104 protein-coding genes, 2 tRNA genes and 1 riboswitch (1 of these 107 running past the window's edge) are annotated in these 115,343 nt (G+C 35.8%); of the genes, 55 read left to right on the forward strand and 51 right to left on the reverse strand.

Features of this window, described 5'->3' with window-relative positions:
- Nucleotides 1-93 precede the first annotated feature (93 nt).
- Complete coding sequence (locus ACRD62_RS07055; protein WP_430819431.1) at nucleotides 94-2,232, reverse strand: HD family phosphohydrolase; 2,139 nt, start codon at nucleotides 2,230-2,232, stop codon at nucleotides 94-96.
- 108 nt (nucleotides 2,233-2,340) lie between these two features.
- On the opposite strand from ACRD62_RS07055, the gene ACRD62_RS07060 reads away from it, so the two are divergent.
- On the forward strand, nucleotides 2,341-3,120 hold the full coding sequence (locus tag ACRD62_RS07060) for a C40 family peptidase (protein WP_430819432.1): 780 nt from the start codon (nucleotides 2,341-2,343) through the stop codon (nucleotides 3,118-3,120).
- Nucleotides 3,120-3,548: an NUDIX domain-containing protein gene (locus ACRD62_RS07065; protein WP_430819434.1), complete on the forward strand. Its 429-nt coding sequence runs from the start codon at nucleotides 3,120-3,122 to the stop codon at nucleotides 3,546-3,548. Before ACRD62_RS07060 ends, ACRD62_RS07065 begins: the two co-directional genes overlap by 1 nt.
- Here ACRD62_RS07065 and ACRD62_RS07070 read toward each other — a convergent pair.
- The 14 genes from ACRD62_RS07070 to ACRD62_RS07135 all read right to left on the reverse strand — a co-directional run bounded on the left by ACRD62_RS07070 (nucleotide 3,537) and on the right by ACRD62_RS07135 (nucleotide 17,644).
- Nucleotides 3,537-4,175 carry a WbqC family protein gene (locus ACRD62_RS07070; RefSeq protein ID WP_430819435.1) on the reverse strand — a complete coding sequence of 213 codons (639 nt, stop codon included), beginning with the start codon at nucleotides 4,173-4,175 and terminating at the stop codon, nucleotides 3,537-3,539. The two genes, ACRD62_RS07065 and ACRD62_RS07070, sit on opposite strands and share 12 nt — an antisense overlap.
- Nucleotides 4,159-4,416, reverse strand: a complete 258-nt coding sequence (locus ACRD62_RS07075; protein WP_430819436.1) for a LapA family protein — start codon at nucleotides 4,414-4,416, stop codon at nucleotides 4,159-4,161. Before ACRD62_RS07075 ends, ACRD62_RS07070 begins: the two co-directional genes overlap by 17 nt.
- A 51-nt stretch (nucleotides 4,417-4,467) precedes the next feature.
- On the reverse strand, nucleotides 4,468-5,643 hold the full coding sequence (gene lepB, locus ACRD62_RS07080; RefSeq protein WP_430819437.1) for a signal peptidase I: 1,176 nt from the start codon (nucleotides 5,641-5,643) through the stop codon (nucleotides 4,468-4,470).
- Between the two features lie 60 nt (nucleotides 5,644-5,703).
- Nucleotides 5,704-7,137, reverse strand: a complete 1,434-nt coding sequence (gene lepB / locus ACRD62_RS07085) for a signal peptidase I (RefSeq protein WP_430819438.1) — start codon at nucleotides 7,135-7,137, stop codon at nucleotides 5,704-5,706.
- Nucleotides 7,138-7,151: 14 nt separating this feature from the next.
- The gene (dapB, locus tag ACRD62_RS07090) at nucleotides 7,152-7,865 is read right to left on the reverse strand and encodes a 4-hydroxy-tetrahydrodipicolinate reductase (protein WP_430819439.1); all 714 of its coding nucleotides are present in this window, start codon (nucleotides 7,863-7,865) and stop codon (nucleotides 7,152-7,154) included.
- Nucleotides 7,866-8,022: 157 nt separating this feature from the next.
- Nucleotides 8,023-8,376 (reverse strand): 50S ribosomal protein L20, encoded by a 354-nt coding sequence (gene rplT, locus ACRD62_RS07095; protein WP_321408957.1) that lies wholly within the window; start codon nucleotides 8,374-8,376, stop codon nucleotides 8,023-8,025.
- Between the two features lie 103 nt (nucleotides 8,377-8,479).
- The gene (rpmI, locus tag ACRD62_RS07100; RefSeq protein WP_430819440.1) at nucleotides 8,480-8,677 is read right to left on the reverse strand and encodes a 50S ribosomal protein L35; all 198 of its coding nucleotides are present in this window, start codon (nucleotides 8,675-8,677) and stop codon (nucleotides 8,480-8,482) included.
- 28 nt (nucleotides 8,678-8,705) lie between these two features.
- A complete protein-coding gene (gene infC / locus ACRD62_RS07105) occupies nucleotides 8,706-9,266 on the reverse strand; it encodes a translation initiation factor IF-3 (protein WP_430819542.1) in 561 nt (186 codons plus the stop codon).
- 17 nt (nucleotides 9,267-9,283) lie between these two features.
- The gene (gene thrS / locus ACRD62_RS07110) at nucleotides 9,284-11,242 is read right to left on the reverse strand and encodes a threonine--tRNA ligase (protein ID WP_430819441.1); all 1,959 of its coding nucleotides are present in this window, start codon (nucleotides 11,240-11,242) and stop codon (nucleotides 9,284-9,286) included.
- 192 nt (nucleotides 11,243-11,434) lie between these two features.
- Nucleotides 11,435-12,457, reverse strand: a complete 1,023-nt coding sequence (trhO, locus tag ACRD62_RS07115) for an oxygen-dependent tRNA uridine(34) hydroxylase TrhO (protein ID WP_430819442.1) — start codon at nucleotides 12,455-12,457, stop codon at nucleotides 11,435-11,437.
- A gap of 120 nt (nucleotides 12,458-12,577) precedes the next feature.
- Nucleotides 12,578-13,897 carry a TldD/PmbA family protein gene (locus tag ACRD62_RS07120; protein WP_430819443.1) on the reverse strand — a complete coding sequence of 440 codons (1,320 nt, stop codon included), beginning with the start codon at nucleotides 13,895-13,897 and terminating at the stop codon, nucleotides 12,578-12,580.
- Between the two features lie 26 nt (nucleotides 13,898-13,923).
- Nucleotides 13,924-15,468: a TldD/PmbA family protein gene (locus ACRD62_RS07125; RefSeq protein ID WP_430819444.1), complete on the reverse strand. Its 1,545-nt coding sequence runs from the start codon at nucleotides 15,466-15,468 to the stop codon at nucleotides 13,924-13,926.
- 263 nt (nucleotides 15,469-15,731) lie between these two features.
- Nucleotides 15,732-16,628 carry a nucleotidyltransferase family protein gene (locus tag ACRD62_RS07130; RefSeq protein ID WP_430819445.1) on the reverse strand — a complete coding sequence of 299 codons (897 nt, stop codon included), beginning with the start codon at nucleotides 16,626-16,628 and terminating at the stop codon, nucleotides 15,732-15,734.
- A gap of 29 nt (nucleotides 16,629-16,657) precedes the next feature.
- Nucleotides 16,658-17,644 (reverse strand): N-acetylmuramoyl-L-alanine amidase family protein, encoded by a 987-nt coding sequence (locus tag ACRD62_RS07135; protein WP_430819446.1) that lies wholly within the window; start codon nucleotides 17,642-17,644, stop codon nucleotides 16,658-16,660.
- A 269-nt stretch (nucleotides 17,645-17,913) separates the two neighbouring features.
- Here ACRD62_RS07135 and ACRD62_RS07140 point away from each other — a divergent pair, with 269 nt between their 5' ends.
- From ACRD62_RS07140 to ACRD62_RS07160, 5 genes are all read left to right on the forward strand, one after another.
- Entirely contained in the window at nucleotides 17,914-18,846 is a 933-nt protein-coding gene (locus ACRD62_RS07140; RefSeq protein WP_430819447.1) for an NAD-dependent epimerase/dehydratase family protein, read from the forward strand.
- Between the two features lie 149 nt (nucleotides 18,847-18,995).
- Nucleotides 18,996-19,364, forward strand: a complete 369-nt coding sequence (locus ACRD62_RS07145) for a BlaI/MecI/CopY family transcriptional regulator (protein WP_321408970.1) — start codon at nucleotides 18,996-18,998, stop codon at nucleotides 19,362-19,364.
- Nucleotides 19,364-21,082, forward strand: coding sequence for a M56 family metallopeptidase (locus ACRD62_RS07150; RefSeq protein WP_430819448.1), 1,719 nt, complete (start codon nucleotides 19,364-19,366; stop codon nucleotides 21,080-21,082). Before ACRD62_RS07145 ends, ACRD62_RS07150 begins: the two co-directional genes overlap by 1 nt.
- 52 nt (nucleotides 21,083-21,134) lie before the next feature.
- Entirely contained in the window at nucleotides 21,135-22,649 is a 1,515-nt protein-coding gene (locus tag ACRD62_RS07155) for a M56 family metallopeptidase (protein WP_430819449.1), read from the forward strand.
- A 116-nt stretch (nucleotides 22,650-22,765) separates the two neighbouring features.
- Nucleotides 22,766-23,404 (forward strand): GNAT family N-acetyltransferase, encoded by a 639-nt coding sequence (locus tag ACRD62_RS07160; RefSeq protein ID WP_430819450.1) that lies wholly within the window; start codon nucleotides 22,766-22,768, stop codon nucleotides 23,402-23,404.
- A gap of 148 nt (nucleotides 23,405-23,552) precedes the next feature.
- Here ACRD62_RS07160 and ACRD62_RS07165 read toward each other — a convergent pair whose 3' ends face one another.
- The 3 genes from ACRD62_RS07165 to hutI form a co-directional block, all read right to left on the reverse strand.
- A complete protein-coding gene (locus tag ACRD62_RS07165; RefSeq protein WP_430819451.1) occupies nucleotides 23,553-23,966 on the reverse strand; it encodes a threonyl-tRNA synthetase editing domain-containing protein in 414 nt (137 codons plus the stop codon).
- Nucleotides 23,967-24,355: 389 nt separating this feature from the next.
- Complete coding sequence (ftcD, locus tag ACRD62_RS07170; RefSeq protein ID WP_430819452.1) at nucleotides 24,356-26,047, reverse strand: glutamate formimidoyltransferase; 1,692 nt, start codon at nucleotides 26,045-26,047, stop codon at nucleotides 24,356-24,358.
- A gap of 125 nt (nucleotides 26,048-26,172) precedes the next feature.
- Nucleotides 26,173-27,423: an imidazolonepropionase gene (gene hutI, locus ACRD62_RS07175; RefSeq protein WP_430819453.1), complete on the reverse strand. Its 1,251-nt coding sequence runs from the start codon at nucleotides 27,421-27,423 to the stop codon at nucleotides 26,173-26,175.
- Between the two features lie 404 nt (nucleotides 27,424-27,827).
- Here hutI and ACRD62_RS07180 point away from each other — a divergent pair, with 404 nt between their 5' ends.
- From ACRD62_RS07180 to ACRD62_RS07300, 25 genes are all read left to right on the forward strand, one after another.
- A complete protein-coding gene (locus ACRD62_RS07180; RefSeq protein ID WP_430819454.1) occupies nucleotides 27,828-28,181 on the forward strand; it encodes a c-type cytochrome in 354 nt (117 codons plus the stop codon).
- A 37-nt stretch (nucleotides 28,182-28,218) separates the two neighbouring features.
- On the forward strand, nucleotides 28,219-29,100 hold the full coding sequence (locus tag ACRD62_RS07185) for a DUF5777 family beta-barrel protein (RefSeq protein ID WP_430819455.1): 882 nt from the start codon (nucleotides 28,219-28,221) through the stop codon (nucleotides 29,098-29,100).
- Between the two features lie 49 nt (nucleotides 29,101-29,149).
- Complete coding sequence (locus ACRD62_RS07190; RefSeq protein WP_430819456.1) at nucleotides 29,150-29,698, forward strand: YceI family protein; 549 nt, start codon at nucleotides 29,150-29,152, stop codon at nucleotides 29,696-29,698.
- 733 nt (nucleotides 29,699-30,431) lie between these two features.
- On the forward strand, nucleotides 30,432-30,860 hold the full coding sequence (locus ACRD62_RS07195) for a hypothetical protein (protein WP_430819457.1): 429 nt from the start codon (nucleotides 30,432-30,434) through the stop codon (nucleotides 30,858-30,860).
- 179 nt (nucleotides 30,861-31,039) lie between these two features.
- On the forward strand, nucleotides 31,040-31,750 hold the full coding sequence (locus ACRD62_RS07200; protein ID WP_430819458.1) for a TlpA family protein disulfide reductase: 711 nt from the start codon (nucleotides 31,040-31,042) through the stop codon (nucleotides 31,748-31,750).
- 234 nt (nucleotides 31,751-31,984) lie between these two features.
- Nucleotides 31,985-32,575, forward strand: coding sequence for a Yip1 family protein (locus ACRD62_RS07205; protein WP_430819459.1), 591 nt, complete (start codon nucleotides 31,985-31,987; stop codon nucleotides 32,573-32,575).
- 166 nt (nucleotides 32,576-32,741) lie between these two features.
- Nucleotides 32,742-33,257: a GNAT family N-acetyltransferase gene (locus ACRD62_RS07210; protein WP_430819461.1), complete on the forward strand. Its 516-nt coding sequence runs from the start codon at nucleotides 32,742-32,744 to the stop codon at nucleotides 33,255-33,257.
- A gap of 30 nt (nucleotides 33,258-33,287) precedes the next feature.
- Nucleotides 33,288-33,866, forward strand: a complete 579-nt coding sequence (locus tag ACRD62_RS07215; RefSeq protein ID WP_430819462.1) for a MotA/TolQ/ExbB proton channel family protein — start codon at nucleotides 33,288-33,290, stop codon at nucleotides 33,864-33,866.
- An 85-nt stretch (nucleotides 33,867-33,951) separates the two neighbouring features.
- A complete protein-coding gene (locus ACRD62_RS07220; protein WP_430819463.1) occupies nucleotides 33,952-34,365 on the forward strand; it encodes a hypothetical protein in 414 nt (137 codons plus the stop codon).
- Nucleotides 34,366-34,514: 149 nt separating this feature from the next.
- Nucleotides 34,515-35,219, forward strand: a complete 705-nt coding sequence (locus ACRD62_RS07225) for a hypothetical protein (RefSeq protein WP_430819464.1) — start codon at nucleotides 34,515-34,517, stop codon at nucleotides 35,217-35,219.
- A 173-nt stretch (nucleotides 35,220-35,392) separates the two neighbouring features.
- Complete coding sequence (locus tag ACRD62_RS07230; protein ID WP_430819465.1) at nucleotides 35,393-35,830, forward strand: hypothetical protein; 438 nt, start codon at nucleotides 35,393-35,395, stop codon at nucleotides 35,828-35,830.
- A 164-nt stretch (nucleotides 35,831-35,994) separates the two neighbouring features.
- Complete coding sequence (locus tag ACRD62_RS07235) at nucleotides 35,995-36,657, forward strand: hypothetical protein (protein ID WP_430819466.1); 663 nt, start codon at nucleotides 35,995-35,997, stop codon at nucleotides 36,655-36,657.
- Between the two features lie 132 nt (nucleotides 36,658-36,789).
- Entirely contained in the window at nucleotides 36,790-37,833 is a 1,044-nt protein-coding gene (locus ACRD62_RS07240; RefSeq protein WP_430819467.1) for a hypothetical protein, read from the forward strand.
- A gap of 19 nt (nucleotides 37,834-37,852) precedes the next feature.
- A complete protein-coding gene (locus ACRD62_RS07245) occupies nucleotides 37,853-38,077 on the forward strand; it encodes a hypothetical protein (RefSeq protein ID WP_430819468.1) in 225 nt (74 codons plus the stop codon).
- Entirely contained in the window at nucleotides 38,049-38,390 is a 342-nt protein-coding gene (locus ACRD62_RS07250) for a hypothetical protein (protein ID WP_430819469.1), read from the forward strand. Before ACRD62_RS07245 ends, ACRD62_RS07250 begins: the two co-directional genes overlap by 29 nt.
- Nucleotides 38,391-38,607: 217 nt before the next feature.
- Nucleotides 38,608-39,009, forward strand: coding sequence for a hypothetical protein (locus ACRD62_RS07255; protein ID WP_430819470.1), 402 nt, complete (start codon nucleotides 38,608-38,610; stop codon nucleotides 39,007-39,009).
- A gap of 210 nt (nucleotides 39,010-39,219) precedes the next feature.
- Nucleotides 39,220-40,173 (forward strand): calcium/sodium antiporter, encoded by a 954-nt coding sequence (locus tag ACRD62_RS07260; protein ID WP_430819471.1) that lies wholly within the window; start codon nucleotides 39,220-39,222, stop codon nucleotides 40,171-40,173.
- A 110-nt stretch (nucleotides 40,174-40,283) separates the two neighbouring features.
- Complete coding sequence (locus ACRD62_RS07265; protein ID WP_430819472.1) at nucleotides 40,284-40,730, forward strand: hypothetical protein; 447 nt, start codon at nucleotides 40,284-40,286, stop codon at nucleotides 40,728-40,730.
- The gene (locus ACRD62_RS07270) at nucleotides 40,718-41,185 is read left to right on the forward strand and encodes a DUF1801 domain-containing protein (protein WP_430819473.1); all 468 of its coding nucleotides are present in this window, start codon (nucleotides 40,718-40,720) and stop codon (nucleotides 41,183-41,185) included. Before ACRD62_RS07265 ends, ACRD62_RS07270 begins: the two co-directional genes overlap by 13 nt.
- Before the next feature lie 9 nt (nucleotides 41,186-41,194).
- Nucleotides 41,195-41,770: a DJ-1/PfpI family protein gene (locus ACRD62_RS07275; protein WP_430819474.1), complete on the forward strand. Its 576-nt coding sequence runs from the start codon at nucleotides 41,195-41,197 to the stop codon at nucleotides 41,768-41,770.
- A gap of 33 nt (nucleotides 41,771-41,803) precedes the next feature.
- A complete protein-coding gene (locus ACRD62_RS07280; RefSeq protein ID WP_430819475.1) occupies nucleotides 41,804-42,262 on the forward strand; it encodes a hypothetical protein in 459 nt (152 codons plus the stop codon).
- 167 nt (nucleotides 42,263-42,429) lie between these two features.
- Entirely contained in the window at nucleotides 42,430-42,969 is a 540-nt protein-coding gene (locus ACRD62_RS07285; protein WP_430819476.1) for an NUDIX hydrolase, read from the forward strand.
- A gap of 95 nt (nucleotides 42,970-43,064) precedes the next feature.
- Nucleotides 43,065-43,715, forward strand: coding sequence for an urease accessory protein UreH domain-containing protein (locus tag ACRD62_RS07290; protein WP_430819477.1), 651 nt, complete (start codon nucleotides 43,065-43,067; stop codon nucleotides 43,713-43,715).
- Between the two features lie 134 nt (nucleotides 43,716-43,849).
- Nucleotides 43,850-47,242, forward strand: a complete 3,393-nt coding sequence (locus ACRD62_RS07295; protein WP_430819478.1) for a sensor histidine kinase — start codon at nucleotides 43,850-43,852, stop codon at nucleotides 47,240-47,242.
- 169 nt (nucleotides 47,243-47,411) lie between these two features.
- Nucleotides 47,412-48,116, forward strand: coding sequence for an RluA family pseudouridine synthase (locus tag ACRD62_RS07300; protein ID WP_430819479.1), 705 nt, complete (start codon nucleotides 47,412-47,414; stop codon nucleotides 48,114-48,116).
- On the opposite strand, the gene ACRD62_RS07305 is transcribed toward ACRD62_RS07300, so the two are convergent.
- The 6 genes from ACRD62_RS07305 to ACRD62_RS07330 all read right to left on the reverse strand — a co-directional run bounded on the left by ACRD62_RS07305 (nucleotide 48,104) and on the right by ACRD62_RS07330 (nucleotide 55,837).
- Nucleotides 48,104-49,015 (reverse strand): YitT family protein, encoded by a 912-nt coding sequence (locus ACRD62_RS07305; RefSeq protein WP_430819480.1) that lies wholly within the window; start codon nucleotides 49,013-49,015, stop codon nucleotides 48,104-48,106. The genes ACRD62_RS07300 and ACRD62_RS07305 overlap by 13 nt on opposite strands.
- 82 nt (nucleotides 49,016-49,097) lie before the next feature.
- Entirely contained in the window at nucleotides 49,098-50,222 is a 1,125-nt protein-coding gene (locus ACRD62_RS07310) for a GNAT family N-acetyltransferase (RefSeq protein ID WP_430819481.1), read from the reverse strand.
- A gap of 108 nt (nucleotides 50,223-50,330) precedes the next feature.
- On the reverse strand, nucleotides 50,331-52,907 hold the full coding sequence (locus ACRD62_RS07315) for a M1 family metallopeptidase (RefSeq protein WP_430819482.1): 2,577 nt from the start codon (nucleotides 52,905-52,907) through the stop codon (nucleotides 50,331-50,333).
- 71 nt (nucleotides 52,908-52,978) lie between these two features.
- Nucleotides 52,979-53,761: a tRNA threonylcarbamoyladenosine dehydratase gene (locus ACRD62_RS07320; protein ID WP_430819483.1), complete on the reverse strand. Its 783-nt coding sequence runs from the start codon at nucleotides 53,759-53,761 to the stop codon at nucleotides 52,979-52,981.
- A gap of 91 nt (nucleotides 53,762-53,852) precedes the next feature.
- On the reverse strand, nucleotides 53,853-55,076 hold the full coding sequence (gene serB / locus ACRD62_RS07325) for a phosphoserine phosphatase SerB (RefSeq protein ID WP_430819484.1): 1,224 nt from the start codon (nucleotides 55,074-55,076) through the stop codon (nucleotides 53,853-53,855).
- 101 nt (nucleotides 55,077-55,177) lie between these two features.
- The gene (locus ACRD62_RS07330) at nucleotides 55,178-55,837 is read right to left on the reverse strand and encodes a hypothetical protein (protein ID WP_430819485.1); all 660 of its coding nucleotides are present in this window, start codon (nucleotides 55,835-55,837) and stop codon (nucleotides 55,178-55,180) included.
- A 195-nt stretch (nucleotides 55,838-56,032) separates the two neighbouring features.
- On the opposite strand from ACRD62_RS07330, the gene ACRD62_RS07335 reads away from it, so the two are divergent.
- The 3 genes from ACRD62_RS07335 to ACRD62_RS07345 all read left to right on the forward strand — a co-directional run bounded on the left by ACRD62_RS07335 (nucleotide 56,033) and on the right by ACRD62_RS07345 (nucleotide 57,630).
- Nucleotides 56,033-56,105 (forward strand) — tRNA-Gly (locus ACRD62_RS07335).
- Nucleotides 56,106-56,113: 8 nt separating this feature from the next.
- Nucleotides 56,114-56,185 (forward strand) — tRNA-Thr (locus ACRD62_RS07340).
- A gap of 155 nt (nucleotides 56,186-56,340) precedes the next feature.
- Nucleotides 56,341-57,630, forward strand: a complete 1,290-nt coding sequence (locus ACRD62_RS07345; protein ID WP_430819486.1) for a Na+/H+ antiporter NhaC family protein — start codon at nucleotides 56,341-56,343, stop codon at nucleotides 57,628-57,630.
- 58 nt (nucleotides 57,631-57,688) lie between these two features.
- Here the strand turns inward: ACRD62_RS07345 and hflC are convergent, their stop codons facing one another.
- Complete coding sequence (gene hflC, locus ACRD62_RS07350) at nucleotides 57,689-58,633, reverse strand: protease modulator HflC (protein ID WP_430819487.1); 945 nt, start codon at nucleotides 58,631-58,633, stop codon at nucleotides 57,689-57,691.
- A complete protein-coding gene (gene hflK, locus ACRD62_RS07355; RefSeq protein WP_321409029.1) occupies nucleotides 58,623-59,621 on the reverse strand; it encodes an FtsH protease activity modulator HflK in 999 nt (332 codons plus the stop codon). Before hflK ends, hflC begins: the two co-directional genes overlap by 11 nt.
- Before the next feature lie 492 nt (nucleotides 59,622-60,113).
- On the opposite strand from hflK, the gene ACRD62_RS07360 reads away from it, so the two are divergent.
- Nucleotides 60,114-64,778 carry a rhamnogalacturonan lyase family protein gene (locus ACRD62_RS07360; RefSeq protein WP_430819488.1) on the forward strand — a complete coding sequence of 1,555 codons (4,665 nt, stop codon included), beginning with the start codon at nucleotides 60,114-60,116 and terminating at the stop codon, nucleotides 64,776-64,778.
- A gap of 53 nt (nucleotides 64,779-64,831) precedes the next feature.
- Here ACRD62_RS07360 and ACRD62_RS07365 read toward each other — a convergent pair whose 3' ends face one another.
- Nucleotides 64,832-65,845, reverse strand: coding sequence for an NAD(P)-dependent alcohol dehydrogenase (locus ACRD62_RS07365; RefSeq protein WP_430819489.1), 1,014 nt, complete (start codon nucleotides 65,843-65,845; stop codon nucleotides 64,832-64,834).
- 185 nt (nucleotides 65,846-66,030) lie between these two features.
- Nucleotides 66,031-67,194, reverse strand: coding sequence for an IS4 family transposase (locus ACRD62_RS07370; protein WP_430819490.1), 1,164 nt, complete (start codon nucleotides 67,192-67,194; stop codon nucleotides 66,031-66,033).
- Nucleotides 67,195-67,388: 194 nt separating this feature from the next.
- On the opposite strand from ACRD62_RS07370, the gene ACRD62_RS07375 reads away from it, so the two are divergent.
- From ACRD62_RS07375 to ACRD62_RS07400, 6 genes are all read left to right on the forward strand, one after another.
- Nucleotides 67,389-68,099, forward strand: a complete 711-nt coding sequence (locus ACRD62_RS07375; RefSeq protein ID WP_430819491.1) for an NUDIX hydrolase — start codon at nucleotides 67,389-67,391, stop codon at nucleotides 68,097-68,099.
- Between the two features lie 23 nt (nucleotides 68,100-68,122).
- On the forward strand, nucleotides 68,123-69,169 hold the full coding sequence (locus ACRD62_RS07380) for a UDP-glucose--hexose-1-phosphate uridylyltransferase (protein WP_430819492.1): 1,047 nt from the start codon (nucleotides 68,123-68,125) through the stop codon (nucleotides 69,167-69,169).
- A 24-nt stretch (nucleotides 69,170-69,193) separates the two neighbouring features.
- Nucleotides 69,194-70,483, forward strand: coding sequence for a galactokinase (locus ACRD62_RS07385; protein ID WP_430819493.1), 1,290 nt, complete (start codon nucleotides 69,194-69,196; stop codon nucleotides 70,481-70,483).
- A gap of 20 nt (nucleotides 70,484-70,503) precedes the next feature.
- Nucleotides 70,504-71,532 carry an aldose epimerase family protein gene (locus tag ACRD62_RS07390; protein WP_430819494.1) on the forward strand — a complete coding sequence of 343 codons (1,029 nt, stop codon included), beginning with the start codon at nucleotides 70,504-70,506 and terminating at the stop codon, nucleotides 71,530-71,532.
- A gap of 22 nt (nucleotides 71,533-71,554) precedes the next feature.
- Nucleotides 71,555-72,763, forward strand: a complete 1,209-nt coding sequence (gene gluP, locus ACRD62_RS07395; protein WP_321409040.1) for a glucose/galactose MFS transporter — start codon at nucleotides 71,555-71,557, stop codon at nucleotides 72,761-72,763.
- 208 nt (nucleotides 72,764-72,971) lie between these two features.
- Nucleotides 72,972-74,174, forward strand: coding sequence for a DUF418 domain-containing protein (locus ACRD62_RS07400; RefSeq protein WP_430819495.1), 1,203 nt, complete (start codon nucleotides 72,972-72,974; stop codon nucleotides 74,172-74,174).
- Between the two features lie 141 nt (nucleotides 74,175-74,315).
- On the opposite strand, the gene ACRD62_RS07405 is transcribed toward ACRD62_RS07400, so the two are convergent.
- From ACRD62_RS07405 to ACRD62_RS07425, 5 genes are all read right to left on the reverse strand, one after another.
- On the reverse strand, nucleotides 74,316-74,687 hold the full coding sequence (locus ACRD62_RS07405; protein WP_430819496.1) for a DMT family protein: 372 nt from the start codon (nucleotides 74,685-74,687) through the stop codon (nucleotides 74,316-74,318).
- Nucleotides 74,688-75,001: 314 nt separating this feature from the next.
- The gene (locus ACRD62_RS07410) at nucleotides 75,002-76,294 is read right to left on the reverse strand and encodes a LamG-like jellyroll fold domain-containing protein (protein WP_430819497.1); all 1,293 of its coding nucleotides are present in this window, start codon (nucleotides 76,292-76,294) and stop codon (nucleotides 75,002-75,004) included.
- A gap of 430 nt (nucleotides 76,295-76,724) precedes the next feature.
- Nucleotides 76,725-77,543 (reverse strand): hypothetical protein, encoded by an 819-nt coding sequence (locus ACRD62_RS07415; protein WP_430819498.1) that lies wholly within the window; start codon nucleotides 77,541-77,543, stop codon nucleotides 76,725-76,727.
- Nucleotides 77,544-77,546: 3 nt separating this feature from the next.
- Entirely contained in the window at nucleotides 77,547-79,310 is a 1,764-nt protein-coding gene (locus tag ACRD62_RS07420) for a M20/M25/M40 family metallo-hydrolase (RefSeq protein WP_430819499.1), read from the reverse strand.
- A gap of 179 nt (nucleotides 79,311-79,489) precedes the next feature.
- Complete coding sequence (locus ACRD62_RS07425) at nucleotides 79,490-79,927, reverse strand: pyridoxamine 5'-phosphate oxidase family protein (protein ID WP_430819500.1); 438 nt, start codon at nucleotides 79,925-79,927, stop codon at nucleotides 79,490-79,492.
- A gap of 374 nt (nucleotides 79,928-80,301) precedes the next feature.
- On the opposite strand from ACRD62_RS07425, the gene ACRD62_RS07430 reads away from it, so the two are divergent.
- From ACRD62_RS07430 to ACRD62_RS07440, 3 genes are all read left to right on the forward strand, one after another.
- On the forward strand, nucleotides 80,302-82,863 hold the full coding sequence (locus tag ACRD62_RS07430; RefSeq protein ID WP_430819501.1) for a phosphoenolpyruvate carboxylase: 2,562 nt from the start codon (nucleotides 80,302-80,304) through the stop codon (nucleotides 82,861-82,863).
- A 381-nt stretch (nucleotides 82,864-83,244) separates the two neighbouring features.
- Nucleotides 83,245-84,213 (forward strand): NAD(P)-dependent alcohol dehydrogenase, encoded by a 969-nt coding sequence (locus tag ACRD62_RS07435; protein ID WP_430819502.1) that lies wholly within the window; start codon nucleotides 83,245-83,247, stop codon nucleotides 84,211-84,213.
- Between the two features lie 69 nt (nucleotides 84,214-84,282).
- Nucleotides 84,283-85,332: an AI-2E family transporter gene (locus ACRD62_RS07440; RefSeq protein WP_430819503.1), complete on the forward strand. Its 1,050-nt coding sequence runs from the start codon at nucleotides 84,283-84,285 to the stop codon at nucleotides 85,330-85,332.
- Between the two features lie 8 nt (nucleotides 85,333-85,340).
- Here the strand turns inward: ACRD62_RS07440 and ACRD62_RS07445 are convergent, their stop codons facing one another.
- Nucleotides 85,341-85,865 carry a lipocalin family protein gene (locus ACRD62_RS07445; protein WP_430819504.1) on the reverse strand — a complete coding sequence of 175 codons (525 nt, stop codon included), beginning with the start codon at nucleotides 85,863-85,865 and terminating at the stop codon, nucleotides 85,341-85,343.
- A gap of 224 nt (nucleotides 85,866-86,089) precedes the next feature.
- Between ACRD62_RS07445 and ACRD62_RS07450 the strand changes: the two genes are divergently transcribed.
- On the forward strand, nucleotides 86,090-88,039 hold the full coding sequence (locus ACRD62_RS07450) for an LTA synthase family protein (RefSeq protein ID WP_430819505.1): 1,950 nt from the start codon (nucleotides 86,090-86,092) through the stop codon (nucleotides 88,037-88,039).
- Here ACRD62_RS07450 and ACRD62_RS07455 read toward each other — a convergent pair.
- A complete protein-coding gene (locus ACRD62_RS07455; RefSeq protein WP_430819506.1) occupies nucleotides 88,023-89,927 on the reverse strand; it encodes a sensor histidine kinase in 1,905 nt (634 codons plus the stop codon). The two genes, ACRD62_RS07450 and ACRD62_RS07455, sit on opposite strands and share 17 nt — an antisense overlap.
- A 447-nt stretch (nucleotides 89,928-90,374) precedes the next feature.
- Between ACRD62_RS07455 and ACRD62_RS07460 the strand changes: the two genes are divergently transcribed.
- From ACRD62_RS07460 to ACRD62_RS07475, 4 genes are all read left to right on the forward strand, one after another.
- On the forward strand, nucleotides 90,375-93,245 hold the full coding sequence (locus tag ACRD62_RS07460; protein WP_430819507.1) for a carboxypeptidase-like regulatory domain-containing protein: 2,871 nt from the start codon (nucleotides 90,375-90,377) through the stop codon (nucleotides 93,243-93,245).
- A 23-nt stretch (nucleotides 93,246-93,268) separates the two neighbouring features.
- Nucleotides 93,269-97,930: a TonB-dependent receptor plug domain-containing protein gene (locus ACRD62_RS07465; protein ID WP_430819508.1), complete on the forward strand. Its 4,662-nt coding sequence runs from the start codon at nucleotides 93,269-93,271 to the stop codon at nucleotides 97,928-97,930.
- 110 nt (nucleotides 97,931-98,040) lie between these two features.
- Nucleotides 98,041-98,251, forward strand: a riboswitch (cobalamin riboswitch).
- 109 nt (nucleotides 98,252-98,360) lie between these two features.
- A complete protein-coding gene (locus tag ACRD62_RS07470) occupies nucleotides 98,361-99,722 on the forward strand; it encodes a cobyrinic acid a,c-diamide synthase CobB (protein WP_430819509.1) in 1,362 nt (453 codons plus the stop codon).
- A 274-nt stretch (nucleotides 99,723-99,996) separates the two neighbouring features.
- Nucleotides 99,997-102,291, forward strand: a complete 2,295-nt coding sequence (locus ACRD62_RS07475; protein ID WP_430819510.1) for a TonB family protein — start codon at nucleotides 99,997-99,999, stop codon at nucleotides 102,289-102,291.
- A gap of 88 nt (nucleotides 102,292-102,379) precedes the next feature.
- On the opposite strand, the gene ACRD62_RS07480 is transcribed toward ACRD62_RS07475, so the two are convergent.
- Entirely contained in the window at nucleotides 102,380-102,574 is a 195-nt protein-coding gene (locus tag ACRD62_RS07480) for a hypothetical protein (protein WP_430819511.1), read from the reverse strand.
- A gap of 266 nt (nucleotides 102,575-102,840) precedes the next feature.
- On the opposite strand from ACRD62_RS07480, the gene ACRD62_RS07485 reads away from it, so the two are divergent.
- A complete protein-coding gene (locus ACRD62_RS07485; RefSeq protein WP_430819543.1) occupies nucleotides 102,841-103,032 on the forward strand; it encodes a putative peptidoglycan-binding domain-containing protein in 192 nt (63 codons plus the stop codon).
- Nucleotides 103,033-103,042: 10 nt separating this feature from the next.
- Here ACRD62_RS07485 and ACRD62_RS07490 read toward each other — a convergent pair whose 3' ends face one another.
- Both ACRD62_RS07490 and ACRD62_RS07495 read right to left on the reverse strand, forming a co-directional pair.
- Entirely contained in the window at nucleotides 103,043-103,636 is a 594-nt protein-coding gene (locus ACRD62_RS07490) for an MCP four helix bundle domain-containing protein (protein WP_430819512.1), read from the reverse strand.
- 44 nt (nucleotides 103,637-103,680) lie between these two features.
- On the reverse strand, nucleotides 103,681-104,379 hold the full coding sequence (locus tag ACRD62_RS07495; protein WP_430819513.1) for a MarR family winged helix-turn-helix transcriptional regulator: 699 nt from the start codon (nucleotides 104,377-104,379) through the stop codon (nucleotides 103,681-103,683).
- A 190-nt stretch (nucleotides 104,380-104,569) separates the two neighbouring features.
- Between ACRD62_RS07495 and ACRD62_RS07500 the strand changes: the two genes are divergently transcribed.
- From ACRD62_RS07500 to ACRD62_RS07510, 3 genes are read left to right on the forward strand one after another with little or no spacing between them, the layout of a single operon-like run.
- Complete coding sequence (locus tag ACRD62_RS07500; RefSeq protein WP_430819514.1) at nucleotides 104,570-105,013, forward strand: hypothetical protein; 444 nt, start codon at nucleotides 104,570-104,572, stop codon at nucleotides 105,011-105,013.
- Nucleotides 105,014-105,035: 22 nt separating this feature from the next.
- Nucleotides 105,036-105,449 carry a GreA/GreB family elongation factor gene (locus ACRD62_RS07505; protein ID WP_430819515.1) on the forward strand — a complete coding sequence of 138 codons (414 nt, stop codon included), beginning with the start codon at nucleotides 105,036-105,038 and terminating at the stop codon, nucleotides 105,447-105,449.
- A 45-nt stretch (nucleotides 105,450-105,494) separates the two neighbouring features.
- A complete protein-coding gene (locus ACRD62_RS07510; RefSeq protein ID WP_430819516.1) occupies nucleotides 105,495-105,671 on the forward strand; it encodes a hypothetical protein in 177 nt (58 codons plus the stop codon).
- Nucleotides 105,672-106,104: 433 nt separating this feature from the next.
- Here the strand turns inward: ACRD62_RS07510 and ACRD62_RS07515 are convergent, their stop codons facing one another.
- The 13 genes from ACRD62_RS07515 to ric are packed head-to-tail and all read right to left on the reverse strand — an operon-like array spanning nucleotide 106,105 to nucleotide 114,889.
- Nucleotides 106,105-107,295 carry a DUF438 domain-containing protein gene (locus tag ACRD62_RS07515; protein WP_430819517.1) on the reverse strand — a complete coding sequence of 397 codons (1,191 nt, stop codon included), beginning with the start codon at nucleotides 107,293-107,295 and terminating at the stop codon, nucleotides 106,105-106,107.
- Between the two features lie 8 nt (nucleotides 107,296-107,303).
- The gene (locus ACRD62_RS07520; protein ID WP_430819518.1) at nucleotides 107,304-107,822 is read right to left on the reverse strand and encodes a DUF1858 domain-containing protein; all 519 of its coding nucleotides are present in this window, start codon (nucleotides 107,820-107,822) and stop codon (nucleotides 107,304-107,306) included.
- A gap of 1 nt (nucleotide 107,823) precedes the next feature.
- Nucleotides 107,824-109,068: a DUF438 domain-containing protein gene (locus ACRD62_RS07525; RefSeq protein WP_430819519.1), complete on the reverse strand. Its 1,245-nt coding sequence runs from the start codon at nucleotides 109,066-109,068 to the stop codon at nucleotides 107,824-107,826.
- Between the two features lie 11 nt (nucleotides 109,069-109,079).
- Complete coding sequence (locus ACRD62_RS07530) at nucleotides 109,080-109,418, reverse strand: cupin domain-containing protein (RefSeq protein ID WP_430819520.1); 339 nt, start codon at nucleotides 109,416-109,418, stop codon at nucleotides 109,080-109,082.
- 38 nt (nucleotides 109,419-109,456) lie between these two features.
- On the reverse strand, nucleotides 109,457-111,001 hold the full coding sequence (locus ACRD62_RS07535) for a PepSY-associated TM helix domain-containing protein (protein WP_430819521.1): 1,545 nt from the start codon (nucleotides 110,999-111,001) through the stop codon (nucleotides 109,457-109,459).
- Between the two features lie 2 nt (nucleotides 111,002-111,003).
- Nucleotides 111,004-111,267 (reverse strand): DUF2024 family protein, encoded by a 264-nt coding sequence (locus tag ACRD62_RS07540; protein ID WP_430819522.1) that lies wholly within the window; start codon nucleotides 111,265-111,267, stop codon nucleotides 111,004-111,006.
- Entirely contained in the window at nucleotides 111,264-111,467 is a 204-nt protein-coding gene (locus ACRD62_RS07545; RefSeq protein ID WP_430819523.1) for a ferredoxin, read from the reverse strand. Before ACRD62_RS07545 ends, ACRD62_RS07540 begins: the two co-directional genes overlap by 4 nt.
- Nucleotides 111,457-112,164, reverse strand: a complete 708-nt coding sequence (locus tag ACRD62_RS07550) for an aspartate/glutamate racemase family protein (protein ID WP_430819524.1) — start codon at nucleotides 112,162-112,164, stop codon at nucleotides 111,457-111,459. Before ACRD62_RS07550 ends, ACRD62_RS07545 begins: the two co-directional genes overlap by 11 nt.
- Nucleotides 112,082-112,750, reverse strand: a complete 669-nt coding sequence (locus ACRD62_RS07555; protein WP_321411640.1) for an HPP family protein — start codon at nucleotides 112,748-112,750, stop codon at nucleotides 112,082-112,084. The genes ACRD62_RS07550 and ACRD62_RS07555 overlap by 83 nt, the downstream gene beginning before the upstream one ends.
- Nucleotides 112,725-113,186, reverse strand: a complete 462-nt coding sequence (locus ACRD62_RS07560; protein ID WP_430819525.1) for a hypothetical protein — start codon at nucleotides 113,184-113,186, stop codon at nucleotides 112,725-112,727. Before ACRD62_RS07560 ends, ACRD62_RS07555 begins: the two co-directional genes overlap by 26 nt.
- Before the next feature lie 20 nt (nucleotides 113,187-113,206).
- Nucleotides 113,207-113,716, reverse strand: a complete 510-nt coding sequence (locus ACRD62_RS07565) for a hemerythrin domain-containing protein (protein ID WP_430819526.1) — start codon at nucleotides 113,714-113,716, stop codon at nucleotides 113,207-113,209.
- A gap of 3 nt (nucleotides 113,717-113,719) precedes the next feature.
- The gene (locus ACRD62_RS07570; protein ID WP_430819528.1) at nucleotides 113,720-114,160 is read right to left on the reverse strand and encodes an RrF2 family transcriptional regulator; all 441 of its coding nucleotides are present in this window, start codon (nucleotides 114,158-114,160) and stop codon (nucleotides 113,720-113,722) included.
- Between the two features lie 6 nt (nucleotides 114,161-114,166).
- Nucleotides 114,167-114,889: an iron-sulfur cluster repair di-iron protein gene (gene ric / locus ACRD62_RS07575; protein WP_430819529.1), complete on the reverse strand. Its 723-nt coding sequence runs from the start codon at nucleotides 114,887-114,889 to the stop codon at nucleotides 114,167-114,169.
- A 112-nt stretch (nucleotides 114,890-115,001) separates the two neighbouring features.
- Here ric and ACRD62_RS07580 point away from each other — a divergent pair, with 112 nt between their 5' ends.
- On the forward strand, nucleotides 115,002-115,343 hold the beginning of the coding sequence (locus tag ACRD62_RS07580; RefSeq protein ID WP_430819530.1) for a nitric-oxide reductase large subunit. 1,902 nt of this gene lie beyond the right edge of the window; 342 of the gene's 2,244 nt are visible here — the first part of the coding sequence; it begins with the start codon at nucleotides 115,002-115,004; its stop codon lies beyond the right edge, outside the window.

Here is a 115,343-nt window from a genome sequence, read left to right on the forward strand (position 1 = left end):
CCCCTTCAGGGGATTTAGGGGTGACATAAAATGATATTTTATTACAAATTGAAACTAACGTTGTTCTGATGTTTAATTTTTGGACACCCTCTTTTATTTCTTCTTTTTCAATTTAGGATATTCGATGCGGGCGTGATAAATATTTTTCAGCTTGTTTTTAAATACCTCTTTAGCTTCTGTTATTTCAGCAAACGTAATTGGGGCATTTAAAAACTGGTCCTCCTCAATCTGTTTGTCAATAATTCTTTCAACTAATTTGTCTATCTCATCATCGTTATATTTTTTCAGACTTCTTGAAGCAGCTTCAATAGAGTCGGCCATCATTAATATGGCTGTTTCTTTCGTGAAAGGTGTTGGACCCGGATAAGTAAAGATGCTTACGTCGGCTTCTTTATCCGGATTTTCATTGACAAACGAATTGTAGAAATACCAGGTTTTAGTTGTTCCTTGATGAGTAGTAATAAAGTCAATTATTTGCTTAGGTAGTTTTTCTTTCATGGCCATTTTTACACCACTCTCAATGTGATTGACTACCACTCGTGCACTTTCTTCATAGGTCAGTTCAGAGTGAGGATTTAAACCTTCAGCCTGATTTTCGGTAAAATACATTGGAGAAGCCATTTTACCAATATCGTGATACATTGCACCTGCTCTTACCAAAGCTGGGTTTGCGTTTAACTTGTAAGCAACCTCCTGAGCAAGATTTCCAACCTGAATGCTGTGCTGAAAGGTTCCCGGACAAGCCTCTGCCATTTTTCGTAAAATTGGGTGATTGGTATCGGAAAGTTCAACCAATGTAACATCTGATAAAAATCCAAAGAGTCGTTCAAATATCCATATCAAAGGATAAACCATTAAAAGCATAATGCCGTTGATACCAAAATAGATAAACATTTTAACGTTGATGGATGCGAAATTGCCCTCTCTCCATAATGAAAGAGCTACGTAAAAAAGTGAGTACGTTATGGTAATTAAAATAGCAGCACGCACAATATGACTTCTTCTCACCATTCTGAATAAACTGAACAGAGCTACCAGACCCGCCGGAATCTGAATGAAAACAAATTCAAAACTATTTTCAGTAAAGAAGGCACTTATCAGAATTGTAACAACATACATAAAGAAGGCCAGACGGCTATCAAAGAAAGTACGGATGATGATTGGAAGAATAGCAAATGGAATGATGTAGAATGGAAAGTCTTCAAATAACTTCTCCAAACTGGCTAATCCTGTCATTATAAGTGTTATCAAAAGGATAAAACCGATTGAACTGATCGATTTATAAACGTCGTTTCTGAAGAAATATAAAAACAATGAGATGGTTACAAATAATAGAGTCACCAATAAAAACTGTCCTGCTAATATAAAATAGTAATTAGATGTTGTGGATAGTTTTGATTCGTAATTTCTTCGTAAAGAGTCTAATACTTTTACAGTTGAATTCTGTACTATTTCTCCCTGGTCTATTATTCTTTGCCCTGCCAATACTCTTCCGGAAGTAAGTGAGATGTTATTCTGAAGGTTGGCTATCTCTGTGGGATTTCGTTCCTCATCGTATATAATATTGGGTTGGATGTAATTGTTTAGTTCCAAGTCAGTTATGAATTGTGTCAACTCATGATCGATCACACCGGCATCACCTATGATGGCACGAATTGCTGTTGTTGAAAGAAACTGATAGGCCTGAGTTTGTAAATACATTTCTGATAAGGCAAAAGGCTCTGCATAGCCACCTTTTACAAGCATTAATTCAAAATTGTCGTCCACCCCAATATATTGGTCAGGCAGCAGAATAATTCCTTTTTTATAAATGTTGTTAAGGCCTTCCTTGATTGATTTCTTAATATAACCAAAGTAGCTGGTGTCTTTGGTGTATGATTTAGAAAGGTTAGGGTATGAAGTTTTTTTAGTTAATACCAATTCGGTATAATCTTTTTCGAATCTTTCAAGTACTTGAGCTTCCTTTGTTGTATCCTTAAAAAAGTAAGGCCTGTAATGCTTAATTAAACTATCTGTTTCCTGTTTTAATTCGGCGTTTGTTTTATATATCGGAAAGTCAAATGGTGCAATTAAAGTCTGGTGTTTCCATGGTAATCCACTGATATATTCGTATCCAAACTTTCCTGTTTTAGGAAGCAGATAGGTAACTAATCCAATAGCAATCAAGAAAAATAACACCCTCAGGATTGGATGAAAATATTTCGATTTGAAATGAGGAAAGCGCTCAAGCATAAAGATTGATTTTACGAAATAATGGATAATAATGACCAAATGTAACTAAAACCTTAGATTTTTTAAATAATTTGGCTTTTTATAAATAGTACTATTATCACACCATCAATGGAGAAGTCAATTTGCACATTTGGATACATTCCGATAAGGAAAGAACCTGCAGAGCAATCAGAAATGGTCAGTCAGGTTTTGTTTGGCGAATCGTTTGATATTACTGAAAGAATTGATAAATGGTGTCGAATTAAACTTCATACGGATAAGTACGAGGGTTGGATTGATGCTAAACTGGTTGAGAAGTTATCCGAGAAGTCTGTTGAGCTTTGGGAAAAATCAACAAAATGGTGTGTGCCGGGACCGTTTATTAAGGTTTTTTCCGAACCGGATAAATCAACTCATTATATTTCCGGGGGAAGTTTGATTTTTATGAATTCAGCCGATCGAAGTAGTTTTACAATCGGAACCAAAGAGTTTTATATTTCAAGTAATTATAACGTTGATAAGCCAGTAGGTGATATTTCTGATGTGGCCCATTCGTTTATAAATGTACCTTATTTATGGGGTGGACGAAACTTTTATGGACTCGATTGTTCCGGTTTTGTGCAAGTTGTGTATGCTATTAAAGGAATACAGATCCCACGTGATGCATCGCAACAGGTAGGGTTGGGAAATATGGTTTCATTTGTGGAAGAAGCCAAAGCCGGAGATTTGGCGTTTTTTGATAATGAAGAAGGCAATATTGTTCATGTTGGTATGTGTCTGGGAAGAGGGGAAATAATACATGCTTCTGGAAGAGTGAGGGTTGATAAGTTTGATCATCAGGGAATTTTTAATCAGGAATCAAACAAATACAGCCATAAATTACGTGTTATAAAGAGAATTATCGAATAATGAGTTATACCTACGATTACCCGCGTCCGGCAGTAACAACTGATGTATTGTTGATAACAGAAAAACTACCACAAAAGATCTTATTAATTCAGAGAGGAAATGATCCTTTTAAAGGTAAGTGGGCCCTACCTGGTGGTTTTGTTGATATGGATGAAGAGTTAAAGATGGCTGCTTTGCGCGAACTTCAGGAAGAAACAGGCATTGAGAATGTAGAAGTGGAGCAGTTCAGAACCTATGGTAGTGTTAACCGTGATCCCAGACATCGTACTATTTCTGTAGTTTATACCGGTTTTGTAACAGATGAATTGGAATGTACAGGGCAGGATGATGCTGCAGATGCACAGTGGTTTACTCTGGATAAATTACCTGAATTGGCTTTTGATCATGAATTGATCATTTCAGAAGCCAGAGAATATCTAAACATTTAAGGATTGGGCAAGGATAATTGAAGCTTCGGGACCCATATTAAAAATTAGATCGAGAATGCTCATGTTGGCTATAAATCCATGTTTCTGAGCAAAAACCTGCCAGTAATTGATAATTTTAAAATCTTTATCGTACTCCGGTTTGTGTTTTGGGCTTATTAAGAAACGTAGATCCTGAATGTTGTCCGTTTTTTGAATATATTCCGAACTTTGCGTAATGGTTATATTTAAGTCCAATGCACTAAGGATGGTATGGAATAATTTCATGTTATAATCCACTAAAGAGTCGAATTTCTGCTCATAAAACGGTTGAAAATCATCAGCATAATATTCAAAAAAAGGAGAGGAGTTATAAGCCGATGAAATAGACCTCCAATGTTGTTTTTGCCAGTCGGTATCATAACTGATCAATGCGTCTCTGGTTTTAATCTTTACATTTTTTTGATTGATGACCGGCACTGATAATGAGAGAGGGCCATTAGCAGCAACAATATTACACCTGTTTCTGTACGATTTGCGTTCGTACGAACAAAGCTGTTCCACAATAATATGATCACCATCCTGAAGATGTGCAAAAAGTTGTATTGGACCCAGATAGGTGAGAGGTATTATTTTATTCGGTTGTTTCATTGATGGTTTGTTGTTCCGCTTCTGTCGTTAATTTGTCTTTCTTACGTTCTTTCCTTTTCCAGATGAAGAAATACGATGCACCGGTAATGGCACCAAAGATAAAAACTGAGATTAACAATACAGCAAGTGATATGGAAACATCTTCAAAAAAGAATTTAACAGTAACTTCTTTTGCGTTTTGAACAGAGAAAATAACCAGAATGATTGCAAATACTGTGGCAATCCAAAATGTCTTTTTCATTATTGAGGCTTTTCGATTAACAATTTACCATCTAATGTAAGCAAATGCTTTTTATTTTGTAAAGGGTAATTTATTGATTACTCCAATAATATGGTTTTCGGGTACAAAACCCCAATAGCGGCTGTCGAATGAATGTGGACGATTGTCGCCGGCTACCCAATAATAATTCATCTTAAATGTATATTTCTTACATTCTTTATCGTTCAGATATATTTTGCCGTTTTTCAATTCTACCTTATTTCCTTCATAAGCTTCAATGATGCGCCAATATAGAGGCAGATTGGTTTCATTTAGCTCAATGGTTGAGTCTTTGGCAGGAATAACAGCCGGCCCCCAGTATGAAGCATTCCATAACGATGATGTGCTGAATGGAAAAATATAAGGATCCGCAAGGTTAAGGGGCCTTTCAACACTTTCGAGGTAATCAGTCCAGTTGTGCTGTGTAACAGTTTTGCTTTGTATCTCAATTATTTGTTGATTGTCTTCTGTATAAGTTGCGTTGGCTTCATTGAGTATGGAACTGCGAATGTTTTTAGGGGTATTGGCTGCTAAAGAATATTTATTAATAAATATTGGATTGTATTTATATTTTTCACCATTGATGAAGTTTTTACCATCTTTTATCTGTAAGGTATCACCTGGTAAAGCTACAATGCGTTTAATGAATCTTGGTCTCTCGTGCACCGGAGTGAAGGCAATCGGCTTATTCGCCATATTGTTTGGCTTACCACTGATTTTAGCCTCTCTCTTTTTAAAGTGATAGTTTTCCTTTGGTGCATCATTAAATACAGTATCGGCTTCAGGAAAATAAAAAACAATCACCTCACCATAATCAAGGTCATCTAATCCAATTAATCGATGATAGGAGTCAACGTCGTCAATTGATTTACCTGTTCCAATCTCAATCTTATTCATTATGAATATATTACCTGTATGGTAAGTTGGCTCCATTGAAGAAGATTGGAGGGTGTAGATACCAAAAAGGTAGTTGTTGATGAAAAGCAAAATAATGATTGCATAGAACGATGCAAGAAACCATCCAATCAGATTTTTTTTTCGAGCTCCTTTTCTATTCCAGAATTGATAAAGCTTTTTTCTTGTGGGTTGATGCCATAATATAATAAAATGACCGAGTAAAAGAAGTATCAATATCCAGCTCTGTGACCATATGCATATTAAAAGAAAGATAATGGTTAACGTGTAGCGGGTTATTTCTTTTTTAGTCATTCTGTTCTTTGTCTGGAGGTAGAAAAAGAAGCAGCAAGGAGGAACCTTGCTGCATAATATTTAGTCTTTGTGTACTAACTTAAATATTCGTTCCCAGCGGATGTTTGAAGGGAAACTTTTATCCTTATCAAGAGAAAGCCAAACCAAAATTGGTTTACCTACAATGTGATCTTCGGGCACAAAACCCCATGATCTTGAATCGGCTGAATTATGTCGGTTATCACCCAACATAAAGTAATAATCCATCTTAAAGGTGTAAGATGTTGCCAATTCATCATTAATAAATATCTGACCATCTTTAACTCTGAGTTTATTGCCTTCATAAGCAGTTATTACTCTTTCATAGATTGGTAGATTTTTGATATTAATTTCAACTGTTTCTCCTTTTTTAGGCATCGTTAACGGGCCAAAATTATCACGACTCCAGTTGTAATCCGAACTGTAAGGAAAAACCTGCAAACCAGAATTGTTCGGAATGTCTTCATCCATCGTAATGGATTGAACAAAAGGCATGTCTTTCACTAATTCAGCCTTATCTTTTGTTAAAGGTACATAGAAATCATTTCCATACATTCCTCCACGGTCAGCAACAGAAACCCCCATGCGTTCGTAAAAACGATCATTAAGGGTAGTTCCATCAGTTTTAATAAGGTAATTGTGTTGCAAGCCTTCAGGATTTTCAACAGCTTCTCCATTGATATAAACCTGATTATGTCTTACTTCAAAAACATCTCCCGGTAAGGCGATACATCTTTTAACGTAATTATCGCGTTTATCAACCGGACGGGCCAATACTTCTCCATATTTTTGAGGATCACTATATATTATCCTGCGACCAATATTCATAAAATAATGGTTACGTTCGTAATCAGAACTGAAAGGAGCAGTTGGCATAAGGTTAGAATTTATTTGTGCCTCCTGTATGCCTTTTATCATCGACAGATTATAGAAATCGGGGTTGTTGGCTTTGAACGGAACAGTATCACCTGCCGGGAAGTTAAAAACAACAATATCGTTATGCTTGATATTGGTAATTCCTTTCAGACGTTTGTAATCCCAATGAGGCCAGTCGAGATACGATTTGATATTTGTATTCGATGAAAAAGTATTTTGTACCAGAGGAAATGCAATAGGAGTATTGGGCATTCTTGGTCCGTAACTGGCTTTACTAACAAATAAAAAGTCTCCTACCAGCAGTGATTTCTCTAAGGAGCTTGTAGGGATTTTATAGTTTTGAAATAAGAAAATATTGATAATATAAACAGCTACTAAGGCAAATACAATGGCATCAATCCATTCGACAATTGCACTTGGCTTCTTGCCATCTTTTCTTTTTTTCCAGAAACCCCAGGGGATTTTTTTAGTGATATAATTATCAAATACTAGAGGGTAGCCCAATAGAAACCAATAGTTTCCAATCCAAACAACCCAAAGGATAAAGATAATGCTTGCTATTGCCAGCTTTATCCATTTAAAATACGGTTTGTTACGCATTATCTCTGATTTTATTAAAAGTTAAGTAGGTCTTTCATACTTAGTAATCCTTTTTTGCCTTTGGTAAACTCAGCAGCTAAAACTGCCCCCAATGCAAAGCCCTGACGTGATTTGGCACTATGATGAATAATAATTTCATCAACAGGAGATTCGTATTTAATAGTGTGAATTCCGGGAACCTGCCCTTCACGGATGGCTTTGATGTTAATTTCATCTTGTTTAGGTTCCTCTAGCGTCCAGCTGTTTTTGCGTTCAAGATTTTCAATGATTCCTTCGGCCAAAGTAATAGCTGTACCACTGGGTTCATCAAGTTTTTGAGTATGATGCACTTCTTCCATCGAGACATCATATTCTTTCACCTTATTCATCAGTTTGGCCAATTGTTTATTGATCTCAAAAAAGATATTTACACCAAGGCTGAAGTTTGATGCATAAAAGAAGGTTTTACCATCTTCTTTACAAGCTTTTTCAACTATTGGATATTTATCAAGCCAACCTGTTGTTCCTGACACAACCGGAACATTGTTTTCAAAACATTTTTGGTAATTATTGAATGCTGCTTCCGGGCGGGTAAATTCAATGGCAACTTCGGCTGATTTAAAAGATTCGTCATCGAAAGAATCGCTGCTGCTAACATCAATTCTGCTTACTATTTCATGACCTCTCTCCAGGGCAATTTTCTCAATCTCTTTGCCCATCTTGCCGTATCCTATTAATGCTATCTTCATTTTTAATTAATTCTTTTCCAATCTGAGCAAAGATAAAAAAAGCACGTAAGTTATAAAGGTTATTAAAGCTTAAGTTTTGTTTTAGTTGCTTTAGGTGAGGGGGGAATAAAAAAAGGAGGTCTAATTGACCTCCTTTAATAATATTTTGAAAAGCTAATTAAGCTGCGCTCATTGCTTTTTTAACAACAGCTTTGAAAGCTTCAGGATGATTCACTGCTAAATCGGCAAGAACCTTACGGTTGATTTCAATGTTTTGTGCGTGTAAAGCACCCATCAACTTACTGTAAGATACACCTTCGATACGAGCAGCAGCATTGATACGCTGAATCCACAATGCGCGGAAGTTGCTCTTTTTCTTCTTTCTGTCACGATAAGCATACTGCATACCTTTTTCGTACGCATTCTTAGCTACCGTCCAAACATTTTTTCTACGACCAAAGTATCCTTTGGTTTGCTTTAAAAGCTTTCTGCGTCTTTCTCTTGAAGCCGCATGATTTACTGATCTTGGCATTTTTAAATCATTTTCGAATGGTTAGCGTCCCAGTCTCTGTCGGGATCTTTCGGCTAATTCACTCAGTTAAAATTAAATTTTTCTCTCTTCTCGAAATTTGTTCTTACTTCATGTTCAACAATAGCTTGATGTTTGTTTCATCAGCTTTGTCAACAGTGCCAGCATAGGTCAAATTTCTCTTACGCTTAGTCGACTTCTTAGTTAAGATGTGACTTTTGAAAGCGTGCTTTCTCTTAATTTTTCCACTACCGGTGATGGTGAAACGTTTCTTCGCACCGGAGTTAGTTTTCATTTTTGGCATTACTCTATATATTAAGTTAAAATATAAGCTATTTTTTCTTAGGCGCTTTTGGTGCGATAAACATGATCATACGTTTACCTTCTAACTTAGGTAATTGCTCCACTTTACCGATTTCTTCCAAATCTTGTGCAAAGCGTAACAAAAGAATCTCACCTTGCTCTTTAAAAAGGATTGAACGTCCTTTAAAGAAAACGTATGCTTTTACTTTTGCACCTTCCTGTAGAAATTTCTCAGCATGCCTTAATTTAAACTGATAATCATGATCGTCGGTGTTTGGTCCGAAACGAATTTCCTTAACTACCACCTTAACGGCTTTGGCTTTCATTTCTTTTTGTTTCTTTTTCTGCTGATAAAGAAACTTTTGGTAATCAGTTATCTTACATACCGGAGGATCAGCCTTTGGAGAAATCTCTACCAAATCCAGATCCAATTCGTCAGCCATTTTAAGTGCTTCTGATGTAGGAAAAACACCCGGATTGTCAATGTTATCACCAACTAATCTTACCTGTGGTACTCTTATGTACCTGTTAATTCTGTGTGCAGGCTCTTCTTTTACTTGACGGTCCTGCCTTCTGTTCGGTCTAGCTATTGTTAAACCCTCCTTCTTTAGTTAATATTATTGTCAATCGCAGAAAGCATATCTTGTACTTCCTGATTAATAAAACTTACAAATTCATCGAGTTTCATCACTCCTTTATCACCCTCACCCTGCTTCCGAACGGCAACTTTTTGTTCTTCGGCCTCTTTTTCTCCTACAATCAGAAGGTATGGAATGCGCTTTAACTCATTGTCCCTGATCTTCTTACCTATTTTTTCGTTACGGTCGTCAAGAACGGCACGAATATCGGAATTATTTAGGAAATTAAAAACTTTTTTTGCGTATTCATTGTGCTTTTCACTTATGGGGCAAATTACCACCTGTTCAGGGGTTAACCATAGAGGAAATTTACCAGCCGTGTGCTCAATAAGTACCGCAACAAAACGTTCCATACTTCCGAAAGGTGCCCTGTGAATCATTACCGGACGATGCTTTTGGTTATCACTTCCAATGTATTCCAGTTCAAAGCGCTCAGGCAGGTTGTAATCTACCTGTATTGTACCTAATTGCCACTTGCGGCCTAAGGCATCTTTCACCATGAAGTCAAGCTTAGGACCGTAGAAGGCTGCTTCTCCATATTCTACAATGGTTTGCATTCCACGTTCTTCACAAGCTTCAATAATTGCTTGTTCAGCTTTATTCCAGTTGTCTTCGCTACCGATGTATTTCGAATGATCTTCTGGATCACGTAAAGAAACCTGGGTGATATACTCTTTAAAATCAAGTGCTTTAAAGATGTATAAAATGATGTCGATTACTTTTTTAAATTCGTCTTTGATCTGGTCAGGACGGCAGAATAAGTGTGCATCATCCTGAGTAAATCCACGTACTCTGGTTAAACCATGTAATTCACCACTTTGTTCATAACGATAAACAGTTCCAAATTCAGCAAAACGAATTGGTAGATCTTTGTATGAACGAGGTTTCGTTTTGTAAATCTCACAGTGGTGAGGACAGTTCATTGGTTTAAGTAAAAACTCTTCTCCTTCGGCTGGCGTGCTGATAGGCTGGAATGAATCTTTACCATATTTTGCATAGTGACCAGAAGTCACATATAATTCTTTATTACCAATATGAGGTGTTATTACCGGCTCATAACCATACTGAACCTGTACTTTCTTTAAAAAGTTTTCTAAACGCTCACGAAGTCTTGCTCCTTTAGGTAACCATAACGGTAGTCCTTGTCCTACTTTTGCAGAGAAGGCAAATAACTCCAGTTCTTTACCAATTTTACGGTGATCACGTTTTTGAGCTTCTTCTAATAATACTAGATAGTCCTCAAGCATCTTAGCTTTTGGGAATGTGATACCGTAAATACGGGTTAACTGTTTGCGTTTTTCATCACCTCTCCAGTAAGCACCCGCAACATTTAATAATTTAACAGCTTTGATTGGTGCTGTTGATGGTAAGTGTGGTCCACGACATAAATCAGTGAAATTACCTTGTTTGTAAAACGAAATTGTTCCGTCTTCCAGTTCACTGATTAATTCCAGTTTGTATTTATCATCTTTTTGCGTGAAATAATCCAAGGCATCGGCTTTAGATACTTCACTTCTGACATAATCTAATTTTTGGCTTGCCAGTTCTTTGAACTTTTTTTCAATTTTTGGCAAATCAGCATCTTTAATCACTACATCATCACCAGTATCGATATCGTAATAAAAACCATTTTCGATAGTTGGACCAATACCAAATTTGGTGCCTGGGTACAAGGCCTCAATAGCCTCGGCCATTAAGTGAGCTGAAGAATGCCAGAATGCATGCTTACCTTCCTCGTCTTCCCATTTATGTAATTTAACCGTTGCGTCGGTGGTGATAGGGCGCGTTAAATCCATAAGGGTATCATTTACCGTTATCGATAATACTTCTTTAGCCAAACGTGGACTAATACTTTGCGCAATATCAAGGCCTGTTACACCGGCTTCATACTCTCGGACACTTTGGTCTGGAAAGGTAATTTTTATCATTCTTTTTTCGTTTTTAAAGAAAAATCACGCAAAGATAAATAAAACCAATTAAACAACCTTTTAAAAGATTGTCATTTATAGGTTTTTTAGGTAATTAGCGTAAGAATGATGGGGGAAGTAGATTTTTAAAGTTGCAATCTATTAAGAAAGGGGAGGGTGATTTCTTAATAGATTGCATTATATTATAGGTAATTAGGCTTTATGAAAGCGTTTGCCTTTTTTAAAAATTAAACGTTCTTCCAATTCCAGTTTCTGATCTGGCGTTGCCAAAAAATAGGTCTTACAATCATCTCCACAGCAGGCATTGTATTTTTCTTTACAATCGTCGCATTGTATAAATAACAGATTACATTTTTTATTAGCGCAGTTTGTATGCGTGTCGCATGGCTTTCCACACTGATGACAGTTGCTGATCACATCATCCGAAATACGTTCTCCCAGACGATTGTCGAATACGAAGTTTTTACCATTGTATGTATTCTCTAATCCTTGCGATTTGATTTGTCGAGAGTAATCAATGATACCGCCTAAAAGTTGATTAACATCGCTGAAACCATGGTGTTTAAGGTAGGCGCTGGTTTTTTCGCAACGTACGCCGCCCGTACAGTATAACAGGATCTTTTCATTTTCTTTCCCTTTAAGTTTCTCAAGTACTTCGGGAAGTTCGTCTTTGAAAGTTTCGGCATCGGGTAGGATTGCTCCTTTGAAATGCCCGATCTCACTCTCGTAATGGTTACGCATATCAACAACGGTAGCACCTTCTTCCAGGGCCTGATTCCATTCTTTGGCCGACAAATGCTGGCCAACATTGGTTACATCATATTCATGTGCCTGCAATCCATCAGCCACAATTTGCTTACGCACCTTAACCTGAAGTTTTAGAAATGATTTACCATCATCTTCAACTGCTATTTTAAAAGGAATATCTTCAAATAAACTGATGGAACGCAAATGTTTCTCAAAATCTTCCCATTTATGATCGGGTACACTCATTTGTGCATTGATTCCTTCAGATGCAATATATATTCTTCCCAAACAATTCAATTGATTCCATTTTTCGTATAGAAGATTGCGCAAGGACCAGGTGTCGTTAATAAGTATGTATTTATAAAACGAAACAGTTGTTCGTTTAAAGGTTTCTTCGGCTAATCGCTTTTTTAATTCTTCGGGACCAAGTTTATTGTATAATCCTTTGTTCTTGCTGTTTGGATCCATGATTGTAATTTTTGCGCAAAAATATAAATCAAAAAAGAAAAACGGATAGAAAAATCCTAAAAAGATCCTAAAAGAACGGGGAAGTGCTGATGTTCCCCGTTATAATTGGATTCTTAATTATTAAAGTCCGCTAAAATCAATGTCGTTAAATACCATTGTAGGACTTAATATGCTGGAATAAGGATAAGGGTCGTTGCCTAATTCTGAAAGCTTTTGCCAAAAATCCTTGGCGTTGCCTGATATATTCATTTCATTAACTGGTTGAACTAATTTACCGTTTTCGATCAAAAAGCCCGAAACGCCAAATGAGAAATCGCCGGTTGTTGGATTTGAGTTGCCTCCATTGAAAGAGGTAACAAAAATACCTTTTTTTATGTCATTTGCAATTTTATCGAAGTTTCTTTCACCCAGTTCGAAGCGAATATTTGAAGGTTGCCCACCATTGGGTGTCATGTTTAGTTTTTTTCCGTAATAATTGTCGATGTAATATTGATTTAATACTCCATTTTTAATCATTGTTCTGGGTTGTGAAGCAATGCCGTCTCCATCGTACAAGCGCGAAGCAAAACCACCTTCTATAAACGGATCATCAATAAGGGTAAGTTTGGATGATGCAATTGATTTACCAATCATGCCTTCGAGATAAGAGCTTTTTTGTTGTAAAGCACGTGCCTGCATCGGACCGAAAAACATGTATAGTAACCTTGGTACGGCTCTGTTTTCAATTATCATGTCGTATTTGTCTGAAGCAATTTTGGTTTGCCCCATTTTACGCAGCGCATTCTGAGCAGCTTTATTGCCCAGTTCTTGTGGTGTTGGCATTGAATTGTAAAATCGACTTCCACCCCAGTGATAGCCTTCTGGTCTGGCATCATCATCTTTAACTGTAACTTCTCCACCGGCCCAGAAAGAAGTGGAAATTCTTTCTCCTATAAATCCATTGCTGTGTACTTTTACACTTTCAGAATAATCATCGCTGTATCCTCCAGTAGCAGATATGATCTTTTCACTCTGGGCACGGGCGATGTTTTCTATTTCTTTGGCAATGTTTACTTTTTGTTCGGGTGAAACTGACAAATATTGCCGATCTTCAATTTTTAGGTCTTTCTCCAGATTTTCAGGATATAGAGATGGATCGGGTAGTTCGCGGAATTCATCGGCACTTAAATATTTGGTTGCTTCAACAGCTTCTTTTATGAATTTTTGCAGATCGCTCTTGTTTAAGTTGTTGGTTGAATGACCAGAGTATTTGTGATCGCGATAAATGTTAAGCGATAAACCGTTGGTGGTTGATTCTTTAATCTTTTCAATCTTTTGTTCACGGACTTCAATTTCTACAGATCGTGAGTTATATACTGAAGCTGCGACTTCTGATGCTCCTTGTTTTTTTGCATAGTCAACGGCCCAGATGGCCAGATCTTTACGTTCTTTTGTGTTCATTGTGGTTTGTTTTGAGTTAGACATGATCAGGCATTAACACCGCCTACAGTAATTTTTGAGACTTTAACGGTAGGTAAACCCATCGAAACAGGTACTCCTTGTCCGTTTTTACCACATGTCCAACCTCCTTCGGCCATTTTAAAATCATCTGCCACCATTTCAATGTCAGCAAGTACTTTAGGTCCGTTGCCAATTATATTAATGTCCTTGATTGGTTGAGTTAATTTTCCATCTTCAATGAGATAGCCTGATTTTACATAGAAAGTAAAGTCACCGGCGCCAATCATTACCTGTCCGTTGGTAAATGTTTCGGCGTAGATTCCGTATTTAACGGATTCAATAATCTCCTCTTTTTTATGAGGTCCATTCTCCATATAAGTGTTTCTCATTCGAGGCATAGGCATATGACGGAAGGATTCGCGGCGGCCGCTTCCGGTTGTTTTTACGCCATAATGTTTGGAACTGATACGGTCGTGCAGGTATGAAGTCATGATTCCGTTAGATACCAAATAGGTTTTTTCTGTATCGTTGCCTTCATCATCTACATTAATGGATCCTCTGATGTTGGGGTTAGTACCATCATCAACAATGGTAACAAATTCATTGGCTACCTTTTTGCCTATTTTGTCGCTGAAGATTGAAACTTCTTTGCGGTTGAAATCGGCTTCCATGCCATGTCCAATGGCTTCGTGCAATAATATGCCCGAACTACCTGCTGCCAAAACTACTGGAAGTTCGCCTGCTTTAGGCTTAACTGCTGCAAACAAATCGGTAGTTCTTTTGACAGCTTCTGAGGCTAATAAATCTATATTGTCAGGTGTGAAGAATTCAATTCCACGACGACCTGAAAGATTAAAACTGTTTTGCTCCTTTTGTCCATTTTGCTCGGCAGTACAACTTACCGAAATTTGACCCATGGGCTGGTAATCAAATGTCATTCTTCCTTCGGAATTGGCGAAAAGAACATAGGATGTTTCATCCATAAACCACACATTTGATTTGATGATGCGGTTATCCATGGCGAAGACCTTATCATTTATCTGTTGCAGATAAGGAATTTTTTCATTGATCGAAACTTCTTCCCACGGAGTTTTAATAACATAGTAATTGGGCAGTTTGTGATTTTCAAAAGCTATTGGTTCAATCATTGATGAAGTATTAGCGATATTGGCAGCCGTACGAGCAGCCGATTTCATCGCATCCATACTTATTTCTTCGCTGAATGAATATCCTGTCTGATCACCTTTTAAAACTCTAATACCAACGCCCAGGCTAATGTCTGAATAGGCTCTGTTAACTGCTTTATCTTCCAATCCAATGTAATTGCCTATTGTATGTTGAAAATATACATCGCAATAATCTCCTCCTTTTGATAATCCTTCTCTGATTATTTCCTGAATCATTTGCTGATTAACTCCAAAATGTTCAAGATAGTCGTGTAGTGTCATGTTGTTTCCTGTTGCTGACGGGCCATTTGTGCAGCCCGATAGTAAATTTGGCAAGATGGCTGTTCCAACTGCGGTAATAGCTCCGGCCCTGATAAAATCCCGACGATTAATAGTAGCTTTCATTAAGTAATAGTTTAGATGTACGCTGATAACAAAAAGCAGGTTGAAGTCGCTTTTTGAATAATTAATTGTGGGAAATGCAAATAGTCACTTAGTAAAAGTAAATTTTTTTGATAATTAATACAAGCACTTATAAGTAAATGCTGAAATACAATTGACCGTGAATATTTAGTTTTTAGAAGGAGAAGATTGATTGGGAAATGTTTAGGATAAAGCATAAAAAAAAGCGACCATTGGTCGCCTTTGATATTGTGAAAGTTTATTTGTTACCACAGTTTTTCTGGGTAAATGCCTGAAGAAATCAATTCGTCAATTTTTTGTTGAACCATTGGTTTGTCTTCTTTGTATGTAACGCCAAACCACTTCGAATCAGTTCTGATTACTTTGGTTGAAGCTTCCCCTTTTTTAATCAACTGATCAACCACAGCATTGAAATAGAATTCAGATTTCATTTCCTGTCCTTTTTCTTTTAAGAAATCAAGAAAGGCGCTTTCCAGCTTTTCAAAATAATTTGGTTTGAATGCCCAAAAATTCATCGAAACAGCTTCGGTTCCGGTTAACTCGGTTTTAGAATCTTCTTCGTAAAAGAAAATCTTTTCGCCTTCGTAACCAATTTTTGTTCGCTCCACAATATTTACCAGGTTGCCATCGGCATTGGTTTCGCATACTCCTCGCGAAACGGTTCCGTGTTCTGATAAAGTGTTGTTTAGTTTGTATCCGACCATGGCATATTCGTTTTCATCTTTGCTATCAGCTACAAAATCGAAAACCTGCTTGTAAGCTTCACGACCATAAAAATCATCGGCGTTGATAATAGCAAATGGTTCGTTGATAACTTCTTTTGCCATTAATATTGCATGGCCAGTTCCCCAGGGTTTTTCACGCCCTTCGGGTACCGAAAATCCTTCAGGTAAGTTTTTCAGATCCTGGTATACATATTCTGTTTTGATTTTACCTGCCAGGCGAGGCTCGAAACGTGCTTTAAAAACATCGGCAAAGTCTTCGCGAATCACAAAAACAACTTTGTCGAATCCTGATTGGATTGCATCGTAAACCGAATAATCAATGATTGATTCTCCGTGAGGTCCCAATTCGTCCATTTGTTTCAGACCTCCGTATCGGCTTCCCATGCCGGCAGCAAGAATCAGTAATGTTGGTTTCATATCAGAATGGTTTTATTTTAAGTTCTTAATTATTTGCTTCTCTCGAAGTCTTTCTTCAGACCAAGATACAACCAATTTGCCAAAGCCTGACGATTGTCTGCTATAACAAATCGAAGTTGATCGCGGTAATTTTGGATGTTACCTAATTCGATAAATACCGAAACAGGAGTTGTATTGCGCAATACATATAGATTACGATCGCTTACGGTTCCTTCAAATCCTCTGGATGGCTGATGTTCACCATATTTTTCATTAAAGATATCACGTAAGGTAATGGCCAGCTGTTCACCGTTTTTGCTTTTTTTGTAATGATAAAAGAAGACATCAATTTGTTTACGTTTACTTCGGCTGTCGACATGAAGTATTAAAGCTCTTCGGTATTTTTCTGTGTCGTTCTTATAAAGCTCATTTACTTTTTTCGATCGCTGAATAAGCCTATCCATTTGATTTAAAGGAATGGTTTGACCCATGCATGTCTCGTGGTTGTCGTACTTCAATATTTGCTCATCTCGTATACCATCATCCGGATCCTGTATAAGGATGTGTACTTTAGCACCATTCTCGATCAGTTTTTTTGCCAGACGAAGGGTAATGTCGTATGCATATTCATCCTCGTGCAGTTCGTAAGAACCGTATTGGCCTATAGCGCCGGGATCAGGACCGCCATGACCTGAGATCAGATAAAAAACAGCTCCCTTCATTTCGTCTGATTCAACCGGAAATTTCTCTCGATCTTTTCCAAAGAGTGGCTCAAATAAATCTGTTTGCTTTACCGGAATTACATATGATTCGTGTAGCAATAGGCTGTTATTAGAACCGAATTTACCTTTATTTAATTGTAAAAACTCTTCTAAGTCTTCCTGTGGCGACAGATTGTTTCTTATCATAAAAGAATACAGCCCTTCTCCGTTTTGTGGTTTGCTTGATGTCTTTACCTCCGTGTTCTGCGCCAATAACCAAAAAGGAAACAAAAGGAAAAGGAATGCTATATATGAGTGTCTAGCTTTTATCTTCATAAAGCACAAAAATATAGTTTTTAAGTAATTCAGTATAATATTCTACAACGGTCATTCTGCTATTTTATTAATAAGCTTAGTTATTGCATTAATTAAATGATTTAATGGATTAACGAAAGAAGTGTAAAGTAAATATTATCAATAAAATATTGAGTATAAAGAGTTGTGCTTTGGGTGAAGTTGATTTATAAAAAATTGTCAAATGGTAAAATTTGTTTTTATTAATTTCAGATCTTGCAAAATGTAACTAGTTCTTTTAACCTCATATTATGAATAATTCATTACACACAGTTTTAGGTGCCTCCGGTGGAGTAGGACAATCGGTTTTACAAGTATTATTAGAAAAAGAATTACCTGCACGTGCTGTTTCCCGATCAATGAACTTTAAAGGAGTCGAATTGATGAGCGCTGATTTGCTAAAAGCAGAAGAGGTAGATAGGGTTGTGGCTGGATCAGCTGTTGTGTATTTATGTGTGGGACTGGAGTATAAAACCGAAGTATGGCAGCGCGATTGGCCTGTGCTGATGGATAATGTAATTGAGGCCTGCAGTAAACATGGGGCGACATTGATTTTTCTCGATAATGTATATATGTATGGTCCTGCTCCTTTACAGCAGAAGTTTGATGAAGGATATACCGAAAATCCTTCAACGCAAAAAGGTATAGTCAGGAAAATGATAGATGATAAATTAAAAGCTGCTTTTATACAAGGAAAGTTGCAAGGGGTAATTGCCCGCGCGGCTGATTTTATTGGGCCCAATGCAAATAACAGTGTTTTTTATTTTTCTTTCCTGGAAAGAATTATTAAAAATAAAGCTCCGCAGTCTTTATTACCTCGTGGACCCAAACATACTTATGCCAATACAATTGATTTAGGTAGAGCCTTGGTTGAGTTAGGGTTGGAACCTGAAACTTATAATGCGGTTTGGCATTTGCCCGTTGGTGAACCTGTTTCAGTCGATGAAATGATGGCAATTTTTAACGATGTTTTAGAAACTTCCTATAAAGTATCTTATATGCCGAAGTTATTAAAAAAGATTGTGGCTGCCTTTGTACCAGTCGTAAAAGAGTTTGATGAGATGATTTATCAGTTCGAATATGACTATATTATGTCTTTTGAAAAATTTAAAAAACAATTCCCCAATTTTAAAATCACTCCTTATCGTGAAGTTGTGAAACAAATGATAGAATCTTTTAGATAACTAGCGGGAGTCTGTAACTGGCAGAAAATAGGGTAAAACCGATATTAACGAAAAAAATAGTTGAATAAACTAAATAATTAGTTGCATAAACGAATTAAATAGTTACATTTGTTTTGTCAATAGAATTCATGGGTAAAAAATAACTAAAAATGACAGCGAAACGATTAACAAAACGTGAAGAAGATGTAATGAAGATTTTATGGGAAGCAGGTAAGGGTTTTGTAAAAGATCTGTTGCCAAAGCACCCTGAACCCAAGCCTCATTATAATACGTTTAGTACAATAATAAGAGGATTGGAAGAAAAGGGTTTTGTTTCTCATAATGCCTACGGCAATTCTCACGAGTATTTTCCTGCGATAAGCAAAGAAGATTATCGCAAGCTGTATATCAAAAATATGGTATCCGATTATTTTGAATCATCTTATAAAAATGTGGTTTCCTTTTTTGTAAATGAAGAAAAACTTAACGTAGATGATTTAAAAGAACTGATTGAATTAATTGAGAAAAAAGAAAAGTGATGGCATATTTGATAGAGTGGCAGATTAAAGCTGCTATAATGGTGGCATTAATGGTTATTGTTTTTGCACTTTTTTTGTCAAAAGATGCAATGTTTAACCGTAACAGAGTATGGCTCTTAAGTACATTGTTTGTACCGTGGATTATTCCTTTTATAGCTATGCCTGTTAGTGTTAAATCAATACTGTTTGCACCCGAAGCAGAACTTGATCTCACAACTTTATCAATACCTGTAACAACCCAAACAAACATAACTGAACAAACTGCATCTGTGATAAATTGGTCCAATATACTACTGGCCTTTTATTTGCTGATTAGTATGGTGTTTGTGGTTCGTTTGTTGTGGGGATATACCTATCTTTTTAAGTTAAAAGGCAAAAGTAAAAAGTTAAAAACAAAAGGGTTTGATTTATATCTGTTAGAGGATAATGATATTAATCCTTTCTCGTTCTTTCAATCGGTGTTTGTTCCACAATCAGTATTGGAACAGGCAGATCGAGACCATATTTTAAATCACGAACGAGCCCATTGCCGCCAATGGCATTCTGTTGACATTACCCTGGCAGAATGGATGTTGATATTGCAATGGTGGAATCCTTTTGCATGGTGGTTACGGAAATTAATCGCTCAAAACCATGAATTCTGTGTTGACAAAGCCATGATGCAAATTTCGGAAGAACCCAAACAGTATCAATATTCGCTTATGAATTACCTGCCCGGTAGCAAAAGTCTGAAGTTGGTTAACAATTTCAGCCAAAGTTTAATTAAAAAGCGAATAATCATGATGAATAATAAAACAGACAGAAAACTGATTTCAAAAATGAAGAGTCTTCTGGTTATGATAATGACATTTACAGCGTTGGTAGCTTTTACTAATCCTGATAAAACGGAAAAACAAACAAAGAAAAAAGAGGTCGTTGAAAATATTAAAACTAGCGATGATTTAAGAAAGTTTGTGGCACAAAACCTTAAGTATCCGATTGAAGCTCGTAATAATAATTTTACCGGAGATGTAACGGTTAATGTACCCATCAATAAAAGCGGAAAGGCTGGTAAACCTGAAATAGGTGAAGCAAAAGGTAGTGATGTGGTCAATCCAGGTGAGGTAGTGGTAGTTGCATATGCTCCTGAGGATGGTGCTTCAGGATATGATTCTTCTGTTTCGTTAACTGGTTTGGAGAATGAAGTCAAAAGAGTAATGACCAAATTACCTACTGTTGAAGATGTTAATCTTTTAGGTAAAACCCTGGAATTGAAAGTGAAATTTGTTTTGCAAAAGAAAGATGAACAGGTAGATGTGACTAAGCCTGCTATCTATCTTGATGGAAAGAGGTTTTATGGAGATATGAAGACCATTGCACCAAGTCAAATTGCTTCAGTGAATGTATTAAGAGATGAAGATGCGGTTGCCAAATATGGTGAAGATCATCGGATTGGTGTAATTGAAGTAACAACTAAGAGTGATGAAAGTAAAGAAAGGGAAGAGTTGGTTGTAGTTGGTTCTGGAAAGATGGATGATAATCCAGTTAAAGTAGCAGCTGAAAAATCAGGTTCTAATCCACTGTATGTATTGAATGGGGAAGAAATAAGTAAAAAAGAATTTGATGCCATTAAAAAGGATAAAATAGAATCGGTATCGGTTCTTAAAGATGAATCAGCTATTGCGGAATATGGAGATAAAGGTAAGAATGGAGTTATTATTATCAGTTTGAGTAAATAAATTTTTCATTCTCAATTGAGGAACCTAACTATTTGTTGAAGAAAGTAAAAAGATGGCATATTTAGTAGAGTGGCAGGTAAAAGCTGCATTGATTGTGGTATTAATGGTTGTGGTTTTTGCATTATTCTTATCGAAGGATACACTATTTAACCGAAACCGGATCTGGCTATTAAGTACGCTTATTCTGCCTTGGATAGTTCCGGTACTTGCCATGCCAGCTAGCGTTCGCTCTATTTTTTTTGCAGAAAGAACTATTATTGAATTACCTGATTTAGCAATTCCTCTTTCAAATCAGGTTGCGACTCCAAATCAAAGTTCTTTTACATGGGAGTGGTCGCACCTGTTTATTACTATCTATCTACTGGTTAGTTTGGTTCTGATGATCCGTTTGGTGTGGGGATATATCTATCTTGTAAAGTTAAAAGGCAAAAGTAAAAAGTTAAAAGTCAGAGGTTTGAATCTATATCTTTTAGACGATGAGGAGATCAATCCTTTTTCATTCTTTCAATCTGTTTTTGTGCCTCAATCGGTGATGGAGCAATCCAACAGAGACCATATTTTAAATCACGAACAAGCCCATTGCCGTCAGTGGCATTCTATTGACATTACCCTGGCAGAATGGATGTTGATATTACAATGGTGGAATCCTTTTGCATGGTGGTTACGGAAATTAATCGCTCAAAACCATGAATTCTGTGTTGATAAAGCCATGATGCAAACCACGGAGGAACCCAAACAGTATCAGTACTCCTTAATCAACTACTTGCCGGGAAGTACCAGTTTGAGGTTGGTAAACAACTTCAGCCAAAGTTTAATTAAAAAGCGAATAATCATGATGAATAATACCATTCAAAACAAATTTAAAACACAGTTAAAAGGAGTGTTTATTGCCTTCCTTACAGCTATTGCTATGCTGGCCTGTACCGATTCTGACAAAGTAAGTTCAGATAAAGTTGTTGAAACCCTGGCAGGATCAAGGGCTGTAATTAATTATGAGGATGGAACTAACTATAGTGTAGTTTTAACCGATAAAGGATTGGTTGAGGAATCGGAGAACATAAAAGGAGCCCAATTTATTCTTAATGGAGAAATTGCAGACTGGAGTTTATTAAAAGGTCTTAAAACTCATGAGATAAAATCATTGGGGCAGATTCCGGTAGGACAAAATTTTAAAGATGTTCTGTCTGCCGATAATAATGGGGCCATATTTGTAATGACTAAAGGTTTTGAAATACCTAAATCAGACCAATCCATTTCAGATCAGATAATTTACCTGAATGGGGAGAGGTATACGAAAGATATTAACAGTATTTCTCCTGATAATATTGAGGCAATTAATGTGTTAAAAGGTGAAGCGGCTATTGCTAAGTACGGTGAAGATCATAGTCAGGGAGTCATTGAAATTACAACAAAGGATTTTGAAAGCACTTCACATGATTTAGAAAGTAACTCCAGTAATGAAGTTGTTGTGGTAGGCTATGGAAAGATGGAAGATAATACGGTTAACAATATTGTGAAGAAAGGCGACAACGTCCAACCTGAGATTATAATTGATAAGAACAAATAATATTGGTGGTTTTAAGTGAATGGCCCGGGTAGTATCTTGCTCGGGTTATTTTTTATAGACCGATTGGTCGGTTTTGAATTTTATTCTATTTTTGTTAAAAACGCAACAACAACAATATGAACGAAATCTACTGGAACCTTCCATTGATAGAATGGATAGGTTATTTGGCATCAACGCTGGTGTTTATTTCATTGAGTCTGTCTTCTCTGGTTAAACTTAGGATTTATAATTTTGTCGGTTCATCCATCTTTTCGTTTTATGGCTTTTACATAGGAGCTTTACCGGTTGGTATTATGAATCTTCTTATTGGTTTATTTAATATCTACTATCTGCGCTTTTTGTTATTTAAAAAGGAGCGTTTTAATGTGGTAAGAGCAATTGCGGATGATGAGTTTTTAAGTCAGTATTTGCTATATCACTTCAAAGATATTTGTCGATATTTCCCGGATTTTAATCTCAACTTTAAAAAAATAAACAGTCAGGTACTGTTAGCCTTACGCGATGCAAAAGTAGCCGGTGTTTTTATTGTTGGAGATGATAAAGATGGGCAGGCAGAAATTATCCTAGATTATGTAACGCCCGAATACCGTGATTACAAAACAGGTCGCTTTTTATTGCAGAAGTATCGTGAACAACATGCTGATAGAAGTACCCGACGTCTGGTTTGCGAGTCTTCAAATAAATCACATATTAAGTATTTGAAAAAGATGGGATTTGTGCAAGAAGGAGAGCAGAAGTATATCCTGGAATTGTAGTGGAGTTGTTGAATGTGTAATTGTTTAGTTGCAGAATTGTTGAGTTGTTTAATTGTAAATATTCAATTAAACGATTCAACAAATGTACATTTAAACAGTTTCACAATTAAAAATTGATAATCGAATAATTGATTAATCGGCTAATCGTTTACAGTTCGGCCCATATGCGAGCCAATGAAAAACCTGGAGCATTAATATTCAAATCAAGAAAATAACCAAAGGGTGTTTGAGCCACTTCTAGTTCTGCATTTTCCAACCTTATCTGAGCCGCATCGAATACCTGTTTGGTAAAAACAACGCTCGCTTTTGATTCTCCCAAATGAGCAAAGGAGTGAAGCACAATACGTTTTGTGTTATTTTTTCGGGCCGCCCATTTTAAATGGTTTACCAGCTTTTTCTCACGACTCTTAACATCCTTCTGTTCATCAGCTTCTTCAATCTGAATGCAGGCCAACAGGCAGTCTTTAAATGATTTTGCTTCACCCGGATCGGGAGCATCTTCAAGGTTTTTAACCTGTGGTGTGTAGCTGAATGATTGGGTGTAAAAGATAAGTACGCGCATAATTTTGTGTGTTTAGGGCTAAAATAGTAATAGTTGGTAAGTTTAACAGACAGAAGGTAGAAGTTTATGTGGTGATTTTTAACCACGAATTACACAAATTACACAAAATGAATTTTAAGGTTTGCTTAAACGATAATAGGTAAATACTATTATTTGCCTTTTAGCCATAATTATACCGGGAGACGTCTTCAAGAAAATACGTCGAGAAAATCGAAGATATTTGAGAAGCCTGAAAGGCTAACTGTAAAAGCCGTGGGTTTTAACCCACAGTATGATATTGTTTTCGCTCTATAATTCAAGATAATTGATACAAAAAAAGCTCCCCATTGTTATTCAACAAAAGGGAGCTCCATTAATTCTATTTGACTTATTTTCTCTGTGTTTGAAGGTTATCCGATTTTCTGATTCACAATTCCCAAAATCTCTTTTTCGGCTTGTATGGCTTTCTCTTCAATCATCTTACCTTCGGTCAGGATACCTTCAACAAAGCTTTTGTCATCCAGACCAGAGGCGTTGATCTTCACATTCAGATAAGCTCCCATTACGGCACTTCTTACACATAAAGCACCCACACCGGCATCGGAAACTGAGTTAGGATTACCTGTTTCAGCCATGGCGCGTATCATATCAAAGGCTTCGTATGATTTCTGCATTACCTTAAAAGGTATCTCAATGGCGAATCGGGTGGCATCATCGATGGCTTGTTTACGGGCAGCTTTTTCTTTATCCGTTCCTTTGGGTAAACCAAAAGCATCCATGATACGGTTAAAAGCAAGGGTGTCTTCATCAACCAGACGCAATAATTCACTTTGAATAGCCATTCCTTTTTCTGCCCAATCACTGAATTCTTCCCATCGATCGTCCCAGCCACGTTTGTGAGCCGAAAGGTTGGCTACCATGGTGCCCAAGGCAGCTCCCAACGAACCTACATATGCTGAGATGGATCCTCCGCCCGGAGCTGGTGATTCAGATGCTGTTTCGTCAGCAAAGGCTGTCAGATTCATGTCAATCAGCTTCTTCTGATCATCTTTCAGAATGTACTCAATAATTTTTTTATCCGGATCGAAAGGATATAATTCATCAAGCCCCATTGATTTAACGGCTATCTTAATGATTTCTCTTTCCGGGATACCTGTCGAGCGTTCTTGTTTACGAAGGAAGTATTTACCTGCATCCAGCATGGCTTGTAAAGGAACCACACCCACCATCTCAGAACCGGTAACTCTTACGCCACGGGCATTGGCTCTTTCGTAAACTGCATCGTAAGCTACATGCAAAGGAGTAACAGTAATGTCAGTGAGGTTCATCGAGATTTGAGCAACCCCATATTCTTCAATAAACCAGCCAATTCCTTTCACCGATTTCAACATGCCGGGTTCCATTACCGGATTGCCTTTTTCATCTGTAATAATTTTTCCGGTAACCGGGTTGCCTTCGCGTTTTACACGGCCACGCTCACGCACATCAAAGGCAATGGCATTGGCACGACGGGTAGAGGTAGTGTTGAGGTTTACATTATAAGCAATCAGGAAATTGCGCGCTCCAACAGCTGTAACCCCTGATTTAGCAACACTCTCGTTCCATTCGGCAGGACCGAAATCCGGTTTCCATTCAGGCGATTCAATACGTTTAGGAACAGCTTCGTATTCACCTTCGCGGCACGATGCAAGATTTTTACGCTTTTCTTCTTTGGCTGCAAACTCGTAACAGTAAATGGGTATATTCAATTCTGTTCCGATTCGCTCGGCAAGTTTGTGTGCGTATTGAACCGTTTCTTCCATGGTGATATTAGCCACTGGAACCAACGGGCAAACATCAGTGGCTCCAAAGCGTGGATGGGCTCCTTTGTGATGGCGCATATCAATCAGTTCCTGTGCCTTCTTGACAGCCTGAAAAGCTGCTTCACAGACTTCATCCGGAGTACCCACCATGGTAACAACAGTTCGGTTGGTAGCCTTCCCCGGATCAACATCAATCAGTTTAACGCCGTCTATCTTTTTAATTTCATCGGTTATCTTTTCGATGATGGTCATATCACATCCCTCACTAAAGTTTGGAACGCATTCGATTAGTTGCTGCATATATTCGTATTTAAGTCAAAAACTTTCAAGTCAAAAGGATCAAGCTAAAAGTCAAAAGTTAAAAGTTAAATGTGTCAAGTAATTAGTATCAAGATTTTAGGCTATTAATCATTAACCATTAATCATTAGTTAACAGCTACTCCATTTAATATCGTTGTTTCCACCTTATTCTCGCCATAGGCATAAGGCAGGTATTCGATGCCGGGGATGGGTTTGGTGATTACGAGGTTGGCTTTTTTGCCTTTCATTATCGAGCCCAGTTCTTTGTCAATACCCATGGCATAGGCGGTGTTTTTGGTAACCGCATTGATCACTTCTTCGGGTAGCATGCGATACAGAATACTTCCCATAGACATGATCAATTGCATATTGCCCGATGGTGATGAACCGGGGTTATAATCTGAGGCCAGCGCAACAGGTAATCCGGCATCCATCATTTTGCGGGTAGGGGCATAGGCCATGTTCAGGAAGAAAGCTGCTCCGGGCAAGATGGTTGGCATGGTGCCAGAATCTTTCAGTGCTTTGATTTCGTCCTCGCCGGTAAACTCGAGGTGATCAACTGATAAAGCTTTGTGTTGAACACCCACCTGAATGCCTCCCGAATAATCCAGTTCGTTGGCGTGTATTTTGGGTGTCAGTCCGTATTTTGCTGCTGCATTGAGGATGCGATCGGTATCTTCAACTGTAAAGAAGCCCACATCGCAAAATACATCCACATAATCGGCCAGACCTTCTTTGGCAACTGCCGGAAGCATCTCATTAATCACCAAATCAACATATTGTTCCTGCTTGCCTCGATATTCCAAAGGGATGGAATGGGCTCCCAGAAAAGTGGATTTGATGGTGAGGGGTGAGGCTTCTTTCAATCGTTTGATTACGCGCAGCATCTTTAACTCACTTTCGAGGGTGAGGCCATAGCCACTCTTGATTTCAACAGCTCCGGTGCCCCAGCGGATGATTTCCTGCAGTCGTGACATGGCATCTTCAAATAGCTGATCTTCGCTGGCTGTTTGCATCAGTCTGGCAGAGTTTAAGATGCCTCCGCCACGGGCTGCAATCTCTTCGTAGCTCAAACCTTTGATCTTATCCACATACTCCACATCGCGGCTTTTAGGATAAACCAGATGGGTGTGCGAATCACACCAGGCTGGCAAAACCAGGCGACCGGTAGCATCGATAATCTCAGTATTGTCTGCAAAAGATTGAGCGGAAAAGGTACTCATCGATCCATATTCTTTAATCATTCCACCTTTCACTTCCAGCCAGGCATCATGGATAGCAGGCAGTGAGGCCATATCGCTTCCGGCCACAAAGGGACGATGTTGATCTTCGGTTTGAATCAGGCTTTTTATGTTTTTTATAATCAGGTTATTCATGCGAATTATGTGCTCTGTTTATGAAAAAATAAAGGTAAGGCATTCTCCAGAAGTTTGCTTATGATTTTGGTCAATTGGGATGGTGGTTGTTAGTCAGTGGTCAGTAGTCAGTAGTTAGTTGGCGAGGCAGAAGGCAGAAGCTAGGTATTAGATGTTAGAATTTAGGATTTAGTGCTTAGGTCTTAGAACTTTGAATTTTGGGCTACTGACTGTGCGCTTCGGACTCAGTGCTTCGAACTTCGGACTAACTGATCCATTCCGGGTTGTTCTTAGTATGACTGTAAAGTTTTATATTTCTTACTGTTGCGAACTTTTTTAAACCTTTGGTGTTCTCTTAAAACAGACAAATGGATGCACTGATTAAATGTTTTTAGAAGGTTAACTACTCAATAAATCTATAAATCATGAAAAATCTACTCTATTTATTTTTAATGCTTCCTTTCGTTTTTGCATGTTCCGAATCGACTGATGATAAGGATATAGTTCCCGAAGTGAACGAAGAATATAATGCTGCAAAAAATTACTTTACCAATACGTTACAACCTGTAATAACAGCCAATTGCGTAAGTTGTCATACGGGGCATCATAGTCAAAGTAACAGTAGTAATTATGGTGTATTAGCCAATGCTATCAATAGTGCGACAAGCATGTATAACATGGTTAACTCTGGAAATATGCCCAAAGATGCCGCTAAACTTTCACAAACCGATATCGATAAGTTTGCCGAGTTTAAGAACCTGGTGGATGCTATTGAATAAAGAATTCTAATGATTTGTTTCTTAAAATTCCGGCATCATGAAATACAGGTTGTTGTTAATTGGAATGTTCTCAATTGTATTAACTGTAGCATCAAATGCTCAGGAGAAGAATTTACTGGATGAGTTAAGTACCCATGCTAAAGCTTCGTCGGAGCAGTATGTATCAGCCTTTAAGAGTACCCGACTTGTGTTGGGACCGACGACGGTTCAGTTATCTGCCAAAGAACTCCAATTCAGGGTTTCGCATTTGTTCGGGTTAATGAGCGATGGTATTCAGGAACTATTTGGATTGGATCAGATATATAATGTGGATATTGCTCTGGACTATGGTTTAACCAATTGGTTATCTGCAGGAATTGCCCGTTCAAGCGATTACGATAAAACATTGCAGACAGGCGTTCAACTTGCCATACTCAAGCAAACCACTTCGGCACAATGGTTTTCGTTAAGCTATGCAGGTGGGGTGAATATTCGCACTCGAAAATATGAGATAGAAAGGCCTTTTATTGAAAGGCTTGAATACGAGCATCTGGTGTTGTTATCCCGAAAGTTTAACCATCAGTTTTCGGCCCAGGTTACTCCTGGCTGGGTTAACCTTAACCGGGTTCCAACAACAGCACATCCACATTCTTTATGGTATACTGCTTTAGGGGTGAGTTATGCTTTAACGCCTTCAACAACTCTTAATGGTGAATATACTTATGTGTGGCCAACCTTTAATGATGGTTTATACGATGGCGGTAAGAATGGCCTTTCAGTAGGGGTGGATATCGAAACCGGAGGACATGTCTTTCAGTTGTTCGTGACCAATGCCACGCGACTTCAGCCATCGGGGTTTGCAGCTCAGTGGAATAACAACGTCTTTTTTGACGGCGATATTCATTTCGGCTTTAGTATCATGCGTTCGTTCAGTTTGTAGAGCGTTCGGTACAGAATAGCATGCTTTTTTAATTTTTAAAAGTTCAGCCATGAAACAGGTAATTATAGGGTTAGCAATTTTGCTATTGGGCAGCACAACCGTTTTTTCGCAGCATAAATACAGGGCTGATAAGGGATTTGTTTCATTCTTTTCTTCGGCTCCTCTCGAAGATATCTATGCCGAAAATAAAACAGTTATCAGTCTGGTTGATCTGGTTAAACGCGAGATTGCCTTTGTAGTTACTATTGCCGATTTTCAATTTGAAAAATCTTTGATGCAGGAGCATTTCAACGAAAAGTACATGGAGTCGCATAAGTATCCGAAGGCAACTTTTGAGGGAACCATCAGCTCTCCCGACGAACTGAAGGAACCAGGTACATACACAGTTACAGTTACTGGTGAGTTAACCATTCATGGTGTTACCAAAACGGTTGAGGTTGAGGGTACAATCATGGTTGGTGAGTCGGAGGTTGTGGCTTCGTCGGAGTTTAAGGTGAAGCTGGAGGATTACAAAGTAAAAGTGCCGCGCCTGGTAGTACGGAATATTGCCGAAGAAGTGCAGGTTAAAGTCAGGCTAACCTACTATCCGGTTCAGTAGACATTCAGTGGGTAACATTAGTAAACTATTGGGACAGTAGTCATGCTGAGACCGTTCTGTTGAGATTCAACAAAGGTGTATACAATATTTTATATAACCCATTCAGAAAATAATATAGATAATAGTGGCGTTGCGGATCAACGCTGCCCTGTGTATTGAATAAAACACAGACATCCCTCCGGGATTTGATTGGCGGCTTACTCAAAAACATAGCATTTACATACTATGCTTTTACAGGCGTCCCTGCGAGACTAGCAGACATCAAGCAATCGGACTTGGGGCTTTGGACTGTTGTGGTTAGTAGTCAGTTGGAGAGGCAGAAGGCAGAAGCTAGAGGTTAGAAACTAGAAGTTAGGTCTTAGAACTTAGGGGTTAGAGCTACGGACTGTACGCTTCGGACTTCGGACTAAGTGCTTCGGGCTTTATACTTTGTGCATAGGTGTTATATTCTGTTAAAGTTTATTTGTGGCTATAAGCTGCTTACTATCTCTACTACTATTGCTTAATGCATTGAAAGGGAATGCTTAAAAGTAATGCTAATGCAAGTAATACAGATTTATCTGTGTTTTTGGAAAGTATAGTTATGTTAGTTACTTTTAGTGGCAATAAATAAATAGTACACCATTAAAATAGTAACTCTATTAACGACGGATACAGAGCAAATAAGGGATTGTATCCACAATTAATGGTGGATATAAATTAGTTACCACCAATTTAAAGACTGCATAGAACTATGAAAAAACTAATTTTAACACTTATTCTTAATTTATTTCTTTTTACAATCAGCTTCGCTCAGATACCTGAAGAAGCTTTCCCATTAACAAATTCTCTATCCAAATTATGGTATTCTGGTCAAATTGAGAAAGCAGTTGAAAATTCTATTGAATTACAAAAAATATATTCGCCTTTCTTTGTAGATAGAATACACAATAGTTTCTCTCAGTTTCTAAAAACTGATACAACAGGTAATGGTATAAACTATCTAGAAATGCTTTCTTCAAAGAACAATGAAGAGGTTAATAAAATTATTTCAGGAATTTACCTATGGGGCAAAATACTTAATAGTTCAAATCAAGATGAGTACAGGGAAATACTAGCTGAATTACATCTCTTGTTAAAAGAGATAATTATAATTCAAAGAATAGTAGGTATTGCCTTTTAATTCTTGAGAATTTAAATCAAAAAGAAGTCATAAGTAATATAGTTTTTCAGGACCTGTTAATCAAAAACATAAATAACCTGAAAGAGTATGAATTTATAGAAACTGCTTCGGTAGATAAGGAGAATAGAATTAGAGCATGGCATAGGTACATATTATCAACAAGCTATTTTAAGTTCTTCTTGCTGGATAAGGACAAAGTAGAAAATTTAGAAAAGGCAGCTTTTTATAGCCCCGACCAATTGGATTTAACAAATAAGTCATACTTCTTCTATGACGCTGTCCTATTAACAGGAAACACAAATGATGTAGATTACAAAATGAAGTATTATAAGCATCTAGTTGAAAATGATTTGGTGGACAAAGCTTTGGGTGTTATTTCAGCAATTGCGTTTGAGAAACCATTAGATGAAAATATTAATCAACTAAAATCTTGCTATTCGAAACTCCAATCGAATCAACCTTTTGGACAATATTGGCTCAATTATATAAATAGTAATTGCAAACAAGTTCCTCAGTTAAGCTCTGAGTTTTCAGATATAAAGCTTCAGGAAAAGAGTGGACAGTGGAAATTTATAGATATTTGGGGGACATGGTGTAAGCCTTGTGTTGGAGGCTTACCAGCAATTCAAGAATTTTACGATAAAAGTAAAAAAACAAATAGCTCTAAAATACAAGTATTAACTTTTTCTTATGATTCACAAAGGCTTAATGAATTTATGCAAGAAAATGAATACACGTTTCCTGTATTTGAAGTAAATAATGAAGTAATAAAAGCCTTTAATATAACACATTATCCAACTAAACTTTTAATTACGCCTCAAGGGAAATATCTTGAGATTCCATCAAAAGTGGACTGGGAAAATTATATTAAGAATTATTCATTACAATAAGAATTGGTGGTAAAATTTTGTATAGTGCATAGGTCAGATATGCTGTATTTGAAATATTTGCGCTTTCTTCACACCCGTCGAAGCTGCGCTTCGGCTAGCGAAAAGAATAAATTTATAACCCAATCAAAAGCTTCGGTTTGGTGGGATTTTGGAGGTTAGGTTTTTCAACTCAGCCTACGACCCCTTATTCAAACCGTTGGCTGCAAGTATGAAATACTACTAAACAAATATTTAATGAACGCCACTTTAAAGATATTATATAAGACAAAGAGTACTTTTGATTATCTGAATAATCAGTACGAAAATAAATTATCAAAGAATTGTATTCTGATATTCATTACGGTTGGAGCCATTTCTGGATTTGAATCATTTTATCGAGAATTAAGTCACATCAAAGATTATATGACAAATGGTGAACTAACCATCTTATTATTTTTATCAGCAGTAATTGGGGCAGGACTTGGAGTTGTTATTGGTGGCTATATAATAACATATGCGATATATCTGTTGGGCAAATTATTAAAAGGAATTGGTGACCTGATTGATATTCGAGTTGTTGTAGCATACTCAATGATTCCAAGTGTTTTAAAATTACCTGTTTTACTATATTTAGGACTATCAGACAAATTAAATGGGATTGCTGGATTTGAGTTTTGGATTATTAATATTTTCTATTTATTAATCTGGGTATGGTCTTTAAAAATTATGATTCAAGGCATTATTAGATTTCACAACTTTGAATTATGGAAAGCTATATTGACAACAAGTCCATTGTGGATTGTAGGTTTAGTTTTATATTTTGCACCGTATGTCATTACGAATTAATTCAAAGCAAAAAGTGTAGCAAATGCCAGCAGCCAACCCGCTGGAAATAAAGCATGGCTTGGTTTGCTCGTCCTGACGCCTTTGTCTACCGTCTTAGTCTCCCTATCGGGTGACACGACAACACGACTACATCAAGGAAATGGAATATTCGATTAATAAAATAAATATGGAATATAAAACTTTTGAAACTGAAAGACTTATTTTAAGACCAATCTCTGAAAATGATTCGGAATTAATTCTTGAGCTATACAATACACCAAAATTTATTAAATATATTGGTGACAGGAATGTGAGAACAGTAGAAGATGCAAAACAGTATATAAGAGAAAAAATGATTCCTCAACTTCAAAGACTTGGCTATTCTAATTATGTTTTGATAAGAAAAGAGGACAATCAAAAAATAGGAACGTGTGGATTATTTGATAGAGAAGGATTAGAAGGAATTGATATCGGATTTGCATTTCTTCCTGAATATGAAAAGATGGGCTTTGCTTTTGAAGCCTCTGCTAAATTAAAAGAAGTTGCATTTAATGAATTTGATATAAAGACCATTAGTGCAATTACAGCAAAAGATAATTTTTCGTCTCAAAAACTTATAGAAAAGCTCGGACTCAGACTCATTGGAACGACGAAATTACCAAATGATGACGAGGAACTATTAGTCTACAAAATTGAAAAATAATTTCTGTAAAATACAAACCTAAATAGCAACATGAAAGAAACGTTATTGATTCTATCTGCATTCATTGCATTTAATGCATTTGCACAAACACAAAGTCAAAAACTTTCACCTCAAATAGTTAATGCCACAAAATTAGCGGAAGGAGTGGTTGAGAATGTGAACCAAAGAGTTAATGAACTATCTCAAAGTATGGGTAATTTTATGAATGAAATGACATTCTTTATTGAATTAGATTCAAAGATTATAATTCCATTAACTAGCATAAAAAATCATAAGAAAGTTGAGGATAATATTTTAGAAAGTTTGAAAAACGGACCCATACTCCTCATTGACTCTATTACTTATTATCCAATCGATAAGGATTCATTGTGTATCAGGATTTCATCTCAAAACGAAAAATTTGCTAGTCATAATACCTACAGAATTTGTATTAATGAGAAAGAAAAAAAAGATGCATCTCTTAATTACAAAATGCAAATAAATGTAGACAAGAGAAATGAGAATCTTGAAAATGAAGAAGGTGATTCTTTTGACTATAGCATTGTAAAAAAGGAAAATAAAGATGATTTGAATTATAATGCGATTGAAATAATAAAAACATACCGCTAAACGCTCTATATCTGTTTGAGTCAGATTAATACAGTGGCTTCAGCAACTTATTAACCAGAGTAATAATCTAACCATTTTAATAGCTATGAAAATTAAACTGAAAAAGACAAGATTATATACAAATCTTATATTTGGATTTGTATGGGTCATAATTGCAATTATTAGCATAATCGGACGCGAAAAATATCAATGGACGGATTTTGCGTATTTAGTTGTCGGATGCCTATATCTTGGACATTATTTATATGATTCAATTAATCAATATTTGATTATCGACAATGGAATCATACGCAAAAATGTTTTGTACGACTTTTCAAAGTCAATACATCTCAACGATATTAAATCAATAAAAAAATTTGCCGGAGTCTACACCTTAAAGACCGACAAAAAGGAATTGAAAATTAATACCAACCTTATTGATCCGGTATCACTTGAAGAATTAAATAAATTGTTGGGAGAACTAGATCTGGAACCTAACAAAACTATATTCTCAAAATAAACTGAGTTCGTTGTAGTATTTGCGTCATAATTAACAGGTAAATTAAGGCTAACGCAATACGCTGACAATAAATTTTGAAAGGATTTACTTACGTTGGCGACTTTGATTTGTCAACGTAAGAGGATAGGTCAATTTGCTTAAAAACTAACATGAAAGAAAGAATACTCACTTTTCTATTATTGGCTTTAGTAAACATTACATTAGTTGCTCAGGAAACTGTTATGGATAGTGTTTTAATAAAAAAGTATATAAATGCCGGATGGAAGTTTTCTCCACTTGAAAAAAGATATGTTGAATTTGAGGTTTCTGACACTATTTGTTCTGCAAATCAAAATAATAAACTTATTAGGCATTTTGTTGGAGTAGGTGATAATGTTACAAAAGCTCAGTATTATCTTGTCAGAACACAAGTGGAAGATACCATAAAAATATTGACAACTGAATTTCGGGATGCTTTCCAACCAAATGCGGGATGGATTTTATCAAATTATCTGATCTATGAAGAAAGAGGGTATTCAAATAACAAAATACATCTTAGAAATTTAGATACCAATGAAAATGAGTTTTCAGTTTCTGGTGAGATTCCAGTTGATTCAAATGATTTTGAGAGTTTCATCGATAGAAAAAACCAAGTTTTAATATTCTTTCAGTATGGAAATAATGATAATGAATATATTTCTGACTTAATGAGTATTGACTTAAAAAACCGAAAGGTAAAGAAACTATTAACCTTTAATTCTCCTTTTGGCTTTGAAGTACCTGTTGTAAAGCTCGACACCGAAAGAAGGATTTTAAAAGTAAATAATGGAGACTTTGTAATGTATGAATTGAAAGAAGTTCAAGTTGAATATTAAAAGGAACAATCAATACTGATAACTCGGAAATTAACATGGCTGGTTTTGCTGGTTATCAAGCCACAAATAGTGGATATTTTTCAATTAACTAACCTAAAAAGACATAATCAAAGCCAAAACCATTTAAAGTTTTCCATTACTCTATAGAACAGAACTAAATAAATAATCAAAAAATGACTAAAAAAACTTTTAACCAACTTCTGATTTTCATTACTGTTTTAACAATTACATCTTGTTTGATTTCGGGTGGTTCAAATAATTTAAACGTTGAAAAAAACGACGTTTTAGGCAGCTGGAAGATAACCAAACGGTCATTAAAGAAAATAACAAGTGATGAAAAAAGGACAGAGGATAAAATAATAACATCATTCATATTAAATTCTGATTCAACAGCCATAATTACCTTTGGAGAGTCTGATAATAAAAAAATGAACGGAACATGGATCTGGCAAGCTGAGAAAAAAATGGGTAATAATAATTTCGGTATTTCAATAAGCAGTGATGTAGTTCTCAATGTAAATGGATTATCTGCATTAGCATTACAATTGGAGCAAAAAGGTGAAAAGAATAATCTCAAGGCTGGAGATTATACATTTGAAAAACAAGAATAGGAATAGATTATAAAATGCCGGAAATAAAGTGTGATCCGTTTGCCCGTATTAACGGTTTTTATTGCGCTAGTGTATGACTCTTGAAAATGAGCCGAAGCATTAACCAGCAAAAGCTATACAGTATTTATGAATGATAGTAAACCTACTCAATAGACACAGAAAAGATGAACATAAATTTTCCCAAATACATTGAAAATCTAAATGAATCAGATCGAAATGAGTGGTTAAAAGTAAAAGATATCTCATCAGAGTTAAGGAAGCATTATCAGATAACAGGTACAAGAAATCCTTTGATTAAGAAATTTCATTTATTTGCCGACAAGCAAAAGCCAATATTTTTTAATTCATGGAGAGTTAACAGTGCATCCAATTCATTCTCCTTATGTCTGATTGAATACCAAACAAGTTATCAATCTGTTTCAACCTTCGGGGCATCGACTCATACATCTAATGATAAATATTTTTTCGGACATTTAAGTATAATGAAAGACTTTGGCCATACTTTGATCAGACCAGAAACTTTGGGTGATAAGATTGCAGAATTATTTAATCCTGTTGAAATTGATATTAAAGGATACTGGAAGTTTAGTAATAAGTATTATATACTTTCTAATGAGAAGGAGAAATTTCTTGGTTCACTTACTGGTAAATTTATAAAATACCTTGAAAATCTTCGTAAACCTGAAATTGAATTTTATGGTCATGAATGTTTATTCAGGCTTGATAAGGCAATTGATTTGAAGCAAACAATTGAATTGTGTAACATCGGTATTAATTTAGATATCATTTTAAATGAATCAGTGCCAGGCAATCCAATTCAAACATAAACAGGTTTTACTTGTACTGATACTTTTATAAAAATTTGGAGTCAGAAAATTAATAGATCTCAAAAAGAAAAAACTGAAACCATTTAAGAATCATAAATAATTACCCGGTAACATAAGAACAAACACATAAACATGAAATTAAAAAGTTTAATTCTATTTGGATTATTATTCTCAATTGGAGTACTAAAGGCTCAAACTGACTACAGACAGGGGTTTATTTTAACTCATACAGGCGATACCATCTACGGAGAAATTGATTATCGGAGTGATTTATTAATGAGTAGTCTTTGTAGATTTAAAGATAGAGAAAATGCAATTAAGGAATATTCTCCGGATGATATTACTGCATACAGATTTGTTGATGGTAAGTACTATATAGTCAAAGAGATAAATAATGAAAAAGTATTCTTGGAATTTTTGATCAAAGGTGAAATCAACATGTATTATATGCGAGATAAAATTGGAGATCATTATTATCTCGATAAGGTGGATGTACCGTTAATCGAATTGCCATATGAAGAAGGAACAAAATATTTAAATGGCGAAGAAGTATCTTTTGAAACCACAAAACATATTGGAATATTAAAATATTACATGCAGGATGCTCCCGGATTTCAGTCCAGGATTAATTCGATAAAAAGGCCAGAGCATAAAAACTTAATTAAGTTGGCAGAAGATTACCATAAGGCTGTTTGTGACGGAGAACAGTGTATAATTTACGAGAAATCAACTCCATTAATAAATATTCTGCCAGAATTTATAGTTGGTGTGAGCAGGTATACGAATTTTGATGCTTTTAATGATAAGTTATATATGCACACTGGTTTAATTGGTCACATTTGGATGCCAAGCACGAGTGAGAAAATGTATTTCCGCACCGGAGTTCTATTTTCGCAACTTGAATATTATGGACAGAAGAAAAACTATTATAAAATACCATGCCAAATTGAGTATATCTACCCGCAGGGTATCTTCAGGCCAAGGGTTTCATACGGATTGAATTTTTATATACCCGGTTATCAATCCGTTTCTTTAGATATTGGAGCAAATATTAAATTATCTGAAACCTTCTTTTTAAGCGCCACTGCAGATATCGAGTTTGATCCCTCAGTAATTATTGTGCCTAATAGCATGATTTGTCATTCCTTTAATCTGGGTTTATTTGTTAAGTTTTAAATAGCCAATTCTAAACAAAATGAAAAAAATTAAAAACGTTACATTTCTTCTTTTTTTATTAGTGTTAATAAGTTGTTCTAAAGATGATCCCGTTTATCAAGATGTTGAATTAAATACTATTGAATACAATGGTAATACATATGAAATTGAGTGGGGAGAACTTATTTATGAAGGTTTATCTGATGATCCTGAGAATCCGCATTTAAACGGAACACATGTTTTTTTATATTACATTTTATCCTAAAGAAATTACCTACACTTCCTCAACTGATTCTTATGATGGAAACGGTTGGTATTTCGAATTAGGACCAATATTCTCGGAAACTAATAGCATTGAAGGAGAAAATAATGGCAACGTTTATCCTCGATTCTACACTAATGTGAAATTTCCGATTACTAACGAAAATGAAGGAGAAATTATAAGCACAGAAGTTTATCGGGATAAGAAATTTACCATTTCTAAAAATGGTACTGAATATGAAATTTCATATGCGGCTAAGGATGATGAAGGCTCTTCTCTTGTAATGCGTTTTAAAGGGAGTTTACTTCAAAAATAATAATATTAGTATGCTATGGAGCATAGTTTACCTGGGTTTACCATGATCGAATACTTTATCGTTAAGAGATAAAACACACGAGCAGCTGCCCTATTTGATTTAGTAAATATCAGCCTTTATGAATTGTAATAGCATGTTATTTATATAGATTTTACTTATATTAAACTACATAATATTTGAGTGCTGGTAGAATAACTTTTCTTTATATGAATTAATTATGAAACCTGAAATACATAGGTCACTGGTCATATTGATTGCAGTGTCTTCTTTATTTCAATTAAATATAAGTTGTGAAAAAGAAGAATGGAAAGAGATAGATCTAAGTGAAACAGCATGTAATTTTGAAGGTACTGTTATTAACTCTGTTACCAACTATTCCGGATACATTCATAATGTAGAGGGTACAGCAGCATGGGTTATTATTGGTACTAATCCGGAGAATACTATTGATGTATTCTTTTTGCCCTGCAATTTAGCATCTGATTTTAGAACAGAAGGTTTAGAAATAATTTTCGATGGAGAAGTAATGAATGTTGTCGATTATTTAGAAGGAGAGTTACAAAAAGATTTTATAGGAACTCCGTTTAGATTAACCTATGCCAGGGTTAAGATAAGATGAAGGCAAAAAGTAGCATATAGGATTTTAGTAAAATAATTTATAGTTAGTTTTATTGGTTTGGTTGCCATTATCAATCAGAATGATAAGGTACGATCATTTTTCACGACTTTACATATCTAATAATTGATACTTAAAAATTTTAATAAAGAGATTATTTTATAATTGAATGCGAAAACAAAATTCGATTACATTTGATTAAAAAGTAATTGTATGATACTTTCAATTTTGTTTGTTGTTGCAGGATTTGTTGCCTTGATATTTGGAGCAAATTGGTTAGTTGATGGAGCTTCTGCGTTAGCGAAGAAATATAAAGTGTCGGATTTAGTGATTGGTTTGACCATTGTAGCTTTTGGCACTTCAGCACCCGAGTTGGTCGTTAACAGTATTGCATCAGTAAAAGGATATTCTGACATAGTTCTCGGAAATATTATAGGAAGCAATAATTTTAATTTGTTTATAATACTTGGATTATCAGGAGTAATACTACCAATAAAAGTTCAAACATCAACAGCATGGAAAGAAATTCCGATTTCTCTGTTTATCTCTGTGTTAGTATTGTTTCTGCTGAATGATTTTGTTTTTACCGGGACTTCTTATTCGAGTCGATTGGATGGGGTGATTATGTTGATTCTGTTTTGTCTTTTTTTATATTATGTATTTAATCAAATGAAAAGTGACCCTCAAACTGTTACAACTGATATTCAAAAAACAGCCTTAAAGATTTGGGGACTTATAATCGTTGGATTAAGTGGTTTGATTTTGGGAGGGCAACTTGTAGTTGAAAATAGTATTGATATTGCAAATACATTGGGTGTAAGTGAAAAAATTATTGGATTAACAATTGTTGCTGCAGGAACATCCTTGCCAGAGTTAGTAACTTCAATTGTAGCTGCAACAAAGAAGAATAGTGATATTGCGATTGGAAATGTCATAGGTTCAAATATCTTCAATATACTTTTAATTTTATCTATCAGTAGTATAATAAGACCTATTGAGTATAATCCAAAGTTTAATATTGACTTGTTGATTCTAATAGGAGGTACAGTTTTTCTATTGACATCAATGTTGACAGGGCAAAGAAAGAAATTAGACAGATGGGAAGCTGGAATCTTATTTGGATTTTATCTGCTGTATACAAGCTATCTGGTTATGAAAGAGATATGAAAATAAGCTATAATTGATTGTTTAAACATTTCTTAGGTAGCTTTTCGTAAAAACAAATGTTGGATGCGTTCTGTTATTTTCATTAAAGCAAAAATTAATTAAAATAGATCATGAAAACAAGCAGAGGTGAAAAAAAGAAAGTTTCAAAATGGTTTTGGATAATTGTTATTATAATGCTGATTTGGAATCTTATTGGAGTCGTATCTTTTTTTGGACATGTATTTATATCTGATGAGACATTATCGAATCTTCCTCAAAACGAAAAGGATTTATACAGTGAGTATCCCATATGGACCACCCTTCTTTTTGCAATTGCTGTATTTGGAGGTTTGTTGGGTTCAATATCTTTGATTTTAAGAAGTAAATGGGCTAGACCATATTTTATTATCTCATTTATGGCCATAGTTCCTCAAATGATTCATAATGTATTTTTTACGCATTCTATTAGTGTTTATGGTTTTATTCAAGCTATAACAATGCCTGTTTTAGTTGTTGTAATAGGTGGCTTTCTTATTTGGTATTCATCTTATTCGTATAATAAAAAATGGATAAGCTAATGAAATACACTGCATCAACGCCAGAAGAATACATAGATCAATTACCTGAAGACAAAAAAAAAGTAATTCAAAAATTACGCTCTGTTATTCTAAATAATTTACCCAAAGGTTTCGAAGAAGGAATTAGTTATGGAATGATAGGTTACTATGTGCCGCATAGTCTCTATCCGGATGGATATCACTGTTCACCTGATTTGCCTTTGCCTTTTATGAATATTGCTTCCCAAAAAAACTCTGTTAATTTATACCATAGTGGTATTTATGCCGATCATAATTTGTATAATTGGTTTGTTTCAGAATATGGAAAATATACCTCGCGTAGATTGGATATGGGTAAAAGTTGTATTCGTTTTAAAAAAATGGAAGAAATACCATATGACTTAATAGGGGATTTATGTAAGAAAATTAGTGTTAAGCAGTGGATTGATATATATGAATGTAATTTAAAAAAGTAAAAGAGATTCATGAAAAAAGTACTTCTTTTATTGGCCGATGGATTCGAAATATATGAAGCAAGTGTATTTATTGATGTAATGGGTTGGAACCTGGAAGAAGGTGATGGTTCCACGCAATTATTTACGGGTGCCTTGCGCAAAGAAATAAAAAGCGCATTTAAGCAGCGTTTTATTGTTGATTATACCGTTGAAGAAATAGAAGTAGATTCATTTGATGCATTGGCTATACCGGGTGGTTTTGAGGTGTACGGATTTTATAAGGATGCCTACAATGAAAAATTTCTGGAGTTAATCAGAAGTTTTAAGGCAGCCAATAAAATGATCGCTACTGTTTGTGCAGGAGCTTTACCAACCGGGAAAAGTGGTATTCTCGAAAACAAAAAAGCTACAGTGTATGATATGCCTGTACGACGGGAGGCTCTGAAGAGCTTTGGTGCAGATGTTATTCATCAACCGATTGTAACAGACGATAATATCATAACCTCATGGAATCCTTCAACTGCTATTGGGGTGGCCTTTTTATTGTTGGAATGGTTAACATCCAAGGAAAATGCTGAAAAGGTGCGTCAGCTGATGGGCTTTTGATTCTTATGGAAAATATTTAAGTCGTTTAATGAAATGAATAAAACACTTGTTCTTTTTCTGGTTTCATTCTTTACTCTGCTGATATCAGCTACTATTCTTATTCGGGGTGTTGCACTTCTGACTTTTTCATTATCCGATAGGTTTTATGTACCCATTGGATCATTCATAACCTGGGCAGCGTTGATTGCTTTGCCCTTGAGTATTTATTATGGATTATTAATAATTAACCCAAAGGCGTTTAATAGTATTAAACTGCTGGATATCTGCTTTAAAATAGTTTTTATCTCTTCAGTATTATGGTTGCCTGTAAGCTATTTGCTTGCAGGAAATATGGCATTTACATTTTCACAGCTGAATGGGTTTCAGGGAGGTTCATTGGCCTTTCAATGTTTTCTTTTTTATACCGGATTGGTAGTTCTTTGTTCTGTAATATTACTTTTAATGGGTTTGGGAATTTTAGTTATAAATAAAATAACACATCGTAAAAATTGATTGCTAATATTTACTGAAATGAGGTGTTGTAAGTAGATGTAAATCAATAGTTACCAATAATGATAAATAGTAATATCGAAGGTAGTTTCTCAATTTTCATGAAATGTTTATTTTAGCATTTTTACTTTTGATACCAACGGTAACCATGCAATTAAACGGATTTTAAGATGAAAGAAAAAAGATCAACACAACCAGGAGATGTAATTAAATATTGCCCTAAATGTGGAAGTGAGGAGTTTATTTTCGATGGTTCAAGATCATTTAAATGCAATAAATGTAAATTTCATTTTTTTATTAATTCATCGGCTGCAGTAGCTGCAGTTATTGTGAACGAAAAAGGGGAGGTGCTTTTAACGCGCAGGGCTTTTGATCCGGGTAAAGGTATGCTCGACCTTCCGGGTGGATTTGTCGACCCAATGGAAAGTGCTGAAATGGCTGTCAGACGAGAAATAAAAGAAGAGTTAAACCTCGATATCGATGATATGAACTACCTGGTATCATATCCAAACGAATATGTATTCTCAGGTTTTTCAGTTTATACAACCGATTTGGGTTTTTTGTGTAAAGTCAAAAATTTTGAACAGATGCATGTGGAGGATGATATTTCAGGCTATGAGTTTGTAAAAGAAAAGGAGATTGATTACGAACAAATTAGCTCTGATTCGATAGCTAATATACTTAAGAGTTATTTTCAAACTCAGATCTAAGGAAGTTATTTTAGAATTGAAATAAATTATGCCTGTAAGTACAGGATATCAAGGCATAAATTCATTATTTCTTTATATTTACAAATAAAAATACTATGCCTCAGGAATTACAGTTACTACTAATAACAGCAGCTTCCATTGGTTTTTTTCATACACTTATGGGACCCGATCACTATTTGCCATTTATCATGATTGGTAAGGCACGTGATTGGTCGTTGCGTAAAGTTATTGGGTTAACTCTGTTATGTGGAATGGGCCACATTTTGAGTTCTGTTATTCTGGGATTTGTAGGAATTGCTTTGCAGGTGCAAGTATCAAAGCTTGAGTTTATAGAATCTTTCAGGGGCAATCTGGCTGCCTGGGCTTTTATTGCTTTCGGTTTATTGTATACTATTTGGGGTATCAGGCATTGGATGAAAAAGAAACATCATGGTCATAGTCATGGAAAGATAGAGGATTCACGTAATATTACACCATGGGTGTTATTTATTATTTTTGCCTTAGGTCCATGTGAACCACTTATCCCGGTATTAATGTATCCTGCTGTATCACAAAGTACTTCTGCATTAATTCTGGTTACTTCTGTTTTTGGAGTAACAACATTATTAACAATGGTTGCCATGGTGGTAACATCAACTTATGGATTAAGTTTTATAAATATAAAAAAATACGAGCATCTAAGTCATTCAGTAGCCGGAATGGTAATTTTTCTTTCTGGGCTGGCAATGCAATTCTTAGGATTGTAGTGTGCAGATTATAATCATTGAAAAATTGTGTTTTACCTATAGTTTGGTAGGTTTCATAAAACAGTGAAACCTTTTGCTATTTAATCCGTTTTGCTTGTATTATTGGGGATAAACATTTAGTATCGTTATCTAATATGAGAAGGAGCCTACTGCTTGCGACCTTATGGGTTGTTTGTTTACTATGTATTACTGCGCAAATATTTTCACAGTCAAAAGATGACGAGTATTTATTTATCAGTTATGGTGAAGAAAATGGAGTGAATGATCCGGATATACTCGCATTTGAACAGGATTCTACAGGATATTTCTGGATAGCAACTAATAACGGTTTATATCGTTATGATGGTCAGTATTTCGATCTTTTCACTCATCTTTCATACGATACGCTTTCATTACCTGATAATAAAGTTACTGCCATTGATTATGATCCCATTGATCACACTTTATGGGTAGGAACTTTTTTTGGAGAGATAAGTTGTTTGGATTTGAAGACATATAAGTTTGACAATAAACCACCAGTCCAAACAATAAACAACTTAAATGGGAATGGACTGATTACTTCTATTACCCGTTACAATAAGGACTGGATGATTTTTGGGACGCAGGGATCGGGACTTACTTTTTATGACATCAAAAACAATACTTATGTTCGACCTGATTCTTTTGTTAAGAAATATAATAATATTGCACAATTATTAACCCTTAATGATACCACATATATTGCGACAGATAAAGGTTTATGTTATGCAATTAAAATAAACGATAATGGCTTTCAAGTAAAGGAAGTTGAAGAATTAACCGGAATTATGCCGGTTACTTCAATACGGTTAAAAAACAACAAAATTATAACGTTAACTGATCGACACTCTCTCTATGAATTCTCGTTGGAAGACAAATCAGTACGAAAGTTATATCAAAATTCTTCCTTACATAACTTTACAACCCACTATGCCGATCGTGATGGTCACTTCTGGATAGGAACTAATGGTAGTGGCGTTTTGCAAGTATCGGAGAATGGAAAATTAATCAATCATTATCAATCAGAGGATCAAAGTGAGAAACATTTGAAAAGTGATTGGATTAATGACATGTATATAAGTAATCAGGAGCCAATCGTATGGGTCGGTAGTAAAGGTAGTTTAGGCTATTTTAATAATGAACACTACAAGTTTGATCATAAGCATATTAATTCGCAATATCAAAGTGGAGGAGATAGGATTTATTTATTGTATAAAGACCAGAACGACCGCTATTGGTATAATTCGAGAACCGCTGCATATGTTAGTGATGTGAATGGAGGGGATTATAAACCTGTTACTTATGGTAAGGATAAGAAAGAATTAAAAGAAAGAATATTTGAGATTTATGAAGAGGATAACGGAACTTTATGGTTCGCAACAGCAATTGGTCTTTTAAGAGTTGAGAATCATGAGAACAATGCCGATTTATTTCAATTTCATGATGATAAAATAAAAGCAACTTCTTTTAATAATATTACATCCGTTAAAGCAGTTAATGATTCTGTTCTCTGGCTGTCATCATATGGAGGTTTAATTAAGTATAATAAACTGACGAGAACATATCAGATTTATCCATATTCATCTATGGATAACGAGATTGATTCATTAGGAACCAATAAGATTTGCCTGTTTAATGATAGTATCCTTCTGCTGGGTACCGAAGAAAGTGCATTAATAAAGTTTAATTCAATAACAGAGAAGTACAAGCGGATTTCTACACAGCGTAAATTTGGTTCGTTAATAAAGAGTAATTACATCCTTGATGTGGTGAAGGACTCATTGGGGCAAGTGTGGTTAGCTACCTATGGTTCAGGTTTACTCCAGTATTTTCCTGATAATGACTCGGTAGCCCCAGCTTCATTTAATTCAAATTTAAACTCTGATGTATACGGTATCTTGCAGGGAGATGACGGATTTCTTTGGATGTCAACGGGTACAAAACTTATTAAATTTAATACTACAAATAAAAGTGTAACTTCTTATGGTTCAATGGATGGTGTTCTTGTGAAAGAGTTTAATGAATGCGCCTATTCTAAAGCCAAAGATGGTACTATGTTGTTTGGAGGTATTGGAGGCTTTGTTGAGTTTAATCCTACCAAACTAAGATATAACCTGAATAAACCAAAAGTTGCAATCAGTTCGTACAAACTTTCATCAAAAGCATATAATGATGAAGGGCTAGGGGAAATTAGTGTAGAATACAATGTTCCGGATACAATTAAGATCTCAACAGATGAGAAAAAAATATCCTTCTTTGCGACTGTTTTTAATTATACTCAAAGTTCTAAAAACCTTGCAGCATGGAAGCTGGAAGGATATGATGCGAGTTGGGATACACTAGCCGCTGTTGCAGATAAAAGTTATGGAAGATTACCTGAGGGCACTTACAAGCTCCTGCTTAAAGGAAGTAACAATGATGAAGTGTGGAGTGAGGATATTGATTCGGTAGTTTTGGTTGTTAAACCAACTTTTTATAAAAGTCGAGCCTTCAAAATATTATTAATAATATTAGGTTTCTTTGTATTATATCTGATTTACTTTTTAAGGGGTAGAATTCACAGGCAACGCGAAAAACGATTGCAATATCTGGTAGAACAAAGTACCAATAAGTTGAAGAAGACAAATGATGAGCTGGAGCATAGCAGAGAAGAGATGTTGGTTCAAAAGGCTGAGTTAGAAAGACACCGTAATTATCTTGAAGAATTGGTGTTGGAACGAACTGCTGATCTGGAACTTGCTCGTGAGAAAGCTGAAGAATCGGATCGATTGAAAACTGCGTTTTTGGCTAATTTATCACACGAGATCAGAACGCCAATGAATTCGATTATAGGATTCTCAAGTCTTTTATCAACTGATATGCATAGTGAACAAGATAGAAATGAGTTTATTAAACTGATTCAGCAGAGTAGCGAAAGTTTATTGGTTTTGATTGACGATATCATTGATATTTCACGAATAGAATCCGGACAGTTGCATTTGGTGAAGAAGCAGTTTAAGATTAGTGAGTTGTGTAATACGGTTTATAAGTCAATTGCGTTAAATGGCTCGTTTTCTGCAAATACTGAATTCAAAATTGATATGAGCGGTATTCGTGAAGACGCTGAACTTTTCTCGGATTGGGAACGATTAAAGCAGGTGCTCTTTAATTTGATAAATAATGCACTTAAATTCACCTCCAGTGGTCATGTTAAATTATGCGTTTGTGAAAAGACCCGTGCTGATGTAGCCAAATACCCCGAAATGTTCGATGATTTTTCTTATCCTGAAAGTTTCTTTTTATTCAGAGTTGAGGATACAGGGATAGGTATTAAGGAGGAAGACTATAATACTATTTTTACTCCATTTGTTAAGATTGAAGACCGCAAAATTAATTACTCAGGAATGGGCTTGGGATTGAGTATTGTAAAACAAATAATTCACGTGCTAGGAGGTGAGATTTGGTTACGATCTGAGCTGGGTAAGGGGAGTACGTTTTATTTCTTTCTGCCTAATCAACGATTAAAGTAATTGATGCTAGATTCTTTTTGAGTCAATGTTGTGCTTTGTTTTTTAATCTTGAAAAAGCTTATTGGGTTTTGGATCAAATAAGCTTTGTTTATTTCCTGTGTTAAAAAGGGAAAGAATTATTCGTAATGTAAAATCAAGCTTTTTCTTTCTTTCTGACTACCTTTGTTGAATGAGCGAATTAGCAGTTATTTATCAGGATGAAGATCTGATTGTTGTAGATAAACCAGTTGACCTTCCGGTTCATAAGAATGATTTTATGCCAGCTGATGCGGCGTATCTTACTAAAGAAGTGGGATTACTAACAGGCAAATCTGTTTATCCTGTGCATCGACTTGATTCTAAAACATCAGGAATAATTGTACTGGCATTTTCCAGGGAAGTAGCAGCATTCTTGTCTCAACAATTTGAACAACGTAAGGTAAAGAAAAGCTATGTGGTGGTTTGTAAAGGCATACCCGGTGAAGGCACTTTCGATAAGCCTGTGTTAATTAAGAAAAAGAAAAAGCGTATCAATGCTTCGACGTATTATAAAACGTTGAAAAGTGTTTCAACAAAAATATGTTACAAAGATTTTACAGATGTTGATTTAAGCCTTGTGATGGTTACTCCTGAAACCGGCCGCTGGCACCAAATTAGACAGCATTTTGCTTTTGAACGCTTCGATCTGTTGGGTGATACACAACACGGAGATTGGACCCTGAATAAAATAATGACTGCCGAAACAGGTGTCAAAAGGCTTTTGTTACATGCACATACATTATCATTTACTCATCCTTCAAGCGGAGAGAAAATGAATTTAAAAGCTCCAATCCCTGGTGAGTTTGAGCAGGTATTGGAGCAGTTACAAGATTATGAGTTACATTATTCCGATTGATCGGTAGTAATTGATTTTTTACGTTTTCCACCACTGATGGGAGGTTTATAGGAATCAAAGCCTTTACCATATACAGCCATTACATTGGCAACTGTAACAAACGCTTCAGGATCAACTTCTTTAATGGTCTGGAAAATTAAATGGGATTCAGATTTTCGCACAACCATAACAATAAAATCGCGGTCTCTTTTGCTGTAATAACCATGCCCTTTTACAAAGCTTAATCCACGATTGATTTGTGTTGCAATACCTTGTGCCACTTCATCCGGTTTAGACGAAATTATGGTGATTTGAACTGATTGACGGGCACCTGTTAAAACCCAATCGGCAACATACGACATCAATCCAATTACAACAAAACCATATACCATTGTTTCGAGCGATTGGAAAATGATATAGGATGAACTAATTACGATAAGATCACAACTAATCATTACTCTACCAGGACTGACATTTCGTTTTCGGTTAATTAGCAAGGCTATAATTTCGGTGCCTCCTGTGCTACCTCCCTGAATAAACAAGATTCCAATACTAAAACCGATTAAACCACCTCCAATAATGGCTGCCATAAACTTTTCCTTCACAATAGGTTCAGTAATAATGTACTGAAAAATAGTCAGGAATACCGAAAGCATAATCAGGGAATAAATGGTTTTAAAACCAAAACCCTTGCCCAAAACTCTCATGGCAATGATAATCAAGACTGAATTTAATATCAGGTTGGTCGGACCCACCGGCAAATCGGTAAGAAAGTAAATTAAAGAGGAAAGTCCCATGATTCCTCCACCCACAATATTTGATGGAATAATAAAACCAGTCCATCCTATAGCGCTGACTAACAGTCCCGCTGTGATAATGAGATAACTTTTTAGTTCGCTGATTAAAGTTGCTCTGTTCATTGTTGTTATTACTAATATAAAAGCCCAAAAAAAGGTGCCTGAAAAGAAAACAGACACCTTAAAAGTTACTATTTAATGTTTTTTATTTCAACGACTTTTTAAAACAACGCTTACGTTTGTGTTGAATGTGATCAAACGATTTCCACATTTGAATGGCGACATGATTGTTTTCTAACATTCCGGTCGTCTCTACATATTTTATACCATCTTCTTTTGCTGTTTTCCACAGATCATTCATTAATAATGCTGCTACACCCATTCTTTGTAACTCGGGCTTAACTCCTGTAAGCATTAGGTCCATTTCTGTTGGATTTTTCAATGCTTTCATGATGTGATACCAGCCAAATGGAAGAAGTTTTCCTTTGGCTTTTTGCATTGCCTTTGATAATGAAGGAAGTGCAATAAGAAATCCTGCCATTTCATCTTCTTTATCCAGAATGATTTTTACATATCGGGGATTTAATATTGGAAAATACTTTTTCATGTAAAAATTAATCACCTTAGGAGGAAGCTGAAAAGTTCCGAATAACTCGGCAAAGGCTTTATTAAAAAGTTCGAAAACTTTTGCCTTATAAGGTTCAATCTCTTTTGATGTTTTGAAATTCTGAGGTTTTAATCCGTAACGTTTGATTAACATTTCGGCTACCTTGAATGATTTTTCAGGTAATGCATCAGGGAAGGTGATACGGAATTCCAACCAATCAATTTCTTTTTCATAACCTAATGCTTCAAAATGCTCCAGAAAGTAATCCATGTGATAATCTGAAGCTACAGAAGGTAACCAATCGTGTCCTTCAATTAAGCATCCCTGATGATCAAGGTTAGAAAATCCAAGAGGACCTTGTAGTTCAACCATGCCTTCCGATTGTAACCAATTTTCAACGGTTTCCATCAGTTTGGCTGATACATCTTTGTTATCAATGAATTCAGGACGGGTAAATCGACCAATTTTCTCACCTTTCTTTTCAATCCATAGTGAGTTGATGATACCACCAACACGTCCTACACATTTATTATCAATATAGGCTACCCAAAGTTTTACTTTGCAAAATTCAAAAGCAGGATTTTTTTCAGGTACCAAGGCACTACGCTCTTCATCAATCATTGGAGGCACCCAATATTTATTCGTTTTGTATAGTTGATAAGGAAACTTAACGAAGTCGTTAAGAGTTTGATTATTTGTTACTTCTTTAATAATAATTTCCATCAGATTACCTCTTTTTTGATTTTGCGAAGATAATATTAAATTAATTTAATTTCAGAAAAATTTCATTAATTAATAAAGTATCTTAATATTAGTCAATTAGGGGGTGTTTTAATTGGCGTTTGCGTTAAATTGCTTACTAATTGATATGCTTCGTTTGGCCAAATCAATATTTTGTAAGATTTTATTTTTTAGATGATGGGGATATTTAGGATGATCTGCCAGAAACTTATTTGCAATAGCTACTGCGTCTTCTGATGAATACTGGCCAATACTATTACTTAACCACCCAATGGGGAAAAAGATATCTCCGGTCACCTGAATTTCTTCCAGCATGTTAAGTGTTTGAAGCAAGTAATTGATTGAATGTTTCTGACGTAATGGATGGTGCAGATAGGAGAGCGACAACTCAACCCATTTTTCTTTTGCTCTGTTTTTTGGGTCAGTCAGCGATGCCCAGAATAAATCCCTTTCTTTGGAGACATTTGATAGGGCTGGGAGCGCAAAAATCATCATCTGTTTCAAATCGTCATTTGTAAGTTGATTAATTACGGTATTGTAGTTTACTTCCCAGCTGTCGTATTGTTTGATGGCCAACTGAGCTACCAGTTCAATGCGATCTCTATCACTAAGTGCTGTTCCAAAAAAGTTATTGTTCTTATCGCAAAGGGAAGCCATCAGTTGGTATGATTCGTTGTCAAGGGCAAGATTTATCCAAAGTCGCAATAATATTTTTTTAACAGAAGATTCTGTAGAAATCTCTGCCTTAGAAAGCAGAACCTTACTTATGGATTGACTTGTTTTTGACCATTTCTCTTGTGGAATATTTTTCCAGAAAACTTCTTTCAGTTGACTTCCATATAAATTAATTAATAGTGGATCTTTTTCTTTATTGATGCTATTTAAAAGAAATGTAATGTAATCTTCAGAGTTGATATTCGCATCCAAAAAGTTTTCGAATAAGTTAATTACAGATCTTCCTCTAAGTAAAGGATCATCAAGGTCTGAAGTATGGCGCATCCAATAGTTGATTTGCTGACCATTCATCCTGAACAAACCATACCCCATAGCATCGCTAAAGAATAAAGTGTTAGGTAATGCTATTTTTTCATCTATCGAAACAGTTGCATCAAAATATTCAATAAACGATTTTGTTGTATCAGTTATAATGCTCACTTCCTGCGGCCAATAGGTTCCTTGAGAAGTCATCTCTGGATGTTCCGGAAATTGACTGAGCATCCACGAATCATTATTCTCATCCGGCGGGCGCATGGTTATCACAGGACGTCCGGGTTCATTCACCCAATTGTGGCTCCAGACAGTTAAATCATTCTCGGTTAACTTATCAATACAAGTAATTAAATCATTCCAGGTGGCATTGGAGAAAGCATATTTTTTGATGTACTCCTGAATACCTGTTTGCAGTTTATCCTGGCCAACCATATTTTCGAGCTGAGCCATTACAATGGGTGATTTGTGATAGATGATAGCACCATACAATGAACCTGCATTCTTCAGGTTATGAAGCTTCTGGTTAACAGGATTCGCACCTTCTGTACGATCAACTGAGTAAGCTGATGGGAAATGGGCCAATAAAAACTGCAAATCGTAATTAATATCCTGAAACCATGGTTGTGTGATTTTATCTGCCATGAAATTGGCGAATACTTCTTTTAGCCATACTTCTTCAAACCAAGCCATGGTAACTAAGTCGCCAAACCACATGTGGGCTGTTTCGTGAGCAATCAGGTTAGCACGACGAATTTCTTCATTTTGAGTTGGATTTTCATCCAGAAAGATTAATTCAGAGCGGTAATAGGTTGCTCCAGGATGTTCCATTCCTCCAAACTGGAAAGAAGGTATGGCAACCAGGTTATAATTATCGTATGGATAGGTGTAGTTGGTATAATCCTGAAGCCAATCCAGTGATTTCGTTGTTTGAGAAAAAATGGTTTTTAGATTTCCCTGTAATTTTATGGTGTCATCAACCATGTGGTAGAGCCCAACCTGTTTTCCATTCCAATCAATGGTTTCTTGTTTAAAAGCTCCTGCAGCAAAGGCCCATAAATAAGTGCTGATAGGCTTTGATCTGGCAAATTCAACCGTTTTTCTGCCATTCTCCAGATCTTGCGTCATAACAGGAAGTCCGTTGGCAATTGCTTCCCATTTTTGTGGGATAGTCATTGTCACAGAGAATTGTCCTTTAATATCGGGTTGGTCAAAACATGGAATTGCAGTTCGGGCACGGTCGGGAACAAAAAGTGAATAGAAATATTTGTCGTTTCGGTTTAAGGGGCCATCACCCATTGTAAAGTCAATAAGAACTTTGTTATTCTGATCCAGCGAGCTTTTAGGAAGTATTATATGCTCATTAACGATGCGGGGTTCGACTGTGTCGTTATTAATAATTACTTGTTTCAGTTGAATACTGTCTGCTTTAAAATCCAGAAAAAGATCATCAGAAGAATTATTAAGCGTAAAAGTGAGATCAGCCTGTGCTTCTATCGGTTCAGATACTTCATCAGGAACTGACATGGATAAAGCATAATCGAGATTGCTGATACGGGAAGCTCTTTCTTTAGCTAAAGGCAAACTAACTCCATCTTCCGGCCATTTTTCGGGGATGAATTGGCAGGAGTATATAAATATGATTGAAACTAATAGAGTTAAAAGGGGTTGTAACTTCATCTTCACTGTTTTTTGTAAACTGTAAAGATAAGTTTTTGCTCTAAAAATGGAAGTATGTCAATAAAGTGGTTCTATTGAGTGAGTTCTTTTATAATGAGTCCTGCCAGGGTAAAACCAAATATTGCAGTAATGTGTGCCAGTGAACCATTGATCACAGCCTTGTGATCAGACCAGTCGTGATTTACCAAATCCGGATCACCCGGGCCGGTAGTATCAGTTGTCTCCTCTTTTGAAATGGGTTCAGTAATTTCTTCAGCACCGATATTCTCCATTACTTCATCGCTATACACACATAAAAAGGGACGTTGTGGAACACCAACTTTACGAACCAGTTTGCGAATTTTTCGGGCAAGAGGGCACCCTTGAACATTCCAGAATTCATCAACTCTAACACGGGTTGGATCAACCTTTAGGGCAGCACCCATCGATGATACAAATAAGGCATCAGTCTGTGTGGCTGCTCTGATCAAATGAACCTTGCTGCCCAGGCTGTCAATTGCATCAATAATTACATCGTATTCATTCAGATTGAAATCAGAAGATGTTTCTTTGCTGTAAATCTTTTGAAGTGAGGTGATTTGGGCTTCAGGATTAATGTCGAGTAAACGATTTCTCAGAGCTTCTGTTTTTACTTCACCAACTGTTTTTGAGGTGGCCATCAACTGACGATTAATGTTACTGGCTGTAACACGATCGCTGTCAACGATTGTCAGATCCATTATACCTGTACGAATCAAGCTTTCGGCGCACCAGCTTCCAACTCCACCTATACCAAACAAAATAACCTTTTTAGAAGCAAGGTTATGCATGCTATCTTTGCCCAAAATCAATTCTGCCCTGTGAAAAATGCTCATTTTTTATCACCCTTTTATGTGGGCGCAAAAATAACAATATCTGCCCTAAAATAAAGCAGATATTAATGTTAAAAGGTGTCTGATAAAACTATCAAATGTTGATTTCACGGTCTCTGAATCCCAATAAGTATAAGATAGCATCCAAACCTATGGTAGAGATATGATTTTTAGCTGATGCCTTAACTTTTGGTTTGGCATGAAAAGCAATACCCAAACCAGCCAGTTTTAACATCGGTAAATCGTTAGATCCATCACCTACTGCAATTACCTGATCAAGATGGATGTCTTCTTTAAAGGCCAAAAGTTTAAGTAGTTCAGCCTTTTTCTCGCCATTAACAATTTCACCAGTATGTTTCCCGGTTAGTTTACCATCTTTAATCTCAAGTTCATTGGCAAAAACGTAATCGATATCAAGCTTGCTTTTCAGATAATTACCAAAGTAGTTGAATCCACCTGAAAGGATAGCTGTTCGGTAGCCATATTTCTTCAGTGTTTTGAAGAGGCGTTCGGCACCTTCGGTGATTGGAAGGTTTTCAGCAATTTCCTTCATGACCGATTCGTCCAAACCTTTAAGCAGAGATACGCGTTGCTTGAAGCTTTCGTTAAAATCGATTTCACCACGCATGGCGGCTTCTGTTATGGCAATTACTTTATCTCCAACACCAGCTTTAATAGCTAATTCGTCAATAACCTCGGTTTGGATTAGGGTAGAATCCATATCGAAACAAACCAAACGACGATTACGACGGAAAATATTATCTGCCTGGAAAGCAATATCAATAGCGCATTCTTTTGAAATGGCCATAAACTCCTGCTTCATTTTTTCAGTGTTTCCGGGTGTTCCTCTGACTGAAAATTCAACCACTGATTTGGAATTTTCGTGATCATCATTCAGTAAAACCCTACCACTTAAACGGGTTATGTAATCGATATTCAGGCCCTGGGTTGAAATGATATCTGTAACTTTTGATAGTTGAGATGCTTTTAATTTTCGGGACAGCAGGGTGATAATAAAACGCTCTTTCCCCTGATGACCAACCCATTCGTTGTACTTCTGTTCTGTAATTGGGGTGAATTTAATATTGATTCCCAATTCATATGATTTAAAGAGTAAGTCTTTTAATATTGGAGATGACTCGTTGGTTGACGGTACTTCAAACAAAATACCCAAACCCAGGTCTTCATGAATAACAGCCTGACCAATGTCGAGAATATTCACTTCGTAGTTGGCTAAAATATTGGTCAATGCTGCTGTTAAACCCGGTTTATCTTCTCCGGAGATATTTAAAAGTATAATCTCTTTATTCTTGCTCATGTCAGTGTAATATTAGCGCTGCAAAAGTAATAATTAGAAATAAAAAATGATGATAATGATTTTAAACTTTAATGACTTGTGTGATTTTTTCTAATAATTTATCACAGCTTAAAACATGGACCCATCAACAGGTGAAAAGCAACAACCGGAACCTGCGCTTTTCCATTGGAAATGGGTACGGTACCGTAACCTAAACTAACTTTAGATTCTACAGGAAGATTAAAATGTTTACTTGTAATTAAAGGATAGTGGATAGCACCCTGAAAAGTAATGCCAGATAGATAATAACCATCGTTAAAAAGTCCTCCTTTTTCCGTATAGGTCTGGTTTCTGATTGTACTTTCAGGATGACCTATTACAGTTCCAATCCCAAGTATCAAGCTATATTTTTCTTTAACAATATGGTGGTTGATAAAAACCTGGTTATAACCATGAGATATACTGAATTGTTGGATAAGATCATTTGTGTTTTTTAGATATATTTTCAAATGATTCATTTCAATGCTCCATCCTCTCTTATTTTTGAAACTACCCAACCGATATGAATAGTAAATTGGTAGTTTAAAAGATTCGGTATTATATCTGGCAGTTATTTTAATGTTATAATAATCAGTTTGTTTAATTTTTAGAGGCATGGGAGGTATAATGGCACCTCCCGGCAGGAATTCAAATGTCCACACACGTTTATCCTGGGCGTTTATTGAACTGATACCAAGAATAAAGAATGTTAGTAAGATGATACATTTGTTTCTTAAATCCATGATTCGGTTTTCAATTATACATTGGAATTAAATCACTTACTTAAAGTTACCTCATTAATCGATTAGAATCAAATACGTTTACTGTGCTGACTGGTTTAGAACACAATTTTGGGTCATGAAAAAAAGAAAAAAGTATTTGTAGGTAATGAAAAAAAATTTACTTTTGTGCCGCTGTTGAAAGAAATGGCTAACATTGCGAAAATAGCTCAGTTGGTAGAGCACGACCTTGCCAAGGTCGGGGTCGCGGGTTCGAGTCCCGTTTTTCGCTCAGATATTGCCGATGTAGCTCAGGGGTAGAGCGCTTCCTTGGTAAGGAAGAGGTCACGAGTTCAATTCTCGTCATTGGCTCTGTTAGGGTAGGTTTTCCTACCCTTTTTTTATTTCTCCTCGTCACTTTTTAATATGAAGCTTAGAAAAAGTGATATAATTAAATCAGGTAGCCATCTCTATCGATTGATTCTCTTGAAAATTTTGTTTTTTTGCGATGTAAAGTAATTTTTATCATGAAGATGAATGGATTAAAGGCATTGTTGCCTGTTGGAATATTTCTGCTTATTTATTTGGTTCCGGGTATATTAACCGGTGATTTTTACCGAATGCCTATTTTAATCTCCTTTTTTGCAGCTGCCATTGTTGCCGTAATGATGGCTCCCGGAAAGAAGATTGCCCATAAAATGGAGTTGTTCACAAAAGGAATGGGACACTCGGGAATCATGATGATGTGTCTGATTTTTTTAATGGCTGGTGGATTTGCTGGTTTGGCGCGTGAAGTGGGGGCTGTGGATGCTACTGTTCGTATTGGATTAAGTATATTGCCGGGTAAAGTTTTATTGGCCGGCTTATTTGTGATTGGTAGTTTTATTGCTTTATCAGTAGGTACTTCTGTTGGAACGGTAGTGGCACTTTCGCCGGTGGCACTTGAGTTAGCCGAAAAAGCTGAGTTTTCGTCAGCATTGGCACTTGGGGCAGTGATTGGTGGAGCTATGTTCGGAGATAATCTTTCAATGATTTCGGATACAACCATTGCTGCGGCACGCACCCAGGGAAGCAGCATGCGGGATAAGTTTAATATGAATATTAAGCTGGTTTTACCTGCTGCCATCTTTTCAATAATTCTTTATTTGTTTTTAGGAGGAGCAGGAGGTCATCAGGAAATCGAATTATTACCTGGAGATTGGTTGCGTTTAGTGCCTTATCTTACGGTTCTTATTTTTGCCTTGTTGGGTGTTAATGTATTTGTGGTTTTACTGGGTGGTACAATTTTATCTGCGGCAGTTGGAATTTTATTGCCTTTGGAGGATAAAACAATGGATGCATGGCAGGTAATGACAGCCACGAGTAATGGAATGTTAGGAATGGCTGAAATAGTGGTTATTTCATTATTGGTAGGTGGGCTGGTTGAAATTGTTATGGTTAATGGTGGTATTGATTACTTGCTTCAGTCAATAGAGAAAAGAGCAAAAGGGCGGAAAGGAGCTGAGTTTACTATTGTTTTGGTGACTTCTGTTGTTAATGTCTTTACTGCGAATAATACAATTGCCATCTTAATGGGAGGTTCTATTGTGAAAAATATAGCTTCTAAGTTTAATATCGAACCTAAGCGATCGGCAAGCTTAATGGACACTGCATCATGCTTTGTGCAGGGAGCTTTACCGTATGGTGCGCAAATACTTGCTGCTGTTGGATTGGCTTCAATGGCTGTGACACCTTTTGAAATAATGCAGTTTTTATTTTATCCTTACCTGATGGGTATATCAGTTGTGGTGAGTATTTTATTAAAGAGGGATAAGTAATAACCAATAAAAAAGCAGAATCAAACCGATTCTGCTTTTTATTAGAGTTAAAATATTTTTATCTCATCGATTTCAAATATTTGAAAAATTCACTGTCGGTTGACAAGATGATGTGCGTCTGACTGTCAAAAGTTTTCTGATAAGCTTCCATTGATTTCATAAAGCCATATAATTCCCTTGAAGCAGGTGTTTTATCATAAGCTTCAGCATAAATGCGGGCAGCTTCACCATCAGCACGTCCTTTAATTTCTTCTGCTGTTTTGTATGCTTCAGAAACAATTCTTCTTAGTTCACGTTCTTTTTCACCATTGATATTTGAAGCTTCACCTTGTCCTTCTGATTTGAATTTATCGGCAATTCGGTTACGCTCACTTTTCATACGCTCATATACCTGGTTTTGTACTTCCTGAACGTAATTGATTCTTTTGAAACGAAAATCCAGAATAGCTATTCCTAAATCTTTGGCTTGTTCATTGGCTGACTTTTGAATCATTTCCTGAATTTTATCTCTTCCCACTTTAATAGTAGCTAAACTATCACCAATCAGTTCTCCTATCACACCCGACGAAACTGGAGTGCGGTTGCTTGAACGTACAGCTTCTTCGATATTGTGTTTGGCAATATAATTACGTGTTTCTCCATCCAGAATGTCATCGATACGAGAAATGGCACCTCTCTCATTGGTTAAACGTTTGAAGAACTGCAGGGGATCAACAATTTGCCAGCGGGCATAAGTATCCACAAAAATAAATTTCTTGTCTTTGGTTGGAACCTGGTTGGGATCACCATCCCATTCAAGGTAACGCTTATCAAAGAAATGAGTGGTTTGAATGAACGGAATTTTAAATTTGATTCCAGGTGTCACGATAGGCTCACCTACCGGCTTACCAAATTGTGTTACCACAACCTGTTCAGCTTCATTAACTACATAGGTGCCTGTTGATAGCACGAACAATACAATAGCACCTAAAACGATATATATGATGAATTTCTTATTGCCCATTGTTTGAATTCTTTTGTTGTGAAAGTTGCATTTGAAGTAATGGCAATACACTATTGCCTTTTTGATCGGTGATGATTTTTTCACCTAATTTAGGAATGACTGACTCCATTGTTTCAAGATAGATACGCTTTTTTGTTACTTCAGGAGCCTTCACATATTCGGTATATAAGGCATTAAAACGGGCTACATCTCCCTTTGCGTTATTCACACGTTCCGAAGCATAACCTTCAGCCATTTGAATGGTCTCCTTGGCTTGTCCTGCAGCTTTAGGAATTACTTTGTTGTATTCTGCTTTTGCCTGGTTAATCAACGTTTCTTTTTCTTGTTGAGCCTCATTTACAGAATTAAATGCAGCTTTAACCGGTTCCGGAGGATTCACATCCTGTAACACCACCTGTTCGATTTTTACTCCAAGGGAATATTCCCGACAAACTTTCTGCATCAGCTCCTGCAGTTTACTGCTGATTTCAGTTCTACCAACAGTTAAAACTTCGTTAACAGTGCGATCTCCCACTATCTGTCTCATAGCAGCTTCTGAAATATCACGTAATGTGGTTTCTGGGTTGCGGACTTTAAAAAGATAGTTATATGCATTGTCTATTCGATATTGAACAACCCACTCTACATCAGCAAGGTTTAAGTCACCAGTTAACATGAGTGATTCATCTGTTGTTCCTCTGCGCGTGTATTCAGTTCGTATTCCCGGATTGGTTGTTCTGAAACCAAACTCCAGTTTTTGCTGTCGTTCAACAGGTACTTTATATACCGACTCCATAAATGGAATCTTATAATTTAATCCCGGATCTACAGTTCTTTGATATTTACCAAATTGAACAATAACGCCCACTTCTTCAGGGCCTACCTGAAAAAAAGCTGTTGATAGTAAGATGGCCACAATAACCACCAGAACAACCGCTTTAATGTTTTTGAATAATTTTTCCAACCAGGGATTGGAAGAATTAAGATTGGAAAATTGATTTGAACTCATTGAATAATATATTGAGGTTTACTACAAATGTATTCAGAAAATTATGAAATGGCAGTATAATTTCAATTAAACAAAGAAATTACTCAGAGAATTAGAATATGGGTTTCTTTTATGAAGAATCGTATTTTTATTGAAATGGTTATGATGGATATGTGTACTATTTTCCATGTTTGAAAAATATCAAGATGCATAATGTAAGAGTTGATTATGTTGCTTTTTTAATGAAAAGCGCTAGTGTATCTGATATTGGGAAGAAGATGTGGTGGAGTGGTAATGTTTATCGCCTGTAAAATAATACATGAAATAGGTTTGCCTATTAACACTCTATTCTCCTTATTGATGAGAAATTAGTAGTTATCGATAAATTTTTGACAATAAAGTATCCATCAGAAATGTACTTTTGAATTTGTTCAATACTTAATAGCTAATTAATACATATCATTCAATTGTATCATGAAACAAGAGGATGGAATATGTGCCTAAATTAATTTTATGAAAAATCGATTTGTCCAAATCTGGATTTTATTCTTCTTTTTGATAATCTCGTCTCAGGTTTTTTCTCAGCGTAAAATGGAAAACCTGAATCATGGCTTACTTGCTGTTAAAACCAACTCTGGTGTTCTGGTAAGTTGGCGGGTACTTGCATGGGAATTAAAAGATGTAGCCTATAATTTATATCGAGATGGATCAAAAATAAATACAACACCTATTGATGGGGCTACTAACTATTTAGATGCAACTGGTACAACAACATCAAATTATCAGTTGAAGTTAGTTATAAAAGGTGTTGAACAAACAGAAAGTGAAAATTGTGAAGTTTGGGCACAAAATTCTCTGGATATTCCTGTAAGACCAATTGATGGTGTTTATAATACTTACCATCTTAATGATGCTTCTGTTGGTGATTTAGATGGTGATGGTCAGTATGAAATAATTGTAAAACGTTTGGCTTTGAATAAGGATGTTTCTTCAACCGATTATCATTATTTAGAAGCCTATAAACTTGATGGAACATTATTGTGGGCTGTTAATATGGGGCCTAATATCTATAATGATGTCGAATTTAATTTTCTGGTATACGATTTTAATGGAGATGGTAAAGCTGAGGTTGCTTTGCGCACTTCTGATGGTTTTATTGATGGTGTAGGAGTTAATATAGGTGATGCCGATGGTGATGGAATTACCAATTACAGATATTCTGTTTCAAGTGTTGGTTATCGTATGGAAGGACCTGATTATTTATCGGTTTTAGATGGAGAGTCGGGTGCTGAATTAGATCGTGTTAACTATATTCCACGTGGTAATATCACCGACTGGGGAAGAGATGATGGTGGTCACAGGTCAACAAAATGTATGTTCACAATAGCTTATCTGGATGGTGTTCATCCTGATATTGTTATTGGTCGTGGTATATATGAACGTATTGCTATGGCTGCCTGGTCATTCAGAGATGCTTCATTATCTCAGAAATGGTATTTCGATTCAAATAACAATCCGGCATACGCACAGCAAGGTTATCACAATCTTACACAAGGTGACGTTGACAATGATGGTTGCGATGAAATAGTTTACGGATCGATGTGTATTGATAATGATGGAACAGGTTTGTATTCTACCGGACTGGGGCATGGTGATGCACAGCATTTGGCAGATATCAATCCTAATCGCAAAGGATTAGAGTTTTTTGGCTGTCTGGAGAATTCGGCCGGAGGTGATTACAGAGATGCAGGTACAGGTGAAATTTTATTCTATAAAAATATTGGTCGTGATATGGGACGATGTGGTGCAGCTGATATCACACCTGATTATCCGGGCATGGAAATGTGGGGACCATCAGGTTTTCCCTTCTTAAGTTCTACAGGTTCTGAAATTACTAGCCTGACTCCACCAGGCTCAATGAACTTTTTTATCTGGTGGGATGGTGACTTGTCCCGTGAACTACTCGATCACGCATGGTACGGTGATTATGGTGTTGGTACTATCACCAAGTATAATAATGGTGCAAATACTCAATTATTATATGCCGACGGAACCTTATCAGATAACTGGACCAAAGGTAATCCGGGACTAAGTGCTGATATTCTGGGTGACTGGCGCGAAGAAGTTATCTGGAGAACAAACGATAACAGTGCATTGCGTATTTATACCACTCCGTATACAACTACCGTAAAGATATATACCTTAATGCACGACCCTCAGTATAGGGCCGCAATTGCATGGCAACCAAATTCATATAATCAACCTCCCCATCCGTCATTCTTTATCGGAAATGATATGGATTCCATACCTCCAGCTCCTATTGTATTACCTGGGCATAAAGTATACAGTAGTGGACAATGGGATGTAAGTTCGACTTCCTGGGCACAAAATGGTACAGCTGTTTCGTTTGCTGATGGAGATAGTTTGTTGTTTGATATTTCAGGTAGTCAGTCAAATGTCGAATTAATGGGTAGTCTTTCACCTGAAGATATTCGGGTTATCAGTCCAAATGATTTTACTTTTAGCGGAGACGGAGTTATTGCCGGAGAAACAGATTTAACAAAGGCTGGAAGTGGTAATTTAAGTATAGAAACAAATAACATATTTTCAGGAACTACGCGTGTTTGGGAAGGGATGTTAACCTTAAGTGGAGAATTAAACAGTGCTGTTTTTGTAAAACGTTTCGCCACTTTGGCGGGTTCGGGTAAGTTTAAGAATGGAATAACACTTGAACCCTATGCTGAGTTGATAATAAGTGATCAGCAGGAGGAGGGTGATAGTCTTTTTGTAGATGACCACCTTACTTTATCAGAAAAATCAATTGTTTATATGGATTTGTCAGATGATATTGATGCTGTAACGAAAGTAAATGACATCATTATCATTAATGGAGACCTGAATATTACCGGTGAAATTTCAGTGACCATTAATCGTCTGGATGGTAAATTAACAGCTGGTACCTATGTTTTGGCAAAATATACAGGTTCTTTTAATGGAAGTGTTGATAATGTTTCGATAAAAGGTATTCCTGGCTTACCCTATACATTAACAATTGATGCCGGAGAGGTGAAGCTTGAGGTTGCTGATACCCGTTTGCCTGGTAAAGTTGTGTGGAAAGGTTATGTTGATAAAAACTGGAACTTGTTTAATACACTCAACTGGGATAATCAGGGTGTTGAGGATTATTTCCTTGGAGAGGATTCTGTAGTATTTGATAATACCGCTCTTCAAAATTCTGTTCTGATAAATGGTGAATATGCGGTGAGCGATTTCTTATGTGATGCTGATAATACTTTTGTTTTAGGTGGAACTGGTAAGATTGCTGGAGATGGAACTTTTACCAAAAGAGGAACCGGATTAATGGCCATTCTTAATAGCAATAGTTATACAGGCCCAACCATAATTGAAAAAGGTACTTTACTGGTAAATACTCTTGCTAATGGAGGATACAATTCGCCAATTGGAGCCTCTTCATCCGATGCATCTAATCTTGTGATTAATGGAGGTGAATTAAAGTTTGGTGGTTTTGGAGAGGTTACAACCGATAGAAGTATAACGCTTGGAAATAACGGTGGTGCTATCAATGTTGGGAATTCAGGTGGAAGATTAGTTGTTAAGGGAAGTCTTGCTGGCGAAGGTGACTTGGTTAAAAACGGAACAGGAACGTTATGCCTCGAAACAGTTAATAGTCATGCCGGAACCGTGATTAACTCGGGTGTCCTTCAATTGTTAGACGATGCTGCCAATATAAATGGATTGGGTGATACACTGATACTTAATGGTGGTACACTTGCAATGCTCGATAATAGTTATTCTTATACTGATAATTGCGGATGGCATATTGTTGTGCCGGAAGGAAAAACAGGAACCTTAAAACTGGATAGCCGGAGTTCACTAACAGGAAAACTATTGGGTAAAGGAACTCTCAATTTATACTCGCCCTGGATTAGAAATGATTTAAAAGGTGATTGGTCTAGTTTTGAGGGAATTATTAATGTTACAACTGATGGGGACGGAGGTGATTTCCGTATTTACAATAACTATGGATTTACAAAAGCTACTGTAAATATTAATCCAAATCTGTATGTGTACAATCAGGCAGGAGGAGCTGTGAGTTTTGGTGCTTTAAATAGTGAAGTTGGAGCAACAATAGCCCCGGGAACCTATAAAGTTGGTTATAATAATGCAGATGCTGTATTTAAAGGTGTGTTTACCGGATCGGCTAATATTAGTAAATATGGTGAAGGCAGCTGGACCTTAACCAATGCCAACGAGTATAGTGGAAGTACTACTGTATATACCGGAACTTTAATTGTGGGTAATACATCAGGAAGTGCTACAGGAAGTAGTATTGTCACGGTTCGTAATGGTGCAACAATAAGCGGAAACGGTATTGTTTCGGGAAGTGTCAGCTTATATGGTTTAATGACAGGAGGAGGAACTTTCAATGGAACAGTTTCTGTTTCAAGTGGAGGTATACGGAAGGCAGATAATACAATTAACGGTGCGTTGCGTGTATTCTCTAATGGAACACTTTCTGGTGAAGGAAATATTAACGGAGTAGTCACATTGTATAGTGGTGCAGTTATTGCTCCCGGAATAGATGGTATTGGCACTATAAATTGTCAACAGGCTTTTACCTTAGTTGAAGGTTGTGTTTTGCATTTTGAAGTTGATAAAGGAAATGGGGTGAATGACCTGGTTGTATCGCAAAATTCAATTACTCTGGCTGGAGAGTTAAACCTTACTGATATTAATGGATCAGCTTTTGAAGCTGGTGATAGTTTTAAATTATTTAATGCATCATCAATCGAGGGGAGTTTTTCAAGTATTGTACCTGCTACACCGGGTGATGGTTTGATATGGGATCTTTCTAAACTAAACTCTGATGGTATTATTACAGTTGCTGCTTCAACAGGATTAGGGAATGCAGCAATGGGCAAAATCAGTATTTATCCGAATCCAACAAAAGGAATGTTTAATATCGAATTGGAATCTAATGTGTTGATCGATAGTGTTGAAATAATTGATATGCAAGGACAGGTCGTAAAACTCACCAGTGAAGTAAAAAGTTCTGAATTAAGTGTTGATGCTTCGTCTTTGTCTTCAGGGGTTTATTTTGTTTTTATTCATACCGATAAAGGTTTGATAAAAGAAAAATTGCTGATTAGTAAATGATAAATTAAAATTTAAATACTTCATAATCCGTAATGTAAACCAATGGGTATATGTTACGGATTATTTGTATCACTAGGTTTAAAAAGATTTTCGGTAGAATTATCTTCTTTCATTTTAATTACAATATTACCAACCTTCTTTCCTGTTAATACATAATCAAAAGCTTCTTTAATCTGATCAAAAGGGAATACTTTTTCGATGACAGGTTTAAAAGCTCCTTGTTTGGCTAATTGATTAATAATATTGATGCTTGCCTGAGTGTTGGACGGAAATGGAAATTTTACTTTTTTACCATTGGATAAAATGCCGAAAATGGCTAAAAAAGCATTTTGAGCATAAGGGCCCAACTCTGAAGATAAGTATATTCCACCAGGCTTCAGAATTTTTTTACACTCCCCAAAGGTGCTTTTCCCAACCATGTCAAATACATAATTGTATTCTTCATTTGTTTCGGTAAAGTCTTCTTTTTCGTAATCAATTGCTTTTGTGGCCCCTAACTCCATAACCAGATCTTTGTGTTGACCTCTGCAGGTTGCGGTTATTACAGCACCATAATGTACCAGCAATTGAATGGCAGCAGAACCAATAGCACCTGTTCCTCCATTGACCAAAATCTTATCACCCTCTTTAATGTCTATCTTATTTATGAAGTTATAGGCATAGTGAGCTCCTTCCATTAAAGCTGCAGCTTCTGAATATGACATAGGAGGGTGAATATGTCCAATTGCCTTATGTTCCGAAATGCACAGGTATTCTGCATGAGAGCTAACACCCATATCATCAAAACCAAAAACCTTGTCGCCAACCTTGTAACGTGTTACTTTTGATCCAACTTCTTCTATTATTCCTGCAAAGTCAGTTCCCAATACAGGGTTTCGGGGAGAACCAATACCTGTAAGCAAACGCATAATCCATAAATCGGCTTTCAACATAGCGCCATCAGTGCGATTAACGGTGGTTGCACAAACTTTTATAAGTAGTTCTTTTTCTTTGACCTGAGGTTTTGAAATGTCTTTGAATTCAAGTACATCGGGCGACCCGTATTTTGTGTAGTAACTGGCTTTCATTAACAGGTAGTTTGGATGATTGTATGAAAGTTACAAACATTTTTACATGATGTAAATTATCATTGAAAAGGAAAACAAATGAATGGGCATAATGTTTGCTTTGTTCGCCATTGATTGTATCAGGTTTTTATAAGATCTTTGAAATTATTTGTGTTCACTAGTGTCCCATTAAAATTGGGACGTTATTAATAATTAAACAAATTTGGCTCATTAAGCCTAAAACGTTCTTTGTCATTTTGAAATTTAGTTCTCTCAAAGAGGTCTCTAAGATGAGTTTTGTCGGTCAATGATATACTCAATATTTGTAAAACCTCATATGTACTTCTATCAAGTTGCATGTCTGTTTGGACAATTGCAACCAAGCAATAGGTACATAAAGCAACGTAAATCTGAATCCGAACAGCATTTTCAGTTGTTCCCCAGAATTTCTTGATTTTCAAATGTTGCTTTAGCCATTTAAAGAACAGCTCGACTTGCCATCGGTTCTTATAAAGTTCAGCAACTTGAAGAGCAGAAATGTGCACTGCATTGGTTAAAAATACAAACTCACGCTTCTGTTCTTCATCCCAATATCTGATTAAGCGAAGATGTTTAGGATAGTATTGTTTGGGATAAAAACCAGTCAATTCAATGGTAACATCTGAAAGCACGTTCTTGGGCAACCTTCGTTTCCATTTGACTATCTTGTATTGAAGGTTCTTCTTTGCTCTGACAACGAAAAAAGCTTCTATCTGACGAATCTTATACAACATCTTGAAGTGATTATATGCACGATCAAATATGTAATAAGAACCCGATTCATATGGAATTTCTTTCATCGCTGTAGAGTCGTGTACAGAAGCTTCAGTAATGTGAAAGAACGCTGGGATCTGCGTCTCCAAATCATACAATGTATGTACTTTGATTCCACCTTTCTTCTTACGAAACTTCGCCCACCAAAATACGGATAGGCACAAGTCAATCGTGGTTGAATCAAAAGCGTAGACATTACCATCAAGCTTAAAAATGTCAGAAACTCGTTTATGCCTGGCTTCGTTTACCAGATAGTACGCATACTCTTCAAAGATGTGATAGTCTCTGTTCTGATTAGCTCTGGCTAGGGAGGATTTTGAAACATTCTTGCCTAGGCCCAAATGATAAGATTTGGAATGATGAGCATCAAGTGCAACAATTAAATCTCTCAAACTTTCACGATTTGATAATTGCCCGAACATCAAAGCAAGCAATTGGTTCCAACAAGTGAAATGCTTCACGTATTTGTCTCCGCCATACTTGCGAACGATGTAGTTGAACTTATTCCTATCAAGGAACGATGCTAACTGAGCAAAAACGTATTTATCCTTATGCATTTGCTAATCTGTTGATGAATAGCGAAAATGCAAATTGAAATCCGTTTAATCGAAAAACACCTACAACTAACTAAATTTCAGTATTTTCAAAGAACATTATTAGAATTTAATGGGACAGTAATGATTTGTGTTATAAAAGTAAAAAATACGTTTAAAAAATTTTTAAAAGTAATTTTTACTTTTATATTTGAAAAATGGAAAATCAGCAGCAACTATATAGCCAATATCAAAAGATAAAACGATTTGTATCTGTCGATTGTGTTATTTTTGGCTATGAGCAAGACCAATTAAAGTTATTGCTGTTTAAAAGGATAATTCCGCCGGCTCAAGGCGAATGGTCATTGATCGGAGGATGGCTTCAGGAAGATGAATCGGCAGAGACGGCTGCCATGAGGGTTCTTCAATACATAACCGGATTAACAGATATATATCTCGAACAGGTTCATGTCTTTTCAAAACCAGACCGTGATCCCGGAGGTAATGTATTAACCATTGTTTTTAATGCCTTAATCAGGATTGAGAAACATTCTAATCAACTGATTGAGAAGTTTGGTGCTCAATGGTTTTCTCTTAATGAGGTTCCTCAGCTTATTTTTGACCATGACGAAATGATCAGGATTGCTTTTGAAAAACTCCGCCTGAAGGCTACTTATAACCTGATAGGTCGTCAGTTATTACCCGAAAAATTCACGATTACACAGCTTCGTAATTTATATAATGCAATCTTTCAGAAGCAATTCGATCCGGGTAATTTCCGCAAGAAAGTATTGTCGTTAAAAATGCTGGAACAGTTAGAAGAAAAAGATATGTCGGAATCGAAAAAAGGGGCTTTTTACTACAAATTCAAAGATGTTGAAGAAAGCTATGTTGTGGAGCCCATCTTTCGAAATGCGATAAAACTCTAAAATAATTAATTAAACTCATAGAAATGGATACTTTTCAATTTACAGAACACTCGCACCGCAGATACAATCCGTTAAACGGAGAGTGGGTGTTGGTATCACCACACAGAACCAAGCGTCCATGGCAAGGTAAAGTTGAGAAACCTGCTGTTGACGAGCGTCCTCAGTACGATGAAAAATGTTACCTGTGCCCTGGAAATGAAAGAGCCGGAGGTTTTAAAAATCCTGATTACAAAGATACATTTGTGTTTCAGAATGATTTTAGTGCCTTAGTGCCAGATATTCCACAGGGAGCATTTGAAAAGAAAGGCTTATTTAAAGCGGTAAGCGAAAGAGGTTTTTGTAAAGTAATTTGTTTCTCACCACGACATGATCTGACTATTCCAGAAATGGATGTTGACGGTATTAAGAAAGTGGTTGACTTATGGACACAGGAATACGAGGAGATTGGTAAGCTTGATTATATCAACTATGTTCAGATTTTTGAGAACAAAGGTGATATTATGGGATGCAGCAATCCTCATCCTCACGGACAAATATGGGGTCAGTATTCTGTTCCTGTTGAGCCAGCCAAAGAGCAAAAAATGCAAAAGGAATATTTCGATGCTAACGGAAAAACTCTTTTAGGCGATTATGTTGAGGAAGAATTGAAGGATAAGGAACGCATTCTGGTTGAAAATGATCATTTTGTAGCATTGGTTCCTTTCTGGGCAACATGGCCATTTGAAGCAATGATTGTAAGTAAACGAGCTGTATCGAAACTGACTGATTTAACAGAGGATGAAAAAATAGCTTTGGCTGATGCTTATAAAAAGCTAACAGTGATGTACGACAACCTTTTTGAGGTTTCGTTCCCATATTCAGCAGGTATCCATCAGGCACCGACAGATGGAGAAGATCATCCTGAATGGCATCTTCATATGCACTTTTATCCACCATTGTTACGTTCTGCTACTGTGAAGAAGTTTATGGTAGGCTACGAAATGATGGCCAATGCACAACGCGATATTACTGCTGAGCAGGCTGCAGAACGTTTGAGAGCCTTGCCAACAACTCATTATAAATCAAAATAATCACATACTAAATTCAAATAAGTTATGTCAAAAATTAGCGAACTAATTGGAAAAATTAATGGTGGCGATAATGCCGCATTTAAAGAATTATATGGAGCTGAAAGCGCTGTATTGAAAACTCAGGCTGAACGTTATGAGTCTTTGATGGCTACTTTCCAGGAAACTTTTGGAAAGGATGATGTGATGTTATTTTCATCACCTGGTCGTACCGAAATAGGTGGTAACCATACCGATCATAACCACGGTCGTGTGTTAGCAGGTGCTGTTAACCTTGATAATATTGCTGTAGCTGCGGCTAACGGTACTGACATTATTAAAATTAAATCAGCTGGTTATCCTGAATTTCAGGTTGATTTGTCTGATCTTTCTATTGATGAATCACAATTTTATACTTCAGGATCGATTGTAAAAGGTATCAGTGCTCGTTTGAAAGAGTTAGGGTACACTATCGGTGGTTTTGATGCTTGTATCGAAGGACGCGTACCAGCTGGTTCAGGATTGAGTTCATCAGCTTCTTTCGAAGTATTGATTGGAGCTATCATCAGTCACTTATTCAACGATGGGAAATTAGATCCGGTTGAAAATGCAATTGTTGGACAATGGGCTGAAAACAACTTCTTTGGTAAGCCATGTGGGTTAATGGATCAAACAGCTTGTTCAGTGGGTGGTTTGATTACCATCGATTTTGCAGATCCTTCAAAACCAATTGTAAAAGCTTTGGATTTCGACTTTGTTGCTACTGACTATGCATTGGTAATTACTGATGTGGGTGGTGGTCACGATGATCCTGCCTCTCAGGCTGAGTATGCTTCTTTGCCAACTGAAATGAAATCAGTAGCGAAAGAATTAGGTGCTCAGGTGTTGCGTGAAGTTACTTTAGAACAGATTATTGATAAAATTCCTGAAATCCGTGAGAAAACTGGTGACCGCGCTATTTTGCGTGCATTCCACTTCCAGGGAGATAACCAACGTGTTGCTGATCAGGTAGCTGTATTGGAAAACAACGATTTTGATGCTTTCCTTAAAATGGTTGTTGAGTCAGGATACAGCTCATACATGTATAACCAAAATATCTTTGATGTAGTTCACAAAGATGAGCAGGTTGTATCATTAGGTTTGGCATTGAGCGAAATGGTATTGAAAGGCAAAGGTGCATGGCGCGTTCACGGTGGTGGATTCGGTGGTACCATCCAGGCTTTTGTACCTCAGGATTTAGTTGATACATACGTAAAGACATTAGAACATGTTTACGGAGAGGGTAAATGTCATAAATTATTTATCCGTTCGAAAGGTTCGGTAAGAGTTGAATTATAATCAGACTAAAAAATCGAATCATGACTAAAGCATCTGATGTTTTTAAATTGAAAAATGCCAATAATGTTGAAGTAACATTTATTGGGCGAGGAGGACAAATTACCGGCATTACTGTTCCTGATAAAGATGGTAAGTTAGCTGATGTGGTAATTGGTTATCAAAGCGTTGAAGAAGCACTTGCAGGTGACGGATATTTCGGAGCTCTATGTGGTCGCTTCTCAAACCGCATTGTAAAAGGTCAATTCTCTTTAGAAGGAATAGATTATCAATTAGAATGTAATAACGGACCAAACCATTTACATGGTGGTTCCGAAGGTTTTAATAGCCGTGTGTGGGATGTAACTCCTTATGAAGAATCTCGTTTTACACAGGCATATAAATTATCATTGGTAAGTCCTGATGGTGATCAGGGTTACCCTGGTGAGCTTAAAGTTGAGGTTGTTTACGGTTTGACTGACGAGAATGAATTAGTGATTGAGTATGCTGCTGAAACTTCAAAAGCTACTATTATTAACTTAACCAGTCATGCTTACTTCAACCTTAAAGGAGCCGGTAACGGAACCATTGAAGATCAGGTATTAGAGTTAAATGCTTCAAAATTTACTCCTCTTTCAGCTGAAATTGGTACTGTAACAGGTGAGATTACAGAAGTAAAAGGAACAGCTATGGATTTTGTAGATGCAAAAACCATTGGTGAGGCTTGTAATGCTGATGATGACCAGGTAAAGATTGTTGATGGTATTGATCACAATTTTGTTATCGATGGTTATGATGGCATGTTGCGTTTGGCAGCCCGTTTATCTGACGAAGAAAGTGGTCGTTGTATGGAAGTGTTTACCAATCAACCAGGTATTCAGATTTATACAGGAAGTCATTTCGATGGAACTGAAACAGGTAAATTAGGTAAGCCAATTGTAAAATGGGGTGGTGTAGCCATGGAAACTCAGATTTTCCCTGACTCACCAAATAAAGAACATTTCCCTAATGCAGTTTTAAAACCGGGTGAGGTTTACAAACATACTTGTGTTTATAAATTTTCAATCCAATAAATAAAATCCTTAAATCATAATCATGAGCAAAAACAAGTATTTATTTCCATTGATAGTGATGGCCTCACTGTTTTTCCTGTTTGGCTTTATCACTACAATGAATAACTCAACCATTGAGTTTTTGAAAGATGCATTTGGTTTGAACGATGTTCAGAAGCAATTGCCTAACACTTTCTTCTACGGTGCCTATATATTATCGGTACCTGTTGGTTTCCTGATCAATAAAATAGGATATCGATTCTCAATCTTCACAGGTTTAGGATTGATTGCATTAGGTTTCTTTGCCAGTATACCTGGTGTTGGATTTGGTTACTACGGATTCTTAAGTGCAGTATCAATTTTTGCTATCGGTGTTGTAATTCTTCAGGTAGCAGCTGCTCCTTATGTAGTGGCATTAGGTCCTAAAGAAAGTTCAGCCAGTCGTTTAACTTTAACTAACGCGTTGAACTCAGTGGCTACTGTAATTGCACCTATTTTCGTTTCAATTTTATTGGTTACTCCAGAGTTGGGAGAAGGCGAAACATTAGAGAATTCAGTGATTCAGGGTATTGTTCAATGGCCATTTGTTGGAATTGGAGTGGCTACAGCTGTAATCCTTTTCATTATGTTCTTCCTGAAACTTCCTAATATCAAAGAAGAGCAGGAAAAGGCTGAAGCCGGAAGTGACGTTAAACACAAGTCAAGTGCATTTAAATATACTCACGTATGGTTGGGTTCATTGGCAATTTTCGTTTATATGGGTATCGAAATTGGTATTCCTAGTTTCTTTGCTGATTTTGCTGATAATGCCGGTGCAACTATCAAAACTTCTACTACTGATATGTTGAAATATTATTGGGGTGGTCTAATGGTAGGTCGAGTATTGGGTATTTTTGTATTGCAAAAATACAAGGCAAGCACAATTCTTACAGCTTGTGCCATTGGTGGAGCCGCCATGTTAGGTGGAGCTATCGTTATGGATGGTAACATTGCCATGTGGTTATTCTTAGGTACTGGTTTATTCCACTCAATTATGTGGCCTGTAATCTATAGTTTGGCATTGGAAGATTTAGGTCCTCATGCCGATGTGGCTTCTGGTATTATTGCTACTTCAGTAATTGGTGCTGCTATTTTAATGCCTATTATGGGTGGTATTCAAACTATGGCTGGAGTTATTGCTGCTGTAAGTGCATTGTTTGTTTACTATTTGTACCTTGTTTTCTTTGCAACTAAAGGTTCAAAAATCAGATAATTTTATCACTGATCATATGTTTAAAGGGCTGTCGTTGGGCAGCCCTTTTTGTTTGGTAAATTGAAAAGATGTTATGGGAATCTTCGTTTTAGACTATTCCTGAATAGAGTCATTTCTTAATTGGCAACATATGAACCATTCTTGGAAATATAATTACCATTAGTCCAATTGATTTTTATTTATTTTTATGGCAGATAAACCTTAAAAAATGAATAATAATCTGACAAATCCAACATCCAAACCCCGAATTGTGGTTGTGGATGCTTTGCGTGGTCTGGCTTTAACCGGCATACTTCTTTTACATGCATTAGAGCATTTTGACTTTTATTGGGCAGCACAATATAATCCGGATGTTTTAAAGGGATTGGACAAAATTGTACATGATGTTGCTTTCTTTTTATTTGCCGGTAAATCGTATGCGATTTTCTCAGTTTTGTTCGGCTTCAGCTTCTTTATTCAAATGCAGGGGCAGGAGCGAAGAGGGATTGATTTCAGAGGACGTTTTGTATGGCGGCTACTAATTCTGTTGGTTCTGGGTTATTTACATACACTTATTTATATGGGTGATATATTGATGATTTATGCTCTAATGGGACTGCCTCTAATATTCTTTTATAAAGTGCCTACTAAGTTTTTGATTGCTGTTGCGGCTATTTTGTTATTGCATGTTAACAGAATTTATGAATTAGTGTACAGTTTTATCAATCCCGATTTTGTTATTCAGCGCGACTGGGGTGACTGGGGAAGAGCATTTCAGACATTCTGCAGTGGTTCATTTTGGGATGTCTTGAAACACAATTCGGGTGCAGCATTAATTACCAAGGTAAAATGGACAGTTGCCTCGGCACGAGTATATCAATTATTTGGATTGTTTGTGATTGGTATGATACTGGGGCGAATTGGTTTCTTTGAGAAATCAGCGGATAATAAGCGACCTCTATGGATCGTGCTGAGCACAGGAATTGCAGGACTAATCATCTTTCAATTAATAAGCCATTTTATGCCTTCGCTATTTGACTTTAACAATACTCAGCGGTCTCTGATTGTTGAACTGGCTGATATCTTTACAAATTTATCGCTGTTAACAATCTGGATCAGTGGATTTATGCTATTGTATTATCGTTTTCATTCTGCGGGTATTTTTACAGCTTTATCGCAATACGGTAGAATGAGCCTTACCAGTTATGTAATGCAGCCATTGATTGGTGTGCCTTTATTTTATGGTTACGGATTAGCGTTGTATCAATATTTGGGTAATACTTTGAGTTTTGTTTATGCAGCTTTATTTTGGGTGATGCAAATCTGGTTCTGCCAAACATGGTTTAAACATTATAAATATGGACCATTGGAATGGTTCTGGAGAGCACTTACCTTCTTCAATTTTAAGTTGACTAATAAGAAAGTCAATTAGTTTATGGATTAGGGTAAGTAGTAATTTAAAAATTATAATGATGTTGATTAAGTTTCAGGTATTTAATGGTATAGATAAGTAAATGATTGTTAGATATAGATAAGTGAATACATGATTAATGATCGATCGATTATAAAACTTCTATTTCTTAAACAGAAAGTAAACTGCCAGAATCAGAAAACCAAAACCAATGATGTGGTTTAAACGCATTGTTTCTGTTTTGAAAACTGTAATGGTAAAAACGGTAAATACAGTTAATGAAATAACTTCCTGAATCACTTTTAATTGCCACAGATTAAATGGTCCATCGTTACCTGTATATCCAATTTTGTTCGCTGGTACCTGAAATATATATTCGAAGAAGGCAATACCCCAGCTAATTAGAATAATAGCAAATAAGCCAAGGCTGGCAGACCAATTAAATTCCTTAAATTTTAAATGACCATACCAGGCAATGGTCATAAAAGTATTGGAAAGAATCAGAAGAAGAATTGAAAAGATACCTTTGCTCATTTTTTAATGTTATTATAGAATATAGCCTTAAATACCAATTGGTTAGATGATATTATCTTTTGCTGAATTAACAAAAGCCGACAAATTTAATTTTTCTTCATTTGATTAAAAGCGGAAGGATAATATTTTTATATTGAATTGATTGAATTTTGAGATGTGGTTCTGTAAGGCTTGAATGATGAATAAGTTATAGTAGATACAAATTCTATTTCTTTTCTACATATCTGTAAGATTTTAAAAATTCAAAACCGCCATGAAACTAATAGTTCATAGCGGTTATTAAAATGCGAATGTATAATTTTTTATAAAGAAGCTTATCCCTTTAACACTCTTAAAACTGCTGTTTTATTATCAGCAATTAATGTAATAATATATATTCCTTGAGGCTCAGATAAATTTAATTTAATTATTTGTTGGTTTTTATAATATAGGTTGCGAATTGTTTGTCCATTTACACTCCTTATAATTGTCCTAATCTCCGAGTGAGTGTTTCCTAAATCAATTTCCAACTCTCCATTTGTTGGATTTGGATATAATTCAATTTGATGATCAAAAGTGGATTCCATGATACCTACAGAATTTATACTATAGCAATCAGATAGAATGGTACAACCATTATAAGTAACTTGTACTGCATAATTTCCATTGGATGTTACTGTACAACTTTCATTAGTTTCTCCATCCATTGGGTAAGAGTTATTGTCGCAATCAATCCATTGATAGCTAGCTTCTGCCTGATTGGCTGTTAAAGTATTTTCATTTATAGTTACTGAAGCATCTACATGTTTAATAGTTAGATTTAGTGTAATTGTACTGTCACATCCATTTACATTGTTTAAATGTTGAGTATAAATTCCTGTTTCAGTATAAGTCTCCCCATTTAACGTATAAGTTTCGCAGGCAGTTTCTGTAATGGAACTAAATGTATTACATGATTCGTTGAAAAGAGCTTCTATTTCTGTTTCGGTTAACACTTTGTTATACATTCTGATATCATCAATATCACCAATGAAATATTCAGAGTTATAACTGGCAGAGCCAAATGTTAAAGGATTTGTAATCAATCCAAAAGGTCCTGAGGATGTCAATGTTTCCTTAACCAGCAAATTGTCGATATAAACTCTTTTAATTTTTCCTGGTCCACTGGCTGTTACCACAATATGATGCCAGGTGTTTATCTGCAACGGATTGGTGTTGGTATCTGTATATCCATTATATTCCCATTGAATATATCCGTCTGGTTTAATCCGTAATAAATAGTTTGTTTTTGTGACGTAATTTGATTTTCCAAATACCATTCTCGTTCCTGAAAGTGATTCGGGTTTCACCCATACTGAAAAACTTAAAGAATCCTGCATATTTAATGTTTCTGAGTGGGGAATGGAAATATTATCATTACCATCAAAATGATATGCGTGATTGACTATGCCAAACCGATCTTCAACCAGGGTAGCACCATTAACTGTGCCATGGTTATTGTTAATGCTTAAATCGTTGGCGTTAGTATTGAATGGCCAATAACCAATTAAACTATCAATTGGTATCTGTGCATTAATTGTGCTAAGACTGACTAGAATCAGACTGCACAAAATTATTGTATTCTTCATAGGTGTTAGATTTAGTATAATAAGAAAGAGAAATCATGCCTCATCTATAAGTTACTCTAAATTAGTGCTAAAATTTCTATAAAGAAACAATTTTGAATAATTGTTATGTAAGTGTTTCTGGAGATTATTACAGTCTATATAACAATAAATAAAGTTTATAGTAGTAATGTTAATGCTGAGTTAAAATCTTATCATTTCAGTATTCAAATAAACTATGGTAATTAGCTCGGAAGAATGTTGTGGTAAGTTCAATCATTAGATATATAAATAGTTATATAGAAGCTGCTGAATATTTTTTTACTGTTAATGAAAAAAGAGATGCTCAGAGAACATCCCTTTTCTCATCATGAACTTAACTATACTTTAAAGAATCTGATTTTATTTCTGAAGGTTCTTGTTTTGTTGTGAGTTGAAGAAGAAAGTCTTCCGATCATTCACCTGTGATAACTGATCCACTTTCGTAATCCAGTTCGCTTCCAAACATACTGTGGGGTATCAGGTAAATGGTCAGCATTACTACAGATGCAACTATAATCCATATAGGTCGACGCTTTTTAATATTGGTAACAACTGCAATTATCCAGAATACAAACGCAATCAGTGTTTTATTATCTGTTAAGTCGTATCCAAATGGGAAGCCTGTCCAGTACTCACCAAAGGCATATTTTTGCATTACAGGACCAAAAATCATTCCACCTATTAATACCAAAACAAATGTAAGGTAGGTATAGAAAACCATTTTTTGATGATTGGCAATGGCCAATATCCCTGCCAGATTTGAAATCAACATGGCAAAAAACATTAATAATACATGTGGAATAAGAACACCGGATGGTACACCACCTTTAAACCGAATAATGGTATGATTTCCTTCGGGTATGAATGCCTCACCATTTTTATAAAATTCCACTTTGTATTCCAGTTTACCAGCAGCTGGCTGATGGGGTAGAGTAGCTATCAGTTGATCAGCTTCACGAATCATTGGATTAACTGTCCATTCATCGTGTGTTGGATAACGGCGGTATGCTATGCTTCCTTCTACTTGTGAATCTGATATGGCAAAGGTCATACGACAATCTTCATCACCACCGTGGCTGCGAAGCAAACGTATAGGGTAGGTACCCGAATCGGTTATTAGTTCAAGTCTTTTAGGATGGGTTGGACCTGTGAGGCGCTGGTAAACAGCAGCACTTAAAGTTATAATAATGGCGATCAGCCAGAATAAAGTCATTTTTAGTGTGGCATTCATATCTTAAAGCTGAATCAGTTTAACTTCTTTTTGATTACTACGATTGATTTCAATAATGGCTGTGGTGCCACTTTTGAGTTTCGAAAGGCGGAACATATAATCGTATATATTAGTCACTTCTTCACCATTGATCGAAGTGATAATATCTCCTTTCTGCAATCCACCTTTGTCTGCGGGTCCGTCAGGACGAACGCCATCAATACCCAAACCATTTTGAATTACTCCTGAAAAATCTGGCACTATACCCAGCGTTACTTTTAGCCTTGTACGACGACTTTTTTGAGGTCCACCGGTTGATTGAAAGGTTAGCGTATCTGAATTAACAGCTAAATTTAGCATTAACTCTGTAGCATATTTAACAATCAATTCTTCCTTATCAGGCTTTATTGCATCTACATCATCAAAAGGGGTATGATAGTCGCTGTGGGCACCAGTTGAGAAATAGAGTACAGGTATTTCTTCGCTGTAGAATGGAGCATGGTCTGAAGGTCCGTAGCCGTCGGGTGATGTTGTAATCTTAAATGAAACTGTTTGATTATTGATTAGAGAATCAAATTGAGCAGCTGTTCCTGAACCTCCAATAGAAATACCAATAGTGTCATGCTTCATTCTTCCAATCATATCAAAGTTCAGCATGGTGGTTATCTTTTTATCTTTACTCCAGTTTTCAACAAAGTATTTCGATCCCAGTAACCCCATTTCTTCAGCATCAAAAGCTACAAATAACAGGTTCTTCTTCAATTTTTTCTGATGTGCTTTGGCATAGCCAGCCATTTCTATCATACCAGCAATACCTGAAGCATTATCATCAGCCCCATTATGAACAGCTATGGTATCGGGCATGCGGGAACTAACACCTGAGCCACCCATTCCTAAATGATCGTAATGAGCACCAATTACAATAAACTGATCTGATGTTTCAAAAGATGGAATCATGCAAACTACATTACGTCCGGTGGCTTTTTTATGTGTTATCTGCACTTTTGCTTCAATTGTTGCTTCAATCTTCTCGGTTAGTGGTTTCTTGTTGAGAATCATTACACTCTCCAGTTTTTCAATTGATGAAGTTAAAAGCTGGTTGGCAACAGCTCGTGTAATACTAATTACCGGAATGCCTGCATCGCTCAGATTTTGATCATAACTTAACGGTACAGGTATATCTTTTTTAGAAGTGTTTAATCCATTAACCAACAAAACACCAATAGCTCCTTTATCTTTTGCAAGCGTAACCTTGGCTCTGTCTCCGGCGAAGGGAATAAACTCACTATTCATATTATCAGGTTCAGGATCTTCGCGAAGTAAGAGTACCCATTTACCATCAACTTCCAGATCGGCATAGTCGTTCCAGGTTAATGAATCGGTATTTAAATCGAATCCATACCCTGCAAAGCACACATATCCTTTTTTTTCTCCACTAACTGAAAAGGCAAGGGGCATAAAGTCGGTTTCTATATTTAATGAGTCTCCATTGATGATCAGGTAGTTTTCTCCTTCAAGAGTACATTCTGTAACGATGTCGAATGTTTGAAAAGTATTGTCGAAAAAGGGAGTTAAACCATATTCAGTTAATTGATTGCTGATGTATTGAGCAGCCAAAAAGCTCTCATCAGTACCCGGATACCGGCCTTTTAGACTATCGGATGCCAGATAACTAATGTGACTTAATATTTCGTTAGATGTTATTTGCGAATTTTTTGATGGTTGACAGGAAATGAAAATTGAGAGGGTTAAAGTCATTAAAAGAGAAACCATTAACTTATTTTTCATAGATGCAAGATTTGGGAAATGAATAGTAACTGCAATATAGTTAATTATTTGATTGCGTTGCGACACGGTCAGGATTAAGTTAGTGATGTAATGCAATCCTGATATTCAACAACAAAGCTACACTGTTACCAATGTAGCTTTCAAGCAGCAATCCATAAAATCCAACCAATTATGCTTAATTAAAAGGCCATGTGATTCATCACGTTTTCCTGAAGAATATTAGTCTTCAGATTCCAGAAATGAGCATCACCGTGTTCGAGTTTAAACACCTCTATGTAATCATTCACTGATTGACCTCCTAAATCTTCAAGAAACTGGTGATCTTTATGAGCTTTGTTAATAATGGCAGCATCAGAAATAAACTTAATGTTGCCTGAGATTCTTAGTTCGCGTCCTTCAGCTAAGTTTTTGGGATTGTTAAAAAAGCATACTTCTACTCTGGGATTAGCATGTATCTGACGATTCAGATCTTTTGGAGAAAGAACTTCGAAATAAAATCCCGAGTTGTCAGCAAACCAGAGCTTCATGATTCTTACATGAGGCCTGTCATTTTCAATAGTTGCCATGTAACAAATTGGATTGTCATTGGCAAATCTGATCATTTCATCCTTTTTCATTACAAATCCTCCCTTTAATTCAATTAAATCTTATGATGGAATTGCAGGAGTAAAGGTATATATGAATGCTGGCTTATGTCAATAAGATAAGGGCTTTACATTGTTGAAATAATTGTTAATGTGGATGAAATGAAATAGTGTAATAGAATACTTTATAGAATAACTTGTTTATGGAATGATCAGAATATTATCTTTTTACAACCGAAAATGGTTATAGTTTGTTGATTAGATAAGTGTTGTGTTTATACTGATTAGACTTTGATACGAATTATCATTAAATTGTATAAAAGTGTAAATAAAGTATTCGAAATATTCAAAAATGTCGCTAACATCTTATATTTTGCGACGATTTTTTAAAAAGTAAATAATATATTATGAGTGATCAGATCGAAAGGGCTTTCAAAGAGGAAGTTGAGTTGAAATATCAACTTTATAACAGTTTATTTCTGACTCTTCCCCTGGATGCCGTTCAGCAAACCGGCTTGCTTTTGCCTTTGTTGCAGGATGCTTGCCAGAAAGGTTTGGCAGAGGGTTTGTCACCCGCTACAATCATCAGGAATTTTTTTGCAGAACATAAACCCGGATTCACAGAAGAAGATCAGGTTAAGTTCTTGTTTAAAGTAATACAGTATGTTGAACGCCAGATTGTATTGATAGATGCTTTGGAAGAAGCAGCTTACAAGAAAATACACCGTATTGGTAAACACTGGGAAAGAATCCGGGATAAGGTTCAGCGTAAGAATTTAGAAGAACAGCTTAAGAAGGTGTTGGATTCGTTTGCCATTCGGGTGGTACTTACAGCGCATCCAACACAATTCTATCCCGGAAAGGTATTGGCTATTGCTACCGACCTGATGGAAGCAATTAAAAAAGGCGATGTTGCTTATGTTCGTGATTTATTACAGCAGTTAGGTAAAACCCCATTCTTCCGTAAGAAAAAACCAACCGCTTACGACGAGGCTCATGCTTTAATTTGGTATCTGAGTAACGTATTTTATCCTGCAATTGGCGAGATAATGGATAATATTTCCAAATCGTTGGCTGATCATGAGCAGATGGGTAATTTAATTGCGATGGGTTTCTGGCCGGGTGGCGACAGAGATGGTAATCCATTTGTAACCGTTGATACAACCATTAAAGTGGCCAAGCGACTTAGAGCTGCTGTTACCGGTTGCTACTACGAAGATTTTAAACAACTGAAACGTCGTTTAAGCTTTCCGGGAGTATATGAACTGATGAATGAGCTGGATGTCATGTTCACTGACGAGTTATCCAACTCAAGTGGTGAAAAAAACATTAAACTTGATTATTTAAAATCGAAACTTGATGAGATTGAATCGATTCTGGTAGAGCAGCATCAAGGTTTGTTTCTTGATCAGTTTCAATCGTTCAGAAGAAAGATCAATGTCTTTGGATTTTATTTTGCCAGTATCGATGTTCGTCAGGATAGCCGAATTATTCATAAGGCATTTGACGCATTGGTTGAAAAAAATCCGGGCTTACTTCCTGATGGATTTGATGAGATGGATGCACAGCAAAAATTGGATGTATTGCTATCGCTGAATGCAGACGTTGAAATGGAAGGCGTGGAAGATGATGTGGTACAGGATACCTTAAGATCGTTTGGCGTAATGAAAACTATACAGGAGCAAAACGGCGAAATGGGTGCTCACCGTTACATTATCAGTAACTGTCGCGGACCCTTGGATATGGCCCGTGTTCTGGCAATGGCAAAAATGTGTGGTTGGAAGAGTGATGAGGTATCTGCTGATATTGTTCCATTGTTTGAAACGATTGATGACCTTGAAGGTGCAGGTACTTCAATGACTACCATTTATAATCATCCGGTTTATAAAGCACATCTTGAACGAAGAAAGAAACTTCAGACTGTAATGCTAGGTTTCTCCGATGGTACGAAGGACGGAGGTTATCTAACTGCTAACTGGTCGATTTATCGTGCGAAAGAAGATATTACAGAAGTTTCTCGTAATGCCGATGTTCAGGTAATGTTCTTCGATGGTCGTGGAGGACCTCCGGCACGTGGTGGAGGTAACTCACATTTGTTCTATTCCGCTATGGGTAAAAAGGTAGAGAATAAACAAATTCAGATGACTGTTCAGGGCCAGACTATCAGCTCTCATTACGGTATTAAGCAGGCGGCTATTAATAACCTGAGTCACCTGTTGTCGGCCGGAATGGAGAATAACCTGTTCAATCATAAAGAGGCTGAGCTGGATGATCAGCAACGAGCATTGTTTGAGCAACTGTCATCAACCAGTTTTAATAAATATCAGTCGTTAAAAGAAAACGATTTATTTATGCCATTCCTCGAAGAACGTAGTACGTTAAAATATTATGGTTTGGCAAATATCGGGAGTCGTCCTTCAAAAAGAGGTAAGGATTCGAAATTGAATTTTGACGATTTACGAGCAATTCCGTTTGTTGGTGCCTGGAGTCAATTGAAACTAAATGTTCCTGGATTCTATGGATTAGGTACTGCATTAAAGGAACAATTAGATGCCGGTAACTGGGATGCATGTGTTGGTTTGTATAATTCATCTGTATTTTTTAAAGCTTTGGTGGCTAATAGCATGCAGAGTATGAGTAAAACCAATTTTTCATTAACTCAATACATGTCGGAAGATCCTAAATTTGGTGGTTTCTGGAAACTTATTTATGATGAGTTTAAGTTAACAAAGGAGCTGGTTCTTAAAATTTCAGGTTATAATGAATTGTTGGAAGACAGTGCCCGTAGCCGAATGAGTATCAGTTTACGCGAACGTATTGTGTTACCTTTGTTGACGATACAGCAACATGCATTGATACAGGTTGATGAAAAGGCTCAGGAAGGAAATAATGAGATTAAGGAAAAGTACGAAAAAATGGTAATCCGCTCATTATTTGGTAATATAAACGCCAGCCGTAACTCTGTTTGATAATATATTTTAGTCTTTTGTGCATCCTGATTGTTGAGTTTCTCTAATAAACTTAAAATACTTAAGGATGCACAAAAGACTTTTTTCTCTCCTGTTTTATTCCATCAGACATTAAAAAGGTTTGTTCTTTGTTATTATTGGTGATCTTTTTATTTGAAATAAGATCTGATAAGGTTACTAACTTTATTAACGTTTCAATAAATATCTTTTTTTGAACGTATAACTTTATCAACTAAATCATACAGAATTAATCATAGATGATTAATGTTAATGTTCAGTTGAATCTTACTTTCGTTCTTTGTATTTTATAACAGCGATGTATTAAAACACGATTGAATTAATTGGCTACATTTTGAACCCCAAACCTAAAAGAAATAGTAGATGAAAGCTGTAACCTATTCAAAATATGGAGGCCCAGAGCAACTAACATTGAAAGAGGTAATGCTACCTACTCCCAAAGAGGATGAAGTGATGATTAGAGTAAAGTCAGCTTCCATCAATTCGAGAGATTGGGATATGTTAACCGGCCGGCCTAAAATTTACCGTTTGTTATTCGGTTTTCCTAAACCAAAATACCCGATTATAGGAACAGACATTGCAGGTATAGTTGAAGGTGTTGGTGAGAATGTCACAGAATTTAAAACAGGTGAGAAGGTTTATGGTGCCAATCCCGATGGAGGTTATGGTGCATTTGCCGAATTTATTACGTTACCACAAAATAAAGTTATTCACATTCCGGCTAATATGTCAATGAATGAGGCAGCAGCTATCCCTGAAGCGGGTTTGTTAGCCTATCAGGCTTTAAATTACAATGGAGCCATTCGGCCCGGGCAAAGTGTATTGATTAATGGAGCTGGGGGTGGAGCAGGCACATATGCCATTCAAATGGCTAAGGCAATGGGAGCCTTGGTAACTGCGGTTGATTCTGGAGAAAAGAGTCAGGCCATGATTGATTTAGGAGCTGATCAGGTTTTAGATTTCAAACAAACCAATTTTGCATCTGGGAATGATAAGTATGATTTGATTATTGATTTTGTTGCAACACGTTCATTTTTTAACGTGCGTAAGAAATTAAATGCCAAAGGAGCTTATGTTGCTGTAGGAGGAAAAGTTGGAAAGATAATCTCTTTGTCATTGTTGAGTTTATTATTGCCTAAGTCTAAAGCTAAAAAGGTGAGTATACTGGCATATGTAATGAATAAAAGTCAGCTTGCTGAAATTAATGAAATGTATTTGCAGGGACAGATCAAACCAAGGATTGATAAGGTGTTTTCATTAAGTGATACAGCCAATGCAATGAAGTATTTTTCAGAGGGTACATTTATTGGGAAAATTGTTATTAAAATATAATCGGGAATACTCACTGAAAATTGACACAATATTTATCTATATTGCGTTTTATTATTCACAGAATTATTTATGAAAGCTACCAAAACCTCCCCTTTCGTTATTGTTGCTGCTGTCTTCATTATTATAGCCGGAATAATGGCTGCAAAATCGGTTGTTTTACCCTTCATATTAGCAGTTTTTATTAGTGTTATTTGCATGCAACCAATTAGTTGGCTCGAAAAAAGAAAAGTGCCATTTGGTCTGGCTATTTTTATTGTTTTACTGGCCGTTGCACTTATTATGACACTTTTAGGAGGTATAATCGGAAGGTCGTTGAATAATTTTATGAAGGATGTTCCCAAGTATGAAGAGAATCTGAGAGATATTTTTACAGCCTTTATTGATAGTCTGAATGCTATTGGTGCCGATATTGACTCAACACAATTAATAGATTTAATTGATCCTGGTAAGTTAATTAGCTTTACCACAGGTGCTGTTGGTGAGATCGGTCGCATCATGTCCGATTCTTTTATCATCATGCTTATCACCATCTTCATCTTAATTGAAGCCAAATCATTCATTAATAAAGCTACTGTAGTACAACGGCATTATGGAACATCACTCAATCATTTAAATGAGATTGGTAACAGTATTCGCCATTATCTATCTATTAAAACCATTATTAGTATTTTAACAGGTTTATTTATATGGTTTTGGTTGTGGTTATTTGGGGTTGATTATGCCATATTATGGGGAGTGATAGCATTCTTGCTAAACTACATACCAAGCATTGGTTCTATTATTGCAGCTGTACCAACCATTCTTTTAGCATTGGTGCAATTGGGAATAGGAGGGATGATCTGGACTGGTGTTGGCTACTTATTGGTGAATACTCTAATGGGAAATGTGGTTGAACCAAGAGTTATGGGTAAAGGTTTGGGATTATCAACATTGGTTGTTTTTATGTCATTGATTATTTGGGGTTTTGTATTTGGTCCGGTAGGGATGTTTCTATCTGTACCATTGACAATTACCCTTAAGATATTTTTGGAGCAAAGCGAAAATACCCGATGGTTGTCAATACTTATTGGTTCGGGTCAGGATTCAAAACGACTGCTCCAGCAAGATAGAGATTTGTAGCTGATTGATTATAGATTACAATCTTGTTTGGTCAGATGTAATTCTTTAATGCTGAATCCCTGTTGTTCAGCCTTTGTAATCAGGTTATTGTAAATTTTATCGTCTATTCTAGGAGTTCGTGAAAGTATCCAAAGATATTTTCTTGATGGATCACCAACTAAAGCAAACTGGTAATTCTCATCTAAATCAATAATGTAATAGTCACCATAAAAAGGACCAAAAAAACTTACTTTAATTTGACCCGGAAATTGTGCATCGGGCACTTTTGCTTTTCCTATTGCTGTTTCACTCTTTGATTGATCTTCGGTATTAATGCCTTTGTTGATAACCTTTATGGTACCATCCTCATTTAGGGTGTAATTGGCTGTAACACATTTTAATCCCTTTTCAAATCGATTGGGTAATCGGGCAATTTCATACCATGTTCCTTGGTATTTGTTTAAATCAACATCCTTAACCGTTGGTAGATCTTCTTTTGAAGAACAGGCAGACACCATAATAAGCACTAGTAAAAGAAAGGCATTTGATTTCATATATCTTCATTTTGATATTAAACATCAAAAAGCAAAGGTTGTTTTGCATTTCTAATAATTCAGACTTAATAATCTACCATACATCCACATATATGTGGCTTTGTACAGAAAAATGCATCATTTAACATTAAGTGTATTTTAAATAAATCTAAACTTAGTAGTTTTGTCGATTGTTTTGACTGTGGTTGGTAATGAAATTACAACCCGAACTGTAAGATAATTAGATGAAAAAGAAGATATCATTTCTAAATAAAACCATTGAACGCAACGAATACCTTGTATTGCTTTATCGATTTCTGTATTTAATGCTGATCTATTCTGGTTTCCGGATTATTTTTTGGTTGATGAATACTGATTATTTTCCTGCGGTTTCATTTTCTGGTTTTATTGAGATTATGAAAGGGGGAGTGGTATTTGATCTCGCTGCTTTGCTTTATTTAAATGGTATTTATGTCATTCTTTACCTTTTACCTTTACCATTCAAATTTGGTAAAGTCTATCAGGTATTTCTAAAGTGGTTATTTATGCTGGTTAATAGCATTGGTATTGCTCTTAATAGTGTGGATATCATCTATTACCGGTTTATACTTAAACGTACAACTTATAATGTTTTTGATATTATTAAAAACGAGGATAATCTTGGTCGTTTATGGGTTCAGTTTTTTATTGATTACTGGTATGTGGCAGTTTTGTTTGGATTAACTATATGGCTATTATCAAAGTTGTATTCAAGAGTCAAACCAAGACCAGTTTTATTCAGAAGAAAATGGCTTGTTTACCCTACGGCAGTAGTTGCACTTGTTTTATTCACAGGATTTAGTGTTGTGGCAATCAGAGGTGGTTATCGTCATTCAACCCGCCCAATGACAATGAATAATGCTGGAAAGTACGTTGAAAGTGCAGAGCAGATGAATCTGGTTTTGAATACTCCGTTTTGTGTGATCAGAACATGGGGGAAAAAGGGTATTGAGCGTCGCAATTATTTTGATCAGGAAAAATTATTATCTCTTTACAATCCTGAAATTAAATTTAATGTTGATTCTCAAAAAGAAGATAAAAAGAATATTGTGATTATCATTCTTGAGAGTTATAATCGCGAATATGTGGGGGCGTTGAATAAAAACCTGGATAATGGAAATTATAAAGGTTATACCCCTTTTCTAGATTCTCTCATTCAGCAATCATATTGCATAGAACATGCTTATGCCAACGGGTTTAAGTCAATTGATGCTTTACCATCTATCATTGCATCGGTTCCATCGTTAGAACTACCTTACATAGTTTCAGAATATTCAACCAACAGTATCAATGGTCTTCCAACTTTATTAAAAAAAGATGGATATACCAGTGCATTTTTTCATGGTGCCGCCAATGGTTCGATGGGATTTGACGCCTTTGCAAAAATGGCTGGTTTCGACAAGTATGTTGGTAAAACAGAATATGGTAATGATGATGGTTACGATGGAATGTGGGGCATTTGGGATGAACCATTTTTTCAGTTTTTTGCCAATGAAATGGACAAAATGCAAGAACCGTTTTTTACTACATTATTCTCTTTATCATCGCATCATCCCTTTAAATTGCCCGAACAATATGAAGGAGCTTTCCCCAAGGGAGAATTACCGGTTCATCAGTGTGTAGGTTATACAGATATGGCTCTGCGTAAATTCTTTGATAAGGCCAAAACGATGGATTGGTATACAAATACTTTATTTGTTATCACCGCTGATCATAGTTCTGCATCTGCTTTTGAATCATCCAAAAACAATGTTGATTGTTATTCTATCCCTATGTTATTTTATGCTCCTGGCGATAGTTTGTTAAAAGGCTTGGATAAAAACGTAGCGCAGCAAATAGATATTTTACCTTCTGTTCTGGGCTATATTCATTTCGATAAGCCATTTGTTTCATTCGGAAATAACATATTTGATGCAAGTGACGATCGTTTCGTTATCGGTTATCGTTCGGGTAATTATCAGTATTTGAAGAACGATACAATTCTTCAATTTGATGGTAATCAGCTTAAAGCAGTTTATGATATTTCAAAAGATCGGATGATGACTAAGAATATTGTCGATGAGGTTCAGGTAACTGGTATTGTGAATGAGTGTAAAGGCTTTCTTCAACAATACAGTAATCGCATGATTGATGATGGTTTTAGTTTAAAGGAGTAGGAAAGATCGGAAGGGAAAAGTAGAATATGGATCCTTCTCCTGAATTACTTTCTACCCAGATTCGACCATTCAGAATATCTGAAATTCGTTTCGAAATAGCTAACCCAAGTCCGGCACCATCATTAATACTTGATTTCTGATCGACTTGCCAGAATGGTTCAAAAATGAATTTAGTGTCATTTAAATTTATTCCCACACCGGTATCTGACACATAAAATATTATTTGATGGTCTTCTCTTTTACATCCAATTTTGATAATACCAGAAGGTGTATATTTAATTGCATTGGAAAGAAGGTTATTTAAAACCTGGCGAATCATCAGCTCATCACTATCAAAAACAATATCTGGTTTGAGTTCATGAGCTTCGTTGATTATGGTAATGTTATTGCTCGAAGCATAGGAAAACAATTCATATATCTCTGTTACAACAGAAACAGCAGAAACAGCTTCTTTTTTGGGTTTCGTCATGCCGGAATCCAATTTAGAAACTTCTATCAGGTTGTTTAAAATTGACAGTAATTGTTGACTGTTTCTTACAATGATATTGGAATAGGTGTTTAATAAAGATTCTCCCAAATCTTCCACTTCCAGCAATTGTGCAAATCCCATGATACTATTCATCGGTGTTCTGATTTCGTGACTAATATTAGCCAGAAATGATTTAGTCAGTCGTTCACTCTCTGACGCCTTATCAAGAGCTACCTCAAGTTGTTGATTAATTTGTTTTAATTGCTGTTGCTCTATCTTTAAATCCCGGTTAGCTTTATTTAAATGTGTAATTACTTCAGCTAACTGACTTTGCATGTTTTCAAAGCTCTGTGCCAAATGCCCAATTTCATCTTGTCGGTTAACCAAATCTTTGTCTATCGTGACATTTAAATGATTTTGCCAGAGTTTATTAGAGAGGTTGGTAAGCCTGATAATAGGGTTTGTGATTCGATTAGATACAATTGAGATAATTCCCAAAGTGAGCAATAGCATGATTATACTAAGCCAAACTGTATTTGAACGTATTACGTTTAAAACTGATAGAAGATCATCTTGAGGAATTAAGAGTACAACACGGTATTTCGTTTCGCCAACACTCATTGAAGCTATTTCGTAATTTGTGCGGTTCATTTTCAGATGCTGAACAAATGATGGGCCTTTGCTTTGAAGGATACTGTCGACGGTTTCTGTTTCAATAAAACTTGCTAAAGGTTGGTTAATTTCTTCCGTTTTCTCTGACATTATTATCTTACCCTTATTATCAATCAGCCATAAAATGGCACTGTCAGAGGATTTGTGACTTTTAAAATGATGAACCAGTAAGGTAGGGTCAATACCAACCCCGGCAACTCCAATTGGATCATTCACATCTCCCATTAAAACATTAACAAATAAAATCGTCTCTCCTAATTCGTTATTATAATCAAAATTTAAAGCACTTTTTTGTTTGCTTTTAATGGACTCAAAAAACCAAGAATCATCAGGGTCATCTTCATAAACAACATCTAACAAATGGTAGTTTTCTCTCCAGTATTCGTGGGTTTTTCTACTAACCGCAAATACAGTTGGATATCCAAATTGTTTGTTTAGTTTATCGAGTCTTTCAAGAGCCAGTTTCTTTAGATTCTCATCCTCATGGTTCATTTCAAACCATTCCAGTAAAATAGGATCATCAGCCAAAATCTCTGAAGTTTCAATGGCTCTTTCAAGTAGTGCTTCGAGTGAGCTTTGATAAGCACGGAGAGTTGTGGTTAGCTGTTTTTCATACGCATCTTTCATTAAAGCCCGACTTACCGAATAATAGTGAATCCAACCCAAAACAATGATTGTTAAGAGTACCAGAGTACCTATAACAATTGCAAGATTTGTTCGTATTTTTTTTTGCCTAAGTAGATTCATTTCAGAATTTTTTCCCCCTCGAATTTACATTCACTAAATTCAATATTTAAAACGTTTTATGAAAGTAAATGTTGGTATAGTTTTATAAAATATCAAAATATTCACAATGCATTGACAAGATATTAGTCAGATTAATATTTTGATTCTAAAAGGGCTTAGTACTAATCTTTTTCTTCTTCCAGATGTGACTTGGTTATTGATATTTAATTATGAGTGAAACTGAATACTAACACAGTTAGGTTATTTCAACCACAAATCGGGTTGAACACCAATAAAAGTCGAAAATTTCATAAGTTGTTATCTGATTAATATATAGTTTGTTGTATTTGGGTGGTGTGACTCTTTATCAGTATGAATGTGATTTTTTCTCAAAAGTTTTATGGAATTTAAAAGATGCCTGCATCCTTTCTGTAAACAATAAAGAATCTAATCTAAAACCAAATGCATATGCAACTAATCCAAATCAAACGTATTGCAGTAATCTTTCTTTATTTGATAATATCCATAACTATTATTTACGCTCAAAAGGAGAATATATTGGTTACCGGAACAATGACTGATAGCAGTGGAGAAGCCATCCCTGGTTTATCAGTTACTATTGATGGTACAACAGAAGGAACGATAACGGATGTAGAAGGAAATTATCAGATTAAAGCTCCCCTGGGCTCAACGCTTGTTTTCAGTTTTATTGGTATGAAAACAAAGAAGGCCATTGTTACACGAACAGGCTTGAATCCTGTTGGAAGCAGAATGATTATACCCTTTAACCACATAAAAGAAGATACCCGATTTGTACGGGAAGAAGAAAGGAAGGCATTGAGTGATTCGGCAAAGGTTGCTGACAGATATAAATACTATCGCGAATATCTGTCAGATTCAGCAATTGTTGAAAGTTATGACCGGATTAACACGACTGCTTTAGAAATTAATTCAAACCGTATTGAACGCCAGATTAGGCGATACAGTAACCTGTATGGTGAAAGAAATTATCGATTGGGAAAAATAGTTGTGAAATCAAATTTTGCATTTGACAGGGTTGCCCGCTTACCAGAACTTCAGACAAAATATGCACAAGGAAGACCATTGAATGGTTTGCTAACTTATCAAGGTCCTTCAACAGGTGAGATGTTCTCATGGGGACCTCCACTGGTAAATCTTGAATATGATGGGATTGCCACTCCAGATGATGTCAGGGGTTCGTTGGTTGCTAAAGGCGATGGTAATGGAGAGTCAGCAATAGTATCTGATCCAACCAATATTTTCAAAACTGGTTTTACTAATTCGTATGATATTGCATCCTACCATACATTAGGATCTGTATATATTGATGTTGGTTACCGATACCTACTAAGTTCAGGAGTACTGCCGGGTGAGGATATCCAAAGTCATCGTTTTAATGCAAAGCTGGATTGGAACGATCGGATAAAAGCTAATGTAATTTATCACACTTCAAAAGATAATTTCCGTGATGGTATTATGAAATCACGAATTCTTTCAACAACTTATCTTACTCCGGTTTCGTTTGATAATAGTTTTGGTTTGTCAGCCAAGGATGCACAAAGAGACCAGTCAGTAATTTATCATCCGGATGGTTCAATACGGAGTGCGTCTCCTACACATCTTGATAACCCTTATTTGTTTGTACAGAAAGGTGTCGACAGAAATGAACATCAGTCATTGTTGTATAATGTCGATTTTGAGGAAAACTGGTCAATGGGACGAATAAAAGCAGATTTTTCCGGTCAATATTCTGAAAATCAACGAGAGTTAAAATTTCCAGAAGGAACTGTAGGAAATTTAGGTGGAATTAATAGTAATCGGAATGATAAAGCTGTTAATTATTTTGCTGGTGCATTTGTAGAGAATTATTTATTTGGATATCAGTTTCGATTCAATATTCCCATAAGAGCCGAGTTTTATAATTATAATAGAGAACTTGCCGTAAACAATTCTGAATTTGTGAATAATAAACAGGTAAGGAACATCTTTACAGCAAATCCAACATTGCAATACTCACGGAACTATGATGATATTTTAGTGGCAAAAGCGGGTCTTAATATTTACGCTTCTTCAACAAGTGACAAAGTATATTACAGGCCTAATTTTGACGTATCATTTTCTCCTTTCATTTGGTTTGATCGTACTTTTTATTGGAAAACACAAAATGTTTTTCAAAGTTTTAAACTGAAGCTTGATTATGTAAGCCAGGTGAACGAGTATATCCTTGATTACCGCGCTGGTTTGAATAATTCACTTGCATATAATGTAGCTGACTTTAATCGTTATTTCGAAGACCAGGAAATCAATGTTCACACTTCAATTCAACCCGAGATTGTTTCGAAGCTTGATTTTAGTATTACATCAAGCTTTATAAATGGAGCACTTCAGTCAACTACCTCTTTTTATTGGAATCGTCGTCGCAACTGTATTTTTCCTGTTTTAAATAATGATGAATTGGTTTTTGAAAATTTAGGGGATATTAAGGTTAATGGCTGGGAAGAAACCTTATCTGCCCGCATATTGGATAATTCTTTTAAATGGGATGTGAGTTTAACGATGTCACAGATCAAATCAAAAGTATCAAAAAGTAAATACGAGGCACCAGTTACACTGGCTGGTTTTGCTGATGTGCATACGGCTTTTGTGAAAGATCATAGTCCGGGTGTAATAATGGGCAATAGCTGGCTTAGAAATACGGAAGGAAAGAAAGTGATAGGGGCTGATGGATTTCCATTGGTTGATTTTTCTCCTTCGGTACTTGGTGATCCCAATCCAGATTTTTTCACTGGGCTGTCCAATGAGTTTTCTGTTAATGGAATGGAATTTGGCTTTACTCTGGATGCTGTTATTGGGGGTGATGTATGGAACGGAACACAGGCTACCCTGGATTATTACGGTGTATCACAAAAAACGGCAGATGAGCGGGAGATTAGGAACTACATTTTTGATGGAGTTAATCAGAATGGAGAGGTAAATAATAAACTGGTTTCGTTTGCTCCCGATGATGGATCAGTTGCAGATAACCGATGGGTAAGATATGGTGTTACTGGCGTTGCTGAAGATTACATTCAGGATGGTTCACGACTGGTATTGAAGGAATTGTATTTTACTTACAACTTCAATGTTAACACTGTTAAACGTTGGGGATTGGAAAATCTTTCAATAACAGCTATTGCCAATAACCTGGTTACTTTATCCCGTTACAAGGGTAATCTGGCTTCCAACACCTTATGGGGACATAGCAATACCATGGGGCTCGATTATTTCAACAGTCCGCAGATAAGACGCTATGGATTAACGCTACAAGTTACATTTTAACAACTTACCTAAACCTGAATAATATGAAAGCATATAAATATCTGACTCTTATAATACTATTGCCGCTTCTTACTGGATTATTTTCGTTTACCGGAATTGATGAATTGTTTATTGGTTTTTTGAAGAAGCGTCTGGTAGAATTTAATCTGTACTATCCTGTTGAGAAGGCATATCTGCATACTGATAAAACATTTTATAAGCCGGGCGATGATATCTGGATTTCCGGTTATTTGGTCGATGGGATTACATACGAGGCATCAGAAATCAGTACAGTTCTTTATATCGAGCTAATCGACCCTAAAGGTTCTGTTTCGCAACGTAAGAAGTTTATGGTAAAAAATGGCCAAAGCAAGGCTCATTTATTTCTGCCTGAAAATGCCCCGGGTGGACTCTATCATTTGAAAGCTTATACTCGTTGGATGCAGAATTTTGGAGAGAAGTTGGTTTTTGAAAAGAAGTTACAGGTTCAGAACATCATCAAGCCTAATCTATTATCGGTTCTTGATTTTGAAAAAGAAGCGTATGGAGCCGGAGACACTGTATCTGCCAGTATCAATATTCGTGATTTACAAAATCAACCTGTTGCAAACAGGCAATTGAGTTTTTCTGTAATGCTTAAAGGAGCAGAGTTTAAAAAGGATATTGCCTTAACTAATGATGAAGGGAATGCGAGCATTCAGTTTATTCTTCCGGATAAGCTAAATTCATCAGATGGAGTTTTAAATGTTGTTTTTAGTTATAAAGGTCGTAACGAATCAATATCTCGATCAATACCGATTGTATTAAATGTAATTGATTTACAATTTTTTCCTGAGGGAGGAGATGCTGTTGAAATGTTACCATGTCATATGGCTTTTAAGGCCCTGAATGAGTTTGGGAAACCAGCCGATGTTGAAGGTGAGATTAGAGATAGTAAAGACAAATTGATTAAAACATTCGCAAGTTTTCATCAGGGTATGGGTGCATTTGATTTTGTTCCTGATTCAAATGAAACTTACAGAGCTATTGTTTTAAAACCTGCTGGCATACGAAAGTCGTTTTATCTTCCAAAACCAGATGCTGAAGGCTTTGTGCTTCATCTGAATAGAAGAGAAGGCGATGAATATAAATTTTCGATTTACTCTAATGTAGAGGAAAAAGTACACATAGTTGTACAAGCCAGAGGTGAAATTTTGTACACCCAAAGCAGAATGCTTAAAAAAGGTAAGATCACCGAAAACATCAGGCTTGATAAGAAACAGCTTTCAGGTGTGGCACAAATAACTGTTTTTGATGATTTTGAAAGACCTTTGGCAGAGCGACTCTTTTATGTATTTCCTGAAAACAAACTCAGTATTGATATAACTACTGATAAAACAACGTATGCCCCGCGTGATAGAGTTAAGATGTCGATGAAAGTAAGGGATCAAATGGGTGAACCTGTATCAGGTAATTTCTCTCTGGCTGTTGTGGATGATAAAATTGTGACTTTTGCTGATGACAAACAGGATAATATCTTGTCGTATTTATTGTTGTCGTCCGAAGTGAAAGGAGAGATTTATGAGCCGTCTTTTTACTTTAATCCTGAAAAAGAAAAGGCAGCTGAAGCGATGGATTATTTACTGCTTACACAAGGCTGGAGAAGGTTTGTGTGGAAGGATGTCCTGGAGCTGGAAAAGAAAAGCCTAACTGAAGCTGAACGATATGATCGGGTATCAGGCAGAATCGTAAACTCATACGGTAAGGGTGTTAAGTCACGGGTAATAGTGATTGATAATGAGAACAGGAAATACTCAAAAATCATAACCAACGAAGGGGGACGATTCTCAGTATCAGGTCTTGATAATTATAATTATCTGCAGATTTTTGCAAAATCCTTAGATAGAAAGAATAAATACGTTAATATAAACATTAGTCAGTCAGTTAATAATGTAGTAAATCGTTCTGTGGTTTCTCCAACCATCTTTGGAACTGCACAAGTTAATGCATTGATTTCAGAAACCCGGAATGTTAATAACTCCATGAAGATGGAAGAGGAGTTCATTGAAGACTCAGAGGTTATTGTTTCAGCATCTGAACAGAAACGTGTTTCAGCGGCTTGGTCGATGGAGGAAGATGCTGTCGCTCTGGATGAAGTGGTGACTATTGGCTATGGTACTCAACGGTCTTCAAGTGTAACAGGAGCTGTTACATGTATCAGGGCCGAAGATTTAAACAGAGTAAGTTCAGATGTAAATTATGCCTTGCAAGGGCAAGTTGCCGGGGTACAGGTCATTAATGGATCAGGTGCTCCCGGGGCTAATTCATCCATAATGATCAGAGGTGTGTCTTCTGTATCAGCAAATAATGCTCCTCTGTATGTGGTTGATGGAATTCCTGTAACTGATGTGAATAATATTAATTCCAATGAAATAGATAAAATCGAAGTCTTAAAAAGTGCTTCTGCATCTGCTATTTATGGTTGCAGGGGGGCAAATGGAGTTATTTTTATAAATACCAAAAAAGGTAATTACGGTCATTATTACAGGCAACGTAAATATTCACGAAAAATGGCTCAGAACTTTGTATCAGGTGGCTATCATTTTGAAAAAGTGAAAGAATTTTATGTTCCTCGTTATGGTAATAAAGAATCAAAGGGATTTGACAAGCGCGAGACGGTTTATTGGAATCCGTCGATAACAACTGATGAGAATGGGAATGCTGAAGTTGAGTTTGTGAATACTGATGAAGTTACCACTTTCAGAGCCACCGTGGAAGGAATTGGTAATAATGGATTGATTGGGCGAACAGAAGGTTTTTATTCCGTTCAAAAGCCTCTGCAAATGGAAGCAAAAGTACCTCCATATGTAACGTTTGAGGATGAAGTAGAAGTGGCTGTTTTGATAACCAATAATACAGAAAACAGTATTGAAGGGGAATTAAAAGTTGATTATCCACAATCATGGAATATAAAGGATCAGCCAGTATCTATTGTGGAAGTTGATTCAGAGTCTTTTAAAGAAGTGATTTTGAAGTTTAATGTAGGCTCCAAAACGGGTAAAGATAGTTTGAGCTTCAGCTTTGGTAATGAGCAATATCAAACAGAACTAGTGGCAGAGACCAACATTGTAAGCAAAGGTTTTCCTGCTGAGATGTCTTACTCATCCAGAGCCATCCAAACAGAATTCAGTTTTGATTTATCCTCAGCTGTAAATAAGAGTGAACATATGAGCATTTCGGTTTATAATAATGTTTTAGCCGAAGTGATGGATGGAATTGAGTCGGTGATCCGTCAGCCACATGGATGTTTTGAACAGGCCAGTGCTTCCACCTATCCGAATGTGCTCATTTTGAAATATCTTGAAGAAACAACTAATGTTGATGCGGAACTGAGAGCTAAAACCATAAAATTCATTGATGAAGGTTATAAAAAACTAGCTGGTTATGAAACAAAGGAGAACGGTTTTGAGTGGTTTGGAAAAACACCTCCACACGAAGGGTTAACAGCTTTTGGGTTGATGGAATTCTACGATATGAAGCAGGTATACAATGGTGTGGATGATACAATGTTGAAACGAACCATTGTATGGCTGTTAAGTAGAAAAAATGGTAAAGGTGGTTTTGATACTAATAAGGGAAAATATGGTTTTTCAGGTGCTTCTGATGAGGTAAGCAATGCATATATGGTTTATGCTTTTTCTGAGGTAGGTCTTCCGATTAAGGATTATGAAGCTGAGTTTACCACGGCTTTTGAAGAGGCTATGAGAAGCAAAGATGCATACCGTATGGCCTTGATGGCAAATGCTTGTCTGAATAGAAAAGATCAGGCAAAAGCTACACAACTCATAGATTATATCATCAAGAAGCTTCAAAAAGGAAGAGTAGAAGATTTAAAATCCAATCATTCGATAGTTCGATCCTGGGGTAAATCACTTCAGGTTGAAACGGCAGCTCTTTCGGCTATGGCATTGATGAAAAACGGTGATGAGTATTTTACGGAGTTACTTACGTTAATGGACTATATTTTGGGTGCACGTAGTTTTGGAGGTTTTGGATCCACACAGGCAACGGTGCTTTCCTTGAAAGCCATTACGCAATATGCAGGCATTGTAAATAAGATGCCTGAGAACGGATCATTAGTGCTTAAGATAAATAATAAGGAGATGCTGACACGCAAAATTAGTGCTGAGGATAAATTAATTATTCTGGATAGTCTTGAACAGTATCTGTCATCAGGAGTGCAAACATTTAATCTGGAGTTTAAAGGAGTCAGGAATCCACTTTCGTTTACGGCTAATGCCCAATGGATGCAAACAGTTCCTGTTTCATCAGAGAAATGTAAGGTTCAGTTGAAAACTAACCTGATGAAATCGGAATGTGAGATAAATGATCTGGTTCGTTTATCGGTTCAGCTGAAGAACAAAACCAGATCGGGCTTACCCATGACAATCACTATGGTGGGTATTCCATCAGGATTATCAGTTCAGCCCTGGCAACTGAAAAAAATGCAGGAAGAGAATGTATTTGATTATTACGAAATACATCAGAATTACCTTGTTTTGTATTATCGCGAAATGCCTTCGTCTGTTGTTAAAACAATTAATCTTGATTTAAAAGCCGAGGTGGCTGGTACGTATACCGCTCCGGCAAGTTGTGCCTATTTGTATTACACCAAAGAACACAAAGACTGGCAAAAGGGTGAAGAAATTAAAATAACCAATCCGTAATTTTAAGTTTGATCCGCGAAGATTTGTTTTACAGACTTCGCGGATTTTTTTTCTTTCGAATGAGACCTGTTCACTAATTTACTCATGTTATTCTTTTCACAATTAAATTTGTATTTTCGGGGCGTTTTGGTGGATTTTCTCTTTCAGAGAATGCCTTAATATGGGAATCCGGTGCTTCAATCAAGAATAATCCGGAGCTGTACCCGCAGCCGTAAGTCCGTTAAATGTTATTGAAAACCATTGCCACTGTTTTGCTCTGCACAACGGGAAGGCTTCAGTAACAGGATAAGCCGGAAGACCTGCCATTACTTAAAGCTTTCGGGAATAAAAGCAAAATGAACCATCTGTGACTTCATTTTCTTTTTTCATTAATAAGTGTATTAATGGAAGTAAGCTTGAATTAATAATTATCAAAACTTTAAAGCTAAAAATGAAAGGGTTTATTGTTGCAGGTACTAATAGCGGATGTGGAAAAACGACTGTTTCAATTGGATTAATGTCGTTGCTTAAAGCCAAGGGTTATCAGGTAGCCCCATTTAAAACCGGGCCCGATTACATCGATCCTTTATTTCATCAGAAAATACTCGAAACGCCTTCTTATAATCTGGATACCTATTTACTTCCTGATAATGCTGTTAGTCATTTGTTTCAGAAACATTCTGAAGGTAAGGATATAGCTGTGGTTGAAGGTGTAATGGGTATGTATGATGGTTTGGGTGTTGATTTGAAAGGTAGTACATATGAACTGAGTCAACGACTGAATTTACCGGTTGTTTTGGTTGTTAGTTGTAAAGGATTGTACCAGTCTGTTGGTGCAATTGTAAGTGGTTTTAAAAATTACAGGATTCATTCAAATGTTAAGGGAGTGATTTTAAATCATTGCTCTAGTAAAGAATACTATTCTTTTCTGAAAGGAATAATTGAGGAGGAGTGTGGTGTAAAATGTGTGGGATATGTTCCTTCCAATAAAGATTTTTCGCTGGAGAGTCGTCATTTGGGATTGGTTCAAGCCGAAGAAGTTGAGGATTTACAAAGTAAAGTGCAACAATTAACAGATGTTCTGGAAACTACCATTGATTTAGAAGCCTTATCAGCTATTTCAGAGTTTGAATTCAACAAAAATGTTCACTTTTCAGTGCCCAAAATTGATCTCTCTGATTTACATCTGGGTGTGGCATACGACAAAGCTTTTCGCTTTTATTATCAGGATAACCTGGAATTGTTAAAAGAGTTGGGAGCAAAGCTATACTTTTTCAGTCCTCTGTATGATGAATCATTACCGTTTGAGTGTAATGCTTTATATATAGGTGGAGGATATCCTGAAGTTTTTGCACAACAGCTGTCTGACAATAATAAGCTAATGCGCCTGATTAAGGATAAGGTTGAAGAGGGCTTGCCTGTTTATGCCGAGTGTGGTGGACTTATGTATCTAACTGAAAAGATCATAGCATTAGATGGTTCTGAAAATGAAATGGTGGGTATTTTTAATACATCGGTTCAAATGACAAAACGCTTACAACGATTTGGTTACGCAGATTTAAAATATGAAGGTAGTACAACTCGATGTCACGAATTTCATCACTCAGATTTAATTGAAAATATAAAGGAAGCTAATTATCTGAAAGAATATGAATTAAATAAAAGTGAGAAACAACAAAGCTGGAATTGTGGTTTGCAATATAAAAACTGCCTGGCTGGATATGCTCATAATCACTTTTATTCTGATTTTCAGTTTTTTGAAAAGATAGTTGAGTTGTGGAAAGGTAAAAATGAGAGCACTTTAATTAAATAACAAGTAAAATACAGTTCATTCTGGTGTATTTTTTTCACAACTTAGTTTCTTTATGACGTTTTATTTGTCATTAACGCCCCAAAGGGCGCAATCATCTATTAATGTTTTTACTTAAATGTTTTAGTGCAACTTATAAGATATTTTACTAATGTTGTTTATAAGTGGCACATTTTCTATTGGTTAGTGATATTTATGGGAGTGTAGGTTTTATCAAGTTATTATTCTGGCATATGAGTTGGTTTTAGGTTGATATGTTCAACTTAAAACTGAAGAGATGAAACTAAAGATTAATCACAGGCTCATTTATTTATTCCTGTTTCAAATAATAGCAGGTTCCTTCTGCCGGATCAATGCTCAAGTTGCACCGGTTGACAAAACATCATCGCCTTATTTCATTGTGTTATCAGAAGATAAAGAAACAGATCAGCTGCCATTAAAATCAACTACAGTTGATGTTGATATCACTGGTGTCATAGCAAATGTTAAGGTGCATCAGGAATACAGTAATAATGGGGAAAATACACTGGAAGCTATTTACGTTTTTCCGGCCTCAACAAAGGCTTCTGTTTATGAAATGAAGATGAAAGTGAATGACAGGGTGATCAATGCTATTGTGGAAGAAAAAGGTAAAGCAAGTGATATGTATAAGAAGGCTCGCAAAGAGGGTAGAATAGCTTCTCTTCTGCAGGAGGAAACACCCAATGTATTCCGGATGAAAATAGCGAATATATACCCACGAGCAAAGGTTGAAGTTGAATTGAATTATACCGAATTACTTTCGCCAGAAGGTGGAGTTTATGAGTTTGTTTATCCAACTGTTGTTGGTCCCCGATATGCTAATGATTTAAATAAATCAGACAAATCAGATAATTGGGTTGCTAATCCTTACCTGAAATCAAGTGTTTTACCTGTGTCAGATCTAAATTTGAAGATAACTCTTAATGCCGGTATTTCAATTAAAGATATAAAGTGTGACACGCATAAAAATAAGATAGATTTTAAAGATCCATCTACAGCAACCTTGAACATGTTGGACTTAAAAGGTGGAAACAGAGACTTTATAATGCAATATCGTTTAGCAGGTAAAACAATTGAATCAGGCATAATGCTCTATGAAGATCCTAAGGGAGAAAATTATTTTCTGGCAATTATGCAACCTCCTCAACGTGTGTTACCAACAGAGTTAACCCCCAGAGAGTATATTTTTATTGTTGATGTTTCGGGTTCTATGAATGGTTTTCCACTTGATGTTTCAAAATCGTTGATAAAAAAACTGCTCCTTCAGCTTAAGGAAACAGACCTGTTTAATATCGTTTATTTTGCGGGGGGATCTGAGGTTTATTCAAAGGAATCGGTTTTGGCATCAAAAGAAAATATTGTTCAGGCATTAACTTTTTTGGATCAGAAAAATGGTGGAGGTGGTACAGAGCTACTTCATGCACTGGAAGAATCAATGGGATTGAATTCTAATGAAGGTTATTCACGTTCTTTTCTGATTTTTACAGATGGATATGTGAATGTTGAGAAAGAAACATTCAAATTTATTGAAACTAACCTTGATCAATCCAATTTCTTTGCCTTTGGAATAGGTACAAGTGTAAATCGTTATGTTATTGAAGGAATGGCTCATGTAGGATGTGGTGAGCCTTTTAAAGCAATTAATAAAGAAGAGGCGGAATTGGCTGCAGATCGTTTCATTAACTATGTTTCTCAACCTGTTCTAACTGATATTAAATATCATTTTGAAGGAATTAATACTTATGATTTAATTCCTGAGAAGATGCCTGATTTATTTGCTGAACGACCCCTGGTAATTTGTGGTAAATATAAAGGAGAAGCAGCTGGCAAACTAGATATCAATGGTAAAACGGGTAAAAAGGAATTTAAAGGAATATTAAAATTTGAGAAAAGTAGTAATGCTGATAATACCTCTTTAAAGTATTTGTGGGCAAGAGAGAAAATCCGCTATTTGTCGGATTATAATAAATTGAACTACGACGATAAATTAAAAGAGGAGCTTATTTCGCTTGGAAAGAAATATAATCTATTAACTGAATACACATCATTTATAGCCGTTGATGAGGTTCAATCCATTGAAAGAGAAAGTCAGATTACAATTAGACAACCTCTTCCTTTACCCGATCGAGTTAGTAACTTTGCAGTTGCAAGCAATCTGGTTGTTTTAAATGATTGCGAATTAGATGAGGAATTAGAGTTTTATGATACAGATAGTTCTGAAGATTTTTCTGTTCACGTATTTCAAATTATTGAAAAGATGCCTGAATTTCCAGGTGGGGAAGCTGCTCTGAATAATTTTATCACCAGCAATATTCAATTTCCTGAGAGTGCAGCCGAAAATGGTATAAGTGGAACCGTTTATGTTAGTTTTACCATTGATGTGGATGGATCTGTTACTGATGTAAAAGTACTAAGAAGTGTTAGTAAAGAACTGGATGAAGAGGCTATGCGAATCATTAAATTAATGCCAAAATGGTCTCCGGGGGCACAAAGGGGTAAATCTGTTAAGACTAGTTTTACGGTTCCTGTTAGATTTACTCTTGATCAATAAGTGCTGGGTTATTAATAAATGATTAAGTTCACAAAAAGAGCCTAACAATTACGTTAAGCTCTTTTCTATTTATAAAATTAGATTCCGTTTATTCAGCTTTAATTATGACCTTTGCTGCTTCCAATCCTTCACTTGTGGCAGTTACTTTTATTTCACCTTCGCCATCTGCTTTAACTATTCCTAAAAACAATCCGCTGAAAGCCTTTCTTTCAGGTGATGGGAAAGGAGTGAAACAGGTTGGATCTCCATTATCAGTTGCAACAACCTGACCTGATCCTTCCACTGTTAACTTATTAATACCAATAGTTTTTGTTCTTTTTACATCTTGAACTGTACTGAAATACTTGCCTGGTAAATTATCCTAGAGTACATTCTTTTATTAGCCATTTCCATTTAAAATGATTTTAGAAAGAAAGACTACACGTATATCTAAAATTGGAGGCATAAAATCAGGTAAAAATAATAAATCAGTTTGACCGGTCTGATATTAACGGTTGTTTGCCGATTGCAGTACTTAAAATTTATTAACTAATTCTTCGATATTTAAAACTGGATGGAATTATTGGTTCAAAACCCATTACTACTATTAACCCCTGTTCTCCAGAACCATTATTTAATGCTATAAAATCTATTCGAATCCATTATTACTATACGATTGCACAAAAGGGGCAAAACCTTAAGTTTTTGAAGGGTTGGTTGAGAAGGATTGAATCAATTAAATTTAATAAGCTAGATTATTAGGAGAGAGTTTTTAATCTTCGTTGTTTTTTGGGTTGTAAATAATGATTATTTGAATAAGTATGGCTAAAAATACTAAGAAAATTATTTCAAGACGAGTAAAAATGTTTATTGCATCCATCGTTTTATTACTCATTATCATCTGTCTCTTTCCTTCATTAAGTTGCACTTTTGATAAATCAAATAGATACTGAGAGATAGTATCAATACTTTCAAATAGCTTAATATGATCTAAAACTTTATTATTTTTTTCTAAATACTTAAGATTTTCAAATTCTGATTTTAGCTGTCCAAATAACTTTTGTTCTGATATTGTCAATTTTGTTAGTTCATATTTGACCAATATCTCAGTTATTTTATGATTGATTCTTACATTGTTTCTCTTTAGGTATAGGGTATCATTAGTAATGTACGCTGTCTTTTTTTCTTGAACTAGCATTGATAGCTCAAAAATAAAATCACTAGCAACAATTCGGTCTTCGTAGATTGTAGTTACAGAATCCCTGAGACGATTATAATTATCTCGGTCAATTAGATTTGTTGTAAGAACTATTATAAATATTAATAAAACACTAGCGATCCATTTAATTTTTTTGTATAAACTCATCTTATGATTGATTTATTAACCTTGAATTAATATATTTTGGGGTATTACTTATGGATGTGTTTTAAAGAATCCATTAAGTTTGAAAGTTCGGCATAGGGTTTGTCGTAATGATTGATATAGATGTTATTATGGAAATCATTGATTTCTCTTAGAACAGGCATAGTTTTCTTCCATTTATTTGGACTAATACAAGCAAGAAAAGCATTTCTGGCTTCTTCCATTCTTTTATCTGCTTTCTTTAATAAAATTTTGCCATCTTCTGTTAATGCCAAATTCTTCGCACGTCTATCTTCATCATCCTGAAGTTCAATTATAAATTTATTTCTTACAAGACGTCTAATGGTATCCATTCCTGTTGTATATTCAACAAGGTGTATGTTAATTAGATCAGTCTTTTTTGCTTTTTCAAGATTTTTGATAGTGTAAAGAAATAAATATTCTAGCCTAGAGTTTAATGGTAGATCAACTAAGTACTTCCTAATATAAAACTCTTCAAATCTGGCAATGCGCAATACATATTCCTGAAACTGTGTTTTTACATCCATCAGACTTAAAAAATATTCAGTTTCAGATTTCAATTTATGGTCAAATTTCTTTTCTAGTTTCGTATTTGAAATGGATTTCTCTTTGATTTGTTCAATCATCCACTCGGAAAAGTTTAATAAATTGTGTTCCTCTAATGATTCTGATTCAAATTGTTCCCATGAACTAATTAACTGTTTTATTATATCGTATCTACCCATTCTTTAAAAGTGCTTTTCAACAAATATACTTAAATATTCGAATACATCGAAACCGACATATAAAGTGTCTTTATTGTATTAAAGTGCTTTAGTAATTAAAAAATAGATATATCTTTGCATCGTATCCGATATTAATAGTGTCGCATGCGATTATGTACTATATAAAGAAGGAAGATTTAAAATTTTGGGTATGATAAAGAAGAATATAAATAATGATAGCCTTTCTTTCTGGACAAAGAAAGTGATGACATATAAAGATTATGGTAGAATATTTAATCTTATTTCTGAAGATGTAGGTAAATCACATATACCAGCTTCAAGTCTACATAGGTTATATCTCCTAGTAATGCTTAGTAAAAAGTATAGTAATAAAGATATTCCTAAGAATGCAGTCACGCTTAACTCTGAATTGGTTATCACAAATAATGAATTTCAAAAGCAATTAGTAAGAATTGTTCTACCTCAAGATATGATTGGGAAGCATGACATATCTCTTTATAATATATTGGCAATTGCTTGTTTGGGAGCTATGGAAAAAGATGATATCGTTGTTGATTTTAATAAATCAATACAAAGGTTTCATATTGAAAAGGTTGCTTTTCATTCTGATAGCAATAAGCTTTTTCACATCTAAGAACATTTAGAATTTATTAATTATGGAACAACAGATTAAAATTACAGAACTTGACTATTTACGTTTAAGTAACTTGATTGGATCAGCTAAAAAAAAGAAGAGTTTTGATTTGCAAAATATAGAGGCTTTGGCATATGAAATAAAACGGGCAGAAAAAGTTGATTCAAAAAAAATATCGTCTGAATTTGTAACCATGAATTCTATAGTACAGGTTGAGAGTTTAGATACAAAAAAACAGATGAAAGTTAAGATAGTGTATCCCAAAGATGCAGATTTCAGCAAAGGTCATGTTTCTGTATTATCACCTTTAGGCAGTGCCTTGTTAGGTTATAAACTTGGAGATACTGTTCAATTTAATGCCCCTCGAGGCATAGTTTCAATAAAAATTTTAGCAATTGATTACCAGCCTGAAGCCAATGGAGCATATACAATGTGAATGTTTTCTTGTATTAATAAGCTGTTGAGTAAAAATTATTAAAATATGAAGAAGTACAAAAACAAAAATGAAGTCTCAGGTACTAAGAAAAGTAATGAGAAGCATCATTTCCAATCGGATACATTAATGATTTTAACCGATGAAAAACACAAGGGGCTTCTTGTAGATCAACATGAATTTATAGTGCCTTGGCAAGAGAATATTCAAATTTGTAGGAAGTGATTTTTATGACCAATTCACTGGAGAAACAGCTTAGGATATAACAAATAAAGAACAAGAAATATAATCATTGAAACACGGAAAGTTAAAGAAGAAAAAGTTAAAGTTAATTCAAAGGAATTAAGGGTGGCTATGTGTTAACAGCGATAACAACAAAGACTGTAGTATTCGAAATCCAACCCAAAAAGTTCCTTTTTGCGAGGAGTATCATTAATAAATTGCATTTTGTTATATAAATTGAAGAAAATAGTGGTTGTTTTATACAATTTATTTGCAAAATGATGGGGATACTAAAAACTAGTATCCCCTGTTATAGATGTACTTATCTGAATTATAGCTGTTGGAATAAATAAATTCTTTAATTTATGTTTCGATTGCAAAAAGAGAATAACTCCTTTGTTGGATTAGATTTTTAAATACACTATGGGATAGTATATTACCAGTCCAATAACCTCTTTTCACCTTCCAAGGCCTTAATGCCCGAAATTTCCTGAGAGACTTCAATAACGCCTTTGTAGTTTCTGTTTTCGTCACGAACAGCAAAATATTGAATAAGGATATATTCCCCACGCATTTTAATCCAGAAATCAGCCTGGTCTTTTTCTCCACTTCTGAAAGATTCAACAATTTGTTCAACTACATGAACACTTTCAGGCGGATGGCAGTTGCTTACTTCACGTCCAATAATAGCCGTTGTACGTGGAAAAATTCGTTTAGGAGGTGTTGAGAAATAGCAAACCTTGTTGTTTTCATCAACAAAAGTAATATCAACCGGAAGGTGATTAAAAATGAGTTTGATTTGCTCTACACTTACTTTGCCCGTTCCAAGATTTACAAGGTTCCCTTCATAATCTGGTTTTACTTCTTTGTCCATCTTTAAATTAGGTTGAATAAACGGATAGCCCAGCTCAAAGCCTTCACGATTCATCATTTCTAACTGGCTTTCGCTGATGGTTGATAATATGCAAGGAAAGAGAATGCGTTCTTCTCTGAATTTAATGGCGTGCATGTTAAAGAAAATATCGCCCACACATTTATTGAATGGTTTAAGGTCAACATTTCCTTCTTGTAATCGAGTAATAACAGATTTAATATTTCTACGAATATCATCATGAAATGACCACATAATTTGTAAACAGCGATAGTCCGGCCATGTTTCTTCAATGATTGGGAATAGGACATTCTCCTTAATTGTGTAATGCTTTGTAAAGACTTCAAGTTGTATAAAGAGTTCCGCAAGTGTTTTTTGTAAGTCAACATTGTTGGGATCTTTCACAAACTCCTTAAAAACAGGACGGATTTTATTCAATAGCAACTCCATTTCGTGGTTATTCTGTTCCAATACACCAAGAAATGTATCAGGCTTTGGTTCAACCATAACATAATCACGAATAGGAACATGGAAAATATTCAGCACTTTATTTGTAAGTACTTTAATATCCTCCATGTTATATCCATCTTTTATAATTTCATCGAAAAGGGTAATAAAATCAGTTGGTATAACGGTAGAAATAAAATCCTTGTTTTCACTTATAAATGAATGAGCATTTCCAGTTTCCAATATAAGCTTAGAAACCTCTTGCAATTTTTCAATCCGTACCTTTTTTGTATTTGTAAATTCCGACATATTCCATTCTAAACTTTAAAAAACACCCAAAATTCTTCTTCTCCTTTTTTATCAAGCCAGTGCTTGTAATCCAAACTCAATGATTTATCAATTAAAGGAGCCGGAATAAATGGAGCTATTACTTTGAGTATTTTATTGGCTTCAAGTTTCTTTACAGCCGAAAGCACCTCATGAACTGGTTGTTCACCAGCATTCAGCATATCACGAATGTCAATAGTCTGAATAACTTCATCTTCTTGAAACCACTCTGGTTTTTCAGTTACATACTCACCATGTTCTACCTCCATATTATCCGTTGTTTTCTGCCCAACTTCGGTTCGTAGAGTGTTTATTAACTCTTCCACTTTTAAACCACCAATGGTTGCTGCCTGTGAGAGGCTGGTAATTTTAGCTACGGTTTTTCTTAATACCGGATTTCTCAACTTCTTAAAAGGTGGGGCAGCAGATATTAAAACATCTTCTAGCTGAGGATATGCCTCTAGTAAATCAAAAATCTTTGTCTTTGGTGTTATAATTAATTTATCCATATTATTCTTTTTTAGGTTCTCCATACGATAAAATACGTTGTTCACCTTTCAAAGCTCTATTTTCGGTAAGGTCTTGCGAATATTCCAGCGTACCTAAATATTCTCCATTCTCATCACGTAGCGCAAAGTATTCTATTTTGACAAATTTTCCTTTCATTTGAATCCAGAATGGTGCATGAGAGGCTCTTCCTGATTTAAAGTCTTCAACAATTTTTTCTACTATATGAGTACTTCCAGGAGGATGACAAAGACGCACATCTCTATTTATAATTGAGCGACTTCGAGCAAAAATACGCTCTTTACCTTGGGTGAAATATTTCACTTTATCATCTTTATCCACAAAAGTCATGTCGGCAGGAATGGTATTCAGAATTGCCATTATTTCTTTTGCCGTAAAGCTGCCTGATGGCAATTGAATAGTACCATCTCCAGATACATTTGTTTCCGAAGTTTCTTCGGTCATTCCTTCAGGTTTCCAATCGACTTGTGGGTCATATAAAGTAAACCCAAATTCAAGCGTTTGTTTATGAATATTGTACCAATCTTCCACAGTTAGTAAATCCATTGCCATCGGAAAAAGGATTTCCTCCTCTTTCTGTACCATATCTACTAAGCCTTGAATCGCTGGTAAGAAAACTAATTCAAGTGATTCCTCTAAATCCTCAGTTTTTAATTCTGGCGATTTAAGAATTTCTATACAACCTTTTAATTGTTCTCTTATTTCATCATGTTTACCCCACATAACTTTTGGAGGGCCAGTAATCTCATTCTTTTCAAGGTAAGGAAACACTAGGTATTCTTTACGTTGGTAGTGCTTGTCAACATCCATGAGCTCATTAAAGATGCCTTGTAGAGCAAAGATGTATTTCTCAAATTCATCCTTTCCAACTTGACTAAGTGCCTGAAGCAAGCCTTTTGCTTTAACTGCAACTCTTTTTAACTCAATATTTTCTTTTTTAAATACATCCACAGGATGACCTTCCGGAATATACTTAGCTCCACTTAAATCAACATTGCCCTCAAGTACGGAACCGTGAATGTCACATAATTTTAGAACTTCGGACTCAGGCAAACCTTCCTGTATGAGTTCTTGCTCTACTTCAACTACCTCGCCGTATGGAATATTTTTTAATGATTCGATTAACTTCTTACGTACTTCGTCAGCAGATTCTCCTTCGTGGAGTTTCAGAATAAGTTCCTTTAACTTATCCTTTCTATATTTTGAGTTATTTATTAATTCGCTCATATCAATTTTTTTTATAAAAGTTTGGTTTGTGTTGTTGGTCTCGGAGCTTTGGTAACTAATATTCTTGCTTGCATGTCGCCCTCATTACTTAAATGATGTACAATATTTGCAGGACTTTCAATCAAAGTATCTTTTTCAAATACTTTTGATTCTTCACCCACATGCACCGTTGGTGTTCCTTCCAACACATAAAAGGTAACATCAACAGGAGTTTTGTGTGGTTTTAAGGTTTCGCCAGATTGCAGGGTAATGTGCATTATTTGTGCTGATTCTTTACTGTATAGCTGCTTTACATCAACCTTATGCGGATTCTCCTTGGGTTCTTCGGTCTTATAGCTTCTTGAGATCATCTTATTTATGCTTTAATTTTTATAAAGGTTACAATAATTTAACGAGTTCTAGGTCTTTTAAATTTCTTTCTCCAAAGCAAATAACCGCTTAACACAACAAGAACGCTCACCAACCCTGACAAAGGCACTAAGAGTATATAAAAATCTCCAAGAAGAAATCGAAAGAAACGGCCTGTATGGATTTCTAGTGAAAAATTCCAAAGTGACATTTTTGATTGTTCAAGTACATTATTTGGCATTTCCGGAAATAACTTATCATGATACAAAGGAACTACACCTTTATCGTAGTCAATCATATATTGCTTACCCTTCAGATCTGTAACCAATCCAGTAACTTTAAAATCACCAATCGGCCTGCCTGTAGAGTTACCAACGTGCATTTTACCTTGTGCCAAATTATAGATTTCAGGATGAGCAGGATGCCATAAGAACAAACCACTAAACGAACCTATAATGTAAGCTCCATCATTGAAGTTTTCTAGTACGTTTATTCCCATTACACTAACAGGAGGCTGAATCCTAAAAGCTTCGGGAGCCAACTCATCTTTATCCATAGAGTAGATTCCTTCCGATGTTGCTAGTATGAATTCCTTTCGGTTTTCATCATATTTTAAGTCCCTCAATTTATCGTACCAGGGATTTGGTTGGTCGAGATGGGAGAATTTGATTGGATTTACTTTTGAATACGCAATAGCAATGAGTAACGGAGGTCGCAAAAACATTCCTGTAAAGAACAAAACTATTAGACACACAAATAACCATACACCCGTTTTATTATGCCATTTTAACGACCATCGGTTTGTCTTGACAATTGATACAACTGTTTTCGACTTCTTCTTTCTTCTCTTTATCCATCTAGGAAAGAAAAAGTATATAATTCCGGTAAGAGATAGAAATAAGGTTATCATACCTAAAAAATCTACAAATAGTTTTCCGGGAATTCCAAAAATCTCCCCTGAATGTATTTGCCACAAGGTTTCAAAAAGTGAGACTTTATTGTTGTAATCATGAGGTTGTTTCAGTTCAATTTTCTGAAATTGGGTATTGATACCTTCCGACTTTCCTTTAAAGAGGTAGGAGCGATTTAAAACATAGAGAGTATCATCAATGCTTTCAATAGCAACAAAGCGTTTAATGTCAACATCTAGATCAAATTTACTCCATTGACTTCTGGCTCTGTCAAAAGAAAATAGTCCGAATTGAGTAGCACAATATAAATTCCCATCACTGGAATGGTGCAGGTCAAATATCTTTCGATTATCACTTCCTTTTGGGAATCCATTATTGAAGGAACTATAATCTGTAAAAGTTGAATCGGTAAGCCATACACCAATATTTCCAAATATTAGAATGCTATCTGCACTTATGATGAGGTTGCTTTTTAAAGCACTGTTATTCCAATTTTGATAACGAAATTCTTTTGGTAAATTATTGCGTGAAACATCAATACTAGAAAAGAATTCACGATGGTTCATGAAAATACCTGTGACACTATAATACAGCAGTAAGAAAGAAATAATTAACCCAGGCCATTTATGAAGTTTTTTATAAATTCTTGCCAATTTACCTTTTGATTTTCCCATCCTCAATCGCAATTTTCCATTTCAACAATATGATACCCCTTAGTTTCTATATCTGAAATAACTTCTTGCGTGGCTTTCTCGATATGGCAAAACTCACATTCTTTTGAGGTAAGTTTTTTCGATTTAACATCTTTATCTATAAGGTATTCATGCCCATATTGAAATATCACATTAGAATCCTTTACATTCTCCGGTGCAATTATATCAAAGTGCATCTTTCTCCCATCGGTACGTTGCACATAAGTATCCCAAACGGCTATTTTCATTTATATTCAATTTTAATTATTCCTGTGGGGCAACTTTCAGCAGCCTCACGTATTTCATTTTCATATTTATCGTAATCAACACCAGGCATCACAATCATCTTATCGAATACTTTAAAGACTCGTGGAGCAAAAGATTGACATATTTTACACGCTACACATGTGTTGATATAATCGTCACGCCATACCTTATCAATTGCCATTTGAACAGGTTTTGATTATTGCATCTACATGTATCTTGGTTGTATTTAAAAAGGGTAATTCCAGATAATTGTCTTGGGTAAACATTAATGGAAATTCGGTACAGCCTAGAATTACTGAATCAACTTCATGTTGTTCCTTCATTTTGTTGACTATTTCAAGTATTTCCAGCCTAGTTGCGTCTTTAAATATTCCTAATTCAAGTTCGTTAAATAGTCTTTGGTTTATAATCTCTATATGCTTCTCATCAGGAACTACTATTTCAATATTGTGCAGATTGAATACTTTATGATAAAAGTCGTTTTGCATTGTGAATTTTGTACCTAATAATGCGCATTTTTTCACTTCAATCTTCTTGGCTTGTTTAGCACATACATCAACAATGCTAATTAATGGTATGTTAACTTGCGCTTGAATTTCATTAAACAGCAAATGTGGAGTATTGGCACTAATTACAGCAAAGTCAGCCCCGGCATTTCTAATATTATCCATACATGAAGCGATATACGAAGCGGCATTAGTATATTTTCCTTCATCAAGTAATCCAATAAACTTTGCCATATTAACGCTAAAAATTACGATCTCAGGATAATTCAAACTACCATCTCCGTTAATTTTATCGAAGCCTTTTATTATTTCTCTGTAATAATCCACGGTTGCTTCTGGTCCTAATCCGCCTAATATTCCAATTGTTTTCATTAGCTAAAGTTTTAATATTAATTCTGAATAATTGCTTGTTTGGATATGACCTGTCCCTCGGTAAATTATTTGTGATAAGAGCAATTAAAAGTAAAATACCAACACCAGTACTTACAGGATAAAGAATATAAAAATACCCCAAGCTTAATACCTTTGGGGTTCCCAGATTTGCTATTAATGCAGTTGCTCCTCCGGGCGGATGCAAGGTTTTTGTACATTGCATTGCAATTATTGAAACGGAGACAGCTAGGGCAGCATTTAGCCACAAAACATCAAAGTTGGATAAAAGCTTATACACACTCACTCCAATAAAGGCACTTATTAAATGACCACCAATTAAATTTCGGGGTTGAGCCAATGGACTATTGGTTGCTCCATAAATTAATACTGCTGATGCTCCAAATGACCCTATAAGAAAGACTTTATCACTTATCCCAAATGATGAAAATACTTCATGCGTAAATCCAATAATTCCAATACCTAAAAAAGCTCCAACAAACGTCCATAAGTGGTCTTGCGGATTTACTACGGTTTGACGATATATTATATACCTGACAACTCTATATCTTCTGTGTAAGTTCTTCATTATTTCGAATAGTTTTAAAAGATAGTATAACAATCAAAATAAGCTTTATAGCCTCAAAAGAAATAAACACCATATGGACTGAGGAACTTGAAGTCTGATTCCCACCAATAATTTGCTCTGCTCTATGAATTAAATGAGGTAATAACCAAAAGGTTTGCAGCAAAAGAATGAGACTTATAATACATACCATAATATTAGTAACCTGTTTAAATACTTGTCTTTTATATTGTAGAATAAGTAGTAACCATATTAATGATAGAATGATTAATTCAATTCTGTTTAAAGCAGTAAATACTAGGCTACCTATGCTTAAACCTATTTCTCTTGTCACCCCATCTGCCCTAAACTTTAACCAGGCTTCAAGAAAACTTATAGCACTAATTAATCCACTCCAAAAAGGAAATAAGAATGCAGTTATCTCTTTATAATTACCCATTTAATCATTACTATCTTGGTTTACACAAATATTAAATCATTAACATTCATTTCTTTGTTCAGCAATGATTCGATTTCTGTATATTTCTGATTTACCACATCCTTTTGTCCATCGCTTAATGCTTCTTCCGCCATTGGGTAAAGCACATTATCTTCCTTATAAATATGGTCTCGTAAAAGCATCCCATAACCTAGTGTATTGTCAATTATTTTACTTCTATTATTCTCAGAAATACCTTCTTCTATACCTTTCACAAAGGTTCGATCTTCATCATGCTCATGTAACATAACTGAAATAGGATTACAATGTAGATGTTCAACATTTTCCAACATGGCTTTAAAAAGTATGTCTTCTTCTTTTGCATGATGAAACTTGTCGGCATAGTTTTTTATAAAATCGATGGTTTTCTGAAAAAAGCCAATGTCTAAAGCTTTACCTTTTTCCAGTTCGGCACATTCAGAATATACAGCATCAATAACTTTTAAAATTATTTGGTGTTCGTCTGATAATATTTGAGTTATATTCTTCATTTTCTATTTCTTTAATCTATTTAAAACCGCTTCTCCCTGCTTAATCTTTTCCGATAAGGATCGTATTGTTTCTGTTTTCACTATTTCAAAAAATCCATCTCGAACAATTTTGTATTGCTCATGCAAAGGACAAGGATTATCATTATTGCATTGCTTAAGTCCAAAGCCACATTTGTGAAAACAAGCATCTCCTTCAACTACATGAATTACCTCATAAAGCGTTAAGTTCGATTGGTTGTCATTGAAAAAGAAACCTCCGCCACGTCCTTTCATAGAATCCATGAGTTTATTCTTCGTTAGCGTTTGGAGAATTTTAGCTGTATAAGCCTCCGGAGCTTCAATTTCTTTTGCAATTTCACCAACACCAGGTCGCTTTTGTTCCCAATTTTTTAGCTGAACAAAAACTAACGCTCTTATGGCATATTCTGTACTTTTAGATAGCATGTCTATTTATTTTAGTAATTCACTTTCCAAAAGTAAAGCTTTCTTAAACAGAATATTGTTTTCTAAATGAATATGACGATGTAAGTCGTTTTCAAATTCCTTTAATGTCTCATAAGTAACTTGGTATGTGCCACATCCATCAGGGGGGCATGTATATGAAGAAGTCAATTTTGATATTTTCTCAAAACGCTCACCTTCTGTTTGATGTTCTTCATGCATGGTATCAATAGTTTCGACTGCATCACCATATTCATCTTTTGCTGTTTTACCCTCCTTTTTTGACTTTACCATTTTTCTTATATAAGGAAATAAAATTAATTCCTCTTTCTTCATGTGTACACTAAGATTCTCTGCTGCACCATCAAACAATGCTTTTACCTCGTGTAACTCAGAGTGATTTTCTCCATGCACATCACAAAGTTTTTGTAATTTTTGTTGAAGAAATGGAATGGTCTCACTAACATAAGTATGATGTCTTTTTTCAATGTAGTCGCAAAGTTCATTGAGTTCCAGCTCGTCGATGTACTTTGAATCAGGATCATTTAGCTGGATTGTAGCAGTCAATTCAGGAATTAATTGTTCAATATTTATTCCACTCTTTTTACAGGCTTCATCAAGACTTATACCTCCTCCACAGCAAAAATCAATATTATTTTTTTCAAAAATTTGAGCTGTTTTAAAATTAGCTTTTACGATGTCCCCTACACTGGTACTTGTATTAATATTCATATCTTTTTATTTTTTGTTTCAGCAAAGATATATAATTTTTTATAAAAGGACATTGATGTCCTTTTATAAAAATGTTATACATTTGTTAACACATTTTAAAATCAGATGCATTATGAATACAAAAAAACTTTGGATTGGATTTATCCTGGTTATGGTTATCTCCTTTGGAATTTTGGGTTATTACGGAAGGGAAATATATAGAGAAGCCCCACCAATACCTGAAAAAGTAGTTGATGGTAATGGGAATTTACTTTTCACAGGACAAAACATTAAGGATGGTCAGAATATCTGGCAATCAATAGGAGGACAAGAAGTTGGAACGGTTTGGGGACATGGTGCATATCAAGCTCCTGATTGGACTGCGGATTGGCTGCACCGTGAAGCTTTATATATTTTAGACCATTTTGCACAAACCGAGTTTGGCAAAAACTACAATGAGCTTGATGAAGAAAAA

Origin of the sequence: Carboxylicivirga caseinilyticus, assembly GCF_050589785.1 — a bacterium.
Taxonomy (GTDB): Bacteria; Bacteroidota; Bacteroidia; order Bacteroidales; family Marinilabiliaceae; genus Carboxylicivirga; species Carboxylicivirga caseinilyticus.

Bases quoted from the DNA above. Each gene is read 5' to 3' on its own strand.
- ACRD62_RS07055 (WP_430819431.1), bottom strand. From the start codon at position 2,232: ATGCTTGAGCGCTTTCCTCATTTCAAATCGAAATATTTTCATCCAATC.
- ACRD62_RS07060 (WP_430819432.1), top strand. From the start codon at position 2,341: ATGGAGAAGTCAATTTGCACATTTGGATACATTCCGATAAGGAAAGAA.
- ACRD62_RS07065 (WP_430819434.1), top strand. From the start codon at position 3,120: ATGAGTTATACCTACGATTACCCGCGTCCGGCAGTAACAACTGATGTA.
- ACRD62_RS07070 (WP_430819435.1), bottom strand. From the start codon at position 4,175: ATGAAACAACCGAATAAAATAATACCTCTCACCTATCTGGGTCCAATA.
- ACRD62_RS07075 (WP_430819436.1), bottom strand. From the start codon at position 4,416: ATGAAAAAGACATTTTGGATTGCCACAGTATTTGCAATCATTCTGGTT.
- lepB (WP_430819437.1), bottom strand. From the start codon at position 5,643: ATGACTAAAAAAGAAATAACCCGCTACACGTTAACCATTATCTTTCTT.
- lepB (WP_430819438.1), bottom strand. From the start codon at position 7,137: ATGCGTAACAAACCGTATTTTAAATGGATAAAGCTGGCAATAGCAAGC.
- dapB (WP_430819439.1), bottom strand. From the start codon at position 7,865: ATGAAGATAGCATTAATAGGATACGGCAAGATGGGCAAAGAGATTGAG.
- rplT (WP_321408957.1), bottom strand. From the start codon at position 8,376: ATGCCAAGATCAGTAAATCATGCGGCTTCAAGAGAAAGACGCAGAAAG.
- rpmI (WP_430819440.1), bottom strand. From the start codon at position 8,677: ATGCCAAAAATGAAAACTAACTCCGGTGCGAAGAAACGTTTCACCATC.
- thrS (WP_430819441.1), bottom strand. From the start codon at position 11,242: ATGATAAAAATTACCTTTCCAGACCAAAGTGTCCGAGAGTATGAAGCC.
- trhO (WP_430819442.1), bottom strand. From the start codon at position 12,457: ATGGATCCAAACAGCAAGAACAAAGGATTATACAATAAACTTGGTCCC.
- ACRD62_RS07120 (WP_430819443.1), bottom strand. From the start codon at position 13,897: ATGAACACAAAAGAACGTAAAGATCTGGCCATCTGGGCCGTTGACTAT.
- ACRD62_RS07125 (WP_430819444.1), bottom strand. From the start codon at position 15,468: ATGAAAGCTACTATTAATCGTCGGGATTTTATCAGGGCCGGAGCTATT.
- ACRD62_RS07130 (WP_430819445.1), bottom strand. From the start codon at position 16,628: ATGAAACCAACATTACTGATTCTTGCTGCCGGCATGGGAAGCCGATAC.
- ACRD62_RS07135 (WP_430819446.1), bottom strand. From the start codon at position 17,644: ATGAAGATAAAAGCTAGACACTCATATATAGCATTCCTTTTCCTTTTG.
- ACRD62_RS07140 (WP_430819447.1), top strand. From the start codon at position 17,914: ATGAATAATTCATTACACACAGTTTTAGGTGCCTCCGGTGGAGTAGGA.
- ACRD62_RS07145 (WP_321408970.1), top strand. From the start codon at position 18,996: ATGACAGCGAAACGATTAACAAAACGTGAAGAAGATGTAATGAAGATT.
- ACRD62_RS07150 (WP_430819448.1), top strand. From the start codon at position 19,364: ATGGCATATTTGATAGAGTGGCAGATTAAAGCTGCTATAATGGTGGCA.
- ACRD62_RS07155 (WP_430819449.1), top strand. From the start codon at position 21,135: ATGGCATATTTAGTAGAGTGGCAGGTAAAAGCTGCATTGATTGTGGTA.
- ACRD62_RS07160 (WP_430819450.1), top strand. From the start codon at position 22,766: ATGAACGAAATCTACTGGAACCTTCCATTGATAGAATGGATAGGTTAT.
- ACRD62_RS07165 (WP_430819451.1), bottom strand. From the start codon at position 23,966: ATGCGCGTACTTATCTTTTACACCCAATCATTCAGCTACACACCACAG.
- ftcD (WP_430819452.1), bottom strand. From the start codon at position 26,047: ATGCAGCAACTAATCGAATGCGTTCCAAACTTTAGTGAGGGATGTGAT.
- hutI (WP_430819453.1), bottom strand. From the start codon at position 27,423: ATGAATAACCTGATTATAAAAAACATAAAAAGCCTGATTCAAACCGAA.
- ACRD62_RS07180 (WP_430819454.1), top strand. From the start codon at position 27,828: ATGAAAAATCTACTCTATTTATTTTTAATGCTTCCTTTCGTTTTTGCA.
- ACRD62_RS07185 (WP_430819455.1), top strand. From the start codon at position 28,219: ATGAAATACAGGTTGTTGTTAATTGGAATGTTCTCAATTGTATTAACT.
- ACRD62_RS07190 (WP_430819456.1), top strand. From the start codon at position 29,150: ATGAAACAGGTAATTATAGGGTTAGCAATTTTGCTATTGGGCAGCACA.
- ACRD62_RS07195 (WP_430819457.1), top strand. From the start codon at position 30,432: ATGAAAAAACTAATTTTAACACTTATTCTTAATTTATTTCTTTTTACA.
- ACRD62_RS07205 (WP_430819459.1), top strand. From the start codon at position 31,985: ATGAACGCCACTTTAAAGATATTATATAAGACAAAGAGTACTTTTGAT.
- ACRD62_RS07210 (WP_430819461.1), top strand. From the start codon at position 32,742: ATGGAATATAAAACTTTTGAAACTGAAAGACTTATTTTAAGACCAATC.
- ACRD62_RS07215 (WP_430819462.1), top strand. From the start codon at position 33,288: ATGAAAGAAACGTTATTGATTCTATCTGCATTCATTGCATTTAATGCA.
- ACRD62_RS07220 (WP_430819463.1), top strand. From the start codon at position 33,952: ATGAAAATTAAACTGAAAAAGACAAGATTATATACAAATCTTATATTT.
- ACRD62_RS07225 (WP_430819464.1), top strand. From the start codon at position 34,515: ATGAAAGAAAGAATACTCACTTTTCTATTATTGGCTTTAGTAAACATT.
- ACRD62_RS07230 (WP_430819465.1), top strand. From the start codon at position 35,393: ATGACTAAAAAAACTTTTAACCAACTTCTGATTTTCATTACTGTTTTA.
- ACRD62_RS07235 (WP_430819466.1), top strand. From the start codon at position 35,995: ATGAACATAAATTTTCCCAAATACATTGAAAATCTAAATGAATCAGAT.
- ACRD62_RS07240 (WP_430819467.1), top strand. From the start codon at position 36,790: ATGAAATTAAAAAGTTTAATTCTATTTGGATTATTATTCTCAATTGGA.
- ACRD62_RS07245 (WP_430819468.1), top strand. From the start codon at position 37,853: ATGAAAAAAATTAAAAACGTTACATTTCTTCTTTTTTTATTAGTGTTA.
- ACRD62_RS07250 (WP_430819469.1), top strand. From the start codon at position 38,049: ATGTTTTTTTATATTACATTTTATCCTAAAGAAATTACCTACACTTCC.
- ACRD62_RS07255 (WP_430819470.1), top strand. From the start codon at position 38,608: ATGAAACCTGAAATACATAGGTCACTGGTCATATTGATTGCAGTGTCT.
- ACRD62_RS07260 (WP_430819471.1), top strand. From the start codon at position 39,220: ATGATACTTTCAATTTTGTTTGTTGTTGCAGGATTTGTTGCCTTGATA.
- ACRD62_RS07265 (WP_430819472.1), top strand. From the start codon at position 40,284: ATGAAAACAAGCAGAGGTGAAAAAAAGAAAGTTTCAAAATGGTTTTGG.
- ACRD62_RS07270 (WP_430819473.1), top strand. From the start codon at position 40,718: ATGGATAAGCTAATGAAATACACTGCATCAACGCCAGAAGAATACATA.
- ACRD62_RS07275 (WP_430819474.1), top strand. From the start codon at position 41,195: ATGAAAAAAGTACTTCTTTTATTGGCCGATGGATTCGAAATATATGAA.
- ACRD62_RS07280 (WP_430819475.1), top strand. From the start codon at position 41,804: ATGAATAAAACACTTGTTCTTTTTCTGGTTTCATTCTTTACTCTGCTG.
- ACRD62_RS07285 (WP_430819476.1), top strand. From the start codon at position 42,430: ATGAAAGAAAAAAGATCAACACAACCAGGAGATGTAATTAAATATTGC.
- ACRD62_RS07290 (WP_430819477.1), top strand. From the start codon at position 43,065: ATGCCTCAGGAATTACAGTTACTACTAATAACAGCAGCTTCCATTGGT.
- ACRD62_RS07295 (WP_430819478.1), top strand. From the start codon at position 43,850: ATGAGAAGGAGCCTACTGCTTGCGACCTTATGGGTTGTTTGTTTACTA.
- ACRD62_RS07300 (WP_430819479.1), top strand. From the start codon at position 47,412: ATGAGCGAATTAGCAGTTATTTATCAGGATGAAGATCTGATTGTTGTA.
- ACRD62_RS07305 (WP_430819480.1), bottom strand. From the start codon at position 49,015: ATGAACAGAGCAACTTTAATCAGCGAACTAAAAAGTTATCTCATTATC.
- ACRD62_RS07310 (WP_430819481.1), bottom strand. From the start codon at position 50,222: ATGGAAATTATTATTAAAGAAGTAACAAATAATCAAACTCTTAACGAC.
- ACRD62_RS07315 (WP_430819482.1), bottom strand. From the start codon at position 52,907: ATGAAGTTACAACCCCTTTTAACTCTATTAGTTTCAATCATATTTATA.
- ACRD62_RS07320 (WP_430819483.1), bottom strand. From the start codon at position 53,761: ATGAGCATTTTTCACAGGGCAGAATTGATTTTGGGCAAAGATAGCATG.
- serB (WP_430819484.1), bottom strand. From the start codon at position 55,076: ATGAGCAAGAATAAAGAGATTATACTTTTAAATATCTCCGGAGAAGAT.
- ACRD62_RS07330 (WP_430819485.1), bottom strand. From the start codon at position 55,837: ATGGATTTAAGAAACAAATGTATCATCTTACTAACATTCTTTATTCTT.
- ACRD62_RS07345 (WP_430819486.1), top strand. From the start codon at position 56,341: ATGAAGATGAATGGATTAAAGGCATTGTTGCCTGTTGGAATATTTCTG.
- hflC (WP_430819487.1), bottom strand. From the start codon at position 58,633: ATGGGCAATAAGAAATTCATCATATATATCGTTTTAGGTGCTATTGTA.
- hflK (WP_321409029.1), bottom strand. From the start codon at position 59,621: ATGAGTTCAAATCAATTTTCCAATCTTAATTCTTCCAATCCCTGGTTG.
- ACRD62_RS07360 (WP_430819488.1), top strand. From the start codon at position 60,114: ATGAAAAATCGATTTGTCCAAATCTGGATTTTATTCTTCTTTTTGATA.
- ACRD62_RS07365 (WP_430819489.1), bottom strand. From the start codon at position 65,845: ATGAAAGCCAGTTACTACACAAAATACGGGTCGCCCGATGTACTTGAA.
- ACRD62_RS07370 (WP_430819490.1), bottom strand. From the start codon at position 67,194: ATGCATAAGGATAAATACGTTTTTGCTCAGTTAGCATCGTTCCTTGAT.
- ACRD62_RS07375 (WP_430819491.1), top strand. From the start codon at position 67,389: ATGGAAAATCAGCAGCAACTATATAGCCAATATCAAAAGATAAAACGA.
- ACRD62_RS07380 (WP_430819492.1), top strand. From the start codon at position 68,123: ATGGATACTTTTCAATTTACAGAACACTCGCACCGCAGATACAATCCG.
- ACRD62_RS07385 (WP_430819493.1), top strand. From the start codon at position 69,194: ATGTCAAAAATTAGCGAACTAATTGGAAAAATTAATGGTGGCGATAAT.
- ACRD62_RS07390 (WP_430819494.1), top strand. From the start codon at position 70,504: ATGACTAAAGCATCTGATGTTTTTAAATTGAAAAATGCCAATAATGTT.
- gluP (WP_321409040.1), top strand. From the start codon at position 71,555: ATGAGCAAAAACAAGTATTTATTTCCATTGATAGTGATGGCCTCACTG.
- ACRD62_RS07400 (WP_430819495.1), top strand. From the start codon at position 72,972: ATGAATAATAATCTGACAAATCCAACATCCAAACCCCGAATTGTGGTT.
- ACRD62_RS07405 (WP_430819496.1), bottom strand. From the start codon at position 74,687: ATGAGCAAAGGTATCTTTTCAATTCTTCTTCTGATTCTTTCCAATACT.
- ACRD62_RS07410 (WP_430819497.1), bottom strand. From the start codon at position 76,294: ATGAAGAATACAATAATTTTGTGCAGTCTGATTCTAGTCAGTCTTAGC.
- ACRD62_RS07415 (WP_430819498.1), bottom strand. From the start codon at position 77,543: ATGAATGCCACACTAAAAATGACTTTATTCTGGCTGATCGCCATTATT.
- ACRD62_RS07420 (WP_430819499.1), bottom strand. From the start codon at position 79,310: ATGAAAAATAAGTTAATGGTTTCTCTTTTAATGACTTTAACCCTCTCA.
- ACRD62_RS07425 (WP_430819500.1), bottom strand. From the start codon at position 79,927: ATGAAAAAGGATGAAATGATCAGATTTGCCAATGACAATCCAATTTGT.
- ACRD62_RS07430 (WP_430819501.1), top strand. From the start codon at position 80,302: ATGAGTGATCAGATCGAAAGGGCTTTCAAAGAGGAAGTTGAGTTGAAA.
- ACRD62_RS07435 (WP_430819502.1), top strand. From the start codon at position 83,245: ATGAAAGCTGTAACCTATTCAAAATATGGAGGCCCAGAGCAACTAACA.
- ACRD62_RS07440 (WP_430819503.1), top strand. From the start codon at position 84,283: ATGAAAGCTACCAAAACCTCCCCTTTCGTTATTGTTGCTGCTGTCTTC.
- ACRD62_RS07445 (WP_430819504.1), bottom strand. From the start codon at position 85,865: ATGAAATCAAATGCCTTTCTTTTACTAGTGCTTATTATGGTGTCTGCC.
- ACRD62_RS07450 (WP_430819505.1), top strand. From the start codon at position 86,090: ATGAAAAAGAAGATATCATTTCTAAATAAAACCATTGAACGCAACGAA.
- ACRD62_RS07455 (WP_430819506.1), bottom strand. From the start codon at position 89,927: ATGAATCTACTTAGGCAAAAAAAAATACGAACAAATCTTGCAATTGTT.
- ACRD62_RS07460 (WP_430819507.1), top strand. From the start codon at position 90,375: ATGCAACTAATCCAAATCAAACGTATTGCAGTAATCTTTCTTTATTTG.
- ACRD62_RS07465 (WP_430819508.1), top strand. From the start codon at position 93,269: ATGAAAGCATATAAATATCTGACTCTTATAATACTATTGCCGCTTCTT.
- ACRD62_RS07470 (WP_430819509.1), top strand. From the start codon at position 98,361: ATGAAAGGGTTTATTGTTGCAGGTACTAATAGCGGATGTGGAAAAACG.
- ACRD62_RS07475 (WP_430819510.1), top strand. From the start codon at position 99,997: ATGAAACTAAAGATTAATCACAGGCTCATTTATTTATTCCTGTTTCAA.
- ACRD62_RS07490 (WP_430819512.1), bottom strand. From the start codon at position 103,636: ATGAGTTTATACAAAAAAATTAAATGGATCGCTAGTGTTTTATTAATA.
- ACRD62_RS07495 (WP_430819513.1), bottom strand. From the start codon at position 104,379: ATGGGTAGATACGATATAATAAAACAGTTAATTAGTTCATGGGAACAA.
- ACRD62_RS07500 (WP_430819514.1), top strand. From the start codon at position 104,570: ATGATAAAGAAGAATATAAATAATGATAGCCTTTCTTTCTGGACAAAG.
- ACRD62_RS07505 (WP_430819515.1), top strand. From the start codon at position 105,036: ATGGAACAACAGATTAAAATTACAGAACTTGACTATTTACGTTTAAGT.
- ACRD62_RS07510 (WP_430819516.1), top strand. From the start codon at position 105,495: ATGAAGAAGTACAAAAACAAAAATGAAGTCTCAGGTACTAAGAAAAGT.
- ACRD62_RS07515 (WP_430819517.1), bottom strand. From the start codon at position 107,295: ATGTCGGAATTTACAAATACAAAAAAGGTACGGATTGAAAAATTGCAA.
- ACRD62_RS07520 (WP_430819518.1), bottom strand. From the start codon at position 107,822: ATGGATAAATTAATTATAACACCAAAGACAAAGATTTTTGATTTACTA.
- ACRD62_RS07525 (WP_430819519.1), bottom strand. From the start codon at position 109,068: ATGAGCGAATTAATAAATAACTCAAAATATAGAAAGGATAAGTTAAAG.
- ACRD62_RS07530 (WP_430819520.1), bottom strand. From the start codon at position 109,418: ATGATCTCAAGAAGCTATAAGACCGAAGAACCCAAGGAGAATCCGCAT.
- ACRD62_RS07535 (WP_430819521.1), bottom strand. From the start codon at position 111,001: ATGGGAAAATCAAAAGGTAAATTGGCAAGAATTTATAAAAAACTTCAT.
- ACRD62_RS07540 (WP_430819522.1), bottom strand. From the start codon at position 111,267: ATGAAAATAGCCGTTTGGGATACTTATGTGCAACGTACCGATGGGAGA.
- ACRD62_RS07545 (WP_430819523.1), bottom strand. From the start codon at position 111,467: ATGGCAATTGATAAGGTATGGCGTGACGATTATATCAACACATGTGTA.
- ACRD62_RS07550 (WP_430819524.1), bottom strand. From the start codon at position 112,164: ATGAAAACAATTGGAATATTAGGCGGATTAGGACCAGAAGCAACCGTG.
- ACRD62_RS07555 (WP_321411640.1), bottom strand. From the start codon at position 112,750: ATGAAGAACTTACACAGAAGATATAGAGTTGTCAGGTATATAATATAT.
- ACRD62_RS07560 (WP_430819525.1), bottom strand. From the start codon at position 113,186: ATGGGTAATTATAAAGAGATAACTGCATTCTTATTTCCTTTTTGGAGT.
- ACRD62_RS07565 (WP_430819526.1), bottom strand. From the start codon at position 113,716: ATGAAGAATATAACTCAAATATTATCAGACGAACACCAAATAATTTTA.
- ACRD62_RS07570 (WP_430819528.1), bottom strand. From the start codon at position 114,160: ATGCTATCTAAAAGTACAGAATATGCCATAAGAGCGTTAGTTTTTGTT.
- ric (WP_430819529.1), bottom strand. From the start codon at position 114,889: ATGAATATTAATACAAGTACCAGTGTAGGGGACATCGTAAAAGCTAAT.